Genomic DNA, 112,569 nt, shown 5'->3' with positions numbered 1-112,569 from the left:
ACCGCTGGGGCAGACGGTGGTGCAGGCCCCGCAGCCCACACAGAGGTGGGGGTTGACCTGGATCTTCTGCTGCCGGATGTCGCTGCCGATGGCCTGGGCCGAACAGACCTCGATGCAGGCATTGCAGCCGGTGCGGGTGTTGCGGCTGTGGGCGCACAGCGCGGGCTTGTAGGCAAAGAACTTGGGTTTGTCGAACTCGCCCACCATGTCGCGCAGCTTCAGCAGCACGCCGCTGCCTTCTTCGCCGCCGACCCAGCGGAAATAGCCCTGGGGCGGCGCGTGCAGCGCATTCAGCGGCGTGGCGCCGGCGTCCAGCACCAGATCGAACGGGTCTTCTTCGTCGCTGGGGGCACGGTTGAAGTCGATGGCGCCGGCCGCGCCGCAGGCCGTCACGCAGGCCCGGTGCGCGCGGCAGGCCGACAGGTCAACCTGGTAGTCCAGGCCGATCGCGCCCTCGGGGCAGGCCGTCACACAGGCGTTGCAGCGGGTGCACAGGTCGAGGTCGATCGGGTTGCTGCGCGACCAGCGCAGCGTGAACGCGCCCAGCCAGCCGCTCAGGCCGGTGGACTGGCCGGCCAGCACGGTGTGGCGGTGCGGCTGCTGGCCCGCGCCCCCGGTGGCGAACAGGGTCACGTCCAGCACATCGTCGAGCTGGGCGGCCAGGCGCTCGGTCAGGTCCAGCGGGCCGACGATCAGCAGCCGGCCGCGGCTCTGGTAGCTGACGGTGGCCACCGGTTCGGGCTCGGGCAGCTGGGCGGCCGCCAGCAAGGCGGCGAGTTTGGGGCTGGCCTGGGCGGCGTCGCGGCTCCAGCCCCCGGTCTCGCGGATGTTGACGAAACGGATCGGCGACACCGCCCCCTCGGTTTGCCCGGCCAGCTCGGCAAACAGCCGCTTTTCCTGGGTGCAGGCCACCACCACCTCGTCGCCGGAACGGATGGCCTGCTGGAAAGCCCCGGCCTCGCGCCGGCACAGCGTGCTGTGCAGCGTCAGCGGCTCATTGAGCGCCTTCCCCAGGGCCTCGGGTTGCAGCGGCATGGTCCGGTTGCAGTCGCAGATCAGTGTGGTCATGGTGCTCTCGGGTGTCGCCAAGGGCCGGTGGGGCCGGCTGGTCGTCGGTGGAATGCGGTGGGGCGGCAACGGTGTCGGCCGGTGCGGGCCGCTCGGCCGCAGGCGGCGCCGCGGCGGCCACCGGTGCCGGGGCCTGGTCGTCTTCGAACAGGCGGAGAAACTGGGCGCTGTTCATCTGGCGCAGCATGGCCAGCGGGATCGGGTCGGCTTTGGAGTAGTCGTCGATGTAGGTGTCCAGGCCATCCATCACGTTGTAGTGGGGGTCGGTGAACAGCTTTTTCATCGCCGCGTTCTTCACCTCGGGGGCCACGCCCCTGGCCATGAAGGGGGTGAAATCCTCGGCCGGCGTCCAGGCCTGCACGTCGGCCAGCGTGGGCGGTACCGGCTCGGGCGCCGGTACGGCCGATGGCGTCGGCGCCACCGCCAGATCCACCGCGCCGGGTTCGGCCACCGGGGGCAACACCGCCGGCTCGGCCAGTGGCTGGCCCTGCCGCACCGCGGCCTTGCGCTGCGACCAGCGGTTCAGGAAACCGGGGCGGTCCGGACCCGCGGGCTCAGCCACCGCCTTCGCCTCCCCGGCGCTTGCCGGTGCTGATGCGGGCCGGGTTGCCAAAGCGGTCGGTCAGGGACTGGAAACTGGCCGGGCGCTGGCGGCGCTTGGCCTCCGGCTGGTGATGCTGGCCGACAAAGTCGCGCAGCCAGGCCACCACCTCGGGCGGCGCCGGCACCTGCTCCACCGTTTCCTGCGCGTCCAGCCAGCGGCCGGCGTCGTGGTAGCTCAGCGTGACCACCTGGGGCTCGGGCCGCGCCTGGCCGTCGGCGTCGTCCACCAGGCGCCACATCACCCACCAGCAGGGCGTGTCGGTGCTGGCGTTGAGGTAATAGCCTTCGGCATCGTCGCGGTGCAGCGCCACGCTGAAGCCGGGGTACAGCCAGGCCAGCTCGTGGCCATGGTCGTACAGCAGCCGGGGTTGCGGGCCGAAGCCGGCCGCATCGGTGACCACGTCGGCCAGTGTCCAGCGCCAGTCGGCCCAGCGGCTGGCCGCACCGGTGAGGCGTTCACGCCGCATCACGACGGCCACGGACAAGGCGGCGGGAGGACAGGTGTCGGTCATGGTGGGGTGGGCGACAGGTCCGTCGGTGCTGGGTCTGAAATCGTCAAACCATTATGCAACCGGCTGCATGGCCCCACCACCCTGACCGGCGTCTGGCCCGAGGCCAGGCCCGGGCGGGCCGGCACTCAGGCCACCGCGTTGGCCCCGTAACCCACCACCGCGGGTGCCACGCCCTGCGGACGGACGGCCACAGCGCAGTACTTGAACTCGGGGATCTTGCCGAACGGGTCCAGCGCGGCGTTGGTCAGCAGGTTGGCGGCGGCCTCGTGATAGGCGAAGGGGATGAAGACCGCGCCGGTGGGCGTGCCGTCGTCGCGCCGCAGGTGCAGCACCACAGTGCCCCGGCGCGACTGCACCGTGACCAGGTCGCCCGGCTGCAGGCCCAGCGCGGCAATGTCGGCGCCGTGCATGGAGGCGGTGGCCATGGGCTCGATGGCGTCGAGCACCGTGGCGCGCCGCGTCATGCTGCCGGTGTGCCAATGCTCGAGCTGGCGGCCGGTGATCAGCACGAAGGGGAAGTCGGCATCGGGCCGCTCGTTGGCCGGGATGATGTCGGCCGGCACCAGCTGCACCCGACCGTCGGGGGTGGCGAAATGGTCGGTGAAGACGATGGGCTCGCCCGGGTCGTCTTCGCTCAGACAGGGGTAGGTGACGCTGGATTCGCGCAGCAAGCGCTCCCAGGTGATGCCGGCAATCGCGGTGTGCATGGCCTGGCGCATTTCCTCGTAGACCGCGGCCACGCCGCTTTCTTCACCGGGGTAGTGCCAGTTCAGACCCATGCGTTGGGCGATCTGCTGGATGATCCACAAATCGGGCTTGGCGTCGCCCGGCGCATCCAGCGCCCGTTTGCCCAGCTGCACCATGCGGTCGGTGTTGCTGACCGTGCCGGTTTTCTCCGGCCAGGCGGTGGCGGGCAGCACCACGTCGGCCAGCCAGGCGGTTTCGGTCATGAAAATGTCCTGCACCACCAGGTGCTGCAGGCTGGCCAGCGCGTGGCGGGCGTGGTTCAGATCGGGGTCGCTCATGGCCGGGTTCTCGCCCATGATGTACATGCCACGCACCTTGTGCGGGTCGCTGTCGGGGGCCAAGGCCTTGTGCATGATTTCGACCACGGTGTAACCGGGCTGGTCGTCGAGCTTGGTTTGCCAGAAGTCTTCGAACCAGTCGTGCGCCGCCTTGTTGTTCACCCGCTGGTAGTTGGGGAACATCATGGGAATCAAACCGGCGTCGCTGGCGCCCTGCACGTTGTTCTGGCCACGCAGCGGGTGCAGGCCGGAGCCCGGTTTGCCGATCTGGCCGGTCACGGTGACCAGCGCAATCAAACAGCGGGCGTTGTCGGTGCCGTGCACATGCTGGCTCACGCCCATGCCCCACAGCACCATCGCGCCCTTGGCCTTGGCAAAGGCCCGTGCCACCTCGCGCAGCGTCTCGGCCGGAATGCCGCAAATGGGCGCCATGGCCTCGGGGCTGTAGCCCTGGACATTGGCCTTCAGCGCCTCGAAGTTATCGGCCCGGCGGCGAACGAAGTCTTCGTCCACCAGGCCTTCGTCGATCAAGGTGTGGATCAGCGCGTTGAGCATGGCCACGTCGGTGTCGGCCTTGAACTGCAGCGTGCGCCAGGCGTGTTGCCCGATGTCGGTGATGCGCGGGTCAGCCAGCACGATCTTGGCGCCGCGCTGGGCGGCGTTCTTCATCCAGGTGGCGGCGACCGGGTGGTTGGCCGTGGGGTTGGATCCAATGACAAAGATCAGCTCGGCGTTGGCCACGTCGTTGACCTGGTTGCTCACCGCGCCCGAACCCACGCCCTCCAGCAGCGCCGCCACGCTGGAGGCGTGGCACAGCCGGGTGCAGTGGTCCACGTTGTTGCTGCCGAAACCGGTGCGCACCAGCTTCTGGAACAGGTAAGCCTCTTCGTTGCTGCCCTTGGCCGAACCAAAGCCGGCCAGCGACTTCTTGCCATGGGTGTCGCGCAGGCCCTTCAGCGTGCCGGCCGACAAGGCCAGTGCCTCTTCCCAGCTGGCTTCGCGGAACACCTCGGACCAGTCGGCGGTGTGGCGGTTCAGCGCCTGCAAGGCCTCGGGGTCCTTGGGCACGCCGGCCTTGCGGATCAAGGGCTTGGTCAGGCGCTGCGGGCTGTGGGCGTAGTCAAAACCGAAGCGACCTTTGACACACAGCCGGTTGTGGTTGGCCGGGCCGTCGCGGCCGTCCACGCTGACGATTTTGTTGTCCTTGACGTTGTAGGTCAGCAGGCAACCGACGCCGCAGAAGGGGCAGACCGAGTCGACCTTTTTATCGACCACCTGCGAACCCAGTTGGCTCTGGGGCATCAGCGCACCGGTGGGGCAGGCCTGCACACATTCGCCGCAGGCCACACAGGTGGAGTCGCCCATGGGGTCGTTCAGGTCGAACACGATCTCGCTGTGGCCGCCGCGCTGGGCGTAGCCGATGACGCCATTGACCTGCTCTTCACGGCAGGCGCGCACGCAGCGGTTGCACTGGATGCAGGCGTCGAGGTTGACCGCCATCGCCGGGTGCGACACATCGGCCTTCGGCTGGGTGCGGCGCAAGGCCTTCAGTTCGGGACGCACCGACACGACCATGCGGCTGGCCCATTGGCTCAATTCGCCATGGGACTGGGCGGCGTCGCCGTCCACCCATTTGTGGCCCTGGTCCGGCATGTCGGACAGCAGCATCTCCAGCACCATCTTCTGGCTTTTCTGGGCCCGCTCGCTGCGGCTGTCGACCACCATGCCTTCGGTGGCGTTGCGGCAGCAGCTGGGCGCCAGCGTGCGCTCACCGGCGATCTCCACCACACAGGCGCGGCAGTTGCCGTCGGGCCGGTAGCCCTCCTTGTAGCAAAGGTGGGGGATGTCGGTGCCATGGCGCTTGGCGGCCTGCAGCAGCGTCTCGCCGGCCAGGGCTTGCAGCGGCTGGCCGTTGAGGGTGAAGTTCACGGTGGGCAAGGCCACCTGCTCCGGTTTGAAAGGCGCGTTCATGCCTGGCCGATCTCGTGGGAAAAGTGCTTTTGCACGCAGCGGATGGGGTTGGGTGCGGCCTGGCCCAGGCCACAGATGGACGCGTCCACCATGACCTGGCTCAGGTCTTCCAAGAGCGTGTTGTCCCAGCGCGGGGCGGCCATCAGTGCCGCGGCCTTGCCGGTGCCCACGCGGCAGGGTGTGCACTGGCCACAGCTCTCGTGTTCGAAGAACTTCATGGTGTTGAGCGCGGCGTCGCGGGCCTTGTCCCGGTGGCCCAGCACCACCACCGCGGCCGAGCCGATGAAGCAGCCATGCGGCTGCAAGGTGTCGAAGTCCAGCGGGATGTTGGCCATGTGGGCCGGCAGAATGCCGCCCGAAGCGCCGCCCGGCAGGTAGGCGTAGAGCTCATGGCCCTCGGCCATGCCGCCGCAGTACTCGTCCACCAGCTCCTGCAGCGTGATGCCGGCCGGCGCCAGCTTGACGCCGGGCGACTGAACGCGACCGCTGACACTGAAACTGCGCAGCCCTTGGCGGCCATGGCGGCCAAAGCCGCTGAACCAGTCCGGGCCTTTTTCGACGATGTCGCGCACCCAGTAAAGGGTTTCGAAGTTGTGCTCCAGCGTGGGCCGGCCAAACAGGCCCACCTGGGCAATGTAGGGCGGCCGCATCCGCGGCTCGCCGCGTTTGCCTTCGATGCTCTCGATCATGGCCGACTCTTCGCCGCAGATGTAGGCGCCGGCGCCGCGCCGCAGCTCGATGCGGGGCAGCGGGCACGGCGGGTTGGCCTGCAGCCGGGCGATTTCGCCGGCCAGGATGGCGCGGCAGTCGTGGTACTCGTCGCGCAAATAGATGTAGCAGGCGTCAATGCCCACCACCTGGGCAGCGACCAGCATGCCCTCCAGAAAACGGTGGGGATCGCGCTCCAGGTAGGTGCGGTCCTTGAAGGTGCCGGGCTCGCCCTCGTCGATGTTGACCGCCATCAGCTTGGGGGCTGGCTGGTCGCGCACGATGCGCCATTTGCGCCCAGCCGGAAAGCCGGCGCCGCCCAGGCCACGCAGACCGGAGTCTTCCATGGCCTTGAGCACCCGCTCGGGGTCTTCCTCGCCGTTCACCACCGCCGCGGCCAGGCTGTAGCCGCCGCGGGCGCAGTAGGCGTCGTAGCCCACATGGGCGGGGCTGAGCCCGCGATCGGCGGCCGTGGTCACGCTGCGCTCGGCAAACGCCGAGGGCTCGAACTCGGTGGCGCTGTCGTCCACCGCCGGGCCGGCCAGGGCCGGGTTGCAGGCCGACACCACCCGCTCCAGCGTGGCCAGTGGCACGGCCTGCTGGCCCACCGCCACCGCCGGCGCTTGCTCGCAGCGGCCGATGCAGGGGGCGGCGATCACGCGGACGCCGCCCGGGGCGTCGGCCCCACCCAGCAACGCCGGCAGGCGGGCCAGCAGATCCTGGGCGCCGGCCAGCGCACACGACAAACCATCACAGACCCGCACCGTCAGGCCGGGGGCCTGCTCACCGTCGCGCAAAACCTCGAAGTGGTGGTAGAAGCTCGCCACCTCGAAGACCTCGGCCATCGGGATGTTCATCTCGCTGGCCAGCGCCACCAGGTGGGGCTTGTGCAGGCCGCCATGGGCGTCGTTGAGGCAGTGCAGCAACTCGATCAGCAGGTCGCGCCGGTGCGGCCCCTCGCCAACCAGTGCCCGCACCTCGGCCAGTGCGCCGTCGTCGGTGGGGCGGCCCTTGCGCTGGGTTTTCTTGCGCAGACGCTGCCGCATCTGGTCGGCGGTGGCCAGGGCCACCGCCTTCACGTTGCGGACGTCGGTGATGTCGTTCATTCGGTCAACGCCTCGGCCGCTGGCGGCCGGTCCATGTCAATTGAAAAACTTGGCCACGCTTTGCAGCGTGCGGTAGATGCCCCAGGCCAGCGGCGTGCCCACGGCCACCCAGGCCAGCACCACCACGACCGGGCTCACCGAGTCGCTGCCGCCGCCGCTGCGCGTGACTTCCGAGCTGATGGCCTTCTCGTGGGCCAGCCGTTTTTCCTCGGCCAGTTCGGCGTCGGTCATGAACCATTTGTCGGCCAACGGCCGCACCATCAGGTTGCAGATCAGGCCCACCACCAGCATGCCCACCAGGATGTACATGGTCTGGTTGTAGACCTGCTCGCGCGGAATGCCAAGGCCCAGTTGGTACTCGCGCATGTAATTCACCACCACCGGGCCCAGGATGCCGGCGGTAGCCCAGGCGGTGAGCAGGCGGCCGTGGATGGCGCCCACCATCTGGGTGCCGAAGATGTCGGCCAAATAGGCCGGCACGGTGGCAAAGCCACCGCCATACATCGACAAAATCACGCAGAAAGCACCGACGAACAGCAGGATGCTGCCGGCCGCCGCACTACCAGGCACGCTGAAATACAGCACGCCGCCCAGCACAAAGAACACGATGTAGGTGAGCTTGCGGCCCAGTTTGTCCGACAGGCTGGCCCAGAAGAAGCGGCCGCCGATGTTGAACAAACTCAGCAGCGCGGTGAAGCCGGCTGCCACCGTGGCAATCGCCGCCAGCTGGCTCTTGTCGAGTTCGCCAAATTTCTTGCTGACGCCGATCAGCGAGCCACCGAACACCTCTTGCAGCATGGGCGAGGCCATGCCGATCACGCCGATGCCGGCGCTGACGTTCATGCACAGCACCATCCAGATCAGCCAGAACTGCGGAATGCCCCAGACCTTTTTGACATGCACATGGCGCTTGGTGATCATGTCGTTGTTGGCCTGGGCGGGCGGCGGGGTCCAGCCGGCGGGCTTCCAGCCGGTTTCGGGCACGCGGTAGCCAAAGGCGCCGGCCATCATGAAAACGAAGTAGATCAAGCCCATCACGATGAAGGTCTGCATCACGCCCACGTCGGTGGGGGAGGCGAAATACTTCATCAAATCGGCCGCCAGCGGCGAGCCGATCATGGCGCCGCCGCCAAAGCCCATGATGGCCATGCCCGTGGCCATGCCGCGCCGGTCAGGAAACCATTTGATCAGCGTCGACACCGGCGAGATGTAGCCCAGCCCCAGGCCGATGCCGCCGATCACGCCCGAGCCCAGCAGCATCAGCCAGAACTGGTGCAAATGGATGCCCAGCGCCGAGATCAGCATGCCACCGCACCAGCACACCGCCGACACCACGCCGGCCTTGCGTGGGCCGGCCCGCTCCAGCCAGCCGCCCCAGGTCGCGGCCGAGATGCCCAGCAGCACGAAGAACAGCGTGTACATCCAGCCCAGCGTGGAGATTTTCCAGTCGCAGCTGGTGGTGAAAAGCTCCTGGAAGAAACCCACCTCGGGGCCGCACTTGATGCCTTCCTTGATGCCCAGCGCCTTGGACAGCGGCAGCCAGAACACCGAAAAACCATAGGCCATGCCGATGCACAAATGGATGGCCAATGCGGCTGGCGGTACCAGCCAGCGGTTGAAGCCTGGCCCGGCAATGATGCGCTCCTTGTCGAGCAGGCCAGCCGAGGGCGAAGCGGGCAGATGGCCGCTGATAACTGATGACATGGGGTCTCCTGGTTGTCGTGACGTTGTTCACGTTCGCTGTGATCGCGACAGGCGAGTGTCGATGGCCGCCAGCCCCGGTGTCCAATCACTTCCGGGCATGGGGCGATACAAACGCTGAATGGCCGGTCTGGCGGCCGACCAGAGCGTCAGTCTGAAGGCGACAGCAGGCCGCTGTGGCTGGCGGCCTGAGCCAGCCACTCGGGCGACTGCGCCAGCGCGAGCGCCGCTTCCAGCGTGCGCGAGGGGCGGTCGGTCAGGGCCACCATGAAGCCGATCGGCGTCAGGACCTCGGGCTGCTGCAGGGGCAAGGCCTGCAGCAGCGGGTCGTTGCGCAGTGCGCCCACCAGCGCGCCCGGCAACACGCTGCAGACCGCACCGGCCAGCACGCTCAGGCTCAGCGTCAGGATGGAATTGGTCTGGATGGCCGGCTTGACCTCGGCGCCGGCCATCGCAAACGCGCTGTCGACGATGGTGCGGTTGTGCATTTCCGGCGTCAGCAACACCAGCGGCAGCTGCGCCGCTTCGACCCAGGCCATGGGCTCGCCGATGCCGGGGTCTTCAGGCCGGGGGCGGCGGCGCAGCAGAAAGTAGCGTTCGGTGTACTGCGGCACGGTGCGCAGCTTGATGCCGCGCTGGCCCACCCGGTCGGTGTAGCCCAGGCCGATGTCGACCGCCAGGCTTTCCAGGCCGACCTCGATCTCTGGCGAACTCATGGAGCGCACCACCGGCGCGATGCCGGGGTGGCGGGCCTGCAGCACCGCGGCAAAACGGGCGGCGATCGGCACCGCGGTGGGCACGGCGGCGATGGTCAGGCTGCCATGGGGCTGGCCGCCGACGCTGCTGAGTTCCTGCTGCAGCAGCTCGTGCTCCCGCAGCATGCGGTGGGCGCTGGCCAAGATGCGCAGGCCCTCGGGTGTGAAGCCGGCAAAGGCCCGGCCGCGCTTGACGATGGCGGTGCCGAACTCCGCCTCCAGCGCCCGCATGGCATTTGACAGCGCCGGCTGGGTGATGTGGCAGGCCTGCGCCGCACGGCTGAAGTGCCGGTGCTCGTCCAGAGCCACCAGGTAGCGCAGCGAGGCGAGCAAATTCATGACTGGCCGCCGCCGGGCCGCCCCAAGGCGGGCGACGGCCCCCTCGGGGGGCAGCGAACACACGCAGTGCGGAGCGTGGGGGCCACGGCTTCAGGTGTCCTTCGACACCTTGATGGTCGGGAATTTGCTGGAGAAATCCTTGGCCTTGGCCGCCACCGTGACCGCCACCTGGCGGGCCACCGACTTGTACAGCGCCGCCACCTCGCCGTCGGGGTCGGCCACCACGGTGGGCACGCCGCCATCGGCCTGGATGCGAATCTGCATGTTCAGCGGCAACGCGCCCAGGTAGGCCATGCCGTAGTCGGCCGCCATCTTCTTGCCGCCGTCGGCGCCGAAGATGTGCTCCACATGGCCACAGCTGGTGCACACATGCACCGCCATGTTTTCCACGATGCCCAGGATGGGCACACCCACCTTCTCGAACATCTTGATGCCCTTTTTGGCGTCCAGCAGCGCGATATCCTGCGGCGTGGTGACCACCACCGCGCCGGTGATGGGCACACGCTGCGACAGCGTCAGCTGGATGTCGCCGGTGCCGGGCGGCATGTCGACGATGAGGTAGTCCAGGTCACGCCAGTTGGTCTGGCGCAGCAGCTGCTCCAGCGCCTGGGTGGCCATGGGGCCGCGCCAGATCATGGCCTCGTCCTGCGCCACCAGGAAGCCGATGGACATGACCTGCACGCCGTGGTTCTCCAGCGGTTCCATGGTCTGGCCGTCTTCGCTCTCGGGCCGGCCCTCGATGCCCATCATCATGGGCACGCTAGGGCCGTAGATGTCGGCGTCCAGCAGGCCCACGCTGGCGCCCTCGGCGGCCAGCGCCAGCGCCAGGTTGACGGCGGTGGTGCTTTTGCCAACGCCGCCCTTGCCTGAGGCCACCGCGATGATGTTTTTCACCTTGGGCAGCAGCTGCACGCCGCGCTGCACCGCATGCGGCACGATGCGGGTGCTGATGTTGACCGACACATTGCCGACGCCAGCCACGCCCTTGGCGGCCGCCACCAGGGCCTTGCGCAAGGCCGGAATCTGGCTTTTTGCCGGGTAGCCCAGTTCCACGTCGAACGACACGTCGCCGTCGGTCACCTGGAGGTTTTTCAAGGCCTTGGTGCTGACGAAGTCGTGGCCGGTGTTGGGATCGACGACGGCCTGCAGGGCCGTCGTCAGCTGCTCAGGGGTCGCCATGGACGCTGCTTTCGGTGGTGGTGAATCTGCCGCGAAGTGTAGCGCCCCATAAAATCGGGGATTGCCCGAGAAAAGCCCATGACCTCCCCCTCCGAAGTGTCCTCCCCGCGCCAGCTGTTCGTGACCACCGCGCTGCCGTACGCCAACGGCAAGTTCCACATCGGCCACATCATGGAGTACATCCAGGCCGACATCTGGGTGCGGTTCCAGCGCATGTTGGGCCACCAGGTGCACTTTGTCTGCGCCGACGACGCCCATGGCGCACCCATCATGATCGCCGCCGAAAAGGCCGGCAAAACGCCACAGGCCTTTGTGGCCGACATCGCCGCCGGCCGCAAACCCTACCTGGACGGCTTCCACATCGCCTTCGACAACTGGCACAGCACCGACGCGCCGGAAAACCACGAACTGGCGCAGCAGATCTACCGCGACCTCAAGGCCAACGGCCTGATCAGCAGCAAGACCATCGAGCAGTTCTACGACCCCGACAAGGGCATGTTCCTGCCCGACCGTTTCATCAAGGGCGAATGCCCGAACTGCCACGCCAAAGACCAGTACGGCGACAACTGCGAGGTCTGCGGTGCGGTCTATGCGCCCACCGAACTGATCAACCCGTATTCCGCGCTGTCTGGCGCGACGCCGGTGCTGAAGACCTCGGAGCATTTCTTCTTCAAGCTGTCCGACCCGCGTTGCCTGGACTTTCTGAAGGCATGGACGGCCAGCGGCGCAGTCCAGCCCGAGGTGCTGAACAAGATCAAGGAATGGCTGACCCCCGATGCCGAGACCGGCAAAACGGCCCTGGGCGACTGGGACATCAGCCGCGACGCGCCCTACTTCGGCATCGAGATTCCCGACGCACCGGGCAAGTACTTCTACGTCTGGCTGGACGCCCCGGTGGGCTATTTGGCCTCGCTGAAGAACTACCTGGGAAAAATTGGCCAGGATTACGAGGCCTTCATGGCCAACCCCGATGTGGAGCAGGTGCACTTCATCGGCAAGGACATCATCACCTTCCACACGCTGTTCTGGCCGGCGATGCTGCATTTCAGCGGCCGCAAGGTGCCGAACAAGATCAATGTGCACGGCTTTCTGACGGTGAACAACGGCGAGAAGATGAGCAAGAGCCGCGGCACCGGGCTGGACCCGCTGAAGTACCTGGGCCTGGGCATGAACCCCGAATGGCTGCGCTACTACCTGGCCGCCAAGCTCAACGCCCGCAACGAAGACATCGACTTCAACCCCGAAGACTTCATGGCCCGGGTCAACAGCGACCTGGTGGGCAAGTACATCAACATCGCCAGCCGGGCGGCCGGCTTCATCACCAAGCGCTTCAACGGCCAGCTCGGCGCGGTGTCGGCCGACGGCGACCAGCTGCTGGACTTTCTGGCCAGCCAGCGCGAGGCCATTTTTGCGCTCTGGAACGAACGCGAGTACGGCAAGGCGCTGCGCGACATCATGCTGCTGGCCGACCGTGTCAACGAGTACGTGGACGCCAACAAGCCCTGGGAGCTGGCCAAACAGGCCGGCATGGACGCCCGTTTGCACGATGTCTGCACCACCTGCATCGAGGCCTTCCGCCTGCTGACCGTCTACCTGAAGCCGGTGCTGCCGGTGCTGGCCAGCCAGGTCGAGGCCTTTTTGCAGACCACGCCGCTGAACGCCGCCTCGGCCGCCAGCCTGCTGGGCGCCGGCCACAGCATCGGTGCCTACCAGCACCTGATGCAGCGGGTCGATGTGAAGCAGCTCGATGCGCTGTTCGAACCTCCCGCAGCCCCTGAGCCCGAGAAGCTCATCCCGGGCGGCGAGGAAATCGCCCCTGTCATTGGCATCGACGACTTCGCCAAGATCGATCTGCGCATCGCCAAGATCGTCCAATGCGAGGCGGTGCAAGGCTCGACCAAGCTGCTGCGCCTGACGCTGGACGTGGGCGAGGGCAAAACCCGCAATGTTTTCAGCGGCATAGCCAGCGCCTACCAGCCCGAGCAGCTGGTGGGCAAGCTCACCGTGGTGGTGGCCAACCTGGCGCCGCGCAAGATGAAGTTCGGCCTCAGCGAGGGCATGGTGCTGGCCGCCAGCCACGCCGACGAAAAGGCCCAGCCCGGCATCCACATCCTGGAACCCTGGCCCGGCGCCCAGCCGGGCATGCGCATCCACTGACGCGGCCCAGGGCTGGGCCGGCCGCTCAGCCCTTGGTCAGTTTGGGGTCGATGGTGGAGCCGGTGCGCACCACCCGGAAATCGGCGTCGAACACCACGGTGAACAGCTTGGCGTCCGAGGTGTTGGCGCCGTCCAGGTAGCGCCAGTCGTAATGGGTTTCGCGCTTCAGCGGGTAGGGGGTGGTGGCGGCCGGCTTGCCCAGCAAGCGGCGCACCGACTCCATGGATTCGCCCACCTGCACCTTGGCGAAATTGGCCGGTGTCAGCACCTGGCGCAGCGCCGCCATCTTGCCGTCGGCGCCGATGGTGATCATGTAGTTCTGGTAGCCCTCGGGCTGGCGGCTGTACTCGAAGATGCGCGCGCCGGTGTCGGTGTCCCAAATCTGCTCGGGAATGCCAAAGCGGGCCCGCACATCGGCCTCGGTGGAAACGCCCTCTTCCAATTCGCTGATGCGTTGCGGGTCACAGCCCACGAGCAAGACCAGACCCGCCAGCAACAGGCCGGCCAAGGCCGCGAATTTCCAAAAACTGCTGTCCATCGGGTCCCCGGTAAAATCAAGCGAAGTGAGGTTTAGTTTATGCCGTTCTTCCGTCGCGCCGATTACCAGTCCGAAACCACCCAGTTCATCGATTCGATGAAGGCCCAGAAGCCCGAGCTGGAGGCGCAGCAGCGCGCCGGCCGCGCCTTGCTGTGGGACAAACAGATCGACCGCCAGGCCCAAAGCGAGTTTGACCAGGCCAACGTGGCGCAAAAGCCTTACGTCTACCAGACCGACGCGTCCTGAAGCCCCACCGGCCTCAGTCCATCGTCTGCACCGATTCTTTCGCTCACTTTTTTGTAGCGAACAGGCCGTTGCCCCTCGCCACCGCCGCGGCTGACCCATGACCCATCCGGCCGACACCCCGTCGGTGGCCCCCGACACCGCCGACCTGTTGTCCGCCATGCCCGACGTGGTGGACCAGGTGGCGCTGGCCCGGCTGTACGGCGAGCCGCTGTTCGCGCTGCCACGCGACCTCTACATTCCGCCCGACGCGCTGCAGGTCTTCCTGGAAGCCTTTGAGGGCCCGCTGGACCTGCTGCTCTACCTGATCCGCAAGCAGAACTTCAACATCCTCGACATCCCCATGGCGGGGCTGACGCGGCAGTACCTGTTGTACGTGGACGAGATCCGCGCCCACAACCTGGAGCTGGCCGCCGAGTATTTGCTGATGGCGGCGATGCTGATCGAGATCAAGTCGCGCATGCTGCTGCCGCCGCGCAAAACCGCCGAGGGCCAGGAGCCGGAAGACCCGCGCGCCGAGCTGGTGCGCCGGCTGCAGGAGTACGAGCGCATCAAGCTGGCCGCGGCCCGCATCAGCGCGCTGCCGCAGCTGGGCCGCGACGTGCTGCGGGCCCAGGTCTTCATTGAGCAGTCGCTGGCGCCGCGCTTCCCCGACGTGCATGTGGTCGACCTGCAACAGGCCTGGCAGGACATCCTGAAGCGGGCCAAGCTGGTCCAGCACCACAAGATCAGCCGCGAAGAGCTGTCGGTGCGCGAGCACATGGGCATGCTGCTGCGCCGGCTGCAAGGCCAGCGCTTCGTCGAGTTCGAGAAACTGTTCGATGCCAGCCGCGGCGTGCCGGTGCTGGTGGTGACCTTCATCGCCATGCTGGAGCTGGCCAAGGAAACCCTGATCGACATCACCCAGGCCGAGGCCTTTGCCCCGATTTACGTGCGGCTGGCCTATGCCAGCACCGCGCCCGCCCTTGAGCCGGTGCTGGACAACGACGACACCGAACCGTCGCTGTTCTGAGCCCGCCGCCCACCCCTACCCACGGAACCCCATGAGTGTTGCCTGCCGCGACTTTGACGTGCTGATTGTTGGCAGCGGCCTGGCGGGGCTGAGCGCCGCGCTGGCGCTGGCGCCCACCCACCGCGTGGCCATCCTGACCAAACGCGTCGTCAGCGACGGCTCCAGCGGCTGGGCCCAGGGCGGCATTGCCGCGGTGCTGGGCGAAGGCGACAGCTTCGATTCGCATGTGGACGACACCCTGGTGGCCGGCGCCGGCCTGAGCGACCTCGACGCCACCCGCTTCGTGGTGGAAAACGCGCCCGACACCATCCGCTGGCTGCAGCAGCTGGGGGTGCCCTTCTCCGAGGAACATGGCCAGCTGCACCTGACCCGCGAAGGTGGCCACAGCCAGCGCCGCATCGTCCACGTGACCGACGCCACCGGCGCGGCGGTGCAGCGCACGCTGATCAACCAGGTGCGGGGCACACCCAACATCACGCTGTTCGAGCACCACATGCTGGTCGACCTGATCACCGACCGCAAGCTCGGTGGCAATGCCCAGCGCTGCCTGGGCCTGTACGCACTCGACGAGGCCACCGACGAGGTGGTGACCTTCCGCGCACCGCACACCATTCTGGCCACCGGCGGCGCCGGCAAGGTGTATCTGTACACCACCAACCCCGACACCGCCACCGGCGACGGCATCGCCGCGGCCTGGCGAGCCGGCTGCCGGGCGGCGAACCTGGAGTTCATCCAGTTCCACCCGACCTGCCTCTACCATCCCGAGGCCAAGTCCTTCCTGATCACCGAGGCGGTGCGCGGCGAAGGCGGCAAGCTGCTGCTGCCGGATGGTCGGCGCTTCATGCCCGACCACGACAAGCGGGCGGAACTAGCGCCCCGCGACATCGTCGCCCGGGCGATTGACTTCGAGATGAAAAAAGGCGGTTTCGACTGCGTCTACCTGGACATCTCGCACCAGCCGCTGGCCTTCATCCAGGAGCACTTTCCCAACATCCACGCGCGTTGCCTGGAGCTGGGCATCGACATTTCCAAACAGCCCATCCCGGTGGTGCCGGCCGCCCACTACACCTGCGGTGGCGTGCTGACCGACCTGGCCGGCCACACCGACCTGGCCGGCCTGTACGCCATCGGTGAGACCGCCTGCACCGGCCTGCATGGCGCCAACCGGCTGGCCAGCAACTCGCTGGTGGAGTGCATGGTGTTCGCCCGTGCGGCGGCCCAGGCCATTGCCGACGCGCCCGTCCCGGCGCCCAAGCCGCTGCCGGCCTGGGACGTCAGCCGCGTCACCGACGCCGACGAGCAGGTGGTGATCTCGCACAACTGGGACGAGCTGCGCCGCTTCATGTGGAGCTATGTCGGCATTGTGCGCACCAACAAGCGGCTGGAGCGGGCGGCCCACCGCATCGCCTTGCTGCAGGGCGAAATCCACGAGTTCTACGCCCGCTTCCACGTCACCCGCGACCTGCTGGAGCTGCGCAACCTGGTGCAGGTGGCCGACCTCATCGTGCGCTCAGCCCAGGCCCGGCATGAGAGCCGCGGCCTGCATTTCAGCCGCGACTACCCAGCCCTGCTGGCCGAGGCCAAACCCACGGTGTTGAGCCCCTGAAGCCGGCCCTGAAAGCCGCTTGGTGTACCATTCGCCCCGCTCCGGGGTGCAGCTGATGCTGCTGAGATGGACAGTCCCAAACCCGAGAACTTGATTCGGTTCGTACCGACGTAAGAAGAGCCCGACCGCCTTTCGCACCTCCCTGGTGTGGCCGCTGTCCGTCCATTCCGGAGCACCTATGCAAGCCCTGCCCGTTGCCCCGCTGAAAGGATGGCCTCATGAACGCCCCCGACTCTTTCGCCCAGCGCCTGACGCTGTCGCGTGAACCCTTCCCCGCCTCCCGCAAGGTCCATCTGCCCGGCCAGCTGCACCCGCAATTGCAGGTGCCGATGCGCGAGGTGGCCCTGAGCAACGGCGAGCGAGTCAGCCTGTACGACACCTCCGGCCCCTACACCGACCCCAGAGCCGCCATCGACGTGCGGCGTGGCCTGCCCGACCTGCGCGGCCCCTGGCTGGACGCCCGCGGCGACACCGAGGCCTACACCGGCCGCCGGCCCCAGGCGCTGGACGACGGCGACAAACACGGCGACGCAGAAAGCCAGCGCGTGGCCGCCCTGCGCGCCGAGGCCGCCGGCCTGCAACGCCAGCCGCGCCGCGCCAAGGCCGGTGCCAATGTCACGCAGATGCACTACGCCCGCCGCGGCATCGTCACGCCCGAAATGGAGTACGTGGCGCTGCGCGAAAACGGCCAACGTGAATGGATGGCCGAGTACCTGGCCGATGAGGCCAAGGCCGAGCGCCTGCGCGGCAACCCGCTGGGTGCGGTGATGCCCCGCGTCATCACGCCGGAGTTCGTGCGCGACGAGGTGGCCCGGGGCCGCGCCATCATCCCGGCCAACATCAACCACACCGAGCTGGAGCCCATGGCCATCGGCCGCAACTTCCTGGTCAAGATCAACGCCAACATCGGCAACTCGGCCGTCACCTCCAGCATCGAGGAAGAGGTGGAAAAACTCGTGTGGGCCATTCGTTGGGGCGCCGACAACGTGATGGACTTGTCCACCGGCAAGAACATCCACACCACCCGCGACTGGATCGTGCGCAACAGCCCGGTGCCGATCGGCACCGTGCCCATCTACCAGGCGCTGGAAAAGGTCGGCGGCGTGGCCGAAGACCTCACGTGGGAAATCTACCGCGACACGCTGATCGAGCAGGCCGAGCAAGGCGTGGACTACTTCACCATCCACGCCGGCCTGCGCCTGCCCTTCATCCACCTCACGGCCCAGCGCCGCACCGGCATCGTCTCGCGCGGCGGCTCCATCCTGGCAAAGTGGTGCATCGCCCACCACCAGGAAAACTTCCTCTACACCCACTTCGAAGACATCTGCGACATCATGAAGGCCTACGACGTGAGCTTCTCGCTCGGCGACGGCCTGCGCCCCGGCAGCGGTGCCGACGCCAACGACGAAGCCCAGTTCGCCGAGCTGCGCACGCTGGGCGAGCTGACCCAGGTGGCCTGGAAACACGACGTGCAGACCATGATCGAAGGCCCGGGCCATGTGCCCATGCATTTGATCCAGGCCAACATGGCCGAGCAGCTCAAGCACTGCCACGAGGCGCCGTTCTACACGCTGGGCCCGCTGACCATCGACATCGCGCCAGGCTACGACCACATTGCCTCGGCCATCGGCGCAGCCATGATCGGCTGGATGGGCACGGCCATGCTGTGCTACGTGACACCCAAGGAGCACCTGGGCCTGCCCGACCGCGACGACGTCAAGCAAGGCATCATTGCCTACAAGATCGCCGCTCACGCCGCCGATGTGGCCAAGGGCCACCCGGGTGCCGGTGCGCGCGACGAGGCGCTGTCCAAGGCCCGCTTCGAGTTCCGCTGGAGCGACCAGTTCAACCTCAGCCTGGACCCCGACACCGCGCGCGATTTCCACGACGAAACCCTGCCCAAGGACTCGGCCAAGGTGGCGCATTTCTGCTCCATGTGCGGGCCGAAGTTCTGCTCGATGAAGATCAGCCAGGAGGTGCGCGAGTACGCCGCCGCGCTGCCGGCCGGCACCCCCGACGACGCCCAGGCCGGCATGCAGGCCAAGAGCGCCGAGTTCCGCGCCGCCGGCGGCGAGTTGTACATCCCCATCGCCAAGGCGTGAGCACCCTGCGTGTGGGCATCGCCGGGGCCGGCCTGCTGGGCCGGCTGCTGGCCTTTTCACTGGCCCGCGCCGGCCATGCGGTGGCGGTGTTCGACCCCGCGCCCGACGCCCAGGCCCGCCATGCGGCCGGCTGGACGGCCGCCGGCATGCTGAGCCCGGTGGCCGAGCTGGACGGCGCCGAGGCCGAGGTGTTCGACCTCGGCCTGCAAAGCCTGGCGCTGTGGCCGCAGGTGCTGGCCACCCTGCCCCAGCCGGTGGCGTTTCACCAGCGCGGCAGCCTGCTGCTGGCCCACCGCGGCGACGAGGGTGCGGCCCAGCGGGTGATCGCCCGGCTGCAGCACAAGGCCCCGCCGTCCCACCACCCGGTGCCACTGACCTTGGCCGCGTTGCGCGCGCTGGAGCCCTCGGTCCAAGGCCCGGCCCAGGCCTGGTCGCTGCCGCAGGAAGGGCAGATCCATGCCGAGCAGGCGCTGCGTGCGCTGCACACCGGTGCCTGCGAGGCCGGTGCGTGTTTCCACTGGGGCCAGGCGGTGACGCAGGTGCGGCCTGGCGAGCTGGTCAGCGCAGCCACCACCCACGCGGTGGACCTGGCCATCGACGTGCGTGGCGTCGGTGCCGCGGCCGACCCTGGCCTGGCCGACCAGCCCCGGGTGCGTGGCGTGCGCGGCGAGATGTTCTGGCTGCACGCCCCCGGCCTGGGCCTGCAGCGGCCGCTGCGGCTGCTGCACCCGCGCCACCGGGTGTACGTGGTGCCGCGTGGCGGCGACCAGCTGCTGGTGGGCGCCAGCGAGATCGAGAGCGACGACCGCTCGCCGGTGTCGGTGCGCAGCCTGCTGGAGTTGCTGAGCGCCGCCCACAGCGTGCTGCCGGCGCTGGCCGAGGCCAGGCTGCTGCACCACGAGGCCAACCTGCGCCCCGCCCTGCCCGACCACCGGCCCCGCACCGAGCACGCGCCCGGCCTGTTGCGCCTCAACGGCCTGTTCCGCCACGGCTGGCTGCTGGCGCCGGCCTTGGTGGCGCAGGCGCTGGCAAAGGCCGGCCTGTCGTCCAACGAGTTTTCAGGGAGACCCGCATGAACGCTGCCCCCACCATCACCGTGACCGTCAACGGCCAGATCACCCAGATCGCGCCGCTGTCGCTGGACGAGCTGCTGGCCATGCAAGGCCTGGCACCGGACGCGGTGGCCACCGCGGTCAACGACGACTTCGTGCCCCGCACCGAGCGCGCCCACTGCCAGCTGCAGGACGGCGACGCGGTCTTCACCTTTGTCGCCATTACCGGAGGCTGATCCCATGGCGTTCACCATTGCCGACACCCCGCTCGGCAGCCGCTTCTTTCTGGGCACCGCCGGCTACCCATCGCCGCAGGTGCTGCTCGACGCGCTGGCCGCCTCGCAGGCCGCGGTGGTCACCGTGGGCCTGAAGCGCCAGCTCGCTGCCGGCGATGTGCCGGGTGACTTCTACCGGCTGGTGCAGGCCAGCGGCGCCCGGCTGCTGCCCAACACCGCCGGTTGCCGCACCGCCCGCGAGGCGGTGGCGCTGGCCCAGATGGCGCGCGAGCTGTTCGGCACCGCCTGGGTCAAGCTGGAGGTGGTGGGCGACGAGCACACGCTGCAGCCCGATCCCTTTGAGCTGGTGCTGGCCGCCACCGAGCTGGTGAAAGCCGGCTTCGAGGTCTTTCCCTATTGCACCGACGACCTCGTCACCTGCCAGCGCCTGCTGGACGCCGGCTGCCGGGTGCTGATGCCCTGGGGCGCGCCCATCGGCTCGGGCCAGGGCCTGCTCAACCCCTGGGCGCTGCGCACGCTGCGGGCCCGGCTGCCCGGCGTGCCGCTGGTGGTGGACGCCGGCATCGGCGCACCCAGCGACGCTGCCCAGGCCATGGAGCTGGGTTTTGACGCGGTGCTGCTGAACTCGGCCGTGGCCCAGGCCCATGACCCGGTGGCCATGGCCCAGGCCTTCCGGCTCGCCATTGAGGCCGGCCGGCTGGCCTTCGAGGCCGGGCTGATGGCGCCCCAGCCCATGGCCGTGGCCAGCACGCCGGTGACCGGCCGGCCTTTCCTGATCTGAACCCCATGCCCCACCCCACCGACACCGTCCTCCCCATCGTCTGGACCATCGCCGGCAGCGACAGCGGCGCTGGCGCCGGGCTGCAGGCCGACCTGCGGGCCTGCGAGGCCCTGGGTGTGCACGGCTGCAGCGCGGTGGCCGCCATCACCGCGCAGAACTCCATGGCGGTGCAGCGGGTCGACCCGGTCGCCCCCGCGCTGCTCGACGCCCAGCTGGCCGCGCTGGCCGGCGACCTGCCACCGGCCGCGCTGAAGGCCGGCATGCTGGGCAGCGTGGACAACCTGCAGGTGCTGGCCTACTGGGTCGACCGGCTGCGGCTGCGCCACCCCACGCTGCCGCTGGTGGTGGACCCGGTGCTGCGCGCCACCACAGGCGCCAGCCTGGCCGACCCGGCCTTGCTGCAGGCCTACCGCCAGCACCTGCTGCCGCGCACCACGCTGCTCACGCCCAACCGCGCCGAGGCCGCGGCGCTGCTGCGCTGGCCGACGCTGGACAGCCCGGCCATGGTGGAGGCCGCGGCCCAGGCGCTGCAGGCCCTGGGCTGCCGCGCGGTGGTCATCACCGGTGGCGACGCCCGCGGCGGCCTGGACGGCGGCCACAGCCTGGACTTTGCGCTGACGCCCGAGGCCAGCGGCTGGCTGGCCCTGCCGCGCGTGGCCACCCGCCACCACCACGGCACCGGCTGCGTGTTTGCCAGCAGCGCCGCCGCCGCGATGGCACGCGGCTTTGTGGCCATGGAAGCGGTGGTGCTGGCCAAGATGGCCACCGCCGAGGCGTTGCGCCATGGCCGGCCGGCCGGCGCGGGGGCCGGCCCGGTGCAGCCCCAGGCCGGCTTTGCGCTCAACCCGGACAACCTGCCGCGCCTGGGCCTGCCCGGCCAGGGGCCCGACAGCCTGCTGGCCGAGCCGCCCGCCTTCACGCCGCTGCGCCACCCGGCCATTGGCCTGTACGCGGTGGTGGACAGCGCGGCCTGGGTGGACCGGGTGCTGGCCGCCGGTGTGCGCACCGTGCAGCTGCGCATCAAGGACCCGGCCCACCCCCGGCTGCACGCAGAAATCCAGCAGGCGGTGGCGGCCACCGCGGCCGCCGGCGCGCAGTTGTTCGTCAACGACCACTGGCGCGCGGCCATCGCGCTGGCGGCCGGCCAGCCCCATGTGGCGGTGCACCTGGGCCAGGACGACCTGGCCGCCGCCGGCCCTGCGGGCCTGGCCGCCATCTCCCAGGCCGGGCTGGGCCTGGGCGTCAGCACCCATGCCTTCTGGGAGGTGGCCAGGGCCTGGGCCTGGCGGCCCAGCACCGTCGCTTGCGGGCCCATCCACCCCACGCAGAGCAAGGCCATGCCCTGGCTGCCGCAGGGCACGGCCAACTTGGCTTTCTGGGCGGCGCTGCTGCCGCTGCCGGTGGTGGGCATCGCCGGCATGACACCCGCCCGGGTCCGCGAGGCCCTGGCGGCGGGCGCCGCCGGGGCGGCGGTGATCACCGCCATCACCGAAGCGGCGGCCCCCGAAAAGGCCATGGCTGCGCTGCAGCAGGCAGTGGCGGCGGGCCAGGCCGACTGGGGAGGCGCCTCCAGACCGGCGCCGCCGGCGCTGCCACAATCCACGCTCCGCCTGGCCTAAAATCCGCCCCATGCTGCGAACCCTGCTCAAATCGAAGATCCACCGCGTTGCCGTCACCCAGTGTGAACTGCACTACGAAGGGTCTTGTGCGATCGACGAAGACCTGCTGGATGCCGCCAACCTCTGCGAGAACGAGCAGATCCACATCTGGAACATCAACAACGGCGAACGCTTCGTCACCTACGCCATCAAGGGCGAGCGTGGCAGCGGCATGATCTCGGTCAACGGCTCGGCGGCGCGCCGCGCCTCGGTGGGCGATTTGATCATCATCGCGGCCTTTGCCCAGGTGGCGGAAAACCAGGTCGCCACGCACAAGCCCAAGCTCGTGTTTGTCGACGACCAGAACCGCCAGACCGGCGAGCGCGACCACGTGCCCACCCAGCCGGCCTGAGCCGCCTCAGTCCAGAACGGCCGGCAGCCAGCCACGCAGGCTGTTCACAAAAGCCAGGCCCTGCACCCGGGGCAAATCGGCCCGCATCACCACCGCCTCCTTCACACGGCCATCGGCCAGCGCCTGGGCCCGGCCCACGCCGGGCAACAGGCCACAGTGCAGCGGCGGCGTGAGCCATTGCCCATCCATCAGCAGCGCGAGGTTGCCGCGGGTGCATTCGGTCAGCTCGCCGCGTTCGTTCCACAGCACCGTGTCAAACACCGCCGGGTCGCTGGGCGCCACGGCCTCGTAGTGGTCGCGCCGGGTGGTCTTGAAGCGGGTGAACTCGCTGTCGGCCATCTCGAACGCCGTGGCGGCCAGCTGCAGCCGCACAGGGGTTGTGGTGGCTGACAGTGCAAAGGCCTGGGCGTCGAAGCGCCCTTGCGCGTCCAGCAACAGCCGCACACGCCACAGGCCGCGGGGGTGTTGCGCGGCCAGGCCGTCCAGCGCCTGGGCCGCCAGCCCGGCGTCCCAGGGGTAGGCAAAATGCGCGGCCACCTCGGCCATGCGGGCCAGGTGGGCGGCCCGGTGGCGCACCCGGCCCTGGTCCAGCGCCAGGGTTTCCAGCAGCGCAAACGGCGCCCGGGCCCGTTCCAGAAAAGCCCGCTTGTGGCGCCACTCGCGCCATTCGGCATCGGGCGATGCGTCGGCGGTGATGCCGCTGCCGATACCGCAGCGGGCCTGGCCACCACGCAGGCTGACGGTGCGAATGGCCACGTTGAACGTGGCCTGCCCGCCCGGCCGCACCACGCCCACCGCGCCACAGTAGACGCCGCGTGGTCCGCCCTCCAGCGCGTGGATCAGTTGCATCGCCTGGCGTTTGGGCGCGCCGGTGATGGAGCCGCAGGGAAACAGCGCGCCAAACACCTGGGCCAGCGTGGTGCCAGGGCGGGTGGTGGCGCAAACGTCGGAGGTCATCTGCCAGACGCTGGGCAAGGCCTGCAGGTGGAACAGCGAAGGCACGCGCACCGTGTGCGGCAGCGCCACACGCGAGACGTCGTTGCGCAGCAGGTCCACCACCATCACGTTCTCGGCCCGTTCCTTGGGGCTGGCCCGCAGCGCCGCGGCCTGGGCGGCGTCTTCGTCGGGGCTGCGGCCGCGCGGCGCCGTGCCCTTCATGGGCCGGGTCAGCAGCTGGTCGCCCGCCCAGTCGAAAAACAGCTCGGGCGAAACCGACAGCAGCTGCTCGTCGCCGCTGTCCAGCAGCGCCGCGTAACCACCGGGCTGGGCCCGGTGCAGCGCATGGAACAGCGCCAACACCGTGGCCGGCGAGGGGTGGGCGAGTGTGCCGGTGAGTGCGGCCGTGTGGTTGACCTGGTAGACCTCGCCGGAGGCAATCGCCGCGTGGATGTGGACCAGCGCGGCGTCGAAGGCCGCGCGGTCGGGTGCGTCCATGCCGTCGAGCTGCAGCACCACCTCGGGCGGGGCCTCGGGCCAGGGCAATGCCTGATCATGGACACCGAACCAGGCCAGCGGGCCGTCGGCCGGGTGCACCGGCAGCGCGGCGTCAAAGGCCGCGGCGGCCTCGTAGCGCACATACCCCACACACCAGCGGCCGGCGCGGGCCTGGGCCTGCACCGCGTCCAGCAGCGGGCCCACCTCGTCGGGGCGGTGGGCCACCAGCACCGCCACCGGCGGGCCGAAGGCGGCGCGCAGGCCACCCGCGCCGCCCGGCGTGGCCGCGGCGAAGTCGATCAGTGTGGGCAAAGGCCCCGGCTCAGGCGGCACCGAGGTGGGGCACCAGCCCGGCGGTGGGCAGGCCGTTCTTCAGCGCGGCGGTGAAGGCCAGCATGCGGTCGATGGGCAGCCGGGCGCGGGGGATCAGCGCTGGGTCGACATGGATTTCGTTGCCGCCATGTTCCAGCACCTGGGCCAGGCCGGCCAGGCCGTTCATCGCCATCCAGGGGCAGTGGGCGCAGCTTTTGCAGGTGGCGCTGTTGCCGGCGGTGGGCGCCTCGATGAAGGTCTTGCCGGGGTTGAGCGTGCGCAGCTTGTGCATCATGCCGTTGTCGGTGGCGACGATGAACTCGCTGGCATCGAAATCGCGGGCGGCTTTCAGGATGGCCGAGGTCGATCCCACCGCGTCGGCCAGCGCGATCACGTCGGCCGGGCTCTCGGGGTGCACCAGCACCTTGGCCAGGGGGTGCTGCTGTTTCAGCGCCGCCAGCTCGAAGGCCTTGAACTCGTCGTGCACGATGCAAGCGCCATTCCAGAACACCATGTCGGCGCCGGTTTCGCGCTGGATGTAGCCGCCCAGGTGCTTGTCGGGCGCCCACAGGATCTTGTGGCCCTGGTCCTTGAGCGCGCGCACGATGTCGAGCGCGCAGCTGGATGTCACCAGCCAGTCCGAACGCGCTTTCACCGCGGCGCTGGTGTTGGCATAAACCACCACGGTGCGGTCAGGGTGGGCGTCGCAAAAGGCGCTGAACTCGTCCACCGGGCAGCCCAAGTCCAGCGAGCAGGTGGCGTCCAGGTCGGGCATCAGCACGGTTTTTTCGGGCGACAGAATCTTGGCGGTTTCGCCCATGAAACGCACGCCCGACACCACCAGCGTCTGCGCCGCGTGGTCGCGGCCGAAGCGGGCCATCTCCAGCGAGTCGCTGACGATGCCGCCGGTTTCTTCGGCCAGGTCTTGCAGGTCGGGGTGCACGTAGTAATGCGACACCATCACCGCGTTGCGTTCTTTCAGCAGGCGGCGGATTTTGTCCTTGAGCGCTGCGCGCTCGGTGGCCGAGGGCTCGACCGGCAGCTTGGCCCAGGCATGCTGGGTGCTGCAGGCGCTGCCGGTCTGGGTGTCGGGCTGGTCGTACTCGACGCGGAACACACCGCTCAGTTCAGACATGGCAGCTCCTGGAAACGCATGGAAAAATCGGTCGCCTTGACGTCCTTGGTCAGCGCGCCGATGGAGATGCGGTCGACCCCGGTTTCGGCCAGCGCGCGCACCGTGTCCAGGCTCACACCGCCGGAGATTTCCAGGATGGCGCGGCCGGCGTTGATGGCCACCGCCTCGTGCAAGGTGGGCAGGTCCATGTTGTCCAGCAACACCATCTTCGCGCCATGGTCCAGCGCCTGGCGCAGCTGGGCCAGGGTCTCGACCTCGATCTCGATGAACTTGGCGCTCGCCGCACTCGCCTGGGCGGCGGCCAGCACCTGGGCGATGCCACCCGCGGCGGCAATGTGGTTCTCTTTGATCAGCACCGCGTCATACAGGCCGATGCGGTGGTTGACGCCGCCGCCGGTTTTCACCGCGTACTTCTGCGCCATGCGCAGGCCGGGCAAGGTTTTGCGGGTGTCGACAATCGCCGCCCGTGTGCCCTTGACCGTGGCCACGTAGGTGGCGGTTTTGCTGGCCACCGCGCTCAGCAGCTGCAGAAAGTTCAGCAGCGTGCGCTCGGCGCTCAGCAGCGCGCGGGCGCTGCCCTGCATCTCCAGCACCACCTGGTCGGCCGTGCAGGCCCCGCCTTCGGCCACATGCCAGGTGGCGGTGGCCGTGGGGTCCAGCGCGCGCAGCGTGGCCTCGACCCAGGGCCGGCCACACAGCACGGCGGCCTCGCGGGCCAGCACCCGGGCCTGGGTGCGTTGGGTGGGGGCAATCAGCGCGGCGGTCAGGTCGCCGCCACGGATGTCTTCGGCCAGCGCGCGGGCCACGTCGGCCTCGGCCAGCGCCTGCAGCGCGGCCGGGGAAAAATCGTCAAAGTCGCTCATCCGAGAAGCATAACGGCTGCGTCCGCCGGCCACCGGCGGTGCGGGCATGGCCGGCCCCCGCCGTGGCCCGGTTCAGGCCAGCGGCGGCAGCAGGGCCGCACCGCGGAAAATCACCGCCACGCCGCGCACCAGCGTGGCCCGGGGCTGGTGGTAGCCGGCCATCAGCCAGCTTTTGGCCACCTCGCTGGCCGCACCAATCGCCGCCAGCGCCACCACCGGCGCGGTCTGGTCGTCCACCGGCCAGTCGGGCCGGGCGGCCCGCACCAGGCCCAGCAGCAGCTCGGCGAACTGCTGCAGCGTGCGGGTGTAGAGCGCGTCGACCCGGGGGCTGACGCCCAGCACCTCCAGCCAGACGATGCGGGCCGCCTCGGCGTCTTCCACCGCCGCGAAAAACGCGTCCAGGCCCTGGGTGATCCAAGCCTGGGGGTCGGCCTCGTCGGGCAGCGCCTGCAGGCCGCCCACCACCGCCGCCTGCATGTCCAGGATCAGCTGCTCGTAGACCGCCACCAGCAGGTCTTCGGTGCTGGCAAAGGATTCGTAGAAATAGCGGTCGGTCAGGCCGGCCTGCTTGCACAGGCCACGCACCGTGGTGCGGCGGTAGCCCAGCGTGCCGAACAAATGTTTGCCGGCGGCGATGAACTGCTGGCGGCGCTTGTGGCTGCGCTGTTCGTGGGATTCGCCGCCGTAGGCACGGGGCGTGGGGGAGGACGGGGCGGTGGCCATGGCGGGGATTTAGAGCGCGGACTCCAGACCGGGTCAGGGTTTGCGATGGTGTGACAACGTACGGTGTCAGATTTAAACTGATGACACGCATCTTCACATTGAATCGATTCCACCGCAAGCTCCCCATGGAACACCACGACATCCTGATCATCGGCAGCGGCTTTGGCGGCCAGTGCGCAGCCATCAACTTGCTGAAGCGCGGCTTCACCGATTTCCTGATCCTGGAGCGGCGCGACTTCATGGGCGGCACCTGGTGCCAGAACAGCTACCCCGGCGCGGCGGTGGACGTGCAGTCGCCGCTCTACTCGATCTCGCACGAGCCCTATGTGTGGTCGCAGATGTTCGTCGAGCAGGCCGAGTTGGAGGCCTACACCCACCATGTGATCGACAAGTACAAGCTGCGCGAGCGCACCCGCACCGGCTGCAACGTGACCGGCGTGCGCTGGGACGAGGCGGCGCAGCACTGGCAGCTCAGCACCGAGGCCGGTGACCACTTCAGCGCCCGGGTGGTCATCAACGCCTCGGGGCCGCTGAGCACCCCGGTGATTCCGCCCTTCCCCTGCCGCGACAGTTTCCAGGGCCAGAGTTTCCACACCAATGCCTGGCAGCACGGTGTGGACCTGAAAGGCAAACGGGTGGCCATCATCGGCAGCGGCGCCTCGGCGGCCCAGGTGATTCCGGCCATCGCGCCCGAGGTCGGCCAGCTGCATGTGTTCCAGCGCACACCCCACTGGGTGCTGCCGCGGCCGGACCGGCGCTTCTCCTGGCTGGAGCGCAAGCTGCTGGCCTTCACGCCGCTGCACAAGCTGCTGCGCACGCTGATCTACTGGGAGCTAGAAGCACGGGTGATCGGCTTCAAGTACTCGCAGACCGCGCTGAAGCTGTTCGCCCAACGCGCCGCGCTGCGCCACATCCACCGCCAGATCAAGGACCCGGCGCTGCGCGCGGCCGTGACACCCGACTACACCCTCGGTTGCAAACGCGTCATCCTGTCCAACACGCTGTACCCGGCGCTGGCGCGCGACAACGTGACGCTGCACACCACCGCGTCCGGCATTGCCGAGATCACGCCCACCGGCATCCGCACCCGCGACGGCCAGGACGTGCCACTGGACGTGATCGTCTACTCCACCGGCTACGACGCCACCGACGGCGTGATCTCCTACCCGGTGGTGGGCCGGAACAAGCGCACGCTGGCCGACTTCTGGGCCGAGTTTCCGCGCGCCTACCTGGGCACCTGCATGCCGGGCTTTCCCAACTTCTTTGTGGTCACCGGCCCCAACACCGGCATCGGCCACACCTCGGCCATCTTCGTCATCGAGGCGCAGATGAACTACATCATGAAAAGCCTGCAGGCCATGAAGCAATCGGGCAAGCGGGCGGTGGAGGTCCGGCCGGAGGCCGAGGCGGCCTACACCGGCATGATCCACCGCGAAATGGCGCAGACGGTGTGGAAGTCCGGCGGCTGCCACAGCTGGTACCAGTCCAAGAGCGGCCATGTGATCGCGATGTTCCCGGGCTTCAGCTTCAGCTTCCGCCGCCTGGCCAACCGCTTCAAGGCGGCCGACCACACCCTCGCCTGAGGCCCACATGACCCACTGGAACCATGTGTTGGTGACCGGCGGCGCAAGCGGCCTGGGCCTGGGCTGCGCCTTGCGGCTGCTGCGCCGTGGCAGCCGCGTCAGCCTGCTCGACCTGGCGCTGGGCGATGCCGCCCGCCAGCAGCTCGATGCAGCGGCTGTCCAACCCGGGCAATGGGCTTTTGCCAGCGCCGACGTGACCGACGAGGCCGCCACCCAGGCGGCGGTGCAGGCCGCCGTGGCCCGCTTCGGCCCGCCCGACCTGGTGATCCACTGCGCCGGCATTTTGATCAACCGCGCGGTGGCCGACACCAGCGGCCAGGCCTTCCGCCGCGTGGTGGACGTCAACCTCAACGGCAGCTTTCATGTGGCGGCCGCGGTGCTGCCACACATGCGCCCTGGCAGCCGGCTGGCACTGGTGGCCTCCATGGCCGGCCTGACCAGCAACTACGCCTACGCCGCCTACGGCGCCTCCAAGTTTGGTGTGGTGGGCCTGGCCCACACACTGCGCTACGAGTACCAGCCGCTGGGCATCGCCATCAGCTGCATCTGCCCGCCCGAGGTGCAAACCCCCATGGTGGCCAGCGAACGCAGCCCCGGCAACTTCAACGCCATCTCGCTGGCGTTGAAAGACCATGCCGGCTCGATGACGGCCGACGCCGCGGTGGACGCCATGCTGGCCGGCCTGGACGCTGGCCGCTGGATGGTGATTCCCAGCCTGCAGGCCAGGCTGGTGGCCGCCGTGGCCCGCCACCTGCCCGGCCTGTTCTTCGGCTTCACCGACCTGCTGGTTCGCCGCGAGATGCGCAAGCGCGGCATCGCCACCTTTTGACCCCCTCTCGAAAAACCACCATGAGCTTACGCAACACATTCAGCCAACTCTACGGCGCCCTGGGCCGCCTGGCCTACCGTCTCACCATGGCCCTGGAAAGCCGGCTCTACGGCCTGCGCCGGGTGGTGGTGGACGGGGGCGACTGCCAGATGCCCTGCTACCTGGGCGGGCCCGTCGACGCCCGCGAGACCGTGGTGCTGGTTCATGGCTACAGCGCCGACCGGGCGGTGTGGGTGCGTTTTGCCAAACACTTCACCGCACGTTACCGGGTGCTGGTGGTTGACCTGCCCGGCCACGGCGAGACGGCCTACGACCCGGCTTTGAGCTACCGCATCAGCACCCAGGCCCAGCGCGTGCTGCGCGCCATGGACGCGCTGGGCATCGTCCGCGCCCATGTGGTGGGCAACTCCATGGGCGGCATGATCGCCGCGCGGCTGGCGCACGACCACCCGCAGCGCCTGCACTCCGCCGGCCTGATCGACCCGGCCGGCGTGCAGTCGCCCCAGCCCAGCGACATGGAACAGATGCTGGCCCGCGGACACAACCCCTTTCTGGTGGCCAGCCAGGCCGGCTTCCGCACCTTCTACGCGATGACCATGGCCCGCCCGCCCTGGCTGCCCGGCATGGCCTTGCACGCCATCGGCCAGCGCTACATCGCCCAGCGCGCCCAGCTGGCCCACATCTTCGAGCACTTCACCAGCGAGGGCGGGCTGGACCACCAGCTGGGCGCCATCCGCGTGCCGGTGCTGGTGATGTGGGGCCGCCAGGACCGGCTGCTGCACGTCAGCGCCGCCGCGGTGTGGACCGCCGGCATCCCCGGCGCCCGCCAGGTGGTCTACGACGACCTGGGTCACATGCCCATGCTGGAAGCCCCCGCCCGCGCCGCCCGCGACATCCTCCACTTCATCCAAGGCATCGCCAAATGAAAAATCTCCAAGGCCGTGTGGTCGCCATCTCGGGCGCCGGTTCCGGCATCGGCCGCGCGCTGGCCCATGAATTCGCCCGCCAGGGTTGCCTGCTGTCGCTGTCCGATATCAACCCCCATGCGGTCGAGGAAACCGCCAACCCATTGCGCGCCCAGGGCGTGCAGGTCATCACCCAGCCGGTCGACGTGGGTTCGCTGGACCAGGTGACGGCCTGGGCCGAACGCACCCGCGCCCATTTCGGCCGCATCCACGTGGTGGTGAACAACGCCGGCGTGGCGCTGTCGGGCACGGTGGGGGCGCTGCGCATGCAAGACTACGAGTGGGTGATGCAGATCAACTTCTGGGGCGTGGTCTACGGCAGCAAGGTGTTCCTGCCCCACCTGGAGGCGGCCGGTGAAGGCCACATCGTCAACGTCTCCAGCATCTTTGGCATCAGCGCCCAGCCGCTGATGAGCGGCTACAACGCCAGCAAGTACGCGGTGCGTGGTTTCACCGAGTCGCTGCGGCAAGACCTGGAGCTGGCCGATTCCTGCGTCTCGGCCAGCTGTGTGCACCCCGGTGGCATCAAGACCAACATCGCCAAGACCGCCCGGGTGGACGCCAGCGTGGCCACCCTCACCGGCAAGAGCGAGGCCGAGGCCACGCGCGAGTTCGAGATGAGCTTCATCACCACGCCGGCCCAGGCGGCCCGCGTCATCGTCAAGGGCGTGCTGCGCAACCAGCGCCGCATCCTGATCGGCCCCGACGCGCGGCTGCTGGACTGGCTGGTGCGGCTGATGCCGGCGCTGTACCAGCGGCTGTTTGTCGCGGCGGTGCGCTGGCGCCGCGGCAACGCGGCGCGTCAAACGACCTGATCAACCACCTGGTGCATCAGCTCGCCCACGTCCACATCGGGCGTGATGAAGTTCACCTGGTCCCAGTTCACGTCGAAGGGCTGACCTTCTTCGTAGTGCATGGGGAACTCGACACCGAAACGCAGGTTGGAGCCGACCTCGAACGAGGCCAGGTTCCAGCGCTTGCTGTACAGCTCGATCTCGGTCACCCACAGGTCGGCCGTGACCTCGGCGAAACCGGTCAGGTCGAACCTGAATTTGGGCTCGACAAAGATCGACCCCAGCGCGTCCAGCACCAGGCCCTGGCCGGGGCTCCAGTCCACCGTGGCCGCGGCGCTGGCCTCGCCGGCCAGGCCGATCTCGCCACCGGCCTCCAGGCCCAGCTCGGCACTGATGACCGGGATGCCGGCGCCCAAAGCGCCGCGCACAAACATGCGCAGACCGGCATGGGCCGGCACCACAAAACGCGCCTGGCCGTGCACGGTGGTCTGGTCCTCGTGTGAGGGGTTGTAGCTGACGCTGAGCGCGGTGTCGCGCAGCTGGCCCGGGCCGATGCCGGCCGACAGGTCCAGCCCCGCGCCGATGGTGGCGAAGATGCCGATGCGCTGCCCGGCCACCGCGACACCGACGATGGGAATGTCCAGGTTCAGCGAGGCCAGCCGGCGGGTGTAGGTTTTTTCGTCGAAAACATTCAGCACCGGCGGCAGGGCCAGCTCGCCAAACAGCTCCAGCTCGCCATTGGGCAGCAGCCGGATGCGGCCGGTGGCGGTGAGCCAGGGCGTCAGCGTCACGCTGACCTGGCCGCTGCCGTAGGCGGTGATGGTGTCGGTGGGTTCGGTGCCCCGCTGCCCGGCCTCGTCCACCGCGTAATTGGTGGCGCCCAGCGCCAGGCTGCCGCTGAGCATGCCCCGCGCAAAATCGCCCCGGCCCTCGACCACAAAGCCGCCATCGCGGTATTCCACATGCAGGCGCTGGCTGAAGCCGGCAAAACCGCTCTCCAGGTCACCGGTGGCCGAGAAGCTGAAGTCCTCGCTGCCGGGGGCCTGGGTCAGCACCGCCTGCAACTGGCCGCCGCGCACATTGGGAATCTGGTCGCTGAGGGTCAAGGTGCCGGCGAAACGCGAGCCCTCGGCCTCGCTGTGGCTGAACTCCAGCTGGCCCTGCTGGAGGGCGCGGACCTTGGGCACCACGGTGAGCGCGCCCGACAGCGTGGTGCCGTCGTATTGCACATGGCCGGTGGCCGATTCGACGCCGGGCACGAGGTTGGGTTTGAGGCCGATGTCGCCGCTGGCGCTCCACTGCCCGCTGTCGGGTGCATAAGTGAAAGCGATGCGGGCCGGGTCAAAGTAGCGGGTGTCGAAATCGAAGCTGCCGGAGATCGACAGGGGGGCGTCGGTGGCCAGCACCGCGCCAATCATGCCGCGCCCCAGCCCTTGCACCGCGAAGTTCACCTGCCCTTCCGCGCCAAGGCGTGCCCCACCCCCGCCCACACCGGCAAACACCGTCAGCGACGAGTCGGTGATGCTGAACGGGCTGGGCAATGCCAGCTCGCCAGCGGTGAAGGTTTTGTACAGCTCCAGATTGTCGCCGTGCACCTGGAAATCGATGGGTGCGTCGTGCAAAAAGGGCAAGGTCGGAATGATCCGTCCCTGCATCTGGATGCCACCCACCGCACCGATGTCGAAGGCATCGATTTCAATCGGTGAGGTTTTCTTGTGCTCGATGCGCCGCACCTTGGCGCGCACCTCACCGCGGTCGATGTAGCCAGCCAAGGGGGCTCCCGGCGCACGCTTGACAGTGATGGTGTCGGTGAAAGGCTTGTACTTGGGATCGTTGTCGGGAATGCCGATGGTCAACTGCCCCAGGTTTTCACCGCCATCAGGTGCAGCGGCGGCGCCGGTGGCGAGCGACTTGCCGGTCACCTTCACCGGCAGCAGCCAGTCGCGCTCGGCCGCCAGCACCCGGCCGGTGGCGCGGAACTGCTTGCCCACCCCACCCTGGGCCGATGGGAAGATCAGGGTCACGCCGTCGGGGCTGAGCTCGGCCGGCGCCGCCGAGCGCACGGCCGCCAGGTGTTCGCCGGCCTCCACCTCGTCTCGCCGCCAGTAGAGGTCGCGCCCCACCGACGCCGGTGCGCTGGTGCCGTTCAGGCCGCTGCCCTGGAACCGGATGGCGTAGGCGTCCTTGAGCTGGCGGCGCAGCGCGCGGGTCGGTCCGCCCGGGTAACCCGCGGCGCGGATGTGCCGGTCCAGCTGCGCATCGATGTTGCCGTCGATGGTGGTGCCGCTGGTCATGTTGGTGCTGGCGTCCAGCAGCTCCATGTTGGGCAGACTGTTGGCCCAGGCGTTGGCGGGGTGGTCCGCCAGCTGCAACTCGACGATGTGGTCGACCTGGTAGTCACGCCAGGCCGGCCGGTCGCCACGGCCCCAATTGGGCAGCGTCATGCGCTGCGCCACATCCTGCAGGGAGGCACCAAAGAAGAACACATTGGTGCGGTCGCGGACATTGGCCTTGAACAGGTGAGCGTCCTCCGGGCGTTCGCCGTGACCGTCGTTCTCCTTGCGCTCCAGAATGCCCACCATCGATGCCGTGGACAGGCCATCGCGCCAGATCTGACGCTGCGCCGTGTCGCCGCGCAGCGTGCTGTTGTAGCCCTTGTGGCGCTTGATCTCGGGCCGGCTCTGGTAGAGCTCACCCCGGTGCGCCTGCAGCTTGAAACCCGGCATGGCCAGCTGGGCAAACACCAGGGTGTCGCCGCTGGCGTTCACCTGACCGTCGGTCTCGGCCAGTGTTTTGGGATCGGTGGCGGGTGTGGGCATGGCGCCACTGGCCGGTGCGGCACCCGGTGACGGCGTCGGGGTGGGGGTTCGCATCACCCGCGCCGCCACCCCGGCGTCGCGCTGCTGCACCACATGGGTGGCCTCGTGGGCCATCAGGCCCAGGTCGTATGGCGACTCGCCCTCGCCCAGCCAGACGTCGGCGCCAGCGGTGAAGGCCCGGGCATCGAGGGCCCTGGCCTGTTGCTGGGCCTGGGCGTTGCTGTGCACCCGCACGTCGCCGAGGTCAGCGCCCAGGCTGTCTTCCAGCCGGCGGCGGGTGGTGTGGGGCAGCGGCTCGCCGGGGCCGGGGGGTTGCAGGCCTGGCACCGGGCCGGGCGCCGCGCGGGCCCCGGGGCTGGCCTGGCGCGCGATGGCCGGGGCGGCCGGCCGGGCGCCAGGAATCGTCGGATTGGACTGCACCGTGGGCGCGGCCTGGCCGGCCACCACCCGCTGCGACACCTCGTCGGCCTGCCGCTCCAGCGCCGAATGCGCCGGCTCGATGGGCACACCGGCCAGCGCGGCGCGCAACGGCTTGGGCGCCTGCGGTGTGACGGCGGGGGCCACCACCGGTGCGGCCGGTTTGGTGGCCGGCGCCGGCGTGGGCTTGCGCTGGGGCGCGAAGCTCATGCGCTGACCCCGGTGCCGCACGCCGGGGTCAGCCCCTCGGGCGTGGCCACGCCGGTCCCCACCGGCGCACCGGCCTGCAGCCAGCGCTCCTGCGCCGCCACCGCCCAGGCCGGCGCCGGCACGCCGGTCTTGGCGCATTCCAGCGCACAGGCCACCGCCAGCGTGTCGGCCTGCGGTGGCCCGCCGGACAGCACCACCGCGGTGGCCACGATGTTGCGCAGCGTGCCACCGGCGGCCTCCACGTCCAGCGCCAGGCGCTCGATCAGCGTCACCGGCAGCTGGGCCACCGCGTTGCCCAGCAGGGCCCGCCACAAGGCCATGCGCTCGGGTGGCGACGGGTGGGTGAACTCGATCACCGCATCGAGCCGGCGGGTGAAAGCCGCGTCGATGCGGCTGCGGCCATTGCTGGTGAGCACGGTGATGCCGGCGCAGCCTTCCAGCCGCTGCAGCAGGTAGTTGGTTTGGGCATTCGCGTAGCGGTCGTTGGCGCTGGCCACATCGGTGCGACGGGCAAACAGCGCGTCGGCCTCGTCGAACAGCAGCACCGCGTCCACCCGTTCGGCGCCGCCCATCACCCGGTCCAGGTTGCGTTCGGTCTCGCCGATGTATTTGCTGGTGATGGCCGCGGTGTCCACCACCAGCAGCGGCTTGCCCAGCCGGGCCGCCAGCCATTCGGCCACCAGCGTCTTGCCGGTGCCCGACGGCCCGTGCAACAAGGCCCGCACACCGGCCCCCAGCCGGGCCGACGCGGCCACACTGAGGTGCTGGGCCAGCGCGTCGCGCTGCAGGCAGCGGGCATGCAGCAACTCGACCTGGGCCCGCACCGCGGCGGGCAGCACCGGCGCCACACCCGACGGCTGGGCCCAGCGCGCCAACCCCTGCAGATCAACCCCACAGCCCACCCCCGCGGCCGTGACCCGCGCGGTGGCTGTGGCGTCGGTGGCCTCGCCCAGCTGCTGTGCGATCGCGCGGATGGCCGACGGCCCCAGCCGGTGGCGCTGGGCCAGCCCCAGGGCCTGCGGGTGCAAGGCCTGCAGCGCCGGTGGCGCCGCCCCGCCCGCCGCCGGCGGCACCGCCCCCAGCGCCCAGGACCACAGGGCCGCGCGTTCGGCCACGTCGGGCAGCGGCAGGCTGCATTCGACCAGCGGGCGGTCCCCCACCTCCAGCCCCAGGCGGGCCGACGCCAGCACCAGGGTCGGTGCGGTGGCCCCCACCGCCTCGGGCACCGTCAGGCGGGGGGCCTCATGGTCCAGCGCGTCGATCAGCCACAGGCTGCGGGTCAGCCACAGCCAGGCCGGCAAGGCCGCCTCGGGCAGGGCCTGGCCCTCGCCCGCGTCCGCCACCTTGGCCACCAGCCGGTGCCCCAGCGCCCCGGCCAGCGCACGCAGCCAGGTCAGGGCCTCGGCGCGGTCGTTGTGCCGCAGCACCACCACGGTGGCCGGCCGCAGTTTCTCGGCGGTGTCACGGGCCCGTTGGGCCCAGCTGGCGGGCAAGGCCACCGCCGCGCTGGGCACCCGCCAGTGGCTGGGCAGGCGGTCATGGCCTTGCAGGGCCAGGGCCAGCAAGGGTGGCAACTGCACGGGGTGATCGGCCCAGCCTGCGCCGGCCGCCAGCGGAAAACCCAGCAGCCAGCCACGGCCCCACAACGGCGAAGCGGCCAGCTGGTCGACGCGGCCGGCCTGGTGCACCCGCAACAGCGCCAGCGCCTGGGCCGCGCGGCGCAGGCGCAGCACGCCGGCGGCGCCCTGCACCGCGGGGGAGCTGTCCTGCTGTTCGGACCACAGCGCCAGGGACAGCAGCATCGCGTCGCGTAGCGGCAGGCCAAAGGCCTCCACCAGCCGCCACAGCGGCGCATCGACCTCCGCCGGCTGGGCGGCGCACTGGTTCAGCCGGGCTTGCAGGCGCTGCACTGTGGCCGCATCGGCCTCCGGCCCCGGCTCGGCCAGCGCCTGCCAGACCGCGGACCACAGCGACGCAAGCGGGGGGTTGGACGCGGGCAAGGGGGCGTTCATGGCGGGCTCCAGGGCGACGGTGGGTCGGTGGGTTCGAAATGCAGCTGCACGATGCGGCCCAGCCAGGGCACCCAGCCGGGGTCGGCGTCCAGGCCCAGCCGGCGCACGGCCAGGTCGGCCTGGTCGAGCGAAAACAGCACATCCAGGTGGGTGGCGCTGAGCTGCAGCCAGGCCGGCCGGCACAGCAGCGCCCGCGGGCCGGGCCAGCCCCCCGGCCCTTGGGCGGCGCGCTGCAAGCGGCGCCAGGCCCACCGGCCCAGCTGGTGCACCGCCGGTGGCTGGGCCCGCCACAGCGCCAGCAAGGCCTCGCCCTGCCCGGCGGCCACCGCGTCAAAGGCCGGCAGCACGGGCGCCATGGGATCGGCCAGCCAGTGGCGGCGCGTGACCTCGCCCAGGCGCGACCAGGCCGCCAGCCAGGGCGCACTGGCCGCCAGCCAGCGACCCACCGGGTCCAGCCTGGGCACCAGGTGGTCCAGCGCGTCGGCAAAACCCAGGCGCAGCAAGGCATTGAGCGTCAACGGCCAGCCGCCCAGTTGGGTGGCCTGCCAGCCGGCGGCGCTGGCGGCACCCACCCCAGGCACACCGCCGCTGGGCCAATCGGTGGCCGTGGCCGTCCCGGTCTGTGCCGCCGGGCCCGGCAGGTGGCTGGGCGCCGAGCCGGCCGGTGGCGGTGTGGGCGGTCGGGGATTGGGGGCGGTTGAGAGGGACAGTGCCGCCCCCGGCACCTGGGCGGTGCGGTGCGGCCTGGCGTCGCGCTCCGCGGGCAACGCCGCCCCGGCGGCAAGGGCCTGGGCGGGAACCGCATGCGCGGTGTCGTGGCCGGCGGGCAGTGGACCGGCCGCGGGGAAAGCTGCGAGGCCAGGGCTGGCTTCCCAATCCACCGCGGTCCGAGGGGCTGGACCGGTCATCGCCGGGGATGGGCCCAACCTCGCGGTGGCCCTGAGCAGGTCCTGGCCGTGGCCGGCCGACCAGGCCGCGAGCGCGGGCGGTGAAGCGCTGGTGACCAACGCCGGAACAGGCGCCAACGGCTCGCCGGCGCCGGCCGTTTGCAGCCATTCGCGCCAGGCCGGCCGCTGCGCAAGCCAGGCGTTGCGGGCGCGCTGGCTGACCGGGTCGGCCTGCCAGCGCCGCCACATGGCCTGGGCCTGCTGCAGCGCCATGGCCTGCGCCTGGGGTGCGGCGGCGTTGTCGGACAAGGCGGGCCAGGCCGCCACACCGTCCAGCCCGGCCAGCCGGGCAATGCGTGGCCAGAACCAGGCCCGGGCACTGACGCCCTGGCCGGGCCAGCGCAGCATCACATCCAGCCAGGCGGCCACGGCCTCGTCCCAGTTGTCAAACCACACGGCGGGTGACTGCTCGGCGCCGGCGCTGCACCCGTGGCGGGCCCGGCCCAGCGCGTCTTGCGCCGCCGCCTCCACGACACGGTCCCAGCCCGGCGCCATGGCGCTGCCGGCCGGAACCTGCAGTTTGCGCACCAGCACCAGGCGCTGGCCGCTGCCGACGCGGGCACAACGCAAGGCCGATTCAATGCGCTGCTGCCACAGCCATGCCGACGGCGGCGTGGCCCCGTCGACCGGCGCGCCGCGAACCCGCACCCTTGCCTGCCCGACGTGCACTGTGCCGCGCGGGTCGGTCGGCGAGGGCCAGGACGCGAGTGCCATGGTCAGCGCTGCGCCAGCGCCTGGGCACTGAACACCGACAGCGGCGCGCTCAGGGTGCTGGCGCTGAGGTGCACCACCGCGTCGGCGTCCAGCGTGGGCGCCGCCTCCGCGGCCTGGGTGACCCGGGCCACCACCTGGCCGGGTGACACGTCGTGCACCACCGCCTGGGCCAGCCCCTGACCCAGCGAGACCTGCATGCCGACCCGCACAGGGGCCAGCAGGTCCACATGCAGCTGCACCAGCGCGCCAACCACCGGACGGACCGGCAGCGCCAGACGGCCCGGAATCAGGTCGCGCACCGGCGCATGGCTGGCCAGCAACACGACCACCCGCACCAGGTCATTGACCAGCCGGGTGGCCGGGATGCTGCGGCCGTCGATGCGCGAGAACAGCCAGTCGACCATGTCCTGCATGCCGTGCCAGTCGCTGAAATCCAGGCCCAGCTCGGACTCGCCAAAACGGGGCAACACGCCGAGCTGGCGCAGCGAGGGCGCCACGTCGAAGCTCGACAGCCGCTGCGCCCAGACCAGCCGCACGGCCGGCGGCACCTGGTTCAGCGAACGCAGCAAGCAGGCCGCCACCCGCGCGATGTCGTCCAGCTCGCCGCTGGCACCCAGCGTGCGCGACGACAGGAACAGGTCGCTCACCGTCACATGGGCCAGCGCCTGTTGCGACAGCTCGCTCCAGGCCAGCGTGGCCAGCCGACCGGGTGGTGGCGCCTGCTGCACCACCGCGCTGGCATGTTGCAGGCCGATGTCCAGCCAGCCGAACTGCAGCGTGCGCAGCGCCCCGGCCACACCGCCGGGCGTGGGGTCCACCGCCGCACGGGCCTGGGCCAGGCTGCCGGTGCGCACCCGGGCCTGGTCGGTGGCCGAACGCAGCAGGCTGCCCAGCTCGTCGCGGTTGTCGATGGACAGCAGCAGCTCCGACAACCGATTGAAGTGCCGCGCCGGCAGGTCGCGCAGCGCGTCCACCATGCGCTGCAGCTCGGGCGGGATGGCATGGGCGTCGCCGCGGCAGGCCGGCACCGGCGACACGTACAGGCCGGTCTCGACGCTGCGCACCGGCAGGTCGTCCAGGTGCTGGGCCAGGCGCGGCCGGCGAAACACCACATGGGGCACCTGGGCCAGCACCGCCCGGCGGTGGCGGAGCAAGGCGGCAATGCGCTGGCGCTCTTCGGCCAGCAGGGCGCGGGCCACGCCGAGGTCATGGCGGACCTCGGCCAGTTCGCGGTCCAGCCGCGCGATCTCGCTCAGCGTGCGCCGCTGCAGCACCTGCAACCGGGTCAGCGCGGCCTGGGCCTGGTCACGCAGCCGGCGGTAGGACTCGACCAGGCCTTCCACGCCGCGCAGAAAGCGGATGCTGTTGTCGATGGCGTCGATGCCCTTGCGGAAATAGTCGGCCTCGGAACGGATGTCGGTGTCGACCCGGTCGATGTTGACCAGGCTGGCGCCGGCGGCCTTCAGGTCGGCCACCGTGCCCACCGGCCGGGTCTGCCCGGGTGTGGTGGTGGCCGCGTAGCCAAACACCGGCAGCGTGCCCACCGGCAAACGCAGCTCGGACAGCTGGGCCACGGTGTTGTCCACCGACGCGGTTTTTCCCGCAGCGGCGGCACTCCAGGTGTCGACCACCACCGGGGTTTTCAGGCGCTCGCCCAGCGTGATGCTGTTCTGGCTGAGGTTGAAGTTGCTGGCCGCGGCCACGGCGTCGGTGTTGACCGAGGTCGCGGTCGGCGCCTTGATGGCCAGGCGGTCCTGCATGCCGGCCAGATCGGTGGTCGAGCCCAGCCGGCTGCGGGCGTCCAGCAGCTCGGCGCTGGTGGCGCGGCTGGCCCCCTCGGTGAAGAAGCGCTGCCCGTCGGTGGCGCCCACATGGGTGGCGATGGCGGGGGTGGGCGTGGCCCCCTCGGCCGCGCGGGCCGCCGAGGCCACGCTGGCCGTGCCGGGGCCAGGCGCCGACGTGGGGATGGCAGCGGCCTTGGCCAGGTACTGGGTCAGTTGCTGGTCGGTGGCGTAACTCGACTCGCTGCGTTTGACCAGCTCCGAGATGCCCGGCGAGGTCAGCAGGCGGTCGGCATCGTCGGCCCCCAGCAGCCGGGTGCGCAGGCGGTACAGGTCGACCCGGGAGCGCAGGAAACCAAACTCCACCAGGTCGTTGGAGGCCCGGCTCTTGTGGTCCAGGGTCTCGATCAGCCGGGCCAGGCCGAGGTGCAAGGCCCGCTGGTTGGGCGGGCGGGCCGGACCGGCCAGCGCGGTGCTGGCCGTGACCTCGGTTTGCTGCAACTCCTGCAGCCCCGGGTTGCCCTGGGCCTGGGTGACCAGCGCCGAGACATCGGTGAGTTCGTGGCTGGTGAGGGCGGCGTCGATGGCAAAGCCGTCCAGCGCGGGCTGCGGCTCGTCGGCCTCGCGCCGGTCTTCCCAGGGCCAGGGCGCGCTGGTGTCGCCGTCGGCGGCGGCCAGTGTGCCGGCGGCCACCCGGATGTTGGCGCCCTGGGGCAGGGTTTCGCTAACCCAGTGGCGCTCGCGCTCGGCCCGCAGCGCGCCGGCCGGGCCCCAGCCCACGGTGTTGCCGCTGGGGCCACAGACCGCGCCGTAGACCAGGCCCTCCAGCGTGGCCTGGGCCGCCGCGGGGGCAAAAAACGACAGGTCCACCGCCAGCCGCAGCCAGCGCCGGGCACTGCCCAGGCCCTGGCCTTCGGCGGCCGGCAGGTTGCCGGCGAATCGCAGCGCTGTGGCCGCCACACCGGGCACGCTGGGCTGGGTGGCGCCGGGCGCACCCCACCAGAACACCGGGCCGGGTGCCAGCACCGCGGTGTCCAGCGCGGTCGGGCTGGCCGGGGCCTGGGTGTTGCGCAGCAAGGGTTGCAGCAGCAGGTACTGCGGCGGCTGGGTGACGTCGATCTCGGCATAGGCCATCAGGCGGTCGCCGGGCGCCAGCACCAGCGTGTCCTGGGCGCCATCAAAGCCATGGGCTTCGAGGGTGGCCAGGTTGCGTTTGCCGCCGGTGTGCAGCCGCGGAAAGAAGCGGCCGGCCTGGAAGCTGAAGCCGTCAAAACCTTCGTCCGGCAGGCCAAGCGGGTCGCGCGTCGGGTGCTCGGGCCAGAGCCCGGAAATCGCATGGGCCAGCACATCGTGGCGGTGCTGCCAGCCGGCACGTTCGCGCAGGGCGCGGGCCCGGCGGGTTTCCAGGCCGTCGATGGTGATGGCGAACAGCGGGTCCACCGGCTCGTCGAGCCGCAGCAGATCGGGGTGGAACTGGGCGGCGGGCACCGGCACCAGCAGTTCGATCTGCTCGGCGCGCGAAAGGCTCAGCGGCGCCAGGCGGGCCGACTCGGCCAGCAGCACCTCCACCATGTCGTCGCTGATGACCTGGGCAGTGACCGACCAGGCCGGCGGGAACACGCTCTGGCGTGCCTGCCCGAAGTCCACCACCGTGGCCGGCAACACACCGGCCGGCGGCAGGCGATCGAACTGCCGTGGCAGCTGGGCGGCGCTCAGCTGCTCGGGCGGCAGCTCGGCCAGGTGTTCGGCCAGTTGCAGCACCTGGGCCTGGGCCAGCGGCTCGTTGAGCCCGGCCCCCAGGCCGGCGTTGACCAGCAGCGGGCGGGCCCGCAGGCCCCCGCCCTCCCGCAGCACGGCCTGGCGATCGAGAAAGGCCAGCCGGCCGCTGGCCAGATCGTCAAAGCCGGCCAGCGCCAGCGGCACGCCCAGGGCCTGCCAGGGCCAGGCTTGGCCGGCGGTTTCCCCGTCGAACACCCGCCAGGCCAGGCGGTTGCGCCAGGCCGCGTCGCGTCCCGGCAGCGGCCGGCTGCGGTGCGGCCAGAACACCCACTCGAAACGCAGCGCGTCGTCGAAGGCCAGGCGTTGCGAGGCCGGGTCGGGGTCGTCGTGGCAGGGTCCGCCGACCTTGGGACTGAGGTCGCGCAGCAAGCGGATGGGGCGGGCGATCAGCACCGCCACCGGGGCCAGGCCGCGGCCGGCGAACCTGGTCGCCAAAGCCCCCAGCGGCCATGAAGGCGCTTCGCGCAGTGCCAGGCGTTCGGCATCGGTCCAGGCCGGCCCGGCGTTCTCCAGGCTCTCATAAGCCACCGGCAGCTGCTGCGCCGACAGCCGGACGGCCGCGGGCAGCACCACATCCTCACCCTGGGCGATGGCGATGCCGGCCGACACGTCGATGCGTGCCCCGCCCGTCGCGCCCTGCACATAGGGCGTTTCGAAGCCGTGCACCACGCCGGTGGCCAGAGCCTGCAGCAGGCCGTTGCAGCGCTGGCTGCGGGCCTCCTGTTCGTCCTGCAGCACCTGGGGGGTGAGCACCCGGCCCACGGCGAAGCGGGCCCGCCGCAGCGCCGGCTCGGTGGCCACGCGCAGCTGCATGGTGGGCGCCACGTCAAGCGCCACCTCACCGGGCAGGGGGCGGAAAGTTTCGGTCACATGCATGGTGTTCTCCGGCGGGCTGTTCGGCGTTCACTTGACCAGGGCCGCGATGTCGTCCGGCTTGTTGGCCTGGGCCAGCTTGAGCAGCTGCGCGCCCAGCCTGGCCACGCCCTCGTCGGGCAGGTCGGCCGCCAGGCGGTCGAGCTGCGGCACCACCCGCGAGGCGGCCAGGGTCTGGGCCGCCGCCACCGCCTGCAGCCGGGGCTCGGCCGCCAGCACCCGCTGCAGGCCCTCGCCCAGCCGGTCGGCACCGAAGCGCTGGCCGATCAGCAGGGCATCGTCGTGTTTGACCGCACCGTCGGCCGCGCCCCGGGCGGCCTGGGTCAGCTCCACCAGCGCGCTGCGGCGCAGCAGGTCGGACACCCCCAGCACGCCGGTGGCCAGCGTCGGGCCGATGCTCAGCCGCGGCGAGGCCAGCACATTGAGCAGCTCGGCACGGGTCAGCAAGGGGCTGCGGGCGGTGACGCTGTTGAACAAGGCCTCGGCGGCGTCGGCCCGCAGCCGGGCCTGCAGCTCGGTGTCGAGCTGGCCCACCGTGCCCGACAAGCGCAGCGTGTACCCCGACACCTCCGAGCTGTAGGGCAGCTGGCGCCGGCGCATGTAGAAAAACATGCCCCCGTGGCGTGCCTGGGCCACGCTGAGCGCGGCCTCGAAGGCGCGCTTCCAGGCCGCGTCCAGGGTGTCCGCTGGCGGGGTCAGCGGCGGAAACGACGGCACCAGGGGAGTGGCAGCCAGGGTGGCCGGCGTCCGGCTGATCAGCGACGCCCGCAGGCCGCCCAGCTGCACCAGGCTGGCCAGCGGTGAACGCACCGGGCTGCGGCTGGGTGTGGCCAGGCGAATGGGACGACGCGCACTGGCCAGGTTGCGCCGGATGTCTTCCAGCTCGGCCCGTGGCACCGGCGCCAGCACCACCAGGGCCAGGTGGTCGAGCGCCGCCTCGCCCGCCCGCAGGTCGATGGGGGGCAGGCTCAGGCCCTCGCCCACCAGCACCGGCAGCTCGTCTTCGGCGACGAAGCTGAATTCGACGTCGGCCTCGGGCGGGAAAAAGCTCTGGCGCAAACCGGCGTCAAAGCCCTGCTCCCAGTCGATGGCTGCGGCCGGCAGGGGGCCCACCGGCGGCAGGGCCGAGAACACCTGCGAGGCCAGAAAGGGACCGCCCCGGGCCAGGCCGGCCAGCTGCTCGCGGTACTGGGTGAACCAGGCCTCCAGCACGGTGCGCGGGCGCGGGTTGAGGGTGACGGCCAGGCCGGATTCGGTGCCCAGCTCGCGGCGCGCCAGGTGCTCGTCCAGCCAGACCAGCCGACCGCCGTCGAACAGCAGCACCGCCAGCGGCAGGGCGTCGTGCAGACCGGTGTCGCGGCTGCGCTCGAAAAACACCTCGCGCGCCACCTGGGCGCGGCGCTGCTCCGGCGAGGCGCTGGCCGGGCCACGCTCGGTGTAGGGCACCAGGGTGATGGCGACGGCCTCGACGGTGTCGCCGTCACGCACACCGCGTGCCCCGTCCAGCGTGGTCGGGTAAGAGGCCACCGGGTTGGCCGAGTACTCGACCGGACGCAGCGCCAGCACATACAGCCCGGTGCGCAGCCGCATGGTGTTGGTGGTGGGGCGCGGGGCACTGCGCAGGCCCAGCTGCAGCTCGACCCGCTGCTGCACGTCCAGGTCGTTGAAGGCCACGAAGTGCGGGCCCGGCGGGGCCAGGGCCACCAGCTCGCCGCTGGGTGTGATGCCGTGGCCAGGGGTGATCTGGAGTCCGGGCCGGGCATTGACCACCGCGGTGCTGACCCGCAGGCCGTTGACCACGCCAAAGCCCAGCGCCCGCCCGAGGTCGGCCACGCGGTGGCGCACATAGTCCTGGTCGGCGGTGAGGTCGGCGGCGGTGAGAAAGCGGCCGTCGAAGTACAGCGGTCGGGTCCGTCCCGGCGTGACCACCACCTCGCCTTCACGCACCTGGCGGGCCAGTGCGGCCCGGGCTTCCTCGCTGGCGGCTTCCACGCTCAGGCGGCTGGGAAAAAGGGTGTCTGTGGGCATGGCGATCTCCAGTGGGCAAAGGTGGGCAATTCAGACGCGGGCGCGGCCCTGCCAGCGGCCGGGCACATAGACAAAGGGGCGGACCAGGTTGTCGATCTCCAGTGCACGGGCCTCGTCCAGCCGGGGATGGCCGGCACCGGCCGTCACTGGCACCCGGACCCGGGCCAGCAGCACCCGGTCCCACCAGTCGTCGCGCGGGTGTTCGGTCAGCGGGCCCAGGGCAGGCCGCTGGGCATCGGCCGACAGCGGCTCCCAGGCCCCCAGGATGGCCTCGCCGATCAGCTCGCTGCGGCGCCGCTCGCGGGCCGCCTGCTGGGCCGCCGTGCCGGTGGGCAGGGCCGCCAGGGCCTGGTTGACCGCGTCAAAGGCCGGCCAGGTGTTGCCGGGCAAGGCGTCGGCCTCGGCCGCCGGACGCAACACCCAGCTCAGCTCGAAGGCGTCGTGTTCGCGCGCCGGCACGGTGGCGTCGGTGGCGTTGAACGGGCCGGTGGCAAAGGCCGGCGTGGCGCCATGCTGGCAGACCACAAAGTGCACAAAAATGTCGAGCAGCAGCACGGCGTTGGCGCCGCTGCCCAGCACCGCTTCGTCGAGCGCGTCGGCGTCGTTGGCCAGCGTCCAGTCGAACCAGCGCTGGATGCGGAAGCACTGGGTGCTGCGCAGCTCGATCAGCCGGCCCAGCCGGTCCAGCGCCAGGCCGGGGTCGATTTCGATTTCGCGCTCGGTGTTGGGGCGCCGCGGCTGGCCGGGGTTGGCCGGGTCGCGTGGTTCACGCACCCGCAGGCCAGCCACCGTGCCATGGCCGAACAGCGTGGCCAGGGCCCGCGCCAGCCGGCCGCGGTGGTAGCTCTGCTCGGCGATGAAATCCTCGCGGTCGAGCAGCACACCCACCTCGTAATGGGGGCGTTCGGCGCGCTGGGTCAGCGCCAGCAGCTGCTGCACCAGCGGGTCGCTGGTCCAGGCATCGGTGGGGCTGGCGGGGGCGGTCAGGGTGTCAGGCATGGCACAAAGCTCCTGCAGGTGGCGAGGTCATGACGGGGTCACCCCTCGATGGGCCGGGTGGGCGGCCGCGGCCGCTTGACCGGCGGACGGGTTGGCCGCGGTGCGGGGGTGGCTGGTGGCTCGGTCGGGCGCGGTGCCGGCGTGACCACCGGCCGCTCGCGGGGGCGTTCCAGCGGTGGGCCATCGACGGGCGGCCGGTCCACGGGCGGCCGGTCGGTGCGGTCGCGGATGGCAAAGCGGATCTGCGCGGTTGCCTGCACGCCCGCCGCGTCCGTCAGCGTCAGATCGACGGTGTAGTCACCCACACCCAGTTCGGGCTGCACCTGAACCACCGGCGCGGCGGTGCGCAGGGCCTTGTCGAGCAACAGGGTGTCCATGGTGGCGCTTCAGCGGGTTGGGTGGGCGCGCGTCAGGCCGGGCGCGCGGTGAGCTTCCAGGTGAAGGACTTGATCGCCCCGTTCTCCGAGGTCGATTCCCTGGCGGTCAGGAAAATCTGCGAACCGAGCTTGAACACGCTCTGGTCGATCGGTTTGCCGTCGGCGTTGGCCAGCCGCAGCACGGCGTTGGCGCCGCCCTGCATCTGCAGCTTGACGGTGGCCGGTGCCGAGGCCACGCCCAGGTTGTCCACCACCACCAGCTGGAACTCGTAGACACCCGGCTTAGGCGGCGCGTTGGCGGGGAACTGCACCTCGACCACCGGGTCGCTGGTGGTGGCCTCCTGGCCCAGAGTGAATTTAACGGGTGTGGACATGTGGCTCTCCAGGTCGTGGGGTTCAGGTCAGGGCATCAGGGTCGTTCGTTCAGGCGCCAGCGGTAGGCCACCAGGCTGCGCCCCGGCGCGGCCCGCGAGCCGCGTGCATCCAGCCGCAACGGCTGGTTCAGTGGCTGCAAGGCCGGCGCCACCATCTCGGCCTGCGGCCGGGTGCCGCCCGAGAAGTCGTAGTCGTCCAGGCTGGCATCGAGCGTGGCGCCCTCGCCCAGCGGGTCAATGCCGCCGAGCTGCGAGCCCGGGTCGGCGCGGCGCCGTCCCAGGCCCCCGGGCCCGGCCCCGCCCACGGTGAAGGGGCGTTGCGGGTCGCCGGCGAGCAAATAGGTGTCCACCCCCACCAACGAGGCCACGGCGCACAGGAAAGGCGCGGTGGACGGAATGACGTTGACCCGCACATGGGCCGGCGCCGCCCAGGCGCAGACCCGGCGCATCAGGCCCAGGTCCTGGCCTCCGAGCTGGTTGTGGACCAGCACGGTGACACGGTGGGCCAGCCGGTCGTACAGGGTCTGGCGGGCCTGGGTGCGGCCTGCCTCGACCGCCGGGCCGCCGGTCAGCGTGCGGTAGAGCGCCATGAACTCCGGCCGCAGCGGGTCACCCAGCACCAGGGTGTCGCCGACCAGGCTGTTGCCGCTGCGCGCCAGGCCGGCGATCAGCGGGTCGTCGCGGTCGAACAGCTCGGCGCCCAGGATGGTGGCGAAGCTGCGGCGCAAACGCCAGTTCTCCAGCACCACCGCCTCGCCACCGCTGACGGCGCCGCCGCTGACCAGGGTGTCACCGCGGTCGTCGCTGAGCTCGCCGCCGGTGGCCAGCTCCAGCGCCAGCTCCAGGCCGCGCAGCGTGCCATGTAGGCGCCACAGCACCGGGAAGGCCCGCAGCAGGCTGCGCCGGCGTCGCTCCGACAGCCCGGCGTCGAAGCTCAGCCCCACCCACTGGCCCAGCCAGTCGAGGTAATCGTTGGGGCAGCTGCCGGCCTGGGTGAGGGTGTGGGCGCTGGCGATCGCGCCTTCGATGCGGGTGAACTCGCCCTCGAAGCTGGCGAGCAGGCGTTCCAGAAAATCGGCGCCGGTGGCGCGGGCCGGCTGGTTGGCTTCGCTGCCGTCCAGCGCTTCGCCGTACAGCGCCGGCAGGTACTGGTCGCGGTAGGAAAAACGGCAGCCGGTGGCCCGCAGCGCCGCCACCGTGGGGGTGTCGCGGCCGTTGCCGAACAGCTCCACCACCACCCACAGGCGCCGGCCCTGCAGGCTGCGCACCGCCACGCCGGCTCGCTGCACCAGCAGCTCGAACAGGCCACGCTCGCCGGGGCGCGGCGGCTCGTCGCCCAGGCCCAGGCGCGAGGGCGCGCCCGGCACCTCGGTGGCCCGGGCGTGCCAGGCGGCGCGGGGCAGGTCTGGCCAGGCGGCCAGCAGGCCGGGCAAGGCCGCGGCGTCGCCCACCAGGTGGGGCCACCACGCGCTGCCGGCGCCGGGCGCCTGGCCCACCGGCGCGCTGCCAAAGAAGGCCTGGTCCAGCGCCGGCAGCGGCGGCGGCGCCACGTCGCTGGCGGCCAGCCAGACCACGGCGGCACAGCCGCGCGGCAGGTCGGCCTCCAGCCACAGCCGGCCCCAGGTGGTTTGCGGATCCTGGCTGTCGATCACACTCGGCGCCAGCACCGGGTCGCTGTCGGGGGCCGACCAGGCGGGCAAGGCGTTGGCCCGCCAGCCGCGGCTGACGCGGCGTGGCTGGGGCACGGCTATCAGCGGCCGCAGCCGCAAGCGCGGCAGGCTCAGCGCCGGCATGCCGTTCGGTTGGGGGACCAGCCTGGCCACGCCTTCATGGCAGACATGGCCCAGACCGGCATGGCTGAGCGCGGGTGGGGTGGCCGACAGCGCCCCGCTGATGCCTGCGGCGGCGGCCCGCTCGGCCGGGTCGGCGCGCAGGGCCAGGCGGGCGGCGGGCGGCGGCGCCAGCAGGGGGCCACCGTCGTGGCCGATCAGCGGCAGGTAGTCGCCGGCCGGTTGCAATCGCGGGGGCTGGCTGTCGATGCCGTCCAGCACCTCGGCCAGCGTGGCGGCGTCCACCGGGTAGAGCAGCGCCACGGTGTGGGCGCTGTTGTGCTGTTCGTCGCCCTGGTCGTCGCGCAGCGCGGCATGGCCCAGCAAGGCCAGTGTGTGGTCGTCGCGCCAGGCCAGGTCGTGCGGGGCCCAGCCGCCGCCGAGTTCGAAGGCCGGCGTGAGTTGCTCGTTGCCGTTCAGCAGCTGCACGGCGGCGGCGGCCTCCCCGCGACCGATGGCGGCCGCCGAGCGCCGCACCAGCACTGCCAGCAGGCCGTCGGGCCGGCAGGCCAGCGCCGCGCCGCCATCGTCGCCGCGCAGGCGCGCCGACAGCACCACCAGCCGGGCCGGGTCCGGGTGGCGGCTTAGCGGGTGGAAATGGGCGCCCTCGTCGGCGTCCACCGCCACGCCCTGGCGGGGCAGCGGCGAGCCCTGGGTGCGGCCCAATGTGCCGCGCGCGGCATCGAGCGCCCACACCCCACCGCCCGGCCGGGCGGCCAGCGCGGTGGCGGCAAAGCCCGGGGTGTCCAGCTTCTGCGCCAGCACGCGTTCGCGCCGGTCGATCAGCCACAGCGCCTCGCCACTGGCGAGGTACAGCACACCGTCGTCGCCCAGGGCCAGGGCGGCGATGGTGGTGATGTCGTCGGGCAGCGGCACGTGGACCGGCTCGGGCGTGTGCAGCACGCCCTGGGGGTCGCGCAGCGCCGCCCCCACGCTGACCAGCACCTGGCCGTCCCACCACAGCAGCGCACCCTGGGCGTCGAGCGCGGCCCGCACCGGGCTGGCGCTGCGGGCCAGCGGCACCAGGGTGCCGGGCGGCAGGCCGCTGCGCAGGCGCAGTGCGCCATGCCGGTCCGGGTTCAGCGCACAGCGCTGCCAGACCACCGCCGCGCTGTCCTGCGCGCTGGCGTCCAGCGGCCAGTGCACCGCGTCGTGCAGACCCCAGTGGCGGCTTCCGTTGATGTCCATGTCAGTCCATCCGGGTCGTCAGCACAGGTCGGGCACCAGGGGCACGGCCGCCGCGCCCTGGCCGGCCGGGTTGCGGTCGTCGCTGCCGGCGCCTTGGGGCGAGGCCGCCGGCACATCGCCCTCCACCACCGACACCCCCAGCAGCTCGGGCAGCTGGTAGCGCAGCAGCGGGATGCTGGCGCGGTCCTGGCTGTCCTGGGCCACCCCCTGCCAGCGGGGCTGGGCGGGGTCGCTGCCGGTCTGCCGGAACAGCGAGACATCGGAGGTGGCCTCAACCCCGGGCACCCGCGCGGCCACCACCTCCAGCTCGCGGTTGTCCACCGTGCGCCCCAGCGGCCAGCCCTGGCCGTCCAGGCCGCCATCGGGCAGGGCCCAGAGGAACCTGCGCAAGGCCAGCCGCACCGCTGGCAGCACCTCTTCGGCGGCATGGCCGTCGCGCACCCGCACCGCGATGGCCAGGCCCATGCCCACGTACTCGGTGCCGATCACGTACAGCTCGGTGCCCAGTGGCCGGCGCGGCTCCAGCCAGGCATGGGCGGCTTCCAGCAGCAGGCGGTCGGCGCGCGGCGCCGGCGCCCGGTAATCGGCGCTGGCCGAGCGCGGCCACACCATCACACTGACCACGCCGGGCACATCGGGCTCGCGTTCCTGCGGCTTGAAGCGCGGCAGCACCTCGACCCGGCCCACGTCGCCGCGCGGCAGCTGGGTCAGCAGGTCGCGGTAGTCGCTGGCGGTGACGGCACGGTCGCGGTGGCGCAGCGCGGCGGGAATGCGGCGCTCGGCCTGCTCCAGGGTTTCGGCATCGGCCCCGCCCAGCGTGGGCAAGGCCTGCTGCACTTTCAGCGGGCCGACGCCGGGCAGCACCATGCGCTGCAGGCTTTGCGCCGGCAGGTTGCCCTGTACGCCGCCGCCGGCCTGCAGGGTGGTGGCCCGGACCCGCACGCCGGCCGCCGGCGCGGCGCCGTGCAGGCCATCGCCAAAGCGCACCACCCCGGCCTCGGCGTCGAGTTCGAAAACCCGCGCGTCAGGGCCGCTGTCGCCGAGGTCGCTCACCGGGCGCCAGGGCTCGAAAGCACGGCTTTGCGGGTGCTCGACCTCCAGCACCAGGCTGGCCGCGTCGACGTTGGCCACCCCCAGCGAAAAGCTCTGGGCGCTGCCGCCGTCGCCGGTGCCCAGCAGGCGCGGGTTCAGCGTCTGGCGCTGCACGATGCGCACCGCGTGGATGCCGGCCCACTGGATGGCGAAATGCCGCAGGGCCGGGCTGGCCGTCAGGCGCAGGCGCAGCCAGCCCACCAGCCGGGCGGCCAGCGCCGGGTCGTCGATGCGGGGCGGGTTGCCGCCGACACCGGCCTGGAGCAAGCGGCGCGGGTCGTTCTCGGGCACGCCGATCTGGCTGGCCGCCGGCAGCGCCAGCCGCAGCACACCGCTGCGCGACAACACCGCTGTGCTGTCGTCTTCTGGCTCCAGTTCCAGAAAGCGGGCGTTGCAAGCCTCGTCCAGGGCGCCGGTGGACATCTCCCACACATGGGGCACCTTGACCTGCTGGCCGATGCTTGGGTCCAGGCCCATCACCTGGGGCGCCAGCGCCAGGCCGATGTTGAGGCGCCGGCGCGCCCCACCCTCGGCCGTGCCCAGCACCGCGCGGGCGGCTTCCACCTGCTCGGCCTTGGCCGCGGTGAGCGCGATCCACAAACAGCCGTCCACCGACTGGGCGGCGATGTCCACCGGCACCGGCTCGCCACCGCCGGGCACCGGCGCAAAGACCTCGTGGGTCACATAGCCCTGGGGTGGCTGGCTCAGCGCATACAAATCCTGCAGCTGGCTGAGCAGCGTCACCGCGTTGTTCTGCTCGGTGGGGCTGAGCCCGCGTTTGATGAAGCAGCGGCCCTGCACCGGCAACACGGTGAGCGTGTCCTGCGACTGGAAGGCCGGCGGCCCGTCCAGCGTGCTGCCCTTTTTGACCTCAATGGCGGCCAGCCCTTCGGTGCCGAGGGCCACCAGGCCGGTGGCGGCCACCGCCGGCCGCAGCTGCCGCCCGACCAGCGACAGGAAGGCCAGGCGCTGGCGTTCGGGGATCAGGTTGGCGCGGTACAGCACCGTGTCGGCCAGCCAGGCGAACAGCTCGACCAGGGTGACGCCAGGGTCGCCGACGCGGGGCTGCGACCATTCGGGGGTGTGGGCCGGAATGCGTGCCAGGGCCTCGTCCACTAGGTCCTGGTAGCGGCGGTCGTCAATGACAGGCAGGTTGATGGGCATCTCTCGCCTTCCTCTCAGGACGGGGGCATGGCATCGGCCACGCTGGCGGCCACGCTCAAACGCTGGGACTGTCCGGTGGCGTTGATGCGGTAGCGGATTTCGACACGCAGGCGGCGGCCGCTGTCTTCGGGGCTGACGTCGACCAGGTCCACACCGACCCGCGGTTCGTGCGTCTTGATGGCCTCGGTAATGCGGCGCACCATGTCGGCGCGGGTGGCCAGCTGGTTGGGGCGCTGCAGGTCACGCTCCAGCCCGACGCCAAAACGCGGGTGCTGCAGCTGCTCGCCAGGCAGGGTGGCCAGCAGCACCCGCAGGCTGTCGCGCACCGAGTCGCCGAGGCTGGGCCATTGCAGCTGCCCTTGGGCATCGGGCACCGGCAGCAGCGGCCAGCTCAGCGGCTGGGCAAACCAGGCGGCGGTCTCGGCGCGGACGGTGCCGGCGGCGGCCAGCGAGCCGACCACCGAGCGCGCGCGCAGAGGTGCACGGGTGCGTTCGGCCGGCAGGGAGGGATCGGGCGGGCTCGTGGTCATGGGCGGGGTGTCATTTTTTGCGTGGGATGGGCAGGCAGATCTTCACGAAGGGCAGCCACCAGAAAATGATGTTCATCAGCTGCAGAAAGATGTTGAGCACCAGCAGCGCACACAAGGTGATGATGGGAATGTTGAAACCACACAGCCAGTCGACGCCGATGCCGCCGCCCTCCGAGGGCTTCTTGCCGTCTTTCAGCTTGTCGAGGTTGGCGGGCGACATCAGCTGACCCAGCCGGCCCGGCATGGCAAAACCGATGCTGGGTTTGAGTTGGCGCAGCACCTGGCGGTCAAACGGGTCGGGCATGTCGATCACGCGGGGTTTGGCACCGCCCGCTTCCCACCAGGGGGCGACGCTGAAGGTCGCGCTGCTGGCGCTCCAGACCAGCGTGGGCGGGCAGCCCGCGGGCGACTTCAGGCGCAGGAAACAGCGCACGGCCAGCGGTGTGCCGGGCTCGCTGAGGCGCTTGCCGGCGCCGCTGAACATCGCGGCCTCGCGCTGGTGCACCCGGGCGGCGGCGGCGGCGGCGAAGGCCGCATCCGCGGCCGGTGAGACCTCGGCCCAGAAATCGGGCTGGACCAGCGCCTGCGCGGGCGTGGCATCGCCCAGCAAGACCTCGACCGCGGCGCGCACAAAGTCCAGCGCCGGGGCCACGGTGGTGCCGGCCAGCAAACGCCGGATGCGGGTCCGCACCTGCGCGTCGGTCTCCGTGCCCAGCCAGGCCGCCGGGTCCAGCCGGGGCCGGCCACGGGCCAGCCAGTCGGCAAACAAGGCGTTGACCAGGGAGGCCCCAGCGCCGTCCTCGAATCCGACGGACAAAGCCTGGGCCGCCTGGGCGGCAGACCACAGCGGTCGGGCCCGGCACAACGCGGCCACCCAGGCGGTCAGCGAGCCGCCGGCAGCGTCGCGCGCCGCGGCGCTGACCCGCACCACGCGGTAGGCGGAAAACGCCTGCTGCAGGCCGGCGGCCTCGGGCCCGCTGGCGGTGAGGTCGAACTCCAGGTGCAACTGCATCAGCGTCTGCACCCAGCGCCCCACGGCCGGTGTGCCGGTGGTGTCGCCGGTGCCATCCGGGGCCTGGCTGACGGTGTCCAGCCAGCCGGGATGGACGGGCTCGTCGGCGCGCGGCAGCGGCTTCAGCGGACCGGCCCGCAGGTAGTGCATCAGGTGGTTTTGCAGGTCTTGCACCTCGACCGGGCCGGGCGCGGCGCGGCTGGGTTCGCTGCTGTCGACCACCTCGTCGGTGGCCACCGGCAGGTAGCCCAGCAGCAGCGTGCGGCCCAGCGCCGCACACAAGGCCTCGGGCAGCGCATGCAGCGGCACCACCCGCTCGCTGGGCGGGGTATGGGCCACCGGCGAAGCGCCGCGGCGGCGCACCAGGGCCTGCAGTTGGGCGTCGACATGGGCATTGCCGGTGAGTTCATGCGGACGGCGGCGCAGCGCCTCGGGCTCGTCCAGTTCGGCCACCACGCCGGGGCCGGGCCGGGCGGCCAGCGGCACCCAGCCCACCGGCTGCTCGCCGCGCCGCTGCCAGGCCAGCCAGGACGGCAGCGGCTGACCGGCATCGACCACCGGGCGGCGCAGCACCATGCCGGCACTGTCGATGGCATGCGGGTCCAGCCGGGGGAAACCCGGCTGCGCGCAGCAGGCCTCGACCAGCACCAGCTGGTGCACCCGCTGCACCGGCGGGTAGAACTTGAAATGGCCCTGGGCATCGCGCGGCAACAAGGCCATGGCATCGACCAGCCGGGCCGCCCCACCCTGCTCGGCCAGCAGCGCCTGCACGGCCGCGACGAAATCGTCTTCGGTGCGCGCCACCAGCGTGGGCTGGGCCGGGCCCAGGCCCCGTTCGGCCCCCAGGCCGCGCAGCACCACGGGGTGCGGGCCATGGGCGGGCGGCAGCGGGCGGGGCAACAGGTCGTGGCCGGCAGCGCCCACTCGCTGGCGCAGCGGCACCAGGGCGCGCGGGTGGGGGGCGAGTTCGGCGGGGGTGCTCATGCCGGCCTCACCAGATGTTGCCCGCGCCGGGGGTGTAGGAGGCCGAGATCACACTGGAGGCCTGCAGCACCTCGCACTTGACCACGCCGGAAAAGGTGGCCAAGGCGGTGTCGACGTTGACGGTGGCCGCCGACACCTTGACGCTGGTGGCGGTGGCCTCCAGCTTTCCCGAGGTCTGGATCTTGACGCCGGCGGCGTCGATGGTGATGGTGGTGGCGCCACAGTCCAGCCGGCAGGTGCCGCTGCCGTCGTCGGCCAACCGGAGTTTGACGCCGGCACTGGTTTCGAGCTCGATGGCGGACTGCGCGGCCTCGGTCAGCGTGAGCCGGGTCTGGTTGCGGCCACGCAGCTCCCAGGTCTTGATCTCGCTACCATCGGGCTGCACAGCCGGCGCGGCCTGGCCGTGCCACAGCGAGCCCAGCACCACCGGCACCCGGGCATCGCCGCCGACAAAGGCCAGCACCACCTGGTCGCCCACGCTGGGGATCAGCCAGGCGCCATGCTGGTCGCCGGCAAAGGGCACGGCCACCCGGGCCCAGGCCCGGGGCAAGGGGTCGGCCGGCAGGCTCAGCATTTCCACCTCGACCCGGCCCTGGCTGTCCGGGTCTTGCACCGAGGTGACCCGGCCCAGTTGCAGCGAAGCGGCTGCAGCAGCCAGGGCGGCCGGGACGGGAAGAAACCAGGGCGGGCGGTCCATGGGCGGCCTCAAGACGGTTGACCGAGGTAGGCGCCAAAGGCCTCGAACTCGGTGCGAAAACCCATGGCGGTGTCGAAGCGGTGCTGAACACGCGACACCACGTAGCGCTGCGAGAAACGCGGGCCGGCACCGCTCAGGTCGACCAGCGCGCCGCAGCGCAGGCGCGGCGTGTTCAGCGCGGTGGCGCGCAGCCGCAGAAAACGGCGGGCCCGGTCGTCCAGCGCCTGCTGGGCCAGGGCGCGGGCCTCGGTGGCCGTCCAGCCGGCGCGGTGCGACAAAGGCTCGACCCGCTCACCAACGGCCTGGCGCAACAGCTCGGGGCCGCTGCGGCCGTTGCCGGGCAGAAGGGCCATCTGCGAGGCGGTTTCGTCGATGGCCTGGCCGCTGTGCAAATCAAAGCCGGTGACACGCACGCCGGTGCACTGGTGGGCCAGGTCGGCCAGCACCCGGGTGTTGACCAGGCTGGCCAGCACATCGAGCGCCACGGCGGGGGCCTCGCCAGCGCCTTGTGCACCGTCTTCCACCGTCAACACACGGTCGCTGAGGCGCAGGCGTTTGCCATGGGTGGCGCACAGGCGCCGCACAAAAGCCAGGTCGGTTTCGCCCAGCTGCAGCCAGTCCAGCGTGGCACCAAAGTCATGGTCGATCTGGACGCTCAGACCGTGGTCGGACGCGATCTGGCGCAGCACCTCGCTGGCGCGCTGGTCCGGGTAGCGCGCACTGCGGCGCTGCAGGCGCAAGGCGGCCGTGTGGTCTTCGGCCAGCACGGTCAGGCGTGGCGGCTCGGCCTCGGCGTACACCGCTTCCAGCGCATGGACACGGCCCTTGAAGATGGGCTCGGTGCTGTCGCCGTCGATGGCGGCCAGCACCTCGATGTCTGCCCCCAGGCGCAGCCCGGCTTCGTCTTCGAAGGCAAAACCCGCCTCGCCGGCATCGCTCTCGGCCTGCCAGTTGAGCAGGTCCAGTTCCAGCGTCGCCATGCCCTCGTCGGTTTCACACACCGAGACCTGCAGCACCGCATTCGCGGTTCGCGCCAACTCGCGGCCGCCGACCCGGATGCGTGGGCCGGTGGAGAAGAGCAGGTCGGTGTCTGGCATGGCGATGAATGGGGGTGGGGTTGGGATGGGTCAGCGGTCGTCGACGCGCAGCGCGCGTTCGGCCGACAGCGCAGCCCATTGCTCGATGGCCCGCTGCAGTTGCACCGGGCGCGCATCGGGTGGGTTCTGGCCGGCCTCGCCGCTGGCACCCCGCGGCCCGGACGGCGTGCCGACGGGCTCGGCCACCACCTCGAATTCGTCAATCACGATGGCCATGCACTCCCCCGCTTTCCGTGGTGTTCATTCATTCCCCCGATGCCGAGAAGTTCAGCACCCCCAGGCGTGAGCGCAAACCCGCCGGTTCGGCGCCCTGCGCCACGCCACCGAAACCGAAGCTGCCGCCCAGCGGGCTGGCCGCACCGGCCTGGACCTGGGTGCTGACCTGGGCCAGCTGGCCCAATGCCAGGCTGGACGATGCAGCCGACCCTGAGGCGGACACAGCCACCGAGGCCCCCACACGCAGGCCGGCCCCGGCACCCGCACCCAGCCCGACACGCAGGCTCGCCGCCCCCAGGGCCGCGCCAGCGGCCCGGCCGGCCGACGCGTCCTGGCGGCCCAGGCTGCCCAGCGACTGCGCCAGCCCCGAGCCCAGCGTGGCCTGCCGGGCCGGCGGCGTGAAGGCCTCGCTGTTCTGTGTGCCACGCAGCGACACATGGACCGCGGCGCGCAGCGGCACCCCCTCGGCAGAAAAGAAGTCCAGCGACTCGCGGAAACCGCTGACCACCCCGACAAAGCGGAAGGTGCCCCAGACAAAAGCCACCTTGGGTGGCGCCTGGTCGGCCGGGCTGCCGGCTGCGGCCGGCGCGGTTTCGGCCGACAAGGCCAGGTTGCGCACCGGCACCGAGCGGGCCCGCACGTCGCTGCCGTCGTGGGTGCTGTCGAACACCAGGTCCATCTCCAGCGTGGCTTCGGCGCGCGCCACATGCTGGGTGCTTTGGGGCTGGGCGCCGGCCTGCGGGTTGTTGACGGTCAGGCCGTACTGCAAGGTGAGCGGGTTGAACTGCACCGGCACGGCCTTGGCCGGCACGCTGGCCGTGCCGTTGCCCACACCCGCCCCCTCGGACGCCGGGGCGGCGCTGCCGCCGGCTTCGTCAGCGGTGCGGATGAAATAGGCGCGGGCAAGGTCGGGCATGGCGCGGGCTCATTGCATGGGGTGGGGTCAGGCCATCACCGGCTCGACCGTCAGGCCCTCGTGGGCCAGGTGAAGTTCTTCGATCGCCAGCTCGGTGCCGGTGCCGTGCAGGTCGCTGGCGCGGAACTTCACCGGCAGGGCCCGGTCGATCTTCCAGCGCAGCCGGGTGCGGCCATCGGTACCCTGCAAGTTGACGAACACCGTCAGACGCTCGCCCCAGGCCGGGCCGTTGCTGCCCTGGACGGTGTTGAAGAACCAGGTCCAGAGGTCGCGCGAACCGGTCATGCCGCGCTTGAGCACCACGGTGGCAAAGCTGACATTGCCCGGGCGCTGGTGGCCACCGTAGGCCAGGCCTCCTTCGCGGATGAACTTGGGTTCGTGGGTGGCCTCCAGGCCGCTGACCTCGCTGAAAGCGCCCTGGCACACCAGCGGCGTGGCCGAGCCGCTGCCGCCCTGGCTGGAGGCGGCGGACCCACCGGCCAGCGACACCCGGACAAACTCCAGGTGGAAGCGGAAGGCCGGCCAAGGCGCCTCGTCCTGCGGACCGGCCGCGCGGTCGGGGCCACCCAGGCTGAAATTGACGCTGACGCCGGCCGACAAGCTCATGCGGCCTCCAGCAGCGCGGAGGCCGCGCCGTCGCGCAGCGTCAGCGTGACGACGATGCGCTCGATGGGCAGGGCCGGCCGCAGGTGGATCTGGGCGATCAGCCGGCCGGCGTCGATGTCGGCCTGCAGCATGCTGCGGCGGTCGCAGATCACCTGCCAGCCGTCGCCCGCGCTGTTGTCCAGCGCGCCGGCACGCTGGATGCGTTCACCCAGCGCGTCGAGCGCGGCCCGCACACGGAACCAGGTGGCTTCGTTGGAGGGTTCGTGCACAAAATCGTCGCCCACCCGGCGGGCATGGCGCATCACATGGGCGATCAGCCGCCGCACGGCACCGATGCGCAGCACCGGGTCCTGGGCGGTGGTGCGGTCGCTGACCCACTCGAAGCCGCCGCGGCTGCCACTGCGGCGTGGCAGGCACAGCGTCAACACCTCGCTGACCGGGCGGGGCTGGGGGTCGCCCGACAGCTGCAGCGCATGCCGCGCGTCGCGGTCGGTCCAGGGCGGCAAGGTGGCGGTCACGCCGGCAGCCGCACTCAGGGCCACCGAATGGAAGGCGCCGAGGCGCAGGGTTTGTGCGGCCAGCGCACCGGCAAAGGCGCCGTCGGGCGGCTCGACCAGTTGCGGCAGGTCCTGGCTGCGCTGGCTGTGCAACCAGGGCCAGGTCAGCTGCAGCTGGTGGTGGCGCAGGTCGCCGCCCTGTTGGTCGTCGCCGTCGGCGGGCAGGGTCAGCAACGGGGCCAGCCAGTCGTCGACCTGGGCCGATGCGTCTGCCCGGGGCAGCAGCGTCAAGGTCTGGGCGATCGGGTCGATGGGCAAGGGCAAGGCGGCGATCAGCTGCACATCCCGCCGCTGCAGCGCCGGCGACGGGCCGCCCAGCAAGGCCAGTGCATGGGCAATCGCAAGACGCCAGGCCTCGAAACCCGGGGTGTCGAGCGCCGGTGCGGTAAGCAGGCGCAAACGGGTGGTCTGCGGCGGCTCGTCAGCGGCCACACAGGGGGCAAAACTTTCCAGCGGGGCACCGCTGCGCTGCTCGCGCGGGGGCACGACCGGCGCCACAGAAAAGGCCTCGGGCAGGTCAGGCAGCAGCAGCATGGCCACGTCGGGCAGGCCATACACCCACTGCGCGCCCTGCCACTCGGCCCAGTGGCTGGCGGTCAGGGTGGACTGGCTGACCACGGTGTCGCGCGTGGCGCGCAGACCGGGCAGCAGCGCCACGCGGGCGGCCGCCCGGTCGGCATGCAGCTCGGAGGTCTCCAGCAGCGGTGCGTCACCGGGCTGGGCCGGCACCGGCAGCGGCGTGCTCTGCAGCAGCGGGTTGCCCTCGAAGCGGGCGCGGCCGGGCTCGGCGCAGGGCCAGGCGTCGCCGGTGCGAACCAGGTAGCAGCGCCGCCCGCCTGCGGCAAAAAAGGCCCGCACGGCGGCCGCCAGCGGGCAGGCCACCCGCAGGCCGGCCGGGCCGGCCACCGGGCGATCGACCACAAACAGCGATTCGAACTCGCTCCAGCCGGTCAGTGGCACCGGCAGGTTCAGCAGGTGGGCGCGGTCATGGCGCGGCTGGCCGGGACGGCGCTCATGTTCCCACCAGCCCTGGCCACGGTCCCACCAGCGGACCAGCGTGTCGGGCAGGGGCGTGGGCGGGGCCTGCAGGTCGTCACCGAGGCGTCGGCGCGTGACCGCGCCGACGAACAGCGCCACATCGGCACGGTCGAGCGACGGTCCGGGCGGGGCCGCGGCGGCGAATTCCAGACGGGTCCACATGGCGGTGTTTCCAGCGGGTCAGGCGCTCACTCGACCTCGTAGCCTTCACAAGACAGCACCAGCTCTTCCATGGCCACGTCGCCGCCGCCCTTGCCTGCCAGCGTGGGGCCGGTGTACTTGAGCGGGATCACGCCGGTGAGCTTCCAGGTCTGGGCCACATTGGCCCGGGTTTCGTCCAGCAGCTGGATGGTGACGGTGCGCTTGGCCTTGTGGCCCTGGGTCCGGGTGTCCTTGATCCAGCCGAACAGGTCGTTGCTGCCGATCAGGCCGCGCTTGAGCGTCACGTCACCGACCTTGTGCACGCCAGGGATCTTGCGCACATGGTTCTCGGGCTCGTTGCCGTTGCGGTACTCGGCCACGGTCATTTCGGTCACCAGGCCGGAGACGTCGGAGAAGCCGCCGGACACACCGTCGCCCAGGTCGACCAGGAAGTTGAAGGCCCCGTAGGGCGTGTCACGTTGGATCATGGTTCAGCTCCTTGTCAGGCTTTGGCATCGGCGGTTTTCTGGCCGATGCGGAAGATCACAAACTCGGCCGGTTTGACCACCGCCACACCGACCAGGCAGACCAGGCGGCCGTTGTCCAGGTCGTTCTGGTTCATGGTGGTGCGGTCGCAGCGCACAAAAAACGCCTCTTCGGGTTTCAGGCCCAGCAGCGCGCCCTGCTTCCATTCGTTGAACAGGAAATCGGCCACGCTGTTGCGCACGTTGTCCCACAGGCGTTCGCCGTTGGGCTCAAACACCGCCCACTGGGTGCTGCGGTCGATGGAGGCTTCGAGGTAGTTGAAGAAGCGGCGCACGCTGACGTATTTCCATTCCGGATCGGAACTCGCGGTGCGGGCGCCCCAGACCCGCAGCCCCCGGCCGGGCAGGCTGCGCAGGCAATTCACACCGATCGGGTTCAGCACCTCCTGCTCGGGGAAGCTGACCTCGCGCTCGAAGCGCAGCGCGCCGCGCACCACCTCGTTGGCGGGCGACTTCCAGACCCCGCGTTCCACGTCGGTGCGGGCATAGATGCCGGCCACGAAACCCGAGGGCGGCACGGTCAGCTCGGCCGGCTCGGTGTTGCGCGGGCTGGCCAGCGGGTTGGTCACCACCACCCAGGGGTAGTACAGCGCGGCATGGGTGGAATCGATCAGGCCGCGGGCGGTGCGCACCTCGGAGACCAGCTGGCCGGGCGCCGAATCGAGCACCGCGATGCGGTAGGAACGGCGCTTGTCGGCATGGGCGATCAAGGCCCCCTGCACCGACGGGGTGTGCGACAGGCCGGGCGCGGCGACGATGGAGATGTCCTCCATGCCCAGCAGGTAGTTCAGCGCCACCGTGGCTTCGGTGCCGTCGGGCAGCGCGTCGCCATCGGAGCCCGCCACCGCACCGGTGCCGCTGCCCAGCGGCACGCGATTGGCCGCCGGCACATCGGCCGCGGCGATGTTGCCCAGCAGGCCACGCGCCAGTTTATCGATGGCCTCGGCGTTGGCCAGTGCCGCCGGGGCGCCACCGAACAGCAAGGCCACCGGCAGGGTCAGGTCGGTGCTGCGCCTGGCCTGGGTGTCGGCCAGGCTGTTGCCGATGAAGTCGGGTGCGGTGCGCACAAAGGAGACGGTGTCGGTCCACAGCGTGTCGCCATTGCGGTGGCTGGCCGTGAGCACGGCGGAGACGGTCTGGAACAGCTTGTTGCCGGTGAAGTCGCCCGCGGCAGCAGCCGACAAGGCCTGGTCGGGTGCGGTGCGCTTCTTCCAGTCCGCGCCGTCCTTGATGAACTGGACCGCGGTGAAGGCGGCCTGGGCGGCATCGACCACCCGCAGCACGGTGTCGGCCGGCAGGTTGGGCAAGGCGGCGGCCGAGGTGGGCGTGAACAAGGCCTGGGCACTCAGCGTCACCGCGTTGAAGTAGCTGCCGGGGAAGCGGGCCCGCAGCCTGACCTCGCCGGTGGCGCCGGCCGCCACCTGGGCCAGCACCGCCGAGCTGGCATGCACCAGGTTGCCCTTGAGCAGGCGCCCCACATACAAGCGCGCACCGCCGTTGTTGAAATAGGCCTGCACCGCATGGGCCAGGTGGTTGACCACGGCCGTGCCCCCGTAGCTCAGTGATTCATAGCCGCCGTAGATGCGCTCGAAGTCGGCAAAACTGGTCAGCAGCTCGGGCGTGGCGTTCCAGCGCTCGGCGGCGGTGCGCGGCATCACCGGCCCTTTGAGGGTGGGGCCGATGAAGGCCGTGGTGCTGGTGCTGACGCCTTCGATGGACTTGCTGCGAAAGCTGGTTTCTTCAACGTACACCCCGGGGGCAAGGTATTCAGGCACGGTGGACCTCCATTCGGTTGTCGGGTCGGTGGGCGACTCGGTGATCAGACAGGTGGTGAAAACGGTCCTGGCTCAGGGCCCGATCGCCAGGACCTCGTGGGTCGCGGCGCCGGTGAGCAGGCTGCGGGCGAAGGTGGCGGCCGCCGGCTGGGCGGCCAGGCGGTCGATTTCAGCCTCGATGTCGGCCAGTGCGGCCGCCGGCTGGCTGGGACGCACAGTGATCTGGGCGGCGATCGAGCGGGTCAGTGTGGCGTCGGCGCCCAGCGTGAACAGCGGCTGACCGACCAGGGCCAGCGTCACCTGGCCGGTGGCGTCGCTCAACACCCGCACGGTGTGGTTGTCGGTTTCCAGGCTGACCAGGGCGCCGGCAATGGGGTGGTCGGTGCCTGTGGCCACCAGCGTGGCCCGGTACACCGTCCAGCTCGGCGACACCGGTGCGGCGCCGGTGCGCCACAGCCGGACGGGCTGCGGTTGCAGCACGCTGTCGGCCGCTGCGGGGTCGGGATCGCGCGGCAGCGGCAGGGTGACGGTGGTGGTCTGGTACTGGTGGTCGGGGTCGCTGATGCGCAGCGTGACGGGCCTCGAGCCGACCGCCGGCAAGGCCGGTGGCGCTTGAAATTCCAGCGTGTGGTCGTGCAGGCCCGGCGCGTCGGCCACCACCAGCAGGCCGCTGCGCTGGCGGTAGACCCTGGCATCGGTCTCGACGCGCAGCGCGCGGGCAATGGTCGCCCCGGTGGTGGCATCGAGGAACTGAACGGCGCCGAGCACGCGGCGGTCGAGGCGGGCGGTGATCATCGCGCGATGTCCTCGATATCGAAACGCGTGGCCACCACCGGCGGGAAGGTCGGGAAAGGATCGGCGTCGATTTTCACCATGCGGGCGATGTAGGAGATCGACAGGTGGTAAGGCGGCGTCACCGCATCCCACAGGCGCATCAGGTCCTCGTTGCTGAGTTCCGAGGGCACCAGTTGCACCACATCACCCTGGCTCCAGCCGGCCTCGGACGACAGCACCGACAGGTCGAGCACGGGGCGCTGGTACAACTCGCGCATGGTCCAGGTCAGCAAGGCCTGCTCGGTGCGCGGTTTTTCGCACCAGGCGGTGAGCAGCAGGTGCAGGTCCAGCGACAGCGGTGCCCGTTCGCGGTAGGGCTGGGCGCTGTGGTTGCGCTGGTGCTCGTTGACCGTCATGCGGTACAAAAAGATGGTCAGCACGTCGCGTGCGTTTTTCGACTCGTTGACTTGGTGGGCACTGGCCACTTCGAAGGTCAGACCCGACGCGGGCTTGACGGTGGCTGTGTCGTAGGCGCGTTGCAGGTACAGGCGCAGGCCGTCGACAACCGAGAAGGTGGCAAGGGTGTTGGCCATGCGGGTCTCGCTCCGGGCCCGTCAGTGCGCACTGCTGGCGACAACGCCGAGGCGAAGCACAGTCGTCAACGTGAAAAACATCACGGTCTCCCTCTTGTTTGTCCGACACTGCGGGCCAGTCTATGAACTTGTTCCGCTTTCTTCATCGTCCATTCGGCTGAAGACAGACTGGCCAAACGGCCAATGGACCGGCCTGAGCGCTGGATGGGCCCACAGGCATTGGGGACCCTGGCATCGCTGGGAGATGGACTAGACTGGCGGCCTCACGGACTCCCTGGCCTTGCGCCAACCCGCCCATGATTGCTCCCGCTCCCGCACCGGCCACCGCCTACGGCTCCCTGCCCACCACCTCTCCCCAGCCGCTGCGCCGACCGGTCAGCCTGCCGCGGCTGGCGCAGATGCGCGAACGCGGCGAGAAGATCAGCATGCTGACCGCCTACGACGCCACCTTTGCCGCGGTGGCCGACGCCGCCGGCGTGGACTGCATCCTGGTGGGGGACTCGCTGGGCATGGTCTGCCAGGGCCTGTCCAGCACCGTGGGCGTGTCGCTGGAAACCATGCGCCACCACACCGACAGCGTGGCCCGTGGCCTTCGCCGCGCCAGCGCCAGCGCCTGGCTGATCGCCGACCTGCCGTTTGGCACCTACCAGGAGTCGAAAGAGCAGGCGCTGCGCAGCGCCACCGTGCTGATGCAGGCCGGCGCCCACATGGTCAAGCTCGAAGGCGGCGGCTGGACCGCCGAGACTGTGCGTTTTTTGGTCGAGCGCGGCATCCCGGTCTGCGCCCACCTGGGGCTGACGCCACAGACCGTGCACGCGCTGGGCGGCTACCGGGTCCAGGGCCGCGAAGACGCGGCCGCGCAGTTGATGAAGCAGCAGGCCCATGCGCTGGAAGACGCTGGCGCCGCGATGATGGTGCTGGAGATGGTGCCCGAGCGCCTGGCCACGCCGCTGACCGAAGAACTGAAGCATTGCCACACCATCGGCATTGGTGCGGGCAAGGGCACGGCTGGGCAGGTGCTGGTGTTGCACGACATGCTGGGCATCAACCTGGGCAAGAACCCCAAGTTCGTGCGCAACTTCATGGAAGGTGCCCACAGCGTGCAGGACGCGATCGCCGCCTACGTGAAAGCGGTGAAAGACGGCAGCTTCCCAGACAACACCTTGCACGCCTGGTGAGCCCTGGCGGAGCGGCTACAGTAACCGCTTTGCACTTCTTCCCGCCCCGACATGCACGTCGTCCACACCATTGCCGAGCTGCGGCAGCACCTGCAGGCCTTTCGCAAGCCGGCCTTTGTGCCCTCCATGGGCAATTTGCACGACGGCCACCTGGCCCTGGTGCGCCAGGCCCAGCCGCTGGGTGACATCACCGTGGCCAGCATCTTCGTCAACCGGCTGCAGTTCGCGCCGCACGAGGACTTTGACACCTACCCCCGGACCTTCGACGCCGACTGCGCCAAGTTGGCCGATGCCGGCTGCGACATCGTCTTCGCGCCAACCGAGAAGGAGATGTACCCCGAGCCCCAGGGCTTCAAGGTGCACCCGCCGGCCGAGCTGGCCGACCTGCTGGAAGGCCATTTCCGGCCCGGCTTTTTCATCGGCGTCAGCACCGTGGTGATGAAGCTGTTCTCCTGCGTGTTCGGTGCCACGCCCGGCGGTGTGGCGCTGTTCGGCAAGAAGGACTACCAGCAGCTGATGGTGATCCGCCACATGGTGCGGCAGTTTGTGCTGCCCATCGAGGTGGTAGCGGGCGAGACGCTGCGCGCGCCCGACGGCCTGGCCCTGAGTTCGCGCAACGGCTACCTCAGCGCCGCCGAGCGGGCCGAGGCGGTGCAGCTGTCGCTGGCCCTGAAGAACATGGCCACCGAGGCCCTGGCCGCACACGACCTGCCGGCCGCCCGCGAGGGCATCGAGGCCCGCGCCATGCACACCCTGGCCCGCCGCGGCTGGCGGCCCGACTACCTGACGGTGCGGCGCCGCCACGACCTGCAGCCGCCCGAGGCCGCCGACGCGCAAGCCGGCAAGCTGGTGCTGCTGGGGGCGGCCAAGCTGGGCGGCACCCGGCTGATCGACAACCTGGAAATCTGAACGGCGGGCGCTGAGCGCCGGGGCGTTCAGCCCTCGCCGCGCGCGCCCCGGCCCATCAACCGGGCCACCGCCTCGGTGGGTCGCATCTGGCCGTCGAGCAAGGCCACCACGGCCTCGGCAATGGGCATGTCCACACCCAGCGTGCGGGCGCGCTGCACCACGGTGCGAGCGCTGTACACGCCCTCGGCCACATGGCCCAGCGAGTCCACCGCCTGCTGCAGGGTTTTGCCCTCGGACAGCAGCTGGCCGACGCGGCGGTTGCGGCTCAAATCACCGGTGGCAGTGAGCACCAGGTCGCCCAGGCCACTCAGGCCCATGAAGGTGTCGGCGCGCGCGCCCAGCGCCAGGCCCAGCCGGGTCATTTCGGCCAGGCCACGGGTGATCAGGGCGGCGCGGGCGTTCAGGCCCAGCTGCAGGCCGTCACACAGGCCGGTGGCAATCGCCAGCACGTTTTTCACCGCCCCACCCACCTCCACGCCGACGATGTCATCGTTGGCGTAGACCCGCAGGGTGGCGCTGTGGAAGCCCGCCACCAGGGCCTCGCGCACGCTGGCGTCGGCACTGGCCGCCACCAGCGCAGTGGGCTGGCCACGGGCCACCTCCTGGGCGAAGCTGGGGCCGCTCAACACGCCACAGCGCATGGCCACACCGGCGGCACGCGCCACCTCGGCCTGCACCTCGTGGCCCAGCAGGCCCACACCGGCGCCGCTGGGCAGCTCAAAACCCTTGCACAGCCAGGCCACCGGGGCCGGGCAGCCGGCCAGTGCGCCCAGCATGGCGCGCAGCCCGGCCATGGGCGTGGCCACCACCACCAGGTCTTGTTGGGCCCAAAGGGCGGGAAATGCGGTCAAGGGGTCGCCACGCACCGTCAGTGCCGGCGGCAGGGCCAGGCCAGGCAGGTAGCGGGTGTTGCAGCGTTCGGCCTGCATCTGGGCGGCCTGGGCGGCGTCGCGCGCCCACAGCGTCACCCGGTGGCGGGCGTCTGCGGCCCCCGGGGGCACGCTGGCCGCGCCAATGGCCAGCGCCGTGCCCCAGGCACCGGCGCCCAGCATCAGGATGTTCATGCCGTCCGGGCGGGCCACGGCGCGTGGGGCCCCGGGCCTCAGGCCTGGGCGGCGCCGTTGGCGGCTGCCGCGCTGGCAGCCTGCTGCTGCTCGTACATCGACTGGAAGTTGATTTCCGCCAAATAGACCGGCGGGAAGCCGGCGCGGGTGATGGCGTCGGACACGTTGCCGCGCAAATAGGGGTAGATGATTTGCGGGCAGGCAATGCCCAACACCGGGCCCATCTGGTCTTCGGGCAGGTGGCGGATCTCGAAGATGCCGGCCTGCTTGGCCTCGACCAGGAACACCGTCTTGTCCTTGATGGTGGTGTGCACGGTGGCAGTGACAGTGGCTTCGAAAATGCCGTCGGCCACCGGCTGGGCGTCCACGTTCAGCTTGATGTCGACCGTGGGCTGCTCGGGATCGAGCAGGATGGCGGGCGAATTGGGCTGCTCCAGCGACAGGTCTTTCAGGTAGACGCGCTGGATGTTGAACACGGGGTCGAGGTCGGCCATGGAAATCTTTCGGAGGAACAAGGTAGGGGGCGTGCGCCACCGGGCACACAAAGGCCGGGGCGAGCCCCGGCCGGCGCAGAAATTATGTCAGGTTGGGGGCGCTGTCAGGCGGCCTGCAGCAGCGGCACCAGGCCGCCCCGGCTGTCGAGCGCCATCAGGTCGTCGCAGCCGCCCACATGGGTGGCGCCGATGTAGATCTGCGGCACGGTGCGGCGGCCGGTGGCCTCCATCATCTCGGCTCGGCGCTCGGGCAACAGGTCAACCCGCACCTCTTCCAGCTGGGTCACGCCCTTGGACTGGAGGATTTGCTTGGCACGGATGCAATAGGGGCAGGTGGCGGTGGTGTAAATCTTGACGGCTTGCATGGGTGGCTCAGCTTTTGACCACCGGCAGGTTAGCGGCTTTCCAGGCGTTGAGCCCGCCGGCCAGCACATGGGCCTTTTCGTAACCCAGTTTCTTGGCCGTGGCCAGCAAGCGGCCGGCGCGCGCACCGGTGGGGCAGACCAGGATCAGCGGCAAGGCCTTGTTCTTGACCACCGAGGTGAGTTTTTCCTCGACCTGGCCGAACGGCAGGTTGCGGGCAGCCACGATGTGGCCTTTGGCAAATTCCTCGGGCTCGCTGACGTCGAGCACCACCGCTTTTTCACGGTTGATCAGCAGCACCGCGTCGCTGCTGGCCAGGCCTTGGGCGGCGCCACCGCGCAGCACCGGCCACAGCAAACCCGCGCCAGACGCCAGGGCCACCGTGATCAGCAGCCAGTTGTTGATGATGAAAGTCACGCAATTCCTTGGGTTGGAACCGTCGCTGACCACACACCCGGACGGGTGCCGTCAGGACGGCGAAGCCCACGATTTTAGAATGCTGGGTTGATTCTTTCCGATTGGCCGCCCTTTTTCCCGGACACCCCATGTACAAACTCGTCCTGATTCGCCACGGCGAATCCACCTGGAACCTTGAAAACCGCTTCACCGGCTGGACCGACGTGGACCTGACGCCCACCGGCGTCGAGCAAGCCAAAAACGCCGGCCGGCTGCTGAAGGCCGAGGGCTACGAGTTCGACGTGGCCTACACCAGCGTGCTCAAACGCGCCACCCGCACGCTGTGGCACACGCTGGACGAAATGGACCGCACCTGGTTGCCGGTGGTGCACAGCTGGCGCCTCAACGAGCGCCATTACGGCGCGCTGCAGGGCCTGAACAAGGCCGACATGGCCAAGCAGTACGGCGACGCCCAGGTGCTGGTCTGGCGCCGCAGCTACGACACCCCGCCGCCGGCGCTGGAGGCCAGCGACCCGCGCAGCGAGCGTGGCGACCTGCGCTACGCCAAGCTCAAGCCCGAGCAGATTCCGCTCACCGAATGCCTGAAAGACACCGTTGCCCGGGTGCTGCCGTTCTGGAACGAGGCCATGGCCCCGGCCATCAAGGCCGGCAAGCGCATCGTCGTGGCGGCGCACGGCAACTCCATCCGGGCGCTGGTGAAATACCTCGACGGCATCTCGGACGACGCCATCGTCGGCGTCAACATCCCCAACGGCATTCCGCTGGTCTACGAGCTGGACGCCAACCTGCAGCCGCTGCGCCATTACTACCTCGGTGACGCCGAAGCCGCGGTCAAGGCGGCGGCCGCGGTGGCCGCCCAGGGCCAGCGCTGAGGCCCTGGAAAACCCGCAGCCGGTCGGCAGAAAACCACGAAATCGGCAGGCGGCCAGCCGGTCTGCCGGGCTTTCGGGGAACCGGGGGGCGGCGCTGCCCTCCAAGGTGTATATTGCCCCGCTGAAGGTCATCAATTTATGCGCAGACAACTGAAAATCGCCGGCTGGATTTCCCTGGGCGCCTTGGCGGGCGCCCTGACCACCGTGTCCTTGCAAACCGTGGCGCGAGGGGCTTTGGCGCCCTTGCCGCTGGAGGAGTTGCAGCAGCTCGCAGCGGTGTTCAGCCTGGTCAAGAGCGACTATGTGGAGCCGGTCGACGAGAAAAAGCTCATCACCGACGCCATCACCGGCATGGTGGCCAGCCTGGACCCGCATTCCCAGTATTTCGACAAGAAGTCTTACAAAGAATTCCGCGAAGGCACGTCCGGCCGTTTTGTCGGAGTGGGCATCGAAATCAGCCAGGAAGACGGCCTGGTCAAGGTGGTCTCGCCCATCGAAGGCTCACCGGCCTTCCGCGCCGGCCTCAAGCCCAACGACCTGATCACCAAGATCGACGACACCGCCGTCAAGGGCCTGGCCCTGAACGAGGCCGTCAAGCGCATGCGCGGCGAGCCCGGCACCAAGGTCAACCTGACCATCTTCCGCAAGGACGAGAACCGCAGCTTCCCGGTGACCATCATCCGCGAAGAAATCAAGACCCAGAGCGTCAAGGGCAAGGTCATCGAGCCGGGTTATGCCTGGATTCGGTTGAGCCAGTTCCAGGAACGCACGGTGGACGACTTCGCCCGCAAGGTCGACGAAATCTACAAGCAAGACCCCAACATCAAGGGCCTGGTGCTTGATTTGCGCAACGACCCCGGTGGCCTGCTCGACGCCGCCGTGGCCATCTCGTCGGCCTTCCTGCCGGAGAACGTGCCGGTGGTCTCCACCAACGGCCAGCTGGCCGAAAGCAAGTTTGTCTACAAGGCCGCACCCGAGTTCTACCAGCGCCGTGGCGGCGTGGACGTGCTGCGCAAGCTGCCGGCCGGCCTGAAGACGGTGCCGCTGGTGGTGCTGGTCAACGAAGGCTCGGCATCGGCCAGCGAAATCGTCGCCGGCGCGCTGCAAGACCACAAACGCGGCACCATCATGGGCAGCCAGACCTTTGGCAAGGGCTCGGTGCAGACCGTGCGCACGCTGGGCCCGGACACCGGCATCAAGCTGACCACCGCCCGCTACTACACCCCCAGCGGCAAGTCCATCCAGGCCCGGGGCATCGTGCCCGACGTGCTGGTGGACGAAACCGAAGAGGGCAACCTGTTTGCCGCCCTGCGCACCCGCGAGGCCGACCTGGACAAGCACCTGGGCAGCGGCCAGGGGCCCGAGCAAAAAGACCCGGAGCGCGAAAAGGCCCGTGAAGAAGCCCGGCTGAAGCTGGAACAAGAGGCCAAGAAGGCGCCAGCCGACCGCAAGGTGCCCGAGTTCGGCTCCGACAAGGACTTCCAGCTGGCCCAGGCCATCAACAAGTTCAAGGGCCGCCCGGTGCTGGTCAGCAAGACCCAGACCGAGCGCAAGGAAGAGAAGAAGGAAAACTGAGCCGGCGTCGGGCCCCGGCCCGACCGCCTCGCTGCCGGGCCCGCCCGGCGCCCCGCCTGCCCCACCGATGACCGACGACCAGCTGCTGCGCTACTCGCGCCACATCCTGCTCAACGAGGTGGGCACCGACGGCCAGGAACGGCTGCTCGCCGCGCACGCGCTGATCATCGGCGCTGGCGGCCTGGGCTCGCCGGCGGCGCTCTACCTGGGCTCGGCCGGCGTGGGCCAGATCACCATCGTCGACCACGACCAGGTGGATGAAACCAATCTGCAACGCCAGATCGCCCACAACCTGGCCCGGGTGGGCCAGCCCAAGGCGCTGTCGGCCCAGCAGGCGATCGCCGCCATCAACCCCGACGTGGTGGTGCACCCGGTGGTGTTGCGGGCCGACGCCGCGCTGCTGGACGAACTGGTGGCCCGCGCCGATGTGGTGCTGGACTGCTGCGACAACTTTGGCACCCGGCAGGCTGTCAACGCGGCCTGCGTCAAACACCGCAAACCGCTGGTGTCCGGGGCAGCCATCCGTTTCGACGGCCAGGTGGCGGTGTACGACCCGCGCGACCCCGCCTCGCCCTGCTACGCCTGCGTGTTCCCGCCCGACACCACCTTTGAAGAAACCCGCTGCGCCACCATGGGCGTGTTCGCGCCGCTGGTGGGCATCGTCGGCGCGATGCAGGCGGCCGAGGCGCTGAAGCTGCTGGTGCCCACCGGCGAGCCGCTGACCGGCCGGCTGCTGATGCTGGACGGCCGCGCCATGGAGTGGAACAGCCTGCGCCTGCCGCGCGCCGCCGGCTGCCCGGTCTGCGGCACCCCCCACGGCTGAGCCCCCTCAGCCCTCCCCTTTTTCCATCGCCGACACCAGCCGCGCCAGCCGGGCGGCCAGGGTTTCGGTGCTGAGCTTTTCGCGCAGCCGCTCCACCATCAGCGGCAGGCCCAGCGGGCTGGGGTGCTGCAAAGCCACATGCACCACCCGCTGCCCGGCCAGCCGGGCCAGCGTGTCGCCCAGCCGGGCCAGGTCCAGCTCCTGCGTCAGCACCTCGGTTTCGGCCTGGCTCAGCAGCCGGTTGCCGGGATCGTGTTTGCGGAACACCTCGAAAAACAGGCCGCTGGAGGCCTGCAGCTGCTTCATGCTTTTGGGCGCGCCGGGGTAGCCGCTGAACACCAGACCGGCCACCCGGGCGATCTCGCGGAAGCGGCGCTGCGCCAGTTCGGAGGCGTTCAGCGAGGCCAGCACATCGGCCAGCAGGTCGGTGGTGGACCAGGCCGAACCGTCCAGCACCGGGCCGATGTCAAAGGGCTGGGCACTCAGCAACTCCAGGCCGTAGTCGTTGACCGACAGGCTGAAGGTGTTGGGCGCGGCCCGGGCCAGCCGCCAGGCCAGCAGGCTGCTCAGGCCCAGGTGGACCTGGCGGCCGGCAAAGGGGTAAAGCGCCAGGTGGTGGCCTTCGCGCGAGCGGTGGGTTTCCACCAGCAGCGTGCCCGGTGTGGGCAGCTGTGAGCGGCGGGCCTGGGTGGCCAGCATGGGCCGGGCCGCCTGCAGCTCCGGGCTGTCGAAGCGCCCCTGCGCGGCCTCGGCCAGCAGCACCAGCACCGCGTCGGCCATCTCGGTGGACAGCGGCATCTTGCCACCCTGCCAGTTGGGCACGGCACCCTTGGATTTCTCAGCCTTCTTGACGATGGCGGCCATCTCGTGGACCCGGATGAACTCCAGCAGCCGGCCGGCGAACACAAAGCAGTCGCCCTTGCGCAGGCGGGCAATGAAGCCCTCCTCCACCGTGCCGATGGTGGCGCCGCTGAGGTATTTCACCTGCATGGCCGCGTCGCTGACGATGGTGCCGATGGCCAGCCGGTGCCGGCGCGCGATGCCCCGGTCGGGCACCCGGTAAACACCCTCGCCGTCGGCCTGGATGCGGTGGTAATCGGGGTAGGCGGTGAGGCTGCTGCCGCCGCGCTCGCAAAAGGCCAGCGCCCAGTCGAAGGCGTCACGGCGGAGCCCGCGGTAGGCCCAGGCGCTGCGCACCTCGTCGAACAGCGCGTCGGCCGTGAACCCCCCGCCCAGGGCTACCGTCACCAGGTGCTGCACCAGCACGTCCAGCGGCTGGTCGGGCGAATGGCGCTTTTCCAACTGGCCGGCCTCGGCGGCGCGGCGGGCGGCAGCCGCCTCCACCAGTTCCAGCGTGTGGGTGGGCACCAGGGTGATGCGGCTGGGCCGGCCGGGCGCGTGGCCGCTGCGGCCGGCACGCTGCAGCAGCCGGGCCACGCCCTTGGCCGAGCCCATCTGCAGCACCCGCTCCACCGGCAGAAAGTCCACCCCCAGGTCCAGCGACGAGGTGGCCACCACCGCGCGCAGCCGCCCTTCTTTCAGCGCCGCCTCCACCCAGGCCCGCACCTCCTTGGCCAGGCTGCCGTGGTGCAGCGCGATCTCGCCCGCCCACTCGGGTTTGGCCGCCAGCAGCAGCTGGTACCAGATCTCGGCCTGCGCCCGGGTGTTGGTGAACACCAGCGTGGGGCCGGAGCGGGCGATCTCGTCCACCACCGGCTGCTGCATGCGCGCGCCCAGGTGGCCGGCCCAGGAGTAGTTGCCAGGGTCGGTTGGAATCAAGGTATCGATCACCAGGGTCTTGTCGAGCCGGCCGCGCACCAGAGCCGGCGCCAGGCCGGTGGGCACACCGGTGCCACACAGCACCTGCAAGGCCTCTTCGGAATTGCCCAGCGTGGCGCTCAACCCCCAGGCCATCAGCGCCGGGTTGAAGCGGCGCAGCCGGGCCAGCGCCAGCTGCAGCTGCACGCCGCGCTTGTTGCCCAGCAACTCGTGCCACTCGTCGGCCACCACGCAGCGCACACCGGCCAGCTCGGTGGGCGCCTGCTCGCGCGACAGCATCAGGCTCAGCGATTCGGGCGTGGTGACCAGCACGGTGGGAAAGTGCCGGTCTTGCCGGGCCCGTTCGCCGCTGGGGGTGTCACCGGTGCGCTGGCCCAGCGTCCAGTGCGGCGCCAGGTCGACCAGCGGCGCCTGCAGGGCCAGGGTGGTGTCGGCCGCCAGCGCCCGCATCGGGGTGATCCACAGCACGCTCAAGCCCGGCGCGCTGCGCCCAGCGGGCAGCGCCTCGGCCAGGGCCTGCAGCAGGCCCAGCCAGACCGCATAGGTTTTGCCCGAACCGGTGGTGGCGTGCAGCAGGCCGCTGCGGCCCTCGGCCATGGCCTGCCAGACCGCGCGCTGGAAATCAAAGGCCTGCCAGCCGCGGGCCGCCAGCCAGGCATCGGCCAGGCCCTGGGGCGGCGGCCGCTGGGGGGTGCGCCTCACGCCAATGGCATCGGCAGCACTCAGCGCCCGATGGCCTGCATGCGCGCCCGGTCCTGCTCAGGCAGGGCCGCGGTCCAGGCGGCCTCGCCGCCGGGTTCGGGCAGCACATGGCCGAACTCGGCCATCTGGCGTGGCACCAGGTCGAGGATGTAGACCCACACCGCGTGCGGCTCGGCACCGGCCGCCGCGCCCACCGCCTGCAGCAGGCCACGCACCAGCCGGTCTTTCTCGTCCACCGTGCGACCGGCGCGGATCTGGCCATGGACAAACAGCTGGTCGGCCGCCAGCGGCGCGCCACCGATGAAGTGGTTGCCCGGTTGGACCTCGTGGAAGATCACCTGCGCAAAGTAGCTGGGTGCGCCGGTCACGCCGGCATGGGTCTGGGTGATGGCCTGGGCCACGGCCAGTTTGTGGGCGGCGGTCAGACGGCCTTGGGCCACGGTGACGGTGTAGGTGGGCATGGGGTGTCTCCTGGTGAAAAAGCGTTCACTGGGACTGCTGCGACAGCTGCCGGGTGAACGCGGCGTCGCGGGCCTGGGCCCGTGCCACCGCCGGACGGGCCTGGTGGCGGGCGATGTAGGCCTCGATCACCGGCAGCTTGGGCACCAGGCCGAAGGCGGTGGTCCAGGCCAGCGCCCCACCCCACAGCACATCGGCGGCGCTGAAGCGCTCGCCGAGCAAACAGGGGCCACGGGCCAGCTGGTCGGTGAGCGTCTTCAGCATGGTGTCGTAGTCGCCGTAAGGGCACATCGCCTGGGGTGGCGTGGCCTTCTGCGCCCGGTCCACCACCGCCGGCTCGAAGCTGGAACCGTAAAAGGCCAGCCAGCGCAGGTAGGGGCCACGCAGCGGATCACCGATGGCCGGGGCCAGGCCGGCCTCAGGGTACAAATCGGCCAGGTAGGTGAAGATGGCCACCTGCTCGGTGACCACCGCGCCCTGGTGCACCAGCGCGGGCACCTTGCCCATGGGGTTGATGGCCAGGTAGGCCGGCTGGCGGTGCTCGCCGGCTTTCATGTTCAACAGCGTGACGTCGTGGTCGGCCTGCAGCTCTTCCAGCAGCAGCAAGGCGCCGGACGAGCGGGTCTGTGGGGCGTGGAACAGCGTGACGTGGCGTGGGCCCATGGCAAGTCTCCAAAGTGCGGCTGGCGCAGTGTAGAACGGCCGGCCAACGGCTGCACGGGCCGGCTCAGGCGGTGACGATCCAGCCTTCCAGCGGGTCCATCTGGTCGGGCAGGCCGTAGCGGGCGTCGCCCTCGGCATGGCGCTGCTGGGCCCAGGCGGCCTGCAGCAAACACAGCACCGCGTCCAGGCTGTCGCCGCTGGCGTCGTCCACCAGCGCGTCGCGCTGGGCATGGCTGAGCTTGAGGCGCAGGCCCAGCCGGCTGTGGCCGTTTTCGAGGGCGGTGATCAGGTCCTTGCGGGCGATCAGCCGCTCCGGCGTCTGTTTGGCCTTGTCGTCGCTTTTGTAGCTGCGGTGACCCAGCAGCTCGCGCGCCAGCAGGCCGGGGTAGCCCTCCAGCGCCACCCGGCGGGGGTCGCCGTTGTGCAGACCGGGCAGGTGCACACCGGCCGCCAGCAGCGGCGGCACACCGGCATGCAGCATGAAAGCCACCGGCGGGTTGACCCATTTCATGCTGGGGCTGGCGCCGGCCGGGCCGTCGCAGGCGCGGTGGGCGAATTTGCCGCCCACCGGGCGGGCGTCGCAAAAGGCGGCGAAGGTGGCGCGCAGGGTGTCGCGGTCGAGCGCCGCGTAGTGGCGCATGCAGGCCAGCCAGTCGGTGGGCCAGCCCAGCGTGGTGACCAGCTCGCGCGGCAGGCCGAAAGGGAAATCGAAGGCGCCCACCCAGTCCGCCGGCTGGGCCAGCCAGGCGGCGAAAGCGTCCAGGCTGTCCAGCCGCAGCAGCTGCGACACCACCACCCGGCCGGACCGCCATTCGCCCAGGGCCAGCACGACCGGCTTGCGGCGCGAGGGGGCGCTGGAAAAATCACAGCCGAGCAGCAAGCCCGGGCCGCTGGCGAGGCTCACGCCGACAGGCCCAGCGCCTGCCGCAGCGCGGCCGGCACCGGCCCGCTGCGCAGCGGGCTGCCCGGGGCCTCGTAGGTGCACCAGACCCGGGTTTCGCTGCCGCGGGCCAGCAGGCGGCCATCGGCATGGACAAACTCGTGGCCGATCACAAAGGAGCTGTTGCCCATGCGGGTGACTTTGGACAACACCTCGCAAGCGTCGCCGTAGGTGGGCGAGCTGACAAACGCGCATTGCGTGTCCACCGAGGGAATGGTCCAGCGCTCGGCACGGATGCGGCTGGCGGGATAACCCACCTGGTCCAGCAAGGCCCAGGTGGCGGCGTCCATCCAGCGGTAGTAGGTGGGGTAGTAGATGATGCCTGCGGGGTCGCAATCGCCCCAGGCGACCTGGCGCGGCAGGCGGCCCAACACCGCACTCACAGGCCGACTCCTGCCCCCTGTTTCGCCGCCGGGCCGCCCCAAGGCGAAATGCGGTCCCCTCGGGGGGCAGCGAACCACACGCAGTGGGGAGCGTGGGGGCTCATGCTCTGCCAATGATGGACGCAGTGGCCATCAGTTCTTCCAGCAGGGCCAACGACACCAAGCCCGACACCGCGTAGGGGTCGAGCTCGGGCTTTTCGGCGTACTTCAGCAGGATGCTGGTGTTGATCTTGGACATGTTGACCTGGCCCATGGTCCAACCACCGAAGCGGCGTTCGCTGATCTCTTCGTAGTGCAGCAGCACCACGTCCTTGTGCCGGGTGTCTTTCTGGATGTGGCCGTACAACTCGCTGACCGGCATGCGCCCGCCCTCGATGGCCTGCAGAAAGATACCGCCGCCGTAGCAGAGGATGCCGGTGATGCCGCTCAGCGGATTGAACTGGCGCGACTGGGCCAGGATGGCGTCGATGGCATCCGCGCTCGTGTCCACGGCGCGGCTGGCGTAAAGAAGGCGTACCAGCATGGTGTGTCCCGGTTCAGGCTTTGTTGGGAATGAGCGAGAGGAATTCGCGCCGCAGGTTGGGGTCCTTGAGGAACACCCCGCGCATGACCGAGTTGATCATGCGGCTGTCCATGTCTTTGACGCCACGCCAGGCCATGCAGTAGTGGCTGGCCTCCATGACGATGGCCAGGCCGTCGGGCTGGGTTTTTTCCTGGATCAGGTCGGCCAGTTGCACCACCGCCTCTTCCTGGATCTGCGGCCGGCCCATGACCCATTCGGCCAACCGCGCGTACTTGGACAGGCCGATCACGTTGGTGTGTTCGTTGGGCATCACACCGATCCAGATCTTGCCAATCACCGGGCAGAAATGGTGGCTGCAGGCGCTGCGCACGGTGATGGGGCCGACGATCATCAACTCGTTGAGGTGGCCGACGTTGGGGAACTCGGTGATGGTCGGGCCCGCCACATAGCGGCCGCGAAACACCTCGTTGACGTACATCTTGGCCACCCGGCGGGCGGTGTCGGCGGTGTTGTGGTCGTTGTCGGTGTCGATCACCAGGCTGGACAGCACGCCTTCCATCTTGGTCGTGACCTCGTCGAGCAGCCGTTCCAGCTCGCCGGGTCGCACGAAATCGGCGATGTTGTCGTTGGCGTGGAAGCGCTTGCGGGAAGCCAGCACGCGTTCGCGGATTTTCACCGACACGGGCACACCGTCATCGGGTGCGTCGGGGGTAAGGAGGGGCTTGCTTGTCATGTCGAGCCACATCCTACCAGCGTTTGATTTCCCCGTTTTACTGCGGCCAATCCATTGTCAGACGGCGCTTTTAAGCTATGAATTCAGGAGCAACTCAAGGTCTTGCAAGGTGTTGGCTTCGTGCAGCGGCTTGTCGTGGCGACGGCGCAGCATGCGCGGGAACCGCACTGCCACCCCGCTTTTGTGGCGCGGGCTGCGGTTGATGCCCTCGAAACCGAGTTCGAACACCAGCGAGGGCCGAACCGCGCGCACCGGGCCGAACTTCTCCAGCGTGGTCTTGCGGATGATGGCATCGACCGCCTTGAACTCCTCGTCGGTCAGGCCCGAATAGGCCTTGGCAAATGCGACGAGCTGAAGCGCGCCCGGCTGGACGGGTTGTTTGGCGGCGATGGCGTCGAGCACCGCATCGGCCTCGGCCTGGTCCTGGGGCGGCCGATTCCAGACCGCGAAGGTGTAGTCGGTGTAGACCGAGGCGCGGCGGCCGTGGCCGGCCTGGGCGTAGATCAGCACACAGTCCACGCTCATCGGGTCGATCTTCCATTTCCACCACAGGCCGTCGGCTTTCGTCCTGCCGGTGCCATAGGCCGCATCGCGGCGCTTGAGCATGAAGCCCTCCATGCCGCGCGCGCGTGACTCGTCGCGCAGCACGGCGTAGTCGGCCCAGCTGGCGCGCTCCTCCACCGGCGACAGCGGCAGCGCGGTGTCGGCCAGCCGGGCCGCCAGCAGCGTCCGCCGCTCGTGCTGCGGCAGCACACGGATGTCGCGGCCGCCGTCTTCCAGCAGGTCGTAGGCCATGAAATTCACCGGTGCATCGGCCAGCACTTTTTTGTTCAGCGTCTTGCGGCCGATGCGCTGCTGCAGCAATGCAAATGGCGCCGGGCGCTGGTCTTTCCACGCCAGCAGCTCGCCATCGAGCACCGTGCCGTCGGGCAGGCCCTGGGCCAAGGCCACCACCTCGGGGAAACGCTCGGTCACCAACTCCTCGCCACGCGACCACACCCAGACCTGGCCGGCCCGCTTGACCAGCTGGCCGCGGATGCCGTCGTACTTCCACTCCACCTGCCAGTCGCCCACCGCGCCCAGCGCCTGATCGAGGTCGACAGCGGCCAGCGGGTGGGCCAAGAAAAACGGGTAGGGCTGGCCGGGATCGCGCGCCGCGCCATCGCCGTCGGACACCGGTGCCAGCAGCGCGGCAAAGTCGCTGGCGCTGGGCAGGCGCTTGCCGTCGGTGTAGCCCATCATGCGCTGCGCCACCCGCTTGGCGTCGATGCCGGCATGCTGGGCCAGCGCACGCTGCACCAGCAACTTACTCACCCCCACCCGAAAACCGCCACCCACCAGCTTGACCAGCAGAAAGCGGCCCTGCGGGTCCAGCTCGCGCCAGTAGGCTTTCACGCGCTGTGCCACCTCGTCCTCGGCCAGTCCGCGCAGCGGCAGCAGCCGCTGTTCGACCCAGTCGGCCAGCCCCAGGTCGGACCGGGTGCTTTCCCGCGGCAGGATGTGGGCAATCGTTTCGGCCAAATCCCCCACCGCCTGGTAACAGGCCTCGAACAGCCAGTCGTCGAGGCCGGCCACCTGGCAGGCCAGGGCCCGCAGCTGCGCGGTCTTGACCACCTGGCGCGGCTTGCCGCCGGCCAGAAAATACACCGCCCAGGCCGCGTCGGCCGGTTCGGCGCTGGCGAAGTAGCGCACCAGCGCCGCCACCTTCGCCGATGTGGCCGTGGTGCTGTCGAGTTCGGTGAACAAACGGGCAAAGGCCTTCATGGCGCAGCAGCAGCGGACTCGGCCGCTGGGTCTTCGGCGGCTTCGTCGCCGTACTCGGTCTCGAAGGCCTCGGCCTGCAACCCCTGACCGCCGAGGTAGCGCACCATCACCGGCACCTGGCCGTGGGTGACGATGACGCGCTGGGCCCCGGTGGCGCCGATCGCTCCCAGCAGGCCGGGCCAGTCGGCGTGGTCGCTGAGCACAAAGCCGCGGTCGTGGCCGCCGCGGCGGCGCGCGCCGCGCAGCTGCATCCAGCCGCTGGCGAAGGCCTGGCTGGCGTCGCCAAAGCGTTGGGCCCAGGGCCCGGCGGCGGCGCTCGGCGGGCACAGCACCAGCGCGCGCCGCAGGTCGGCCGGGTCACTCACCTCGCTGACGGTGCGGGTGTCGGGCAAGGCCACGCCGGCGGCACGGTAGGCCCGGTTCAGTGGCTCGACCGCGCTGTGCACGACGATGGGCCCGATGGCGGCGTCCACCCCGCTGAGGATGCGCTGCGCCTTGCCAAAGCTGTAGCACATCAGCAGGCTGGCCCGGCCCAGCGCGGCATTGGCCTGCCACCAGGCGTTGATGTCGGCAAACACCTCGGCGTCGGGCCGCCAGCGGTAGATCGGCAGGCCGAAGGTGGACTCGGTGATGAACACATCACAGGCCACCGGCTCGAAGGGCGCGCAGGTGGCGTCGGGCGCGACCTTGTAGTCGCCGCTGGCCACCCAGACCTGGCCGCCATGGGCCAGCCGCACCTGGGCCGAGCCCAGCACATGGCCGGCCGGGTGCAGCGAGACCGTCACGCCGTGGTGGTTGATGGCCTCGCCATAGGCCAGCGGCTGCAGCCGGATGTCCCCCAGCCGGGCCCGCAGCACGCCCTCGCCCGGCGCGGCGGCGAGGTAGTGGCCATGGCCGGCGCGGGCATGGTCGGCATGGGCGTGGGTGATGACGGCCCGGTCCACCGGCCGCCAGGGGTCGATGAAAAAATCGCCGGCCGGGCAGTACAGCCCCTCGGGCCGCTGCACCACCAGATCCGCATGCTGCCGCGCGCTGGCCACCTGCCCCGCCTCAGTAACGCTTGCCCTGCAGGAACAGCGCCAGGTTCATCAGCATCCAGGCCAGCCGTTCCTTGACGCGCTGGCCCAGCGGCCGGTGGGCGAACTGCGCCGCGTCGATGCGCCTGCCCTCGTGGGCCATGGCCTGCTGCAGCCGGTCGCGCAGCTGCACGGCGAAGGCCGGGTCTTCGATGGCGACGTTGGCCTCGCGGGCCAGCAGCAGGCTCAAAGGGTCGAGGTTGGACGAGCCCACGGTGGCCCAGGGGTGGGCGCCGCCGGCGTCGACCACCGCCACCTTGGCATGCAGAAAGCTGGCCTCGTACTCGTGGATTTCCACCCCGGCGCCCAGCAGCGCGCTGTAGATGGGCCGCGACGCGTAGTACTGCATGAAGTACTCGTACTTGCCCTGCAGCAGCAGCTGCACCCTCACCCCGCGCTGGGCGGCCAGGGCCAGCGCCCGGCGCAGCTTGCCACCGGGCATGAAATAGGCGTTGGCAATGACAATCTCCGTTTGCGCGTTGGCAATCGCCCGCAAATAGGCTTTTTCGATGCGGGTGCGATGGCGCAGGTTGTCGCGCAGCAGCAGCGCGGCGCGGGCCGGTGCGGCCACCCGGGCCGCAGGGGTGCTGGGAGCGGGCGGACGGCCACTGGCGGCGCGGAAGCTGCGCAGTGCGCCGGCGAAGTCGCGCTGACGGAAGTCGCGCAGGCCCTGCATGCGCAGCCACAGCTGCAGCATGGTCTGCCGCACCTCGTCGCACAGCGGGCCGGTGATGCGCACCGCAAAGTCGAAGCGCGGCGCACTCAGCGGGCCGTGGTTCGGGTCGTGAAAGTCGTCCAGCAGGTTGATGCCGCCGCAAAAGGCCAGTTGCCCGTCGATCAGACAGAGCTTGCGGTGCAGGCGACGCCAGCGGCTGGGGATCACCAGGCCCAAAGCGCCCAGCCGGGAGAACACCGCCCAGCGCACACCGGCGGCGTCAAAGCGGGCCAGCCAGTCGGCCGGCAGCGCGTCGGTGCCCACGCCGTCCACCACCAGCCGCACCGCCACGCCACGCTGCGCCGATCGCACCAGGGCCTCGGCCACCGCGGTGGTGCTGCCGGTCAGGTCAAAAATGTAGGTTTCCAGCCAGACCTCGTGCTGGGCCGCGTCCATGGCTGCCACCAGCGCGGCGAAGTACTGGCGGCTGCCCTCCAGCAGCTCAATGCGGTGACCGGGGCGCAGCACGGGCGGGGGCGTGGCCATGGGGGCGGGACCTCAGAAGCTGAACTCGGCGATCAGCGGCAAATGGTCGGACATGCGCCACCAGATGCGGCCTTTGGGAATTTCCACCCCGGTGGGTTTCAGCCCACGGGCGTAGACGTAGTCGAGCTGGGCCAGCGGCAGCCGGGCCGGGTAGGTGGCCAGCCGTTCGCCCTGGAAATCGCGCAGGCCCAGGGTCTGCAGGGCCGGACGCAGCCGGGCGCCCCAGTCGTTGAAGTCCCCGGCCACCAGCAGCGGTGCCCTGGCCGGCACCTCGCGGGCAATGAAGCGCTCCAGCTGGGCGATCTGGCGGGTCCGGCTGCCCGGGATCAGCCCCAGGTGCAGCACCACCACATGGACCTCGCGGCCGTCCACCGCCACCTGCACATGCAGCAAACCCCGCTGCTCGAAGCGGTGGTCGGACATGTCCTCATGGCCATGGTGTTGCACCGGCCAGCGCGACAGCAGCGCGTTGCCATGCTCGCCATGGCGGGTGACGGCATTGGTCTGGTAGATGGCCTCGTAACCCTCGGGGGCCAGGAACTCGGCCTGCGGCAGCTCGGGCCAATGGGCAAAGTGCTGCTGTTGGCGGCGGTGCAGTTTGCGCACCTCCTGCAGGCAGACGATGTCGGCATCGAGCTGCTCGACCGCATGGCCCAGGTTGTGGATTTCCAGACGGCGGGCCGGGCCCATGCCCTGCACACCTTTGTGGATGTTGTAGGTGGCCACGCGCAGAACCGTCATGCGCCGACCTTACCGGAAAACCGGGGCAGCCACAGAATGGCCTCGGCGTTGGACGGTGAAAAGCAGGCCTCGGCCGCGGCACGCCAGGGCAGCCAGCGGTGGGCCGTGTGTTCGCGCGGGCTCAAGCGCACCGGCGTGCCGGCGGGCACCCACAGGCCGAACAGGTGCTCGGTGTTGTGCGTCACGCCGGGCGCATAGCGGTGGCGCCATTGCGGGTAGATCTCGTAGACGTTTTCCAGGCCCCAGTCGCACAGGCCCGCGGCCAGCGGCGTGCCGGGACGGCAGTCGATGCCGGTTTCTTCCCACACTTCGCGGGCGGCGGTGGTACCGAAGGCCTCGTCCGGGTGGTCTTTGCTGCCGGTGACCGATTGCCAGAAGCCCGGGGCGTCGGCCCGCTCGATCAGCAGCACGTCCAGCGCCGGGGTGTGGATGACCACCAGCACCGACTCCGGCACTTTGTGCGTCACGGCACGAAACAAAGGCTTTGCCAGACGCGGCGCAGGCTGGGCAGGCCAGCGTCCATGGGGGTGAAGAAATCCACCACCGGCAGGTTGTGGAAGGCCAGGCCGGCCGGCGTGAGCGGGTTGCCGCGCGCCACATTGGTCAGCAGCATGTGGCGGCCGCCGTAAGGGGGCAAGGCGCTGTCCACGTTCAGTGCGGCACCAAAGCTGTCCAGCTGCAACGCCGCCCATTCCTGCAACACCAGCGCGTTGGGAATGATGCCGTCCTGCAGATGGGCAAAGCCGTACATCCGCGCGGCGGGCGTCACTCCGGCCGAGGCCACCCAGGGCGCGACGGCCTGCTGGCCGTCGGTGGTGTCGCCGGGGGCGGCAAAAAAACAGGCCCGGTCCACCGCCTGCGTTTTGCCGGTGTGCACCGCCGTGCCGCCGCCCTGCGAATGGCCACCGACGCGGATCAGCGACCAACGCAGGTTGCCACCGGCGTCGATGAAACGGGCCCAGCCACCCTGGGGCTGCTGCTGTGCCAACAAAACCAGCAGCGTGGTCAGGCGGTTGCGGATGCTGTTGGCCATGTCCACGTTGACCAGCGGCGACACATTGCTGCCGCTGAAGGTTTCATCGCGGATCAGCCGGGTGCAGTCGGGGTTGGCATTGCCCAGACAAGCGCCGGTGACGGTGCTGTTGTTGGGGTAGGCCAGGCCAATGGCGGCAAAACCGTTGTGGGCGGCCGCCTGGACGATCAGCCGGTAGTTGTCGGGAACGGCGCCGGTGCCGGGGAAAAACACAAACAGCAGGCCGTTGGGGGACACCGCCGGGTTGAAGGCGGCAAAGTGGCTGCCAAAGCTGTCGTCCTGGCCGGGCCCGGCGGTCGACGGTGCCACCGACCAGGTTTGCGGGGCGGGTGTGGCGGTGTCGGCCAGCACCTGCAGCGTGGCCGCCACCGAACTGGTGCTGACGCCGCCCGAGCGGGCCCTCAGGCTGTACTGGCTGCCACTGTCGCTGGGTACCAGCGCCGGCGTGGTGTAGCTGGCGGCATTGGCCCCGGGAATGTCGACGCCGTCGCGCTGCCATTGGTAGGCCAGGTCGGGCCCGCCCACGGCACTGGCACTGAAGCGCGCCGACTGCCCTTCCACCACCGTCTGGGCCTGCGGGCCGGCGGTGATGGTGGGAAAAGCGGGCTGGAAGGGCAGGGGGTCGGAACCGCCAAAACCAAAGCCGGCCGAGATGCTGATGCCGCCACCACAGGCGCTGAGCAGGGCCAGCCCCAAGGCCGCGGCCAGGTGTCTGCAGGCCGTCCGGCCCAAGCTGGGGGATGTCATGTGGCCATGCTAACGCAAGGCCATGTCAGGCGCTGGCCCACCCTGACCGCAGGGGCCAGGGTGGGGGCTGGATCAGGCCGCGGGGGCGACGTTGCGCAGCTTGATGTGCAGTTCGCGCAGCTGCTTCTCGTCGACCGGGCTGGGGGCCTGGGTCAGCAGGCACTGGGCGCGCTGGGTCTTGGGGAAGGCGATCACGTCGCGGATGGATTCGGCGCCGGTCATCATGGTGACGATGCGGTCCAGGCCGAAAGCCAGGCCACCGTGCGGCGGCGCGCCGTACTGCAGCGCGTCGAGCAGGAAGCCGAACTTCTCCTGCGCTTCTTCGGCACCGATGTTGAGCGCGGTGAAGACCTTGCTCTGCACGTCGGCGCGGTGAATGCGCACCGAACCACCGCCCAGTTCCCAGCCGTTGAGCACCAGGTCATAGGCCTTGGCGATGCACTTGCCCGGGTCGGTGGCCAGCCAGTCTTCGTGGCCGTCCTTGGGTGCGGTGAAGGGGTGGTGCATGGCGCTCCAGCGCTTGCCTTCCTCGTCGTACTCGAACATCGGGAAATCGACCACCCACAGCGGCATCCAAGTGCCCTGAACCAGGCCGCGGGCCTTGCCGAACTCGCTGTGGCCGATCTTGATGCGCAGGTTGCCGATGGCGTCGTTGACGACCTTGGCCTTGTCGGCTCCAAAGAAAATCAGGTCGCCGGCCTGGGCGCCGGTACGGGCCAGGATTTCGGTGAGTGCGGCGTCGTGGATGTTCTTGACGATGGGGCTTTGCAGGCCGTCGCGATTCAGCGTGGCGCCGACCTCGTTGACCTTGATGTAGGCCAGGCCCTTGGCGCCGTAGATCTTGACGAACTCGGTGTAGGCGTCGATCTCGCTACGCGCCATTTCGGCGCCGCCCGGCACCCGCAGGCCCACCACCCGGCCACCGACCATGTTGGCCGCGCCGCTGAAGACCTTGAAGTCCACGTCCTTCATCACGTCGGTGAGCTCGGTGAACGCCATCTGCACCCGCAGGTCGGGCTTATCGGAGCCGTACAGGCGCATGGCGTCGGCGTACTGCATCACGGGCAGTTGGCCCAGATCCACGCCCAGCACGTTCTGGAAGGTGGTGCGCAGCAGCTCCTCGAACATCGTGCGGATGTCCTGCTCGGTCATGAACGAGGTTTCAATGTCGATCTGCGTGAACTCGGGCTGGCGGTCGGCGCGCAGGTCTTCGTCACGGAAACACTTGGTGATCTGGTAGTAGCGGTCAAAGCCGGCCACCATCAGCAGCTGCTTGAACAGCTGGGGGCTCTGCGGCAGCGCGAAGAACATGCCGTCGTGCACGCGGCTGGGCACCAGGTAGTCGCGCGCGCCCTCGGGCGTGCTCTTGGTGAGCATGGGGGTTTCGATGTCGACGAAGCCGTTGGCGTCGAGGAATTTGCGCACTTCCATGGCCACGCGGTAGCGCAGCATCAGGTTGTTCTGCATGTAGGGGCGGCGCAGGTCCAGCACGCGGTGCGTCAAGCGGGTGGTCTCAGACAGGTTGTCGTCGTCGAGCTGGAAAGGCGGTGTGACCGAGGCGTTCAGCACCGTCAGTTCGTGGCACAGCACCTCGATCTGGCCGCTTTTCAGCTTGTCGTTGGTGGTGCCGGCCGGGCGGGCCCGCACCAGGCCCTTGACCTGCACGCAGAACTCGTTCCGCACCTCTTCGGCCACCTTGAACTGCTCGGTGCGGTCGGGGTCACAGACCACCTGCACATAACCTTCACGGTCGCGCAGGTCGATGAAGATCACGCCGCCGTGGTCACGCCGGCGGTTGACCCAGCCGCACAAGGTCACGGTCTGGCCCAGATGGGCTTCGGTCACCAGACCGCAGTAAGTGGAACGCATCGAAGACATAGGACAGACTCAGCTTTCAGCACCCGGGGTGCGTTGACGAACGGGGTTCGGTGGACGGGGACGGATGGGCCACACCGTTGGGCACCACCACACCCATGGAGATGATGTATTTGAGCGCCTCGTCGACGCTCATGTCGAGTTCCACCACCTCGTTTTTGGGCAACATCAGGAAGAAGCCCGAGGTGGGATTGGGCGTGGTCGGCACATAGACGCTGACATGTTCGCTGGGCAGGTGGGCGGCCACCTCGCCGCCGGGTGCACCGGTCAGAAAGCCGATGGTCCAGCTGCCCTGGCGCGGGTACTGCACCAACAAGGCCTTGCGGAAGGCGTTGCCGTTGCTGGAGAACAGCGTGTCCGAGACCTGCTTGACGCTGGAATAAATGGACCGGACGATGGGAATCTGCTGCAGCAGCCGGTCGGACTGGCGCAGCGCCCAGCGGCCGGCGATGTTGGCCGCGAACATGCCGGTGAGGAAAATCACGCCCAGCACCAGCACGATGCCCAGGCCGGGGATGTTGCGGAAATTGGCCAGTGCCGGCCGCAGAGCCTCGGGCATGACGGCGATCAACGCGGCCATGACCGAGCCAAACACCCCATCGAGCGCGCCCAGGCCCCAGGTGATCACCCAGATGGTGATGGCCAGCGGCGCCCAGACCAGCAGGCCGGTGAGGAAGTATTTGCGCATGGGGCCTTAAAGGGAAATCAGGTGGTGCCGGAGGGCTTGCTGCCGCTGTCCGACGAAGGCGCGGCCGGTGTGGCCGCCGGCTTGGCGGCCTCGGCGGCCGGTGCTGCGGTGGCGCCGGCCGGCTTGGTCTCGCCGCCGGCCGACGGGGTGCCGCCGCGGAAATCGGTCACATACCAGCCCGAGCCTTTGAGCTGGAAGCCGGCAGCGGTGAGTTGTTTGCGGAAACTGGGCGCGTGGCAGGCCGGGCAATCGGTGAGCGGCGCGTCAGCCATTTTTTGCAGAACGTCCTTGGTGTGCCCGCAGGACTCGCATTTGTAAGCGTAGATAGGCATGGCAGTGGGGCAGGTGGCAACGCAAAACCTTCAATTATAGAGAGGCGGCGTTTGCCCCTCGCCGGGGCCGGCCGGGATCAGGCCAGCCCGGCCACCTTGCGGTGCGCCACATGGGCGTTGGCGATGAACTGCGGCGCCAGTGAGCCGGCCAGCATGCCCAGCAGGCCGGCCAGCACGCCGGCCAGCTGGGCCGGAAAAGCCGCGCCCAGCGGGCTGGCCAGAAACACCAGCCAGGCCGCGATGCCCAGCCCAATGGACGCCAGCGCGCCCTGGGTGGTGGCGCGCGGCCAGTACAGGCCAGCCAGCAGCGGCACGAAAGCCCCCACCAGCGTGACCTGGTAGGCGCCCGACACCAGCTCGTAAATCGGCGTGCCCTGGCTGGCAATGGCATAGACCAGCACCAGCGCGGCGAACACCAGCACCGTCAGCCGCATGGTGCGCAGCTGCTCGCGGTCGTTGATCTTGGGTTTGAACTGCCGCCAGATGTTTTCCACAAAGGTCACGCTGGGGGCCAGCAAGGTGGCCGAGGCGGCCGACTTGATGGCCGACAGCAGCGCGCCAAAAAACAGCACCTGCATGATGAAGGGCATCTTCTCCAGCACCAGCACCGGCAGGATTTTCTGCGGGTCGTCCTTCAGCAGCTGGGCGGTCTGCTCCGGCATGATGACCAGCGCGCTGGCCACCAGGAACATGGGCACAAAGGCGAACAGGATGTAGCAGATGCCGCCGATCACCGGGCCGTGGGTGGCGGCCTTCAGGCTGTTGGCCGACATCACCCGCTGGAACACGTCCTGCTGCGGGATGGAGCCGAACATGATGGTGATGGCCGCGGCAAAAAAGAACAGGACGTCCTTGAAGCTGGGCTCGGGCCAGAACTTGAACAGGTCTTTGCTGGTGGCCAGCGCCAGCACCTTGTCAGAGCCGCCGGCCAGGTCGGCGGCGAACCAGGCGATCACGCTCAGGCCCACCACCAGGATGATCATCTGGAAAAAGTCGGTGATGGCCACCGACCACATGCCACCGAACATGGTGTAGGCCAGGATGGACAGCACGCCAATCACCATGCCCACCGGGATGCTGATGTAGCCGCCCGACAGCACGTTGAACACCAGGCCCAGCGCGGTGACCTGGGCCGACACCCAGCCCAGATAGCTCAGCATGATGATCAGCGAACAGATGATTTCCACCGCACGGCCGTAGCGTTCGCGGTAGTAGTCGCTGATGGTCAGCAGCGTCAGCCGGTAGAGCTTGCCGGCGAAGAACAGGCCGACCAGGATCAAACAGCTGCCGGCGCCGAACGGGTCTTCCACCACGCCGTGCAGGCCGTTCTCGATGAATTTGGCCGGGATGCCCAGCACGGTTTCCGAACCGAACCAGGTGGCAAAGGTGGTGGTGACGATCATGGCCATCGGCAAATGCCGGCCGGCGATGGCGAAATCGGCGGTGTTCTTGACCCGCCGCCCGGCGTACAGGCCGACGGCAATGGTCACCAACAAGTAGACGACGACGAGGGTCAACAGCACGGCACGCTCCCAAATGAGACCCGGATTATCGACAAATCCGCCGGCGCTGGCCTCAGCGCAGCGTGAAGCGGAACACCAGGTTCATCACCACCAGGCCCAGCACAAAGCCCATGCCGCCATAGACCAGGCTTTGCAGCAGCCGGTTGGTGCGGCGCTGCTCCAACAGCAGCGCCCGCAGCGCCTCGCGCTCGCCGCTTTGCGACTGCGACAAAAACTGGTGCACCAGGCGCGGCAGCTCGGGCAGCAGCTGGGCGTAGCGCGGCGCCTCGGCCTTGAGCTGCTCCAGCAGGCGCTGCGGACCCACCTGGTCCTGCATCCACTTTTCCAGAAAGGGCTTGGCGGTGCTCCACAAATCCAGTTCGGGGTCGAGCTGGCGGCCCAGGCCTTCGATGTTGAGCAGGGTTTTCTGCAGCAGCACCAGCTGGGGCTGGATTTCCACCTGGAAACGGCGCGAGGTCTGGAACAGCCGCATCAACACCATGCCCAGCGAGATTTCCTTCAGCGGCCGGTCGAAGTAGGGCTCGCAGACTGCGCGGATGGCCGCCTCCAGCTCGTCGACCCGGGTGCCGGCCGGCACCCAGCCGCTCTCGATGTGCAGCTCGGCCACGCGCTTGTAGTCGCGGCGGAAAAAGGCGATGAAGTTCTGCGCCAGGTAGTCCTTGTCGACCTCGGTCAGCGTGCCGACGATGCCGAAGTCCAGCGAGATGTAGCGGCCGAAGGTGGCCGGGTCCAGGCTGACCTGGATGTTGCCCGGGTGCATGTCGGCGTGGAAAAAGCCGTCGCGGAAGACCTGGGTGAAAAACAGCGTCACGCCGTCACGGGCCAGCTTGGGGATGTCGACCCCGGCGTCGCGCAGCCGTTCCAGCTGGCTGATGGGCACGCCGTGCATGCGCTCCATCACCATCACCTCGGGATGGCACCAGTCCCACAGGATTTCCGGGATCAGCACCAGGTCCAGCCCGGCCATGTTGCGGCGCAGCTGGGCGGCGCTGGCGGCCTCACGCACCAGGTCCAGCTCGTCGTGCAGGTATTTGTCGAACTCGGCCACCACCTCGCGCGGCTTGAGCCGCTTGCCGTCGGCGCTGAGCCATTCCACCCAGCCGGCCATCTGGTGCATCAGCGCCAGGTCCTTGTCGATCGCCGGCAGCATGCCCGGCCGCAGCACCTTGACCGCCACCTCGCGCAGCCGCCCGCTGCGGTCGACCAGCGTGGCGAAGTGCACCTGGGCGATGGAGGCGCTGGCCACCGGCTCGGCCTCGAAGCTGGCAAACACCTCGCCCACCGGGCGGCGGAAAGCCCGCTCCACCGTGGCAATGGCCACCGCCGATGGAAACGGCGGCACCCGGTCCTGCAACTTGGCCAGCTCGTCGGCGATGTCGGCCGGCAGCAGGTCACGCCGGGTCGACAGCACCTGGCCGAATTTCACAAAGATCGGGCCCAGCTGTTCCAGCGCCTCGCGCAGCCGCTGGCCACGCGGCGCGTCGAGCTTGCGCCCCAGCGAGACGATGCGGGCCAGACCGTGCAGGCCGCGGTGCTGGAAGCTGGTCAGCAGCAGCTCGTCCAGGCCGTGCCGCAACACGATCCAGACGATCGCCACGCCGCGGAAGAAGCGGCTGAACCAGCCGGCCCGGCCGCCCATCACGCGGCGGGCTTTCCACCGGCTGCGGGGCCGCGGGCAATGAAGTCACGCAGTCCGGAGGCCAGGCGTCGCCCGGCCTCGGCCAGGGTGTGGGCCGGGGCGTCACCGATCAGCCGCGACAGGTCTTCTTCCAGGTCCCAGCGCACATGGTCGACCAGCCAGCCCACCTCGGCCGCCAGCTGCACATCGCCCTCGATGTTGATGGGCGGCTTGTCACCGCGCAGAGCGGCCTGGGCCAGCGCAGCGGGCGAGGTTTCGGTGACGCTGAGCGTCAGGTCGGGCGCGCGGCCGCCTTCGGCCACCCGGTCGAGCAGGCCGGCCGGCGTGGCCTGGAACTGCAGCGACAGCGTGCGCCACTGCACCCGCACCGTGCTGCCCTTGACCCGGGCCAGCCGGGCCTGGGCCTGGGGCTCCTGCATCAGCACATGGTTGAGCAACAGCACCAGCCGGTGCTGGGCCTCGTCGACCGCCCAGGCGGGTGGCTGAAAGCTGGACGACAGGCGGTCGAACAGACCGTCCAGAAAAGAGAGGGTGGGCCTTGGGGTCATGGACGCGATTATCCGGTGGAATCCGTCACGGTTCGGGCACAAAAAAGGCCGGCGGGGCATTGCCCGACCGGCCCGCGGAGAAGGCCCTGGCCCGGTGCGGGCCGGGCCATCCACCTCATTGCAGCGCTTGCAAACCAGCGACCAGCCAGCCGCTGGAACCGTCTTTGGGCTTGGTCATGTTCCAGACCTCGCGGAAGGGGCTGGGGCCGGCCGAGGGCTCCTCGCGGATCATGCCAGAGAACTCCACGCTGGCCATGTAGGCCGCACCCAGGTCCTCGATGCCCAGCAGCTGGGCGTTGAGCATGACCACGTCGGTCTGGTTGTGGCTGCCACCGGTGTGTTGTTCACGGTCGGCCAGCTGCTGGCGAATCTCGCCCACCATCTCGTCGGTCATCATCGCCCGCAGCGCGGCGATGTCGGCCTTGTCCCAGGCGTTCTGCAGGGTGATGAAATTGGCCTTGGCCTGGTTCAGGAAGCCGTCCTGGTCGAAGCCGCTGGGCACACCCCAGCTTTGCGCGCCGGCCAGGGCCGAGCCGATCACCACGCCGCTGCCGCTGGCGCCACTGCCCTCGGACCGCGACATGTCAAAGGCCATGCTGGCCCGCTCCCAGGGCCGGGCCGAGGCGTCGTTGCCGACGTTCTCGGGCTTGTACAGGCCGGGCGCATGGGCATTGCCAGCGCCCTCGAAGGCGAACGGGCTGCGGGCGGCCGCGGCCTGGCGGCGCGAGCGCATCACCATGCCCACCACCGCCATGCCCACCATCACCAACAGGCCGATCAGCAGGAACTGGCCGAAGGCTTCACCCAGGCCCAGCGAGCTGGCCAGCCAGGCCAGGCCGAGGCCGGCCGCCAGACCGCCCAGCATCGCGCCCCAGGGGCGCTTGGGGGCCGCGGCCGCTGGTGCGGCGGCAGGCGTGGCCGGCTTGGCCGCGGTTGCACCCTGGGTGGGCGCAGTGGGCGCGGCCGGTGGGGTGCTTTGGCGCTGCGTCACGTTGCTCGACTGTTTGCCCAGCGAGCCGCCGCCGCCCAGGCGCCGGGCCGCTTCGGCCTCCATGCCGGTGGCCACCAAGGCCAAGGCGAGTATCACGGTCCACAGTTTCATCATGTCTCCTCGTCGCTGTCAGGCGTTGCTTGTTCTGTTCAGTGTCCCACAGGCCTTCAGCATTTGATGCCCACGTGCAGGGCCACCACACCCGCCGCAAGGTTGTGGTAGTCCACATGGCCGAAGCCGGCGCCCTGCATCAGGGCTTTGAGCGCCTGCTGGTCGGGGTGCATGCGGATGGACTCGGCCAGGTAGCGGTAGCTGGCGTCGTCGCCGGCCACCAGCTTGCCCAGCCGCGGCAGCACGCTGAACGAGTACCAGTCGTAGGCCTTTTCCAGCGGCTTGGCGACCTTGGAAAACTCCAGCACCAGCAGCTTGCCACCCGGCTTGAGCACGCGGTTCATCTCGGCCAGCGCCACGTCCTTGTGGGTCATGTTGCGCAGGCCGAAGGCCACGCTGACCAGGTCGAAATGGTTGCTGGGGAAAGGCAGCTTCTCGGCATCGCATACCAGTGTGGGCAGCGACAGGCCGGCGTCGAGCAGACGGTCGCGGCCGGTGCGCAGCATGGCCTCGTTGATGTCGGTGTGAACCACCCGGCCGCTGGGGCCGACCTTGGCGGCAAAAGCCTGCGACAAATCGCCGGTGCCGCCGGCAATGTCCAGCACCTGGGCCCCTTCCTGCAAATTGGCCACCATCACCGTGTAGGCCTTCCAGGCCCGGTGCAGGCCGGCCGACATCAGGTCGTTCATCAGGTCGTATTTGGAGGCGACCGAGTCGAACACACCGCGCACGCGGCGGGCCTTTTCGCGCTCGTCGACCGACTCGAAACCGAAGTGGGTGGTGCTCATGGCGTCATCCTAGGGGGGAAACCGGGCCGGCGTCCAGAAGGCGCACCCGCAGCCCGGGAATGGTGCAGTTGAGAGAAATGCAGAGCGGCCTGGCGTCAGGCCGGCGGGGCCGGCCGTCGGAACAGCCGGGCGCCGGTTCAGTGGCTGCCGCAGGCGTGGCCACCGGCCACCGGCATGGCGTCGTCACGCGAGCGACCGGCGGCCACCAGCCGGGCCTCGTAGTCGGCCCACAGCTGGTCTTGCTGGGCACCCAGAAAGTACAGCAGGTCCCAGGAGAAGATGCCGGTGTCGTGGCCATCGGAAAAGGTCGGCTGCACCGCGTAATTGCCCACCGGCGCCAGCGCGGTGATGCCCACCTGGCGCTTGCCGGTCTGCAAGACCTCCTGGCCCGGCCCGTGGCCCTGGACCTCGGCCGAGGGCGAGTAGATGCGCATCAGCTCGAACGGGATGCGGAAGGTCTTGCCGTCGGAGAAGGCAACTTCCAGCACCTTGGAGACGCTGTGCACGGTGATGTCTTGGGGCGTGGGCGCCCCGGCTTGCAAGCCGGCCATGGGATTTTTCCTGCGCACGCGGCGCGGTCAACACAAAAGGGGAATTATCGGTCCATCGTAGCCAGCGCGGCGGCCATGGTCGCGTCCAACGCCGGCAGACGCTGGCGCAGCGCCTGCAGCCGGCCCTCGTCGGCCGGCCGGCGGGCGGGCGCCCAGACCGGGTCAGGGAAATGTGTGTCGTCGGCAAACCGGGCAACCACATGCCAGTGCAGGTGTGGCACCATATTGCCGAGTGCGGCAAGGTTGATTTTGGTGGGCTGCAATTGCGTGCGAAGCACTTGCTCCACCTGGGCTACCACTGCCATGCATTCGGTGCGGTCAGCGGACGACAGGTCGGAGAACTCGGCCACATGGGTGTTCCAGACCACCCGGTAGAAGGCGGGGAAATTCGCCTCTTCGGCCCGGATCACCCGCCAGCGTTCGGCCCGGTGGACCAGCACGCCGCCATCGGCCTCACACAGCGGGCAAGCCATGACTCAGACCAGCACGCGTTCAATGCCGCCGTTGTTGGCCGACGCGATGTAGGCCGGCATCCACTCGGCGCCGAGGATCTGGTTGGCCATCTCGACCACGATGTAGTCGGCTTCCAGCAGGCCGTTGTTCAGGTCGTTGCCGTAGCGCGTCAGGCCCTGCAAACAGCTGGGGCAGCTGGTGAGAATCTTGATGTTGTCGTTGGCGCCCACCGAACCGCTGGCGCGCAGCGCGGCCTCGTCTTTCTTCAGCTCTTCTTCCTTGCGGAAACGCACCTGGGTGGAGATGTCGGGCCGGGTCACGCCCAGCGTGCCGCTCTCGCCGCAGCAACGGTCGGATTTCTTCACGTTGTCGCCCACCAGCGCCTTGACCGTCTTCATCGGGTCTTGCAGCTTCATCGGTGTGTGGCAGGGGTCGTGGTAGAGGTAGCCGCCCTGCCCCGCCGGCAAGGTGATGCCTTTTTCGAGCAGGAACTCGTGGATGTCGATGATGCGGCAGCCGGGGAAGATCTTGTCGAACTCGTAGCCCTGCAGCTGGTCGTAGCAGGTGCCGCAGCTCACCACCACCGTCTTGATGTCCAGGTAGTTCAGCGTGTTGGCCACGCGGTGGAACAGCACCCGGTTGTCGGTGATGATTTTCTCGGCCTTGTCGAACTGGCCCGAGCCCTTTTGTGGGTAGCCGCAGCACAAGTAGCCCGGAGGCAGCACGGTTTGCACCCCGGCATGCCACAGCATGGCCTGGGTGGCCAAACCCACTTGCGAGAACAAGCGCTCCGAACCACAGCCCGGGAAATAGAACACCGCTTCCGACTCGGTCGTGGTGGCCTGCGGGTTGCGGATGATGGGCACGTAGTCGGCGTTCTCGATGTCGAGCAAGGCACGCGCGGTTTTCTTGGGCAGGCCACCCGGCATCTTCTTGTTGATGAAGTGGATCACCTGCTCTTTGATGGGCGCGGCGCCCAACGTGGCCGGTGGTTTAGCGGTCTGCTTCTTGGCGAAGGTACGCAGCAGGTCGTTGGCGAAACGCTGGGCCTTGAAGCCCACGTCCACCATGGCCGAGCGCATGAACTTGATGGTCTCGGGGTTGGTGGCGTTGAGGAAGAACATGGCCGCGGCGTTGCCGGGACGGAAGCTCTTCTGCCCCATCTTGCGCAGCAGGTTGCGCATGTTCATCGACACGTCGCCGAAGTCAATGTCCACCGGGCAAGGGCTCAAACACTTGTGGCACACGGTGCAATGGTCGGCCACGTCCTCGAACTCTTCCCAGTGCTTGACGCTGATGCCGCGCCGCGTTTGTTCCTCGTACAAAAAGGCTTCCACCAGCAGCGAGGTGGCCAGGATCTTGTTGCGCGGGCTGTAGAGCAAATTGGCGCGCGGCACATGGGTGGAGCAGACCGGCTTGCACTTGCCGCAGCGCAGGCAGTCTTTCACCGAATCGGCGATGGCGCCGATGTCGCTCTGCTGCATGATCAGCGACTCGTGGCCCATCAGCCCGAAGCTGGGCGTGTAGGCGTTGGTCAGGTCCGCCATCAGCGTCGGGCCAGCGCCGTTGGGGGCGCGCAGCAGCTTGCCCTTGTTGAAGCGGCCCTCGGGGTCGACGCGGCGCTTGTAGTCGGTGAAGGGCTGCAGCTCGGCGTCGCTCAAGAATTCCAGCTTGGTGATGCCGATGCCATGTTCGCCGGAAATCACGCCGTCCAGGCTGCGGGCCAGCGCCATGATGCGTTTGACCGCGCCATGGGCACGCTGCAGCATCTCGTAGTCGTCGCTGTTGACCGGCAAATTGGTGTGCACATTGCCGTCGCCGGCGTGCATGTGCAAGGCCGCCCAGACCCGGCCCTTGAGCACCCGCTGGTGGATGGCGTTGCATTCGTCCAGCAGCGGCTTGAAGGCCGCGCCGGTGAAGATGGCCTGCAGCGGCGCCCGCAGCTGGGTTTTCCAGCTGGCACGCAGCCGGTGGTCTTGCAGCTGCGAAAACAGCGGCTCCACCTGGTCCAGCCAGCCCTGCCACAGCGTACGCACCCCGCGCACCAGGTCCACCGCCTGGGCCACGCGCTCCTCCAGCAATTCGGCCGAGGGGATGTCACCGGCTTCGTCAGGCTTGCCCAACGGCAGGTTGCCCTGAGTGAACAGCGCTTCCAGCGCGTCGCACAGCGCGATCTTGTTCTGCAGGCTGAGCTCGATGTTGATGCGCTCGATGCCGTCGGTGTACTCGGCCATGCGCGGCAGCGGAATCACCACGTCTTCGTTGATCTTGAAGGCGTTGGTGTGTTTGGAAATGGCCGCGGTCTTCTTGCGGTCCAGCCAGAATTTCTTGCGCGCCTCGGGGCTGATGGCCACAAAACCTTCGCCGCTGCGCGAGTTGGCAATCCGCACCACCTCGCTGGTGGCGCGGGCCACGGCGTCGGCGTCGTCGCCGGCGATGTCGCCAAACAACACCATCTTGGGCAGGCCCGAGGTGGCGCCGGCCGCCATGGCGCGCTTGGACTTGGTGGCATAACCCACCGCCTTCAGGTAACGGTCGTCCAGGTGCTCCAGGCCGGCCAGCAGCGTGCCCGAGCGTTTTTGCTCGGCGAACATGAAGTCCTTGATTTCCACAATGCTGGGCACGGCGTCGCGGGCGTTGCCGAAGAACTCCAGGCACACGGTACGGGTGTGGGCCGGCATGCGGTGCACCACCCAGCGGGCGCTGGTGATCAGGCCGTCACAGCCCTCTTTCTGTATGCCGGGCAGGCCGCTGAGGAATTTGTCGGTGACGTCCTTGCCCAGGCCTTCCTTGCGGAACAGCTTGCCGGGAATGGCCAGGGTCTGCACCGGGTTGCCGTGGCGCAGCGGGGTTTTGCCGTCGGCCTCGAAATAACGCAGCTCGAAGGTGGCGACCTCGGCGTCGTGGATCTTGCCGAGGTTGTGGTCCATGCGCACCACCTCCAGCCATTTGGCGTCGGGCGTGACCATGCGCCAGCTGGCCAGGTTGTCGAGCGCCGTGCCCCACAGCACGGCCTTTTTACCGCCGGCGTTCATCGCGATGTTGCCGCCGATGCAGGAGGCCTCGGCCGAGGTCGGGTCGACCGCGAACACATGGTCGCCTCGGTCGGCCGCGTCCGACACCCGTTGTGTCACCACGCCGGCCTCGGTCCAGACCGTGGCCACCGGTTTGTCGTGGCCGGGCAGCGTGACCCATTCCAGCTCGGTCATGGCCTCGAGCTTTTCGGTGTTGATGACCGCGCTCTTCCACGTGAGCGGCACGGCGCCGCCGGTGTAGCCGGTGCCGCCGCCACGCGGGATGATGGTCAGGCCCAGTTCGATGCAGCCCTTGACCAACCCGGCCATCTCGGCCTCGGTGTCGGGGGTCAGCACCACAAAGGGGTACTCGACGCGCCAGTCGGTGGCGTCGGTCACGTGGCTGACGCGGCTCAGGCCGTCGAACTTGATGTTGTCCTTGGCGGTGCACTTGCCCAGGGCCCGCTGGGCCTGGCGACGCAGCGCGGCGACCTCGGTGAACATGGCGTCGAACGCGGCCACGGCCTGGCGGGCCGCCACCAGCAACTGGCCCACGGTGGCGTCGCGTTCGCGGTCGATATCGGGGGTGCGGCGCTTTTCCACCTCACCCAGGCGGTGCAGCAGTGCGTCGACCAGCTGGCGGCGGCGTTTGGGGTTGTCGAGCAGGTCGTCCTGCAGGTAGGGGTTGCGCTGCACCACCCAGATGTCGCCCAGTACCTCGTACAGCATGCGGGCCGAGCGGCCGGTGCGGCGTTCGTCGCGCAACTGGTCCAGCGCGTCCCAGGCCGACGCGCCCAGCAAGCGGATCACGATCTCCCGGTCGGAGAACGAGGTGTAGTTGTAGGGGATCTCGCGCAGCCGCGGCTGCTCATGGGCCGCGGCCAGCAACTGGTTCAGGGGGGTGGGAGCGTTCATCTTGTGTGGTGGGCCAGCCGCCAGGGGACGCTGGGGCCCAAGTTTACCGCGCTGCAACAACCCCGGCGCGGGTCGGACATCGGGCTGTCAGCGGCGCCAGCCGCCGGAGACGGCCCACTGGCTGAGCGCGGTGGCGCCCACCAGCAGGCCATAAGTGGCCATCTGACCGTCCCGGCCGAACCAGACCAGCCCGGCCACCAGCGCGGCACAGCCGGTCGCCGAGGTCAGTCCCCACTGGGCCCAGCGGCCCAAGGCGCCCTTCTTCGGTGCGCCCAGCAGCGGCGACAGCGCCACCATGGCGCCGGCCACACACAGTGCTGGCAGCACAAAGTTGAGCAGGTGGTTGGTCAGGTCCAGCGGTCCCATGGGTCAGATTGGGGGGTGGTCAGGGGGTGGCGGGGCGTTGAAACAAAGGGTTTTCACCCAGCTTGTGCGAAATATCAGACACGGGCAAGCGTCAAATTTTATAATCACCCCATGGCAGTCTGGGCCCTCGGCATCAACCACACCACCGCGCCGCTGGATTTGCGTGCGCGGTTCAGCTACGCCGTGGACCAGATCGCGCCGACTTTGCACGGGCTGCGCGCTTCGCTGCAGTCACCGCTGGCCCGGCCCGAGGCGGCCATTCTGTCCACCTGCAACCGCACCGAAATCTACGGCGCTGGCGAGCCGCCCGACATGGAGCAGGCGCTGCATTGGTTGGCCCACAGCGGCGGCGTGCCGCACCACCTGCTGCGCTCCCACAGCTACCGGCTGGAGAACGACTACGCGGCCCGCCACGTGTTCCGTGTCGCCAGCGGGCTGGACTCCATGGTGCTGGGCGAGCCCCAGATCCTGGGCCAGATGAAGGACGCGGTGCGCGCCGCCGAAGAGGCCGGCGCCCTGGGCACCACGCTGAACCAGCTGTTCCAGCGCTCTTTTGCGGTGGCCAAAGAGGTGCGCAGCTCCACCGAAATCGGCGCCCATTCCATCAGCATGGCCGCGGCCGCGGTGCGGCTGGCCAGCCAGCTGTTTGAAGACCTGGGCAAGATCCGCATCCTGTTTGTCGGCGCCGGCGAAATGATCGAGCTGGCCGCCACCCACTTCGCCGCCAAGAGCCCGAAATCGATGGCCATTGCCAACCGCACGCTGGAACGCGGCGACCGGCTGGCCGCCCGTTTTGGCGCCACGGTGATGCCACTGGCCGACGTGCCCAAGCGGCTGCACGAATTCGACGCGGTGGTCAGCTGCACCGCCAGCACCCTGCCCATCATTGGCCTGGGCGCGGTGGAGCGGGCCATCAAGGCGCGCAAACACCGGCCCATGTTCATGGTCGACCTGGCTGTGCCACGCGACATCGAGGCCGAGGTCCAGTCGCTGGAAGACGTTTACCTCTACACGGTAGACGACCTGGCCACGGTGGTGCAGTCGGGCAAGGACAACCGGCAGGCCGCGGTGGCCCAGGCCGAGGTCATCATCGACGCCGGTGTGCAGAGCTTCATGCACTGGCTGGACCAGCGCCAGGCCGTGCCGCTGATCCAGCAACTTCACGCCCAGACCGACGAATGGCGACAGGCCGAGCTGGCCCGGGCCCGCAAGCTGCTGGCCAAGGGCGAGGACGTGGACGCGGTGCTGGAAGCCTTGTCGCGCGGCCTGACTCAGAAAATGCTGCACGGCGCCATGGCCGAACTGAACGCCGCCGACAGCGAGGCGCGGGCGCAAACCGCCCAGACCATCTCCCGCCTTTTTCTGCGCAAAGAGCGTTAGCGGCGCGCCGGTGTGGGCGCTGGCCCACCCCGCCGCCGCGCCCACCGGGCGCCCTGCCCTTCGGGCTCTCCCGCTTTGCCCCGCATGAAACCCTTTCTCCGCCACCAACTGGAACGCTACGCCACCCGCCTGACCGAGCTCGACTTTCTGCTGTCGCGCGAGGACATCATGGCCGACATGGACCAGTACCGGCGGCTGGCCCGCGAACACACCGAGGTGGGCGTGATCGCTGGCCGCTACGCCCGCCACCGCCAGTGCGAGGCCGACCGCGCCGCCGCCCAGGAATGGCTGGCCGACCCGGAGATGGCCGAGATGGCGGGTGACGAGATCGCCAGTGCCGACGCCGAGTTGCTGAAGCTGGAAGCCGAGCTGCAGCGCCTGCTGCTGCCCAAAGACCCGGACGACGCCCGCCCCGCCTTTGTGGAAATCCGCGCCGGCACCGGCGGCGACGAATCGGCGCTGTTCGCCGGCGACCTGACCCGCATGTACACCCGTTACGCGGCCAACGTCGGCTGGCGGGTCGAGGTGGTCAGCGAGAACCCGTCGGAGCTGGGCGGCTACAAGGAAATCGTGCTGCGCATCGACGGTGACCATGTGTACGGCGCCCTGCAGTTCGAGTCTGGCGGCCACCGCGTGCAGCGGGTGCCGGCCACCGAAACCCAGGGCCGCATCCACACCAGCGCCTGCACCGTGGCGGTAATGCCCGAGCCCGACGAGGCCGAGGTCATCAAACTCAACCCGGCCGATCTGCGCATCGACACCTTCCGTGCCAGCGGCGCCGGCGGCCAGCACATCAACAAGACCGATTCGGCGGTGCGGGTGGTGCATTTGCCCACCGGCATCGTCGCCGAATGCCAGGACGGCCGCAGCCAGCACAGCAACAAGGCCAAGGCCTTGCAGGTGCTGCAGGCCCGCATCCAAGAAAAGGAACGCAGCGAGCGCGCCGCCAAGGAGGCCGCGTTGCGCAAGGGCCTGATCGGCAGCGGCGACCGCAGCGACCGCATCCGCACCTACAACTTCCCACAGGGCCGGCTCACCGACCACCGCATCAACCTGACGCTGTACAAGCTGCTGGCGGTGATGGAAGGCGACCTGGGCGATGTGCTGGAGGCCTTGCGGGCGGCGCGCGAGGCCGAGCAGTTGGAAGCGCTGGAACTGGGCTCGGTGGTGTGACCGTGGCCGGCCTTTCGATGACGCTGACCGACGCCCTGGCCTGGGGCCAGGCCCAGGGCCTGGACCGGCTCGACGCCCAGATGCTGCTGCTGTGGGTGCTGGGCCGGCCCACCGCCGACCGTGCCTGGCTGCTGACCCACGACCGCGACCCGCTGGACGCCACCGCCCAGGCCCACTTTCAGGCCCTGGTGGCACGCCGTGCCGACAGCGAGCCGGTGGCCTACCTGGTGGGCGAGAAAGAGTTCCACGGCCTGGCGCTGCGGGTGGACGCCCGCGTGCTGGTGCCCCGGCCCGACACCGAAACCCTGGTGGACTGGGCGCTGGCGCTGCTGCGCGAGCAAGCCGCCCCCCGCATCCTGGACCTGGGTACTGGCAGCGGCGCGGTGGCGCTGGCGCTGCAACAGGCCCGGCCCGATGCGTTTGTGATGGCGCTGGACGCCAGTGCAGACGCGCTGGCGGTGGCCCAGGCCAACGCCGCCCGGCTGGGGCTGCCAGTGGTTTTTGCGCCGGGCAACTGGCTGCAGGACCTCGCCGCCGCGCCCTTTGACGCCATCGTTTCCAACCCGCCCTACATCGCCGAGGGCGACCCCCACCTGGCCGCGCTGCACCATGAGCCGCGCCAGGCGCTGACCGCCGGTGCCGACGGACTGGACGATTTGCGCCGCATCGTGCAGCAGGCGCCCCCCCACCTGAAACCCGGCGGCTGGCTGCTGCTGGAGCATGGCCACGACCAGTCGGCCGCGGTCCAGGGCCTGCTGCGGGCCGCGCGCTTCGAGGCGGTGGCCAGCCAGCCCGACCTGGCCGGCGTGGCGCGCTGCAGCGGCGGACGAACGGCCACTGCGAATGGCCACGACGTCAGCGCTGCCGGTCGGACAGTGAAATAATCCCCCCATAGTTTTAGGAGTACGCCATGAGCGACGTGAACCAACGCATTGACCAGCTGGTCAAATCCAACGACCTGGTGCTTTTCATGAAGGGCAGCGCCAGCTTCCCGATGTGCGGCTTTTCCGGCCGCGCCATCCAGATCCTGAAGGCCTGTGGTGTCGACCCGCGCACGGTGACCACCGTCAACGTGCTGGACGATGCCGAAATCCGCCAAGGCATCAAGGGCTACAGCAACTGGCCCACCATTCCCCAGCTCTACGTCAAAGGCGAGTTCGTCGGCGGCTCCGACATCATGATGGAGATGTACGAGTCGGGCGAATTGGTGCAATTGCTGGGCACCAACCCGGCCTGAGCGCCCCGCCCCCCCAAGCCGGGCTGCGTCCCGGCTTTTTTGTGCCTGCTCGCGGCGGGCTCTGGCAGCCGGCCGCGTCAAGTGCCGACAACAAAACCGCAAAACCCGCTCTGTTATGGCTTTGAAGCAGGCACGGCCCATGCTTGAATGAAAGCGTTGCATTCAGGAGTGGCCCATGACATCGCACAGCCTTGTTCCGCAATCGCACTTCAAACTGCCCATCGCCAAGGTGCGCAGCGTGTTCCACCCCGACGAGGTGGCCCGCAAGCTGGCCAAGCTGCCAGACCGGGAACACGAGCACCTGCGCAGCACCTACGAACGCATGCTGGAGCGCGGCCCCGAGCGCTTCCAGGTCAAGCCCTCGGGGGTGCCCGACATGAGCAGCCTGTACGGCGCCCTGCCCAACTTCACCGGCGTGCTGGACGACGTCAAGCGTCATGTGGCGCTGGCCCAGGACAGCCCCGACGGCATCGAAATCACCCCCATGCTGCTGCTGGGCGCGCCCGGCATCGGCAAAACCCATTTCGCGAAAAAGCTGGCCGAGCTGCTGGGCACCGGCATGAGCCTGGTGCCCATGAGCTCGATGACCGCTGGCTGGCTGCTGTCGGGCTCGTCCTCGCAATGGAAAGGTGCCAAGCCCGGCAAGGTGTTCGAGGCCCTGGTGGAAGGCCAGTACGCCAACCCGGTGATCGTCATCGACGAGATCGACAAGGCCGCCTATGAGGCCCAGTACGACCCGCTGGGCGCCCTCTACAGCCTGCTGGAGCACGACACCGCCCAGGCCTTCACCGACGAGTTTGCCGAGGTGGCCATCGACGCCAGCCAGGTGATCTGGATCACCACCGCCAACGACGCCCGCGGCATCCCCGAACCCATCCTGAACCGGATGAACGTGTTCGAGATTGACCCGCCGTCGCCAGAGGCGGCGCGGCAAATCGCCCGCAACCTCTACCTGGGCATACGCCAGGAGCACGGCTGGGGCTCGCGCTTCCACCCCGAGCCGACCGATGATCTGCTGGCGGCGCTGGCCGAACTGGCACCGCGCGAGATGCGGCGGGCGCTGATGACAGGCTTTGGCAACGCCCGGCTGGCCAGCCGCGACCACATCACCGCCGACGACCTGCCCAAGGCCTCGCAGCACCGCTTGAAAATGGGCTTCGTGCACTGAGCCGCGGCGGCGGCCAGCCGCTCACAGCTCCCCGCTGCGCAGGCCTTCGGTGGACGACTCGCTGGCCGGGCGGGCCATCGCGCCCAGCCGGCGCATCAGTGCCGGTGTCAGCTGCTCGCGTTGCTCGGGCGTCCATTGCAGGCCTTCCAGCAAGGCCTGGATCAGCACATGGTCGGGCGTGACCGTGCCGCCGCGGCGCGGCGCCGGAACCGGCGTGGTGCGGCTTTTGCCGGCTGCGCTGGGCACCACCTCCGCCCCCCCCGGTGGGACGCGCTGAGCGGCTGCCGCCGATGGCGGATTCTGGGCATACAGCGCGGTCAGCGGATCGGTCAGCGGGGCCGACAAGGGGTTGCTCTGGGGGTCGATTTCCGGCAGGCCGGCAAAGGGCTGGGGGGCGCTGACCGGCGTTTCCTCGGCCACCACCGCCGGTGCTGCCGGCACCTCCGGCGCGACCTCCTCCACCGGCCCCAGGCTGTCCAGAATCGAATCGGCGAACGAGGGCTCGCTCACGGCCACCGCCGGCACCTCGGACGGTAGCTCGGTGGCAAAAGGGTCGGCGCCCGCCACACCCGGCATGTTCAGGCCACTCAGCACGCTGGACAGGTTGTCGGGCGTCAGGCCCTCGGCCGCCCAGGGCTTGGCGCCGACGGGCAGCGCTTCGCGCACCTCCAGCAGGTGGGCACCGATCTGCAGCTGGTCGCCCGGCGCCAGGCTCACCGGCCGGCTGGCATCCACCAGAAAACCGTTCAGCAGCACCGGCGTGTGGCTCTGGTCCACCAGCACCCAGCCCGGGTCCTGCCACAGCACCCGGGCCAGGGTGGCCGAGCGTTCCAGCCCGCCCTTGGGCAGCACCAGGGTGTCGTGGGAGGCCGTGCCTATGCTGCCGCCGGCCTGGGTGAAGGTGGCCGCATGCAGGCTGGACGCCTCTGCACCCACGCCGTCGCCTTCGATCAGACACACCGTGACCATGGAACCCTGCACAAGCCGCCTCCCTTGTCTGTTTGCAGGCATTGTGGACCAAAGCTGACGGCCCTCCCAGGCCGGCAAGCCTCAGCGCGGCACCAGGTAGAGCCCGCTGGCCTGTTGCACCGCGGCGTTGGGATCGAACTCCCACAGTTTCTTGGCTGCGAACACCGCGTCGGGATAGGGCGCGCGGCCCCGGCTACCGTTGTAGCGGCCCAGGGCCAGGAACAGGTCGCCGGCCTCGCGGTCCAGGTAGTGGCGCAGGATGACGCAGCCAAAACGCAGGTTGGTCTGCATGTGGAACAGCTTGCCCTCGTCGCCGTCGCCGATGCTGCGGGTCCAGAAGGGCATGACCTGCATGTAGCCACGGGCACCGGCGCTGCTGATGGCGTATTTGCGGAAATTGCTTTCCACCTGCACCAGCCCCAGCACCAGGGCCGGGTCCAGGCCGGCGCGGCGGCTCTCGTACCAGAGGGTTTGAAGAAAGTCGCGCCGCACTTCCCAGTCGGGCTTCTTTTTGGCCAGCCGCTGGCTCATGGCACCCAGCCAGCGCAGGTAGTGTAAACGGGCATCGGTGCTGACGAACTCGGGCACCGGCGGGGCCCGGTTGGCAATCGCCGAACTCAGCGCGGTGCGCACCGAGTCGATCAACGGCTCTTCGAGCTGGGCGCCAGCCCAGGCCGGGCGCAGCACGCTCACCGGCAGCAGCGCCCCCAGTGACAAGGCTTGGTTGAACTGCCGGCGGTTCATGGCTGACCTGACCCGGTGGCGGGCGGCGCTCAGGCCGTCAGCTTGGCCAGCACATGGCCCAGGATGTCGGCCACCGCGACCTTGGTGGCAGCCGCATCGCGGCGGTGCTGGTACTCGACCTGACCTTCTTTCAGGCCCCGGTCGCCCACCACCACCCGGTGCGGTACACCGATCAGTTCCCAGTCGGCCAGCATGGCGCCGGGGCGCTCGCCGCGGTCGTCCAGCAGCACGTCGACACCGGCCGCCAGCAGTTGCTGGTACAGCGCTTCCACCGCGGCCTTGACCTCGGGGCTGCCGTCCAAACCTTTGCTGCCCACAATGGGGCACAGCACCACGGTGAACGGCGCCAGCGCGTCGGGCCAGATGATGCCGCGCTCGTCGTGGTTTTGTTCGATGGCCGCGGCCGGCAAACGGGTGATGCCGATGCCGTAGCAGCCCATTTCCAGGAACTGCGGCTTGCCGTTGACGTCCAGGAAAGTGGCGTTCATGGCCTGGCTGTATTTGGTGCCGAGGTAGAACACATGGCCGACCTCAATGCCGCGCTCGATGGCCAACAGGCCCTGGCCGTCGGGCGAGGGGTCGCCGGCCACCACGTTGCGCAGATCGGCCACCAGGTCGGGCTCGGGCAGGTCACGGCCCCAGTTGACGCCGGTGCTGTGGAAGTCGACCTGGTTGGCGCCGCAGACCCAGTCGGCCAGCACCGCCACCTCGCGGTCGGCGATCACCTTGACCGGCTTCTTCAAACCCACCGGGCCCAGGTAGCCCGGCTTGCAGCCGAAATGGTCTTCGATCTCGGCCAGGGTGGCGAAACGGAAACCGGCGTTCAGACCGGGCACCTTGCCGACCTTGACCTCGTTCATCTCGTGGTCGCCGCGCAGCAGCAGCAGCCAGACCTGGCTCTTGACCACCTCGCCGGCCTCGTTGGTCTGGTCGGTGGCCAGCACCAGCGATTTGACGGTGGTGGCCAAGGGCACGCCCAGCAGCAAGGCGACGTCTTCGCAGGTGCTTTTTCCCGGCGTGGCGACCGGGGTCAAGACCTGGCCGGCGGCCGGGCGGGGGCCCGCCGGCGCCAGGGCCTCGGCCTTTTCCATGTTGGCGGCGTAGTCGCTGGCGGGACAGTAGACGATGGCGTCTTCGCCGGTGGCGGCAATGACCTGGAATTCTTCGCTCAGGTCGCCGCCGATGGCGCCGCTGTCGGCGGCCACAGCGCGGTAGGTCAAGCCGAAACGGTCAAAAATCCGCCGGTAGGCCTGGGCCATCACCTGGTAGCTGGCCTTGGCCGACGGCATGTCGCGGTCAAAGCTGTAGGCGTCCTTCATGGTGAACTCGCGGCCCCGCATCAGGCCGAAACGCGGCCGGCGCTCGTCGCGGAACTTGGTCTGGATCTGGTAGAAATTCTTGGGCAACTGCTTGTAGCTGCGCAGTTCCTGGCGTGCAATGTCAGTGACCACTTCTTCGCTGGTGGGCTGAATCACGTAGTCGCGGTCGTGCCTGTCCTTGATGCGCAGCAGTTCCGGGCCCATCTTGCCGAAGCGGCCGGTTTCCTGCCACAGCTCGGCCGGCTGCACCACCGGCATGGTCAGCTCCACCGCGCCGGCGCGGTTCATTTCCTCGCGCACGATGGCTTCGACCTTGCGGAGGACGCGCAGGCCCATGGGCATGTAGTTGTAAATGCCGGCGCCCAGCTTTTTGATCATGCCGGCCCGCATCATCAGCTTGTGGCTGACCACCTCCGCGTCGGACGGCGCCTCTTTGAGGGTGGAGATCAGAAACTGGGAGGCTTTCATCGGGACTTTTCGGCGGAGGGGGCGGGAAAACAGCGGTCTGAACCCTTGCTGCGCGCGGGGCGCTGTGCATAATGGTTTCAGTTTACAAATTTGGGGTTTGATTATGCTTGACCGGGACGGCTTTCGGCCGAACGTCGGCATCATCCTGCTCAACCAGAAAAACCAGGTGTTTTGGGGCAAGCGCATCCGCACCCATTCCTGGCAGTTTCCGCAGGGTGGCATTGACCGGGGCGAGAACCCCGAGCAGGCCATGTTCCGCGAATTGCACGAGGAAGTGGGTCTGCAGCCGGAGCATGTGCGTGTGGTCGCCCGAACCCGGGACTGGTTGCGCTACGAGGTGCCTGACCGCTACATCCGGCGGGATGCGCGTGGCCACTACAAAGGGCAAAAACAGATCTGGTTTCTGCTGCAACTGGTCGGTCACGACTGGGACCTGAACCTGCGCGCCACCGACCATCCGGAATTCGACGCCTGGCGCTGGAACGACTACTGGGTACCGCTGGACGTGGTGGTGGAGTTCAAGCGCGGTGTCTACGAAATGGCGCTGACCGAGTTGTCACGCTTTCTGCCACGCCACGAACAACGCAACCGCTACCTGCGCAGTGGCAGCCGCCCCCGCCATGACGGGGGCGCCATGGCCCTGTCCCACGACGACCATCGCCCTGGCATCGGCTTTGCTCTGCCCCCCGGCGCCACTTTTGAGCCCGATCCGCACACCAACGCGGTGGGCGATCCCCAGGAACAGCAAGATGCATCGATTTAGCCTGCGGGCGGCAGTGGCCAGCCTGGCCTGGCTGGCCACCGCGGTGTCCGCGCAATGGACCAGCGACCCCAGCACCTGGAAGGAAATCGACACCCCGGCCCCACCGGCTTTTGATGTGGGCCGGCTGGTGAGCTTTGACAGCCCCGCGCCCTCCGTCATGGCCTATGGCGTGGACCCGGCCACGCTGGCCATCGGCGCCGATGGCGTGGTGCGCTACGTGGTGGTCATCACCAGCCCGAGCGGGGTGGTCAATGCGATGCACGAGGGCATTCGTTGCTCCACCGGGGAGTTCAAGACCTATGCCCGGCACAACCCCTCGGCGGGCTGGAACCGGGTGCAAAACGCCGAATGGCAGTCGATTTTTGCCGGCCGCCCGTCGATGCACAGCCTGTGGCTGGCCAGGCAGGGGGTGTGCGACAACGCCGCGCCCGCGTCCAGCGTGGCGGCCATCGTGCAGTCCTTGAAGAACCCCATCGCAGCCAATCTCCGGTGAAGGGCCCAACGCCGCTTCTCGGCCGGGGACAGCCCGCTCAGGCCTTGAGCAGCACCAGGTTGTCCCGGTGCACCATCTCGGGCTCGGCGCTGTAACCCAGCAGTTCGGCCAAGACCATGGACGGCTTGCGGCAGATCAGCCGCGCCTCGGCGCTGGCGTAATTGGCCAGACCCCGGGCCACCTCCTGGCCTTGGGCGTCGCGGATGGCGATCACGTCACCGCGCGAAAACTCGCCCTCCACCGCCGTCATGCCAATGGGCAGCAGGCTCTTGCCCTCGTCACGCAGCTTGGCCACCGCGCCTTCGTCCACCACCACCGCGCCGCGCAGCGACAGGTGGTCGGCCATCCACTGCTTGCGGGCCTGATTTTTCTGCGTCTGCGCCACCAGCAAGGTGCCGATGGCGTCACCCCGGCTGAGGCGGATCAGCACGTCGGGCTCGCGCCCCCAGGCGATCACGGTGGACGCGCCCGAGCCCGCCGCCCGCTTGGCCGCCAGGATCTTGGTGATCATTCCGCCCTTGCCGATGCTGGAGCCGGCACCGCCCGCCATGGCTTCCAGCGTCGGGTCGCCGGCCTTCGCCTGGTGCACGAAGCTGGCGTTCGGGTCTTTGCGCGGATCGGCGGTGTAAAGGCCGGGCTGGTCGGTCAGGATCACCAGCGCGTCGGCCTCGACCAGGTTGGCCACCAAGGCACCCAGCGTGTCGTTGTCGCCGAACTTGATTTCGTCGTTGACCACGGTGTCGTTCTCGTTGATCACCGGTACCACGCCCAACTGCAACAAAGTGAGCAGCGTGGAGCGGGCATTGAGGTAGCGCTCGCGGTCGGCCAGGTCGGCATGGGTCAGCAGCACCTGGGCGCTGCCCAGGCCGTTCTGACGCAACTTGGTTTCGTACATCTGCGCCAAGCCCATCTGGCCCACGGCGGCGGCGGCCTGCAACTCGTGCAATTCCTGCGGCCGGGTGGTCCAGCCCAGGCGCTTCATGCCTTCGGCAATAGCGCCGCTGGACACCATCACCACCTCGCGCCGGGCCAGGCCTTCGCCACCCAGCACCAGGGCGGCGAGTTGCCGGCTCCATTCACCGATGGCGGCCTCGTCCAGGCCACGGCCTTCGTTGGTGACCAGGCTGGAGCCGACCTTGACGACGATGCGTTTGGCATCGCGCAGCGTGGTGTTGGCTGTTGGTTGTGTCATGCGTGTCTCTGTCCAGCGTCAAACATCGTTCAAATGCTCTCTTTTAAGGAGCAATTTCAGGCGCTGGTGTCGGGGCCGAAGCGGGGATCGACCTCGGCCACGGTGTTTTCGATCACCTGCTCGGCCTTGATGTGTTTGTAAATCGCCTTGATCAGCGGCTCACAGCCCTCGCGGGTCAGCGCCGAAATTTCGAACACCGGGCCCTTGAACTTGAAGCGCTTGACAAAATCCTTGACCGCCGCCGCCCGCGTCTCGGCGTCCAGCATGTCGAGCTTGTTCAGCACCAGCCAGCGCGGCTTGTCGTAGAGGGCCGGGTCGTATTTTTTCAGTTCGGCCACGATGCCCTTGGCCTGGGCCACGACATCGATGTTGTCGTCGAACGGCGCCAGGTCAACGATGTGCAGCAGCAAGCGGGTGCGCTGCAGGTGGCGCAGGAACAAATGGCCCAGCCCGGCGCCCTCGGCCGCACCCTCGATCAGGCCGGGCAGGTCGGCCACCACAAAGCTTTCTTCGGGACCGACGCGCACCACGCCCAGGTTGGGGTGCAAGGTGGTGAAGGGGTAGTCGGCAATGCGGGGTCGGGCGTTGGACACGGCGGTGATGAAGGTCGACTTGCCCGCGTTGGGCAGGCCCAGCAGGCCCACGTCGGCCAGCACCTTCAGTTCCAGCTTCAGGTTTTTCTTCTCGCCGGGCCAGCCCGGGGTTTTCTGCCGCGGCGCGCGGTTGATGGCGCTCTTGAAGCGCATGTTGCCAAAGCCGCCGTCGCCGCCCTTGGCGATGGTGATGACCTCGCCGGGCGTCAGCAATTCGTACAGCACCTCGCCGGTTTCAGCGTCGGTGATGATGGTGCCCACCGGCATCTTCAGCGTGATGTCGTCGCCAGCCGCGCCAAACATGTCCGAGCCCATGCCGTGCTGGCCGCGCTTGGCGTCGTGCCGGCGCGAGTAGCGGTAGTCCACCAGGGTGTTGAGGTTGGGGTCGGCCACGGCAAACACATGCCCGCCGCGCCCACCGTCGCCGCCATTGGGACCGCCAAATTCCTTGTACTTCTCGTGCCGGAACGAGACGCAGCCGTTGCCGCCATCTCCCGCAGAGATGTCGATGAAGGCTTCGTCAACGAATTTCATGGTGGCCAGACAGATGGGTGACAGGGAAAAACAGCTCCACCGGATTTTCCGGCAAAACCGCCGCCGGTTCGCAAAAGCGAGAGCCGGCGAAGAAACAACAAAGCCCCGCGAGCGGGGCTTGGTTGGGGTGCTGGACGGCAGCTTACGCTGGGGTCACGTTCACCATGTGCTTGTTCAGCGCGCCCTTGACGGAGAACGACACTTGGCCATCCACCAGTGCAAACAGGGTGTGGTCCTTGCCCACGCCGACGTTCACGCCGGGATGGAACTTGGTGCCACGCTGGCGCACGATGATGGAGCCGGCGGAGATTTGTTCACCACCGAAAGCCTTCACGCCGAGCATTTTGGGCTTGGAATCGCGCCCGTTTCGCGTAGAGCCGCCGCCTTTTTTCTGTGCCATGACCGTTGCCCCTTAAGCTGCAATCGCGCCAATTTGCAGTTCGGTGAACTGCTGGCGATGACCTTGACGTTTCTGATAGTGCTTGCGACGACGCATCTTGAAGATGCGCACTTTGTCGTGCTTGCCGTGGGACAGCACAGTGACTGTCACCGTAGCGCCGGACACCAAGGGCGTGCCGACCTTGAGTTCAGCGCCGTTGCCGACAGCCAGAACCTGGTCGATCACGATCTCTTGGCCCACGTCCGCAGCAATCTGTTCTACTTTAATTTTTTCGCCGGAAGCAACACGATACTGCTTGCCACCGGTTTTTATGACCGCGTACATAATGACCTCTAGATGTGAATCTAAATGAAGCTCGGCAGACCAATTTCTGCAGAGCCCTAGATTCTACCACGTTCAAGTGGTTTGGCCAAATGCGCCTCTGCGCCCGCCCCGCCTGCACCCCCCGGTCCCTATAATCGCGCCAGTTTTTGGTAGACCGTCTTGAGCGCCACGCCTCCCAGCATCCCCTCGTTGATTTCCCTCGTTGCCGACGACATGCGTGCCGTCGACCGGGTGATTGCCGAGCGACTCGACTCTGGCGTGCCTCTGGTGGGCGAGGTCTCGCGCTACATCATTGCCGCCGGTGGCAAGCGCCTGCGCCCCGCCCTGCTGTTGCTGGTGTGCGGGGCACTCGGCCACACCGGGCCGGAGCGTTTCACGCTGGCGGCTGTGGTGGAGTTCATCCACACCGCCACGCTGCTGCACGACGACGTGGTCGACGACTCCAGTCTGCGGCGCGGCCGCGCCACCGCCAACGAGACCTTTGGCAACCCAGCCAGCGTGCTGGTGGGCGACTTTTTGTACTCCCGCGCTTTCCAGATGATGGTTTCGCTGGGCCAGATGGAGGTGATGCGCATCCTGGCCGACACCACCAACACCATCGCCGAGGGCGAGGTGCTGCAGCTGATGAACATGCACGACGCGTCGCTGGACGAGGCCAACTACCTGCAGGTCATCCGTTCCAAGACGGCCCGGCTGTTCGAGGCCAGCGCCCAGCTCGGCGCCGTGCTGGCCGGCAGCCAACCCGAGCTGGTCCAGGCCTGCGCGCAGTACGGCCAGGCCCTGGGCACCGCCTTCCAGGTGATTGACGACGTGCTTGATTACGAAGGCGACGCCACGGAAATGGGCAAAAACCTCGGTGACGACCTGCGGGAAGGCAAGGCCACGCTGCCGTTGATTGCCGCCATGCGCCGGGGCTCGGCCGAAGAATGTGCACTGATCCGCAACGCCATCGAAACCGGCGCGGTCGAGCAGCTGGCCGCGATTGTGGCCATCGTGCGCCGCACCGGCGCGCTGGACCTGACCCGCGAGGTGGCGGCCGCTGAGGCCCAACGGGCGGTCGATGCCGCCATGCAGCTGCCGGACAATTCCTGGCGTTCGGCTTTGCTAGAATTGGCGTCTAGTCTGTTGAGCCGCAGGGTCTGACCCCTTCGAACACACCACGGGGTGTAGCTTAGCCTGGTAGAGCGCTACGTTCGGGACGTAGAGGCCGGAGGTTCGAATCCTCTCACCCCGACCAGAGAAAACAAAAAGCCCAAGTGCATCCAGCACTTGGGCTTTTTTGCTTTTGCCCCAACCTCGGCGGCGGGACTCACCGCCGGGCGCGGCCCGCGCTGTCCATGACGGTCAGGTCCACGTACTTCGATCCCTCATGCGAGGCACTGCTGAAATCGAGGCTGAAGCCACCGAGGTCATGTCGCCGCTCCAGCGCGTCCACGAAGCGCTGCCAGGTCAGCATGTCGCCGCACTGCGCGAGGCCGCGCAAGATGGTCTGGGCGTTGACATAGCCTTCGATTGCACCATAGCTCAATTCGGCATCCGGCACCGCCGCCATCGCGCGTCGGAAGCTTGCCACCAGCCCGGTCGAATCCGCCCACGGATAAGGCATGACCTGGGTGATGCCAATGCCGCGCGCCCGCGGGCCGAGGTTTTTTGTCAGTCCAGAGGTGCCAATGAAGCTCACGCTGCAATACATCGACGCTTGGCCTCGCACGCCCAGCGACTCGATCAGCTTGGCGCACGCACCGTAGACGCTGCCCATCGCAACACCCGTGGCACCGCTGGCGGCGATGATGTCGGCCGCCTGGGCCACATCCAGGCTGTTGCGCTTGACCTTGGCCACCGCCACCGGCTTGGCGCCATGCTCGGCCAAGGCCAGCGTCACACCTTTCTCGATGGCCGCACCGTAGGCGTCGTCCTGCACGAAAACGGCGATGCGCGAGCCGTCGCCGTAAGACAGCAGCTGTTTGGCCAACCCCCGACACTCTTGGTTGTAGCTGGCGCGGGTGTGGAAGATGTTGGGGGCGAATTTGCGCAAACTCTCCGCGCCAGTGAAGGCGCCCACAAACGGAATCCCGGTCTCGACGATGGTGGGAAACGCAGCCAGGCAGGTCGGCGTTCCCACATAACCGCCCAGCGCAAACACGCCTTGGTCA

The 112,569-nt window shown here is 69.4% G+C and carries 99 protein-coding genes, 1 tRNA gene and 1 riboswitch (2 of these 101 only partly in view); of the genes, 28 read left to right on the top strand and 72 right to left on the bottom strand.

From position 1 onward, the window contains the following. The 8 genes from AC4BAR_RS08460 to apbC all read right to left on the bottom strand — a co-directional run. Window positions 1-1,068: the 5' portion of a 4Fe-4S binding protein gene (locus AC4BAR_RS08460; RefSeq protein ID WP_490627413.1), read on the bottom strand. The gene continues 1,038 nt to the left of window position 1, outside the view; only the first 1,068 of its 2,106 coding nucleotides appear in the window; the start codon lies at window positions 1,066-1,068; its stop codon lies off the left edge, out of view. Continuing rightward, complete coding sequence (locus tag AC4BAR_RS08455; protein ID WP_490627412.1) at window positions 995-1,630, bottom strand: DUF3306 domain-containing protein; 636 nt, start codon at window positions 1,628-1,630, stop codon at window positions 995-997. Before AC4BAR_RS08455 ends, AC4BAR_RS08460 begins: the two co-directional genes overlap by 74 nt. Next, entirely contained in the window at window positions 1,623-2,183 is a 561-nt protein-coding gene (locus AC4BAR_RS08450) for a DUF3305 domain-containing protein (protein WP_490627411.1), read from the bottom strand. The genes AC4BAR_RS08455 and AC4BAR_RS08450 overlap by 8 nt, the downstream gene beginning before the upstream one ends. 125 nt (window positions 2,184-2,308) lie before the next feature. Further along, on the bottom strand, window positions 2,309-5,179 hold the full coding sequence (fdhF, locus tag AC4BAR_RS08445) for a formate dehydrogenase subunit alpha (protein WP_490627410.1): 2,871 nt from the start codon (window positions 5,177-5,179) through the stop codon (window positions 2,309-2,311). After that, on the bottom strand, window positions 5,176-6,993 hold the full coding sequence (locus AC4BAR_RS08440; RefSeq protein ID WP_490627409.1) for an NAD(P)H-dependent oxidoreductase subunit E: 1,818 nt from the start codon (window positions 6,991-6,993) through the stop codon (window positions 5,176-5,178). Before AC4BAR_RS08440 ends, fdhF begins: the two co-directional genes overlap by 4 nt. 36 nt (window positions 6,994-7,029) lie before the next feature. Continuing rightward, the gene (locus tag AC4BAR_RS08435; RefSeq protein ID WP_490627408.1) at window positions 7,030-8,697 is read right to left on the bottom strand and encodes an OFA family MFS transporter; all 1,668 of its coding nucleotides are present in this window, start codon (window positions 8,695-8,697) and stop codon (window positions 7,030-7,032) included. A gap of 146 nt (window positions 8,698-8,843) precedes the next feature. After that, entirely contained in the window at window positions 8,844-9,788 is a 945-nt protein-coding gene (locus AC4BAR_RS08430; protein ID WP_490627407.1) for a LysR family transcriptional regulator, read from the bottom strand. A gap of 90 nt (window positions 9,789-9,878) precedes the next feature. Then, window positions 9,879-10,967 (bottom strand): iron-sulfur cluster carrier protein ApbC, encoded by a 1,089-nt coding sequence (apbC, locus tag AC4BAR_RS08425; protein WP_490627406.1) that lies wholly within the window; start codon window positions 10,965-10,967, stop codon window positions 9,879-9,881. Window positions 10,968-11,045: 78 nt separating this feature from the next. Between apbC and metG the strand changes: the two genes are divergently transcribed. Next, window positions 11,046-13,124 carry a methionine--tRNA ligase gene (metG, locus tag AC4BAR_RS08420; RefSeq protein ID WP_490627405.1) on the top strand — a complete coding sequence of 693 codons (2,079 nt, stop codon included), beginning with the start codon at window positions 11,046-11,048 and terminating at the stop codon, window positions 13,122-13,124. 25 nt (window positions 13,125-13,149) lie between these two features. Here metG and bamE read toward each other — a convergent pair whose 3' ends face one another. Continuing rightward, entirely contained in the window at window positions 13,150-13,662 is a 513-nt protein-coding gene (gene bamE, locus AC4BAR_RS08415; protein WP_490627404.1) for an outer membrane protein assembly factor BamE domain-containing protein, read from the bottom strand. A 39-nt stretch (window positions 13,663-13,701) separates the two neighbouring features. On the opposite strand from bamE, the gene AC4BAR_RS08410 reads away from it, so the two are divergent. From AC4BAR_RS08410 to panD, 9 genes are all read left to right on the top strand, one after another. Continuing rightward, window positions 13,702-13,908, top strand: a complete 207-nt coding sequence (locus AC4BAR_RS08410) for a DUF3460 family protein (RefSeq protein WP_490627403.1) — start codon at window positions 13,702-13,704, stop codon at window positions 13,906-13,908. Window positions 13,909-14,005: 97 nt separating this feature from the next. Then, the gene (locus AC4BAR_RS08405) at window positions 14,006-14,917 is read left to right on the top strand and encodes a segregation and condensation protein A (protein WP_490627402.1); all 912 of its coding nucleotides are present in this window, start codon (window positions 14,006-14,008) and stop codon (window positions 14,915-14,917) included. Window positions 14,918-14,948: 31 nt separating this feature from the next. Further along, window positions 14,949-16,523 carry an L-aspartate oxidase gene (gene nadB, locus AC4BAR_RS08400; RefSeq protein ID WP_490627401.1) on the top strand — a complete coding sequence of 525 codons (1,575 nt, stop codon included), beginning with the start codon at window positions 14,949-14,951 and terminating at the stop codon, window positions 16,521-16,523. A 32-nt stretch (window positions 16,524-16,555) separates the two neighbouring features. Continuing rightward, window positions 16,556-16,657: riboswitch (TPP riboswitch) on the top strand. 84 nt (window positions 16,658-16,741) lie between these two features. Then, complete coding sequence (gene thiC / locus AC4BAR_RS08395) at window positions 16,742-18,625, top strand: phosphomethylpyrimidine synthase ThiC (RefSeq protein ID WP_490627400.1); 1,884 nt, start codon at window positions 16,742-16,744, stop codon at window positions 18,623-18,625. After that, a complete protein-coding gene (locus tag AC4BAR_RS08390; protein ID WP_490627399.1) occupies window positions 18,622-19,701 on the top strand; it encodes an FAD-dependent oxidoreductase in 1,080 nt (359 codons plus the stop codon). Before thiC ends, AC4BAR_RS08390 begins: the two co-directional genes overlap by 4 nt. Next, complete coding sequence (gene thiS, locus AC4BAR_RS08385) at window positions 19,698-19,913, top strand: sulfur carrier protein ThiS (RefSeq protein WP_490627398.1); 216 nt, start codon at window positions 19,698-19,700, stop codon at window positions 19,911-19,913. Before AC4BAR_RS08390 ends, thiS begins: the two co-directional genes overlap by 4 nt. A 4-nt stretch (window positions 19,914-19,917) precedes the next feature. Then, window positions 19,918-20,694 carry a thiazole synthase gene (locus AC4BAR_RS08380; protein WP_490627397.1) on the top strand — a complete coding sequence of 259 codons (777 nt, stop codon included), beginning with the start codon at window positions 19,918-19,920 and terminating at the stop codon, window positions 20,692-20,694. A gap of 5 nt (window positions 20,695-20,699) precedes the next feature. Then, window positions 20,700-22,313 carry a bifunctional hydroxymethylpyrimidine kinase/phosphomethylpyrimidine kinase gene (gene thiD / locus AC4BAR_RS08375; RefSeq protein ID WP_490627396.1) on the top strand — a complete coding sequence of 538 codons (1,614 nt, stop codon included), beginning with the start codon at window positions 20,700-20,702 and terminating at the stop codon, window positions 22,311-22,313. A 10-nt stretch (window positions 22,314-22,323) separates the two neighbouring features. Beyond that, the gene (gene panD, locus AC4BAR_RS08370) at window positions 22,324-22,704 is read left to right on the top strand and encodes an aspartate 1-decarboxylase (protein ID WP_490627395.1); all 381 of its coding nucleotides are present in this window, start codon (window positions 22,324-22,326) and stop codon (window positions 22,702-22,704) included. A gap of 6 nt (window positions 22,705-22,710) precedes the next feature. On the opposite strand, the gene AC4BAR_RS08365 is transcribed toward panD, so the two are convergent. The 4 genes from AC4BAR_RS08365 to AC4BAR_RS08350 all read right to left on the bottom strand — a co-directional run bounded on the left by AC4BAR_RS08365 (window position 22,711) and on the right by AC4BAR_RS08350 (window position 27,171). Then, the gene (locus AC4BAR_RS08365) at window positions 22,711-24,450 is read right to left on the bottom strand and encodes a chorismate-binding protein (RefSeq protein WP_490627394.1); all 1,740 of its coding nucleotides are present in this window, start codon (window positions 24,448-24,450) and stop codon (window positions 22,711-22,713) included. A 10-nt stretch (window positions 24,451-24,460) separates the two neighbouring features. After that, window positions 24,461-25,585 (bottom strand): quinolinate synthase NadA, encoded by a 1,125-nt coding sequence (gene nadA, locus AC4BAR_RS08360; protein ID WP_490627393.1) that lies wholly within the window; start codon window positions 25,583-25,585, stop codon window positions 24,461-24,463. Beyond that, complete coding sequence (nadC, locus tag AC4BAR_RS08355) at window positions 25,573-26,448, bottom strand: carboxylating nicotinate-nucleotide diphosphorylase (protein WP_490627392.1); 876 nt, start codon at window positions 26,446-26,448, stop codon at window positions 25,573-25,575. The genes nadA and nadC overlap by 13 nt, the downstream gene beginning before the upstream one ends. A 72-nt stretch (window positions 26,449-26,520) precedes the next feature. Next, window positions 26,521-27,171, bottom strand: coding sequence for a TetR/AcrR family transcriptional regulator (locus tag AC4BAR_RS08350; protein ID WP_490627391.1), 651 nt, complete (start codon window positions 27,169-27,171; stop codon window positions 26,521-26,523). Between the two features lie 125 nt (window positions 27,172-27,296). On the opposite strand from AC4BAR_RS08350, the gene AC4BAR_RS08345 reads away from it, so the two are divergent. From AC4BAR_RS08345 to AC4BAR_RS08330, 4 genes are read left to right on the top strand one after another with little or no spacing between them, the layout of a single operon-like run. Then, window positions 27,297-28,754, top strand: coding sequence for a flavin-containing monooxygenase (locus AC4BAR_RS08345; RefSeq protein WP_490627390.1), 1,458 nt, complete (start codon window positions 27,297-27,299; stop codon window positions 28,752-28,754). A 7-nt stretch (window positions 28,755-28,761) separates the two neighbouring features. Next, entirely contained in the window at window positions 28,762-29,583 is an 822-nt protein-coding gene (locus AC4BAR_RS08340) for an SDR family NAD(P)-dependent oxidoreductase (RefSeq protein ID WP_490627389.1), read from the top strand. 20 nt (window positions 29,584-29,603) lie between these two features. Further along, on the top strand, window positions 29,604-30,509 hold the full coding sequence (locus AC4BAR_RS08335; RefSeq protein WP_490627388.1) for an alpha/beta fold hydrolase: 906 nt from the start codon (window positions 29,604-29,606) through the stop codon (window positions 30,507-30,509). Then, a complete protein-coding gene (locus AC4BAR_RS08330) occupies window positions 30,506-31,363 on the top strand; it encodes an SDR family NAD(P)-dependent oxidoreductase (RefSeq protein WP_490627387.1) in 858 nt (285 codons plus the stop codon). The genes AC4BAR_RS08335 and AC4BAR_RS08330 overlap by 4 nt, the downstream gene beginning before the upstream one ends. On the opposite strand, the gene AC4BAR_RS08325 is transcribed toward AC4BAR_RS08330, so the two are convergent. The 22 genes from AC4BAR_RS08325 to AC4BAR_RS08220 all read right to left on the bottom strand — a co-directional run bounded on the left by AC4BAR_RS08325 (window position 31,351) and on the right by AC4BAR_RS08220 (window position 63,426). After that, window positions 31,351-34,788 carry an eCIS core domain-containing protein gene (locus tag AC4BAR_RS08325; protein WP_490627386.1) on the bottom strand — a complete coding sequence of 1,146 codons (3,438 nt, stop codon included), beginning with the start codon at window positions 34,786-34,788 and terminating at the stop codon, window positions 31,351-31,353. The two genes, AC4BAR_RS08330 and AC4BAR_RS08325, sit on opposite strands and share 13 nt — an antisense overlap. Beyond that, a complete protein-coding gene (locus tag AC4BAR_RS08320; RefSeq protein ID WP_490627385.1) occupies window positions 34,785-36,800 on the bottom strand; it encodes an ATP-binding protein in 2,016 nt (671 codons plus the stop codon). Before AC4BAR_RS08320 ends, AC4BAR_RS08325 begins: the two co-directional genes overlap by 4 nt. After that, the gene (locus tag AC4BAR_RS08315) at window positions 36,797-38,461 is read right to left on the bottom strand and encodes a hypothetical protein (RefSeq protein WP_490627384.1); all 1,665 of its coding nucleotides are present in this window, start codon (window positions 38,459-38,461) and stop codon (window positions 36,797-36,799) included. The genes AC4BAR_RS08320 and AC4BAR_RS08315 overlap by 4 nt, the downstream gene beginning before the upstream one ends. Window positions 38,462-38,463: 2 nt before the next feature. Beyond that, the gene (locus AC4BAR_RS08310; protein WP_490627383.1) at window positions 38,464-42,897 is read right to left on the bottom strand and encodes a hypothetical protein; all 4,434 of its coding nucleotides are present in this window, start codon (window positions 42,895-42,897) and stop codon (window positions 38,464-38,466) included. A gap of 27 nt (window positions 42,898-42,924) precedes the next feature. Beyond that, window positions 42,925-44,922 carry a hypothetical protein gene (locus tag AC4BAR_RS08305; RefSeq protein WP_490627382.1) on the bottom strand — a complete coding sequence of 666 codons (1,998 nt, stop codon included), beginning with the start codon at window positions 44,920-44,922 and terminating at the stop codon, window positions 42,925-42,927. Window positions 44,923-44,952: 30 nt separating this feature from the next. Beyond that, window positions 44,953-45,921: a hypothetical protein gene (locus tag AC4BAR_RS08300; RefSeq protein ID WP_490627381.1), complete on the bottom strand. Its 969-nt coding sequence runs from the start codon at window positions 45,919-45,921 to the stop codon at window positions 44,953-44,955. 38 nt (window positions 45,922-45,959) lie between these two features. Continuing rightward, window positions 45,960-46,298 (bottom strand): hypothetical protein, encoded by a 339-nt coding sequence (locus AC4BAR_RS08295; RefSeq protein ID WP_490627380.1) that lies wholly within the window; start codon window positions 46,296-46,298, stop codon window positions 45,960-45,962. Between the two features lie 32 nt (window positions 46,299-46,330). Continuing rightward, on the bottom strand, window positions 46,331-46,672 hold the full coding sequence (locus AC4BAR_RS08290) for a hypothetical protein (RefSeq protein WP_490627379.1): 342 nt from the start codon (window positions 46,670-46,672) through the stop codon (window positions 46,331-46,333). A 35-nt stretch (window positions 46,673-46,707) separates the two neighbouring features. Then, entirely contained in the window at window positions 46,708-49,689 is a 2,982-nt protein-coding gene (locus AC4BAR_RS08285) for a phage tail protein (protein WP_490627378.1), read from the bottom strand. Window positions 49,690-49,707: 18 nt separating this feature from the next. After that, on the bottom strand, window positions 49,708-51,945 hold the full coding sequence (locus AC4BAR_RS08280) for a putative baseplate assembly protein (RefSeq protein ID WP_490627377.1): 2,238 nt from the start codon (window positions 51,943-51,945) through the stop codon (window positions 49,708-49,710). Between the two features lie 14 nt (window positions 51,946-51,959). Next, entirely contained in the window at window positions 51,960-52,475 is a 516-nt protein-coding gene (locus AC4BAR_RS08275; RefSeq protein ID WP_490627376.1) for a GPW/gp25 family protein, read from the bottom strand. Between the two features lie 10 nt (window positions 52,476-52,485). Beyond that, window positions 52,486-54,471, bottom strand: coding sequence for a hypothetical protein (locus AC4BAR_RS08270; RefSeq protein WP_490627375.1), 1,986 nt, complete (start codon window positions 54,469-54,471; stop codon window positions 52,486-52,488). 7 nt (window positions 54,472-54,478) lie between these two features. After that, window positions 54,479-55,168: a phage baseplate assembly protein V gene (locus AC4BAR_RS08265; RefSeq protein ID WP_490627374.1), complete on the bottom strand. Its 690-nt coding sequence runs from the start codon at window positions 55,166-55,168 to the stop codon at window positions 54,479-54,481. An 8-nt stretch (window positions 55,169-55,176) separates the two neighbouring features. Then, window positions 55,177-56,265, bottom strand: a complete 1,089-nt coding sequence (locus AC4BAR_RS08260) for a phage late control D family protein (RefSeq protein ID WP_490627373.1) — start codon at window positions 56,263-56,265, stop codon at window positions 55,177-55,179. 30 nt (window positions 56,266-56,295) lie between these two features. After that, a complete protein-coding gene (locus AC4BAR_RS08255; protein ID WP_490627372.1) occupies window positions 56,296-56,481 on the bottom strand; it encodes a hypothetical protein in 186 nt (61 codons plus the stop codon). Window positions 56,482-56,509: 28 nt separating this feature from the next. Next, entirely contained in the window at window positions 56,510-57,397 is an 888-nt protein-coding gene (locus AC4BAR_RS08250) for a CIS tube protein (protein WP_490627371.1), read from the bottom strand. 27 nt (window positions 57,398-57,424) lie between these two features. Next, a complete protein-coding gene (locus tag AC4BAR_RS08245) occupies window positions 57,425-58,003 on the bottom strand; it encodes a phage tail protein (protein ID WP_490627370.1) in 579 nt (192 codons plus the stop codon). Then, window positions 58,000-59,760, bottom strand: a complete 1,761-nt coding sequence (locus AC4BAR_RS08240; protein ID WP_490627369.1) for a hypothetical protein — start codon at window positions 59,758-59,760, stop codon at window positions 58,000-58,002. The genes AC4BAR_RS08245 and AC4BAR_RS08240 overlap by 4 nt, the downstream gene beginning before the upstream one ends. Before the next feature lie 26 nt (window positions 59,761-59,786). Continuing rightward, a complete protein-coding gene (locus tag AC4BAR_RS08235) occupies window positions 59,787-60,227 on the bottom strand; it encodes a phage tail protein (RefSeq protein ID WP_490627368.1) in 441 nt (146 codons plus the stop codon). 14 nt (window positions 60,228-60,241) lie between these two features. Continuing rightward, window positions 60,242-62,059 carry a phage tail sheath family protein gene (locus tag AC4BAR_RS08230; protein WP_490627367.1) on the bottom strand — a complete coding sequence of 606 codons (1,818 nt, stop codon included), beginning with the start codon at window positions 62,057-62,059 and terminating at the stop codon, window positions 60,242-60,244. 72 nt (window positions 62,060-62,131) lie between these two features. Next, window positions 62,132-62,854, bottom strand: coding sequence for a hypothetical protein (locus tag AC4BAR_RS08225; RefSeq protein ID WP_490627366.1), 723 nt, complete (start codon window positions 62,852-62,854; stop codon window positions 62,132-62,134). Beyond that, the gene (locus AC4BAR_RS08220) at window positions 62,851-63,426 is read right to left on the bottom strand and encodes a Pvc16 family protein (protein WP_490627365.1); all 576 of its coding nucleotides are present in this window, start codon (window positions 63,424-63,426) and stop codon (window positions 62,851-62,853) included. The genes AC4BAR_RS08225 and AC4BAR_RS08220 overlap by 4 nt, the downstream gene beginning before the upstream one ends. A 296-nt stretch (window positions 63,427-63,722) precedes the next feature. Between AC4BAR_RS08220 and panB the strand changes: the two genes are divergently transcribed. After that, window positions 63,723-64,604: a 3-methyl-2-oxobutanoate hydroxymethyltransferase gene (panB, locus tag AC4BAR_RS08215; protein ID WP_490627364.1), complete on the top strand. Its 882-nt coding sequence runs from the start codon at window positions 63,723-63,725 to the stop codon at window positions 64,602-64,604. A gap of 51 nt (window positions 64,605-64,655) precedes the next feature. Then, window positions 64,656-65,513: a pantoate--beta-alanine ligase gene (gene panC, locus AC4BAR_RS08210; RefSeq protein WP_490627363.1), complete on the top strand. Its 858-nt coding sequence runs from the start codon at window positions 64,656-64,658 to the stop codon at window positions 65,511-65,513. A gap of 26 nt (window positions 65,514-65,539) precedes the next feature. On the opposite strand, the gene AC4BAR_RS08205 is transcribed toward panC, so the two are convergent. The 4 genes from AC4BAR_RS08205 to AC4BAR_RS08190 all read right to left on the bottom strand — a co-directional run bounded on the left by AC4BAR_RS08205 (window position 65,540) and on the right by AC4BAR_RS08190 (window position 67,851). After that, window positions 65,540-66,577 (bottom strand): NAD(P)H-dependent glycerol-3-phosphate dehydrogenase, encoded by a 1,038-nt coding sequence (locus AC4BAR_RS08205; protein ID WP_490627918.1) that lies wholly within the window; start codon window positions 66,575-66,577, stop codon window positions 65,540-65,542. A 38-nt stretch (window positions 66,578-66,615) separates the two neighbouring features. Continuing rightward, window positions 66,616-67,071 carry a protein-export chaperone SecB gene (secB, locus tag AC4BAR_RS08200; protein WP_490627362.1) on the bottom strand — a complete coding sequence of 152 codons (456 nt, stop codon included), beginning with the start codon at window positions 67,069-67,071 and terminating at the stop codon, window positions 66,616-66,618. Between the two features lie 104 nt (window positions 67,072-67,175). Continuing rightward, entirely contained in the window at window positions 67,176-67,436 is a 261-nt protein-coding gene (grxC, locus tag AC4BAR_RS08195) for a glutaredoxin 3 (RefSeq protein ID WP_490627361.1), read from the bottom strand. A 7-nt stretch (window positions 67,437-67,443) separates the two neighbouring features. Beyond that, on the bottom strand, window positions 67,444-67,851 hold the full coding sequence (locus AC4BAR_RS08190) for a rhodanese-like domain-containing protein (RefSeq protein WP_490627360.1): 408 nt from the start codon (window positions 67,849-67,851) through the stop codon (window positions 67,444-67,446). 128 nt (window positions 67,852-67,979) lie between these two features. On the opposite strand from AC4BAR_RS08190, the gene gpmA reads away from it, so the two are divergent. From gpmA to AC4BAR_RS08175, 3 genes are all read left to right on the top strand, one after another. Then, window positions 67,980-68,723 carry a 2,3-diphosphoglycerate-dependent phosphoglycerate mutase gene (gpmA, locus tag AC4BAR_RS08185; protein WP_490627359.1) on the top strand — a complete coding sequence of 248 codons (744 nt, stop codon included), beginning with the start codon at window positions 67,980-67,982 and terminating at the stop codon, window positions 68,721-68,723. Between the two features lie 138 nt (window positions 68,724-68,861). Continuing rightward, window positions 68,862-70,298 (top strand): S41 family peptidase, encoded by a 1,437-nt coding sequence (locus AC4BAR_RS08180; protein ID WP_490627358.1) that lies wholly within the window; start codon window positions 68,862-68,864, stop codon window positions 70,296-70,298. A gap of 67 nt (window positions 70,299-70,365) precedes the next feature. Beyond that, on the top strand, window positions 70,366-71,121 hold the full coding sequence (locus AC4BAR_RS08175) for a HesA/MoeB/ThiF family protein (protein WP_490627357.1): 756 nt from the start codon (window positions 70,366-70,368) through the stop codon (window positions 71,119-71,121). A gap of 6 nt (window positions 71,122-71,127) precedes the next feature. Here AC4BAR_RS08175 and AC4BAR_RS08170 read toward each other — a convergent pair whose 3' ends face one another. From AC4BAR_RS08170 to AC4BAR_RS08050, 25 genes are all read right to left on the bottom strand, one after another. Continuing rightward, window positions 71,128-73,602 (bottom strand): ligase-associated DNA damage response DEXH box helicase, encoded by a 2,475-nt coding sequence (locus AC4BAR_RS08170; RefSeq protein WP_490627356.1) that lies wholly within the window; start codon window positions 73,600-73,602, stop codon window positions 71,128-71,130. A gap of 20 nt (window positions 73,603-73,622) precedes the next feature. Continuing rightward, the gene (locus AC4BAR_RS08165; protein WP_490627355.1) at window positions 73,623-74,063 is read right to left on the bottom strand and encodes a tautomerase family protein; all 441 of its coding nucleotides are present in this window, start codon (window positions 74,061-74,063) and stop codon (window positions 73,623-73,625) included. Window positions 74,064-74,088: 25 nt separating this feature from the next. Then, window positions 74,089-74,724 carry a glutathione S-transferase family protein gene (locus AC4BAR_RS08160; protein ID WP_490627354.1) on the bottom strand — a complete coding sequence of 212 codons (636 nt, stop codon included), beginning with the start codon at window positions 74,722-74,724 and terminating at the stop codon, window positions 74,089-74,091. A 64-nt stretch (window positions 74,725-74,788) separates the two neighbouring features. Beyond that, the gene (locus AC4BAR_RS08155) at window positions 74,789-75,628 is read right to left on the bottom strand and encodes a DUF429 domain-containing protein (RefSeq protein WP_490627353.1); all 840 of its coding nucleotides are present in this window, start codon (window positions 75,626-75,628) and stop codon (window positions 74,789-74,791) included. Next, window positions 75,625-76,047: an acyl-CoA thioesterase gene (locus tag AC4BAR_RS08150; protein WP_490627352.1), complete on the bottom strand. Its 423-nt coding sequence runs from the start codon at window positions 76,045-76,047 to the stop codon at window positions 75,625-75,627. Before AC4BAR_RS08150 ends, AC4BAR_RS08155 begins: the two co-directional genes overlap by 4 nt. A gap of 100 nt (window positions 76,048-76,147) precedes the next feature. After that, a complete protein-coding gene (locus AC4BAR_RS08145; RefSeq protein WP_490627351.1) occupies window positions 76,148-76,570 on the bottom strand; it encodes a BLUF domain-containing protein in 423 nt (140 codons plus the stop codon). Window positions 76,571-76,583: 13 nt separating this feature from the next. Continuing rightward, window positions 76,584-77,303 (bottom strand): GTP cyclohydrolase I, encoded by a 720-nt coding sequence (gene folE / locus AC4BAR_RS08140; RefSeq protein WP_490627350.1) that lies wholly within the window; start codon window positions 77,301-77,303, stop codon window positions 76,584-76,586. Between the two features lie 75 nt (window positions 77,304-77,378). Continuing rightward, window positions 77,379-79,067, bottom strand: coding sequence for an ATP-dependent DNA ligase (locus AC4BAR_RS08135; RefSeq protein WP_490627349.1), 1,689 nt, complete (start codon window positions 79,065-79,067; stop codon window positions 77,379-77,381). Next, complete coding sequence (locus AC4BAR_RS08130; RefSeq protein ID WP_490627348.1) at window positions 79,064-80,107, bottom strand: ligase-associated DNA damage response exonuclease; 1,044 nt, start codon at window positions 80,105-80,107, stop codon at window positions 79,064-79,066. The genes AC4BAR_RS08135 and AC4BAR_RS08130 overlap by 4 nt, the downstream gene beginning before the upstream one ends. A 10-nt stretch (window positions 80,108-80,117) precedes the next feature. Next, window positions 80,118-81,344, bottom strand: coding sequence for a cardiolipin synthase ClsB (gene clsB, locus AC4BAR_RS08125; RefSeq protein WP_490627347.1), 1,227 nt, complete (start codon window positions 81,342-81,344; stop codon window positions 80,118-80,120). Window positions 81,345-81,356: 12 nt separating this feature from the next. Beyond that, window positions 81,357-82,085 carry an endonuclease/exonuclease/phosphatase family protein gene (locus tag AC4BAR_RS08120; protein ID WP_490627346.1) on the bottom strand — a complete coding sequence of 243 codons (729 nt, stop codon included), beginning with the start codon at window positions 82,083-82,085 and terminating at the stop codon, window positions 81,357-81,359. Further along, a complete protein-coding gene (gene nudB, locus AC4BAR_RS08115; RefSeq protein ID WP_490627345.1) occupies window positions 82,082-82,552 on the bottom strand; it encodes a dihydroneopterin triphosphate diphosphatase in 471 nt (156 codons plus the stop codon). The genes AC4BAR_RS08120 and nudB overlap by 4 nt, the downstream gene beginning before the upstream one ends. Continuing rightward, window positions 82,549-83,865: a BPSS1187 family protein gene (locus AC4BAR_RS08110; RefSeq protein ID WP_490627344.1), complete on the bottom strand. Its 1,317-nt coding sequence runs from the start codon at window positions 83,863-83,865 to the stop codon at window positions 82,549-82,551. Before AC4BAR_RS08110 ends, nudB begins: the two co-directional genes overlap by 4 nt. A gap of 72 nt (window positions 83,866-83,937) precedes the next feature. Continuing rightward, window positions 83,938-85,743: an aspartate--tRNA ligase gene (aspS, locus tag AC4BAR_RS08105; protein WP_490627343.1), complete on the bottom strand. Its 1,806-nt coding sequence runs from the start codon at window positions 85,741-85,743 to the stop codon at window positions 83,938-83,940. 16 nt (window positions 85,744-85,759) lie between these two features. After that, window positions 85,760-86,428 carry a DUF502 domain-containing protein gene (locus tag AC4BAR_RS08100; RefSeq protein WP_490627342.1) on the bottom strand — a complete coding sequence of 223 codons (669 nt, stop codon included), beginning with the start codon at window positions 86,426-86,428 and terminating at the stop codon, window positions 85,760-85,762. Between the two features lie 17 nt (window positions 86,429-86,445). Then, window positions 86,446-86,760: an FmdB family zinc ribbon protein gene (locus tag AC4BAR_RS08095; RefSeq protein ID WP_490627341.1), complete on the bottom strand. Its 315-nt coding sequence runs from the start codon at window positions 86,758-86,760 to the stop codon at window positions 86,446-86,448. Between the two features lie 77 nt (window positions 86,761-86,837). After that, a complete protein-coding gene (locus AC4BAR_RS08090; protein ID WP_490627340.1) occupies window positions 86,838-88,283 on the bottom strand; it encodes a high affinity choline transporter 1 in 1,446 nt (481 codons plus the stop codon). A 52-nt stretch (window positions 88,284-88,335) separates the two neighbouring features. Further along, window positions 88,336-89,922 (bottom strand): ubiquinone biosynthesis regulatory protein kinase UbiB, encoded by a 1,587-nt coding sequence (ubiB, locus tag AC4BAR_RS08085; protein ID WP_490627339.1) that lies wholly within the window; start codon window positions 89,920-89,922, stop codon window positions 88,336-88,338. Further along, the gene (locus tag AC4BAR_RS08080; protein ID WP_490627338.1) at window positions 89,922-90,470 is read right to left on the bottom strand and encodes a ubiquinone biosynthesis accessory factor UbiJ; all 549 of its coding nucleotides are present in this window, start codon (window positions 90,468-90,470) and stop codon (window positions 89,922-89,924) included. Before AC4BAR_RS08080 ends, ubiB begins: the two co-directional genes overlap by 1 nt. A gap of 115 nt (window positions 90,471-90,585) precedes the next feature. After that, window positions 90,586-91,575, bottom strand: coding sequence for a Tim44 domain-containing protein (locus AC4BAR_RS08075; protein WP_490627337.1), 990 nt, complete (start codon window positions 91,573-91,575; stop codon window positions 90,586-90,588). Between the two features lie 53 nt (window positions 91,576-91,628). Continuing rightward, complete coding sequence (ubiE, locus tag AC4BAR_RS08070; RefSeq protein WP_490627336.1) at window positions 91,629-92,360, bottom strand: bifunctional demethylmenaquinone methyltransferase/2-methoxy-6-polyprenyl-1,4-benzoquinol methylase UbiE; 732 nt, start codon at window positions 92,358-92,360, stop codon at window positions 91,629-91,631. A gap of 137 nt (window positions 92,361-92,497) precedes the next feature. Further along, window positions 92,498-92,911 carry a gamma-butyrobetaine hydroxylase family protein gene (locus tag AC4BAR_RS08065; protein WP_490627335.1) on the bottom strand — a complete coding sequence of 138 codons (414 nt, stop codon included), beginning with the start codon at window positions 92,909-92,911 and terminating at the stop codon, window positions 92,498-92,500. Between the two features lie 44 nt (window positions 92,912-92,955). Beyond that, a complete protein-coding gene (locus AC4BAR_RS08060) occupies window positions 92,956-93,384 on the bottom strand; it encodes an HIT family protein (protein WP_490627334.1) in 429 nt (142 codons plus the stop codon). A 3-nt stretch (window positions 93,385-93,387) separates the two neighbouring features. After that, window positions 93,388-97,293, bottom strand: a complete 3,906-nt coding sequence (locus AC4BAR_RS08055; RefSeq protein WP_490627333.1) for a DUF3683 domain-containing protein — start codon at window positions 97,291-97,293, stop codon at window positions 93,388-93,390. An 87-nt stretch (window positions 97,294-97,380) separates the two neighbouring features. Continuing rightward, window positions 97,381-97,659: a hypothetical protein gene (locus tag AC4BAR_RS08050; protein ID WP_490627332.1), complete on the bottom strand. Its 279-nt coding sequence runs from the start codon at window positions 97,657-97,659 to the stop codon at window positions 97,381-97,383. Between the two features lie 111 nt (window positions 97,660-97,770). Here AC4BAR_RS08050 and hemA point away from each other — a divergent pair, with 111 nt between their 5' ends. The 5 genes from hemA to AC4BAR_RS08025 all read left to right on the top strand — a co-directional run bounded on the left by hemA (window position 97,771) and on the right by AC4BAR_RS08025 (window position 102,617). Continuing rightward, window positions 97,771-99,039, top strand: coding sequence for a glutamyl-tRNA reductase (hemA, locus tag AC4BAR_RS08045; RefSeq protein WP_490627331.1), 1,269 nt, complete (start codon window positions 97,771-97,773; stop codon window positions 99,037-99,039). An 84-nt stretch (window positions 99,040-99,123) separates the two neighbouring features. Next, entirely contained in the window at window positions 99,124-100,212 is a 1,089-nt protein-coding gene (gene prfA / locus AC4BAR_RS08040; protein ID WP_490627330.1) for a peptide chain release factor 1, read from the top strand. A gap of 17 nt (window positions 100,213-100,229) precedes the next feature. Continuing rightward, window positions 100,230-101,096, top strand: a complete 867-nt coding sequence (gene prmC, locus AC4BAR_RS08035) for a peptide chain release factor N(5)-glutamine methyltransferase (protein ID WP_490627917.1) — start codon at window positions 100,230-100,232, stop codon at window positions 101,094-101,096. A gap of 26 nt (window positions 101,097-101,122) precedes the next feature. Further along, window positions 101,123-101,449, top strand: a complete 327-nt coding sequence (gene grxD / locus AC4BAR_RS08030; protein WP_490627329.1) for a Grx4 family monothiol glutaredoxin — start codon at window positions 101,123-101,125, stop codon at window positions 101,447-101,449. A gap of 175 nt (window positions 101,450-101,624) precedes the next feature. Beyond that, window positions 101,625-102,617, top strand: a complete 993-nt coding sequence (locus tag AC4BAR_RS08025; protein WP_490627328.1) for an AAA family ATPase — start codon at window positions 101,625-101,627, stop codon at window positions 102,615-102,617. Between the two features lie 21 nt (window positions 102,618-102,638). On the opposite strand, the gene AC4BAR_RS08020 is transcribed toward AC4BAR_RS08025, so the two are convergent. The 3 genes from AC4BAR_RS08020 to AC4BAR_RS08010 all read right to left on the bottom strand — a co-directional run bounded on the left by AC4BAR_RS08020 (window position 102,639) and on the right by AC4BAR_RS08010 (window position 106,117). Further along, window positions 102,639-103,586, bottom strand: a complete 948-nt coding sequence (locus AC4BAR_RS08020; protein WP_490627327.1) for a hypothetical protein — start codon at window positions 103,584-103,586, stop codon at window positions 102,639-102,641. 81 nt (window positions 103,587-103,667) lie between these two features. Then, complete coding sequence (locus tag AC4BAR_RS08015; RefSeq protein WP_490627326.1) at window positions 103,668-104,330, bottom strand: lytic transglycosylase domain-containing protein; 663 nt, start codon at window positions 104,328-104,330, stop codon at window positions 103,668-103,670. Between the two features lie 29 nt (window positions 104,331-104,359). Further along, window positions 104,360-106,117, bottom strand: a complete 1,758-nt coding sequence (locus tag AC4BAR_RS08010) for a proline--tRNA ligase (RefSeq protein WP_490627325.1) — start codon at window positions 106,115-106,117, stop codon at window positions 104,360-104,362. A gap of 103 nt (window positions 106,118-106,220) precedes the next feature. On the opposite strand from AC4BAR_RS08010, the gene AC4BAR_RS08005 reads away from it, so the two are divergent. Then, a complete protein-coding gene (locus AC4BAR_RS08005; protein ID WP_490627324.1) occupies window positions 106,221-106,880 on the top strand; it encodes an RNA pyrophosphohydrolase in 660 nt (219 codons plus the stop codon). Next, on the top strand, window positions 106,867-107,373 hold the full coding sequence (locus AC4BAR_RS08000) for a CNP1-like family protein (RefSeq protein WP_490627323.1): 507 nt from the start codon (window positions 106,867-106,869) through the stop codon (window positions 107,371-107,373). The genes AC4BAR_RS08005 and AC4BAR_RS08000 overlap by 14 nt, the downstream gene beginning before the upstream one ends. Window positions 107,374-107,410: 37 nt before the next feature. Here AC4BAR_RS08000 and proB read toward each other — a convergent pair whose 3' ends face one another. The 4 genes from proB to rplU all read right to left on the bottom strand — a co-directional run bounded on the left by proB (window position 107,411) and on the right by rplU (window position 110,416). Continuing rightward, a complete protein-coding gene (gene proB / locus AC4BAR_RS07995; RefSeq protein ID WP_490627322.1) occupies window positions 107,411-108,565 on the bottom strand; it encodes a glutamate 5-kinase in 1,155 nt (384 codons plus the stop codon). A 56-nt stretch (window positions 108,566-108,621) separates the two neighbouring features. Next, entirely contained in the window at window positions 108,622-109,692 is a 1,071-nt protein-coding gene (gene cgtA, locus AC4BAR_RS07990) for an Obg family GTPase CgtA (RefSeq protein ID WP_490627321.1), read from the bottom strand. A 142-nt stretch (window positions 109,693-109,834) separates the two neighbouring features. Further along, complete coding sequence (gene rpmA, locus AC4BAR_RS07985; RefSeq protein WP_490627320.1) at window positions 109,835-110,092, bottom strand: 50S ribosomal protein L27; 258 nt, start codon at window positions 110,090-110,092, stop codon at window positions 109,835-109,837. 12 nt (window positions 110,093-110,104) lie between these two features. Continuing rightward, window positions 110,105-110,416, bottom strand: a complete 312-nt coding sequence (gene rplU / locus AC4BAR_RS07980; protein ID WP_490627319.1) for a 50S ribosomal protein L21 — start codon at window positions 110,414-110,416, stop codon at window positions 110,105-110,107. A gap of 213 nt (window positions 110,417-110,629) precedes the next feature. On the opposite strand from rplU, the gene AC4BAR_RS07975 reads away from it, so the two are divergent. Together AC4BAR_RS07975 and AC4BAR_RS07970 are read left to right on the top strand one after the other, a co-directional pair. After that, window positions 110,630-111,559 carry a polyprenyl synthetase family protein gene (locus tag AC4BAR_RS07975; protein ID WP_490627916.1) on the top strand — a complete coding sequence of 310 codons (930 nt, stop codon included), beginning with the start codon at window positions 110,630-110,632 and terminating at the stop codon, window positions 111,557-111,559. Between the two features lie 17 nt (window positions 111,560-111,576). Then, a tRNA-Pro gene (locus tag AC4BAR_RS07970) sits at window positions 111,577-111,653 on the top strand. Between the two features lie 72 nt (window positions 111,654-111,725). On the opposite strand, the gene AC4BAR_RS07965 is transcribed toward AC4BAR_RS07970, so the two are convergent. After that, window positions 111,726-112,569 carry the 3' portion of an ABC transporter substrate-binding protein gene (locus tag AC4BAR_RS07965; RefSeq protein ID WP_490627318.1) on the bottom strand. Its footprint extends 362 nt past the window's final position, so only the last 844 of its 1,206 coding nucleotides appear in the window; its start codon lies beyond the right edge, outside the window; the stop codon is at window positions 111,726-111,728.

This window comes from Rhodoferax sp. SPJ4 (assembly GCF_058216275.1).
This window is presented reverse-complemented; position numbering and strand designations above follow the sequence as displayed.

Excerpts from the sequence above, each read along its gene's own strand:
- AC4BAR_RS08240 (WP_490627369.1), bottom strand. The coding sequence starts at position 59,760 with ATGTGGACCCGTCTGGAATTCGCCGCCGCGGCCCCGCCCGGACCGTCG.
- ubiB (WP_490627339.1), bottom strand. The coding sequence starts at position 89,922 with ATGGGCGGCCGGGCCGGCTGGTTCAGCCGCTTCTTCCGCGGCGTGGCG.
- thiS (WP_490627398.1), top strand. The coding sequence starts at position 19,698 with ATGAACGCTGCCCCCACCATCACCGTGACCGTCAACGGCCAGATCACC.
- AC4BAR_RS08410 (WP_490627403.1), top strand. The coding sequence starts at position 13,702 with ATGCCGTTCTTCCGTCGCGCCGATTACCAGTCCGAAACCACCCAGTTC.
- AC4BAR_RS08050 (WP_490627332.1), bottom strand. The coding sequence starts at position 97,659 with ATGGGACCGCTGGACCTGACCAACCACCTGCTCAACTTTGTGCTGCCA.
- thiD (WP_490627396.1), top strand. The coding sequence starts at position 20,700 with ATGCCCCACCCCACCGACACCGTCCTCCCCATCGTCTGGACCATCGCC.
- AC4BAR_RS08075 (WP_490627337.1), bottom strand. The coding sequence starts at position 91,575 with ATGATGAAACTGTGGACCGTGATACTCGCCTTGGCCTTGGTGGCCACC.
- AC4BAR_RS08430 (WP_490627407.1), bottom strand. The coding sequence starts at position 9,788 with ATGAATTTGCTCGCCTCGCTGCGCTACCTGGTGGCTCTGGACGAGCAC.
- AC4BAR_RS08145 (WP_490627351.1), bottom strand. The coding sequence starts at position 76,570 with ATGCTGGTACGCCTTCTTTACGCCAGCCGCGCCGTGGACACGAGCGCG.
- AC4BAR_RS08290 (WP_490627379.1), bottom strand. The coding sequence starts at position 46,672 with ATGTCCACACCCGTTAAATTCACTCTGGGCCAGGAGGCCACCACCAGC.
- hemA (WP_490627331.1), top strand. The coding sequence starts at position 97,771 with ATGGCAGTCTGGGCCCTCGGCATCAACCACACCACCGCGCCGCTGGAT.
- AC4BAR_RS08335 (WP_490627388.1), top strand. The coding sequence starts at position 29,604 with ATGAGCTTACGCAACACATTCAGCCAACTCTACGGCGCCCTGGGCCGC.
- metG (WP_490627405.1), top strand. The coding sequence starts at position 11,046 with ATGACCTCCCCCTCCGAAGTGTCCTCCCCGCGCCAGCTGTTCGTGACC.
- prmC (WP_490627917.1), top strand. The coding sequence starts at position 100,230 with ATGACGCTGACCGACGCCCTGGCCTGGGGCCAGGCCCAGGGCCTGGAC.
- prfA (WP_490627330.1), top strand. The coding sequence starts at position 99,124 with ATGAAACCCTTTCTCCGCCACCAACTGGAACGCTACGCCACCCGCCTG.
- bamE (WP_490627404.1), bottom strand. The coding sequence starts at position 13,662 with ATGGACAGCAGTTTTTGGAAATTCGCGGCCTTGGCCGGCCTGTTGCTG.
- AC4BAR_RS08175 (WP_490627357.1), top strand. The coding sequence starts at position 70,366 with ATGACCGACGACCAGCTGCTGCGCTACTCGCGCCACATCCTGCTCAAC.
- AC4BAR_RS08100 (WP_490627342.1), bottom strand. The coding sequence starts at position 86,428 with ATGCGCAAATACTTCCTCACCGGCCTGCTGGTCTGGGCGCCGCTGGCC.
- proB (WP_490627322.1), bottom strand. The coding sequence starts at position 108,565 with ATGACACAACCAACAGCCAACACCACGCTGCGCGATGCCAAACGCATC.
- AC4BAR_RS08330 (WP_490627387.1), top strand. The coding sequence starts at position 30,506 with ATGAAAAATCTCCAAGGCCGTGTGGTCGCCATCTCGGGCGCCGGTTCC.
- panC (WP_490627363.1), top strand. The coding sequence starts at position 64,656 with ATGCACGTCGTCCACACCATTGCCGAGCTGCGGCAGCACCTGCAGGCC.
- AC4BAR_RS08235 (WP_490627368.1), bottom strand. The coding sequence starts at position 60,227 with ATGATCCAACGTGACACGCCCTACGGGGCCTTCAACTTCCTGGTCGAC.
- AC4BAR_RS08255 (WP_490627372.1), bottom strand. The coding sequence starts at position 56,481 with ATGGCCATCGTGATTGACGAATTCGAGGTGGTGGCCGAGCCCGTCGGC.
- AC4BAR_RS08340 (WP_490627389.1), top strand. The coding sequence starts at position 28,762 with ATGACCCACTGGAACCATGTGTTGGTGACCGGCGGCGCAAGCGGCCTG.
- AC4BAR_RS08405 (WP_490627402.1), top strand. The coding sequence starts at position 14,006 with ATGACCCATCCGGCCGACACCCCGTCGGTGGCCCCCGACACCGCCGAC.
- thiC (WP_490627400.1), top strand. The coding sequence starts at position 16,742 with ATGAACGCCCCCGACTCTTTCGCCCAGCGCCTGACGCTGTCGCGTGAA.
- gpmA (WP_490627359.1), top strand. The coding sequence starts at position 67,980 with ATGTACAAACTCGTCCTGATTCGCCACGGCGAATCCACCTGGAACCTT.
- AC4BAR_RS08325 (WP_490627386.1), bottom strand. The coding sequence starts at position 34,788 with ATGAGCTTCGCGCCCCAGCGCAAGCCCACGCCGGCGCCGGCCACCAAA.
- AC4BAR_RS08345 (WP_490627390.1), top strand. The coding sequence starts at position 27,297 with ATGGAACACCACGACATCCTGATCATCGGCAGCGGCTTTGGCGGCCAG.
- panD (WP_490627395.1), top strand. The coding sequence starts at position 22,324 with ATGCTGCGAACCCTGCTCAAATCGAAGATCCACCGCGTTGCCGTCACC.
- AC4BAR_RS08005 (WP_490627324.1), top strand. The coding sequence starts at position 106,221 with ATGCTTGACCGGGACGGCTTTCGGCCGAACGTCGGCATCATCCTGCTC.
- AC4BAR_RS08250 (WP_490627371.1), bottom strand. The coding sequence starts at position 57,397 with ATGCCCGACCTTGCCCGCGCCTATTTCATCCGCACCGCTGACGAAGCC.
- rplU (WP_490627319.1), bottom strand. The coding sequence starts at position 110,416 with ATGTACGCGGTCATAAAAACCGGTGGCAAGCAGTATCGTGTTGCTTCC.
- AC4BAR_RS08095 (WP_490627341.1), bottom strand. The coding sequence starts at position 86,760 with ATGCCTATCTACGCTTACAAATGCGAGTCCTGCGGGCACACCAAGGAC.
- AC4BAR_RS08270 (WP_490627375.1), bottom strand. The coding sequence starts at position 54,471 with ATGAGCACCCCCGCCGAACTCGCCCCCCACCCGCGCGCCCTGGTGCCG.
- nadB (WP_490627401.1), top strand. The coding sequence starts at position 14,949 with ATGAGTGTTGCCTGCCGCGACTTTGACGTGCTGATTGTTGGCAGCGGC.
- AC4BAR_RS08165 (WP_490627355.1), bottom strand. The coding sequence starts at position 74,063 with ATGCCCACCTACACCGTCACCGTGGCCCAAGGCCGTCTGACCGCCGCC.
- panB (WP_490627364.1), top strand. The coding sequence starts at position 63,723 with ATGATTGCTCCCGCTCCCGCACCGGCCACCGCCTACGGCTCCCTGCCC.
- AC4BAR_RS08265 (WP_490627374.1), bottom strand. The coding sequence starts at position 55,168 with ATGGACCGCCCGCCCTGGTTTCTTCCCGTCCCGGCCGCCCTGGCTGCT.
- AC4BAR_RS08260 (WP_490627373.1), bottom strand. The coding sequence starts at position 56,265 with ATGCCAGACACCGACCTGCTCTTCTCCACCGGCCCACGCATCCGGGTC.
- AC4BAR_RS08300 (WP_490627381.1), bottom strand. The coding sequence starts at position 45,921 with ATGCCTGACACCCTGACCGCCCCCGCCAGCCCCACCGATGCCTGGACC.
- AC4BAR_RS08225 (WP_490627366.1), bottom strand. The coding sequence starts at position 62,854 with ATGATCACCGCCCGCCTCGACCGCCGCGTGCTCGGCGCCGTTCAGTTC.
- clsB (WP_490627347.1), bottom strand. The coding sequence starts at position 81,344 with ATGGCCACGCCCCCGCCCGTGCTGCGCCCCGGTCACCGCATTGAGCTG.
- AC4BAR_RS08110 (WP_490627344.1), bottom strand. The coding sequence starts at position 83,865 with ATGACATCCCCCAGCTTGGGCCGGACGGCCTGCAGACACCTGGCCGCG.
- apbC (WP_490627406.1), bottom strand. The coding sequence starts at position 10,967 with ATGGCGACCCCTGAGCAGCTGACGACGGCCCTGCAGGCCGTCGTCGAT.
- AC4BAR_RS08435 (WP_490627408.1), bottom strand. The coding sequence starts at position 8,697 with ATGTCATCAGTTATCAGCGGCCATCTGCCCGCTTCGCCCTCGGCTGGC.
- folE (WP_490627350.1), bottom strand. The coding sequence starts at position 77,303 with ATGACAAGCAAGCCCCTCCTTACCCCCGACGCACCCGATGACGGTGTG.
- AC4BAR_RS08180 (WP_490627358.1), top strand. The coding sequence starts at position 68,862 with ATGCGCAGACAACTGAAAATCGCCGGCTGGATTTCCCTGGGCGCCTTG.
- AC4BAR_RS08065 (WP_490627335.1), bottom strand. The coding sequence starts at position 92,911 with ATGGCCGGCTTGCAAGCCGGGGCGCCCACGCCCCAAGACATCACCGTG.
- grxD (WP_490627329.1), top strand. The coding sequence starts at position 101,123 with ATGAGCGACGTGAACCAACGCATTGACCAGCTGGTCAAATCCAACGAC.
- AC4BAR_RS08160 (WP_490627354.1), bottom strand. The coding sequence starts at position 74,724 with ATGGGCCCACGCCACGTCACGCTGTTCCACGCCCCACAGACCCGCTCG.
- AC4BAR_RS08320 (WP_490627385.1), bottom strand. The coding sequence starts at position 36,800 with ATGAACGCCCCCTTGCCCGCGTCCAACCCCCCGCTTGCGTCGCTGTGG.
- AC4BAR_RS08025 (WP_490627328.1), top strand. The coding sequence starts at position 101,625 with ATGACATCGCACAGCCTTGTTCCGCAATCGCACTTCAAACTGCCCATC.
- aspS (WP_490627343.1), bottom strand. The coding sequence starts at position 85,743 with ATGTCTTCGATGCGTTCCACTTACTGCGGTCTGGTGACCGAAGCCCAT.
- grxC (WP_490627361.1), bottom strand. The coding sequence starts at position 67,436 with ATGCAAGCCGTCAAGATTTACACCACCGCCACCTGCCCCTATTGCATC.
- AC4BAR_RS08310 (WP_490627383.1), bottom strand. The coding sequence starts at position 42,897 with ATGCATGTGACCGAAACTTTCCGCCCCCTGCCCGGTGAGGTGGCGCTT.
- AC4BAR_RS08280 (WP_490627377.1), bottom strand. The coding sequence starts at position 51,945 with ATGCCCATCAACCTGCCTGTCATTGACGACCGCCGCTACCAGGACCTA.
- AC4BAR_RS08440 (WP_490627409.1), bottom strand. The coding sequence starts at position 6,993 with ATGAACGACATCACCGACGTCCGCAACGTGAAGGCGGTGGCCCTGGCC.
- rpmA (WP_490627320.1), bottom strand. The coding sequence starts at position 110,092 with ATGGCACAGAAAAAAGGCGGCGGCTCTACGCGAAACGGGCGCGATTCC.
- nadA (WP_490627393.1), bottom strand. The coding sequence starts at position 25,585 with ATGTCTGAACTGAGCGGTGTGTTCCGCGTCGAGTACGACCAGCCCGAC.
- AC4BAR_RS08135 (WP_490627349.1), bottom strand. The coding sequence starts at position 79,067 with ATGAAGGCCTTTGCCCGTTTGTTCACCGAACTCGACAGCACCACGGCC.
- AC4BAR_RS08350 (WP_490627391.1), bottom strand. The coding sequence starts at position 27,171 with ATGGCCACCGCCCCGTCCTCCCCCACGCCCCGTGCCTACGGCGGCGAA.
- nadC (WP_490627392.1), bottom strand. The coding sequence starts at position 26,448 with ATGAGCGACTTTGACGATTTTTCCCCGGCCGCGCTGCAGGCGCTGGCC.
- AC4BAR_RS08220 (WP_490627365.1), bottom strand. The coding sequence starts at position 63,426 with ATGGCCAACACCCTTGCCACCTTCTCGGTTGTCGACGGCCTGCGCCTG.
- AC4BAR_RS08205 (WP_490627918.1), bottom strand. The coding sequence starts at position 66,577 with ATGAACATCCTGATGCTGGGCGCCGGTGCCTGGGGCACGGCGCTGGCC.
- AC4BAR_RS08010 (WP_490627325.1), bottom strand. The coding sequence starts at position 106,117 with ATGAAAGCCTCCCAGTTTCTGATCTCCACCCTCAAAGAGGCGCCGTCC.
- AC4BAR_RS08060 (WP_490627334.1), bottom strand. The coding sequence starts at position 93,384 with ATGGCTTGCCCGCTGTGTGAGGCCGATGGCGGCGTGCTGGTCCACCGG.
- AC4BAR_RS08275 (WP_490627376.1), bottom strand. The coding sequence starts at position 52,475 with ATGACCACGAGCCCGCCCGATCCCTCCCTGCCGGCCGAACGCACCCGT.
- secB (WP_490627362.1), bottom strand. The coding sequence starts at position 67,071 with ATGGCCGACCTCGACCCCGTGTTCAACATCCAGCGCGTCTACCTGAAA.
- AC4BAR_RS08000 (WP_490627323.1), top strand. The coding sequence starts at position 106,867 with ATGCATCGATTTAGCCTGCGGGCGGCAGTGGCCAGCCTGGCCTGGCTG.
- AC4BAR_RS08315 (WP_490627384.1), bottom strand. The coding sequence starts at position 38,461 with ATGGCACTCGCGTCCTGGCCCTCGCCGACCGACCCGCGCGGCACAGTG.
- fdhF (WP_490627410.1), bottom strand. The coding sequence starts at position 5,179 with ATGAACGCGCCTTTCAAACCGGAGCAGGTGGCCTTGCCCACCGTGAAC.
- AC4BAR_RS08285 (WP_490627378.1), bottom strand. The coding sequence starts at position 49,689 with ATGGACATCAACGGAAGCCGCCACTGGGGTCTGCACGACGCGGTGCAC.
- AC4BAR_RS08015 (WP_490627326.1), bottom strand. The coding sequence starts at position 104,330 with ATGAACCGCCGGCAGTTCAACCAAGCCTTGTCACTGGGGGCGCTGCTG.
- AC4BAR_RS08305 (WP_490627382.1), bottom strand. The coding sequence starts at position 44,922 with ATGCCCACAGACACCCTTTTTCCCAGCCGCCTGAGCGTGGAAGCCGCC.
- AC4BAR_RS08120 (WP_490627346.1), bottom strand. The coding sequence starts at position 82,085 with ATGACGGTTCTGCGCGTGGCCACCTACAACATCCACAAAGGTGTGCAG.
- AC4BAR_RS08080 (WP_490627338.1), bottom strand. The coding sequence starts at position 90,470 with ATGACCCCAAGGCCCACCCTCTCTTTTCTGGACGGTCTGTTCGACCGC.
- AC4BAR_RS08450 (WP_490627411.1), bottom strand. The coding sequence starts at position 2,183 with ATGACCGACACCTGTCCTCCCGCCGCCTTGTCCGTGGCCGTCGTGATG.
- cgtA (WP_490627321.1), bottom strand. The coding sequence starts at position 109,692 with ATGAAATTCGTTGACGAAGCCTTCATCGACATCTCTGCGGGAGATGGC.
- AC4BAR_RS07975 (WP_490627916.1), top strand. The coding sequence starts at position 110,630 with ATGCGTGCCGTCGACCGGGTGATTGCCGAGCGACTCGACTCTGGCGTG.
- AC4BAR_RS08295 (WP_490627380.1), bottom strand. The coding sequence starts at position 46,298 with ATGGACACCCTGTTGCTCGACAAGGCCCTGCGCACCGCCGCGCCGGTG.
- AC4BAR_RS08380 (WP_490627397.1), top strand. The coding sequence starts at position 19,918 with ATGGCGTTCACCATTGCCGACACCCCGCTCGGCAGCCGCTTCTTTCTG.
- AC4BAR_RS08245 (WP_490627370.1), bottom strand. The coding sequence starts at position 58,003 with ATGAGCTTGTCGGCCGGCGTCAGCGTCAATTTCAGCCTGGGTGGCCCC.
- ubiE (WP_490627336.1), bottom strand. The coding sequence starts at position 92,360 with ATGAGCACCACCCACTTCGGTTTCGAGTCGGTCGACGAGCGCGAAAAG.
- AC4BAR_RS08055 (WP_490627333.1), bottom strand. The coding sequence starts at position 97,293 with ATGAACGCTCCCACCCCCCTGAACCAGTTGCTGGCCGCGGCCCATGAG.
- AC4BAR_RS08020 (WP_490627327.1), bottom strand. The coding sequence starts at position 103,586 with ATGGTCACGGTGTGTCTGATCGAAGGCGACGGCGTGGGTGCAGAGGCG.